The following is a 113,151-nucleotide window of genomic DNA, read 5'->3' on the forward strand; positions in this document are numbered from 1 at the left end:
CGCCAACAACAGTGTCATTATCTTTGCCAGCATAGATGGTATCGTTACCAGCGCCGCCTAGGATGAAATCGCTGCCTCCATTGCCGAAGATTGAGTCGTTATCTGCGCCACCGTCAATGTTGTCATTGCCGCCCATGCCGTAGAGAGTATCGCTGCCGGCTTGTCCGTTAATTGAGTCGTTGATGCCACCGCCCATGATGAAATCGGTAGTGTCGCCGCCGTTGATAGTTTGTTGGACGGGGTTGGGGGTGATGGTAGCAGGGTCAAGTTGCGGGGCGGTGAGGCTATCGAATAAGCAATCATCTACGGCCGGAGTTGGAGTCGGTGCGGGAGTTGGTGTCGGCGGCGGAGTCGGTGCGGGAGTTGGTGTCGGCGCCGGAGTCGGTGTGGGAGTTGGCGCCGGAGTTGGTGTCGGCGGCGGAGTTGGCGCAGGCGTAGGAGTTGGCGCCGGAGTCGGTGTGGGAGTTGGTGTCGGCGTCGGTGTCGGAGTTGGAGTGGGTTCCGGTGTGGGTGTCGGAGTCTGAGTAGGAGTCGGCGCCGGAGTAGGAGTCGGCGCCGGAGTCGGCGCGGGAGTGGGAGTTGGCGCGGGAGTAGGAGTCGGGGCCGGAGTCGGCGGAGTGGGAGTTGGCGCCGGAGTTGGTGTGGGAGTTGGAGTTGGCGCAGGCGTCGGAGTTGGCGCCGGAGTCGGTGTGGGAGTTGGAGTTGGCGCGGGAGTGGGAGTCGGCGCCGGAGTCGGTGTGGGAGTTGGAGTTGGCGCAGGCGTCGGAGTTGGCGCAGGCGTCGGAGTTGGCGCAGGCGTCGGCGCAGGCGTCGGAGTCGGCGCAGGCGTCGGAGTTGGCACTGGGACGACACTACCTCCCAATTCAAAAGAGCCGCTGTCCACGATCGCACCTGGAATGCTGTCGCCATCTTGAGGGCGAGTCACGCCGCGCTGATCCGTAGCGGGTGCGCCCGTGGCAATCCCTTTATCAATTGCCGGACTTCCTATCAGCAGTGGCCTGACTAAAGCGCCGTTGAGGTTTTGCAAAGGGCCAAGTAAGGGGTCTGCGATCGTCACACTTGCCGTCGCATTGTAATCGTTGAAGTTAGTGGTTTTTTTGACAGGCCACTGAAAATTGCCACCTTGGTCAGTTAGTTCGCTGCTGGTGTGCTGCTGAATGCCAAACTCATTCCCCGCCGTGTTGTTAGAAAAAATCGTGTTCTTGACGCTGACAGGCTTTCCTTCCGCAGCCGAGATGCCTCCGCCAACCCAACGGGCGGAATTATCGGCAATGGTGGTGTTGACGATGGTTGTGGGGGCATAAAGAGCCATTGCACCACCGACATTGCCGTAAAAGTCGGTAGTCCCAGTAACTTGGTTGCCAGAAAAGGTGCTGTTAGTAATCGTGGTAGTGGCATCCATGATCCACATTGCGCCACCTTGAGCGGGGGCTTTGTTACCAGCAAAGGTGGTGTTGGAGACGGTAAGTCCTTTGTTGAGGCCGTTGCTCAAGTTTACCAACCCCCCTCCAACTCCGTTGTTGCCACCCGGAAGCGACAGAATTTCGTTGTTTTGGAAGGTGCTGTCTGCAATACTTACGCTATCTTGGGTGCCGGTAAACAGATAAGCTGCTCCGCCTTCGCCTCGCCCTTTGTTATCTTGAAATACACTTTTGGTGATCTTAATTGTGCCGGAAGCTTCGCTGGGATTGCTGGCTCGATCGGTATAAACTGCGCCGCCGAAACCCCTTAAAAAATCATTGGGCTGACCTGTGGCGAAAGTGGCGGCAGTGGTATCGTTGCCGATGAATCGGGAGTTGTCAATGGTTAACTTGCCCTGAAGGCTGTTAATCGCCCCGCCGTTAATTCCTTTGTTGTTGGTGAAGTCACTGTTGGTGACTGTAAAAGCTTTGGAACTCAAAAAGCCGATCGCACCTGCACCTCGTTCATCATTAGCTGCGGTGGCCACGTTGCCATTGAATTTACTGTTGGTAACAGTCAGAGTATTGTTAAAATTGCCAAAAATTGCGCCACCGCCTTTATCGGCGACGTTGTTGTTGAACTGAACGTTTTCTACTGTGAGGTTTACTTCGTCGGTTGTGCCGATCGCGCCACCTCGATCGGTAGTTTTTCCGTTAGTAATAATGAGGTTTTTGACAACAAAACTCGTAGCAAAGTCAACATTTGCATTGACAAAAAAGGCGCGGGATGCGTTGTTGCCGCTGATCGTTAAACCCGCTGCTGCGGCGCCGTCAATCGTGATGTTTTTGCCAGCGGGAATATCGAGTTGACCGCTGGTGAGGGTAATAGTTTGGCTGGCTAAACCTGGAGCGAAGGTAATTATATCGCCGGCAACAGCGGTGGCGATCGCAGCCCTTAATGAACCGGGCCCGCTATCGCTATTGTTGGCTACTACGATCGTAGCTAAATCACCTTGGTAACTTGCCATAGCCTGTGGCTGCAAGGCTAAGGGAGATTCAATTTGGCCAGAGGCAAATTCTAAATTCCAGTCGCCGTCACGGCCGGTTGTGTTGGTGGATGCCGCAACGTCAGCCCCGGTTAATTGACTGAATCGATCGACGAAATTAGCACCTGTACCGCCTGCTACATCGCAGCCGTACAGCATGATGTCTGCTTGGGGGGCTAGTGAAGTTTGCCACTTTTCCAACTGGCTTTTGTATTGCTCTATATTATCTGAACCCAGAGCGGTATTGCCTAATTGTAGGCTGCCAGAACTGCCGTGAGAAATAATGTGAACCGAGTCTATCGCCCCCTTAGTAGAGGCGTATTTTTCCATCTCCGAGGTGATTTGTTCGATGCCGTTTTTGGCGCGATCGAGTATTACTACCTGCTGTCCCGGCAGCACTCCCGCTGTAAGTGACTCGTAATCTTCCACGCCGGAGTCAATGAAGACTAACGAGCGCAGTGGCTGTTTTTCAAAAGAAGATTGTGAGTTAACTTGAGCGAATGTAGAACTCATATTGGAGACTCCATTAAGGGCATTATTAGTAGATACACCCTGGAGCAATATGATCAGGCTTATTTCATTATATCTTAACACTAACTTGAGATATAGTGCAACTTTTTAAATGTTTTTATTAATTTATTCTGACCCATATTTATCGGTTCGACCCTAAATAAAAGGGAACTTTAGACCTCTACCTCTGGGAATATATTACAACACGTGAATATTCAAACAAATCAATCTAGGTTCTACCATCCAACTTTTTTCGACCTTATTTGACTAACACTAGCCGGAGTTCAGGTAATCGGAAATGGTGGAGGTAATTTCTCCGAGAATAACTCCTCTTAATTATATTTAGTAGTTTTTATTTGAGTGTTATATTTTACGTATAGGCACAACACAATAGAGTTTCCCTAGCTGTATTTCATCCAAGGGAAAACTGAATTATGTAGATTTTGAATGATTCTATATGCTTTGGACTTGCTAGGTTTGCGATACAGCCAAATACTGATTACCAGGAGGTTTGGTCGCATTTACTAAGAGTCAAAACTGTCTAACATTAAGTGGAACCCATCGCTAGAACTCAATTGGATTATGGCGTGCTACCGACCCTGTGAGGACTGCCCACCTCACTACAAAAATGATTCAAATTATTCAGCGGGAGTTGATATTATGGCATATTGAGTCAGATCTAATCGTTGATTGCGATCGCACCTGCGTCCCTAATTACAATTGCATTCGGCTCAGTCGCCCTCGGTACGTTCCACACCCTCCCTTAAATCACTCTCCTTAATTAGCAAACAGTCGATCGCGCCCACCGCCGTTGCTGAGTGTATCACTATGTCGATCGGCATAACACGAATCAAGCCGCCTGTTTTGAGTCAGAGAACTATGGGACTTTGACAATTGACTTTTGTATGGTTCCAGGTAATCTGAACTGAGGATAACAAAGCCTAATTGCAGTTGGTTCGAGCTGCTGCCAGAAGTTGTGCCAACTTTGTCAATCTCTCTAAGGATAGAGGCAGATTTTTGAAGTGCCGAGGTAATTTTCTCGATGCAGTCAGATTCGCCAGCCAAAATTCTGGAAACAAAATATCCACCTTCATTGATGCTGGAGTCCTTGAATACAAAGCTTTTGGATGGGGGATTTGCGTATTCCGAGGCGGGAGTCGTTTCCCTTAAAGAAGTCAACATATTCCGTCCTCCAAAAGTGAGTTGAGCGCTAGATAAACCCCTGGAGTCGGACCCCCAGAAGCTGCCAGCTACCTTGTTTATTTCGCTCATTCTTATTTAACCTATCTATCAGTTTCTCCTATTTCTGCTGAGCTGCCATCCGCGATCGCACGGAATTTATATTCTCCGTGTTTTCCCTTACTTCCGGCAAACGCGCAATTACCGATAAATCCGAGATCCTCTCCGTGATACCACTTTCAAAAAAGAATCCAACTGTCAGCCCATCCTTCCAACCTCGATAGTCTTCAGTCATTCCCTCATCCAAAATCTAAAATCTAAAAGGGTATGACAGTTAGTTAACTGGCCGCGCAACTGCACCCCTCAAGATTCTGTGGAAGATGGGGGTTTTTTCCCTGAATTGCGGATATTAATAATCTTGTTGAGCGCCTCGAACCAAAAAGCAGCCCCCATAGAAATAGCTACGCCGCTCAATATCCAACCAAACAATTTTGCTATCAAAGCCGGCCACAATAAATTCCCCTGCTTATCTCGTTCTAAGCTGTTCTGTTTGCTCCATCCAAAAGGCAGAGCTACCTGATCCAAAGCTTGATCGACATCCTTTTGAACTTTTGTCAGACTGCTTAAATTATTTGATTGAGTCTTAGCATTGTTTGCCACCAACTGCTGAGCATACAAGTTAACATTCGATCGCAGCATCGAATCCTTCGACAACCGATCAATAATATTAATGGTATCAGCATTAGCAGCGACAGCAATCGCAGTTCCGAGCAAAATCGCCACCCCTCTGGCATTCCGCTTGTAAACGCCAGAAGCACGCTGCATCGATTGGTCAAACCAAATTTCAATTTCTTGCTGAAACCGCTGCAACTGCTCTTGAGTATCTCCCCCGCCTTTTTCAGCGCGCTGCGCTAAAAGATAAAGGCTGCGTTTCAAAGAGTCTGGCATACTGTCCAAGGTTTCTTGAATTTGTTGGTAAATCGGACTGTCTTCTTTTAGCTCCATAATTTCGCCTACCGTATCTTGACTTTTTTTAACAGTATTTAACAGATTGCTCAAACTAGGTTGCAGTTGCCCTAGCAGCGCCGCCCGCTCAAATTGGCTGTCAAAACGAGCCTTAACAAATGCCATATGCCGCTGAAACTCTCTCCCTGCTAGCTCGGTTTCTGGCAGATAAACCTGAGAATCCTTAATATAAAATCCCAGCTTTTCAGACATCCTATCCAAGCTGTTGTTCAAACTTACTAAATCGTTTTTATAATCTTCAATAACTCGATCAAACTCCGCAGTCAGCCAGCCAAATTCTTGCTCGATAATCGGTTTAGTAGAGTGCGGCAGATTCAGACTCTCTCCTATCCTTTTAATTTGTGCCAACTGTAAAGTTTTAAATTTTTCTAATCTCGTTTTAGAGATAGAGCTGATCAAAGTAGAAATCTTTAAAGTATCCAAAAGGCTAGCAGAAAAACTCTCGGCTGGAATATAAGAAGGCCCAGTGGATTTATTGCCGAAAACATTTTTAGTACCCGTAACTCCGTGGTAAAAATCCCCCATGCGGTGCGTAACAGAACGGAATCCCTCTGATAAAAGCCCTTTCGCGCCCTGATTCAAATCTTTGATCATGGGATTGGTGTAAATCGAATTGGCTAACTGTCCGACTCGCTTAAATTGCATGGGATCTTTCGCGCCTTCGCTGCCGCCGGAAATCAGCACTTCGATCGACTTCTTTAAATGTTCCGCCCGCCACTGCAAAACAGTAGCAATCAGTTCCTGAATTTCCGAAGCTAGCAAGCTTAACGTCAGGTAGATAAAGACTAAGCCAATGATAATATCTATAATTACAGGCAAGTTCATGGTATTTTCCTAGTCGCAAATAACTGCTTTCTAAGTTTACCTTCAGTTTGGGACGCTCAAAACTCTCTTAAGTTATGTCAGAAATCTTTCCATTCCTACACCGCAAACCGAAAAATCGCTGGAATGACAGCTTTACAGACAAACTGTGGATGTTGGCTTTTCTGTTGGCTGCAGTGCTGATTTTCGGGCTGAATCTGGGCGGCGTGGCGTTGCGGGATTGGGATGAAGGCATTGCAGCGCAGGTAAGTCGCGAAATTTGGCGTGGCAACTTAAATTGGCTGTATCCGACGATCGACTCTATGCCTTATTTCAACAAACCGCCGCTGGTACACTGGCTAATCGGGCTGTGTTTTGCAGCAGGCGGTGTCAGCGAATTGACGGCGAGGTTGGTACCGGCGATGCTGACAGCCACTTCAGTGCCGTTGCTTTACGCTATTGGCAGGGAGTTGTTTCCTCCGCGTTTGATTGCCATTTTTTCTGCCCTCGTTTATCTGACGCTGTTACCGGTGGTGCGGCATGGACGTTTGGCGATGTTGGATGGGGCGGTTTTGTGTTTTTTGCTGGGGGCGATGTGGTGTTTGCTACGATCGCGCCGGGACTTGCGCTACGCTTTGGGGGCGGGGATTGGGTTCGGACTCATTTGCCTGACTAAGGGCGTGATGTTGGGGCTGCTGCTGGCTGCGATGGGCTGTATTTTTTTGGTTTGGGATACCCCGCGACTCCTCACTTGTGGGTATCTTTGGGGCGGATTCGCGATCGGAACATTGCCAGTAGCTGCTTGGTATTTTGCCCAATGGCTGCACTACGGCCAATATTTCATCCACGCTAATTTAGTTAACGAATCTTTCCGACGCATTTCGGAACCTGTGAGCAGTCACAAAGGCCCGCCCTGGTATTATATTTTAGAAATTTTAAAATTAGCTTGGCCGTGGCAGTTATTTTGGCTACAAGGGCTGCGTCTGAGTTGGGAAAATCGCAGTTTTCCCGGGCCAAAATTAGTATTGGTTTGGACTGGAGTATATCTGCTGGCTATTTCGGTGATGAATACTAAATTGCCTTGGTATGTTTTGCCAATTTATCCAGCTTTTGCTCTTGCCGTTGGCAGTTATCTCGCTGAAGTGTGGGAGCAACTGTGGCTGCCGCCAGAGCCGGTCAAAGAGGAAGCAGAAGAACATTTTGATGCTATTTCTTTGTTGCCTCACCCCGCGATTTTGGCAATACTGGCTGTAGTTGGTGTTGTCGGCTGCATTTACTTCAGTGGCTTAGTGCAAATTGGGAAATACATTGTGCCTCTCCAGCGAGATTTGCAGTTAATGCTGATGTTTGTAGGTTTGACAATGACAATGGGGGCAGTGTTGCTGCACCGCAAAGATCGGCAGTTTATATTAGTTTTAATTTGGGGAACTTACCTGACGCTGTTGGTATTGGTGGCTTCAGATCACTGGGTTTGGGAACTGGCGGAGGATTATCCGGTTAAGCCGATCGCCGAAATTGTCCGCACAGGAACTCCGGCCGGTCAACAAGTGTTTACTTCTCACCGCTTGGGCCGTCCATCGCTGAATTTTTATAGTCAACGCCAAGTTATTGTCGCCGACGCGCCGACGCTCAAACAGAAATGGCAAACTCTCCCGCAACCTTATTTTTTGTTGGAAAAACCAGTTTTAAAACATTTAGGTTTGCAGAATGCTGAGATTGTCAAAACAGCGGACGATTGGGTTTTGGTAACTAAAAAGTAAGTTAATAGTTAACAGTCCCCTTCTTGGGGTGGGTGAGATAACTTTCGATTGTCTACTGTTGGTTCAGATCACCTGCCTTACCCGGAGTGGGCTTGAATTAACGATATTAATTCCGGTTGCACTCCTTGATATAGCAATCCTTGCAGGAGTCGTAAACTTTTTACCCCACCCCAACCCTCCCCTTATCAAGGGAAGGGAGTAAGAAATTCACAAATGATGTGAGGATTGCTATATGATTGTTGACTTTTAACTGTTGACTAAAATTATGCGATCGGGCAAGCTGACTGTTTGGAGATTTGAACAATACCGATGCAACCAGAAACACTATCAGAAATCAATCGGACACGATATAACCGCTAACAATCAACAGACTGCATTTCTATTTTTAACGCCGTTTCGACTCTTTGATACTCGGCCTCAACCTGTTCTAAAAGCGCGCAGGCCGGATCAGGTAAAGGCTGGTTAGCATTTGTGCCGATGCGGCCCATGATTTCGAGTTCCTCGCACAGCTCAAACAAGCGAAAAGCACCGAGAGTACCGCTAATCGACTTTAAAGAGTGAGCCGATCGCCGCAAAGCCAGCGGATCGGCGTTGGACAGAGCCATAGAGATGCCTCGCAGCAGTTCGGGAGCTGTTTCGAGGTAAATCTCGATCGCCTCGTCCAAAGCTTCCACATCTCGCAGTCCCTCTATAATCTTGGCACTCAGGGAATCGTGGCTCTGTGACAAAGCCTGATCGAGATTTGATGAACCCCAATCGACGACTGCCGGCGAATTGGGAATTGTCAGTTGTGGATTTCCCGCAACAGCCACATTCGATCGCACTTGTAATTCACTCGTTCCTTCGATCTGTTCTGCCGGGGCATCCCAAGAAACGATCGGCTGCAGACGATCGAATGCGGAGTTCGATCGAGATTTACACGCGATCAAAGCTCGCACCAACTGCTCAATGGCGATCGGCTTACTCAAATAGTCGTCCATCCCCGCAGCCATACACTCTTCGCGATCGCCCTGCATCGCATTTGCCGTCATTGCCACAATCCAAGGTCTCGTCGATTTTCGATTTTCGATTTTCGATTTTCGATTGTTAGATTCCTCGTCAGTCAATTTTCGATTTTCGATTTTCGATTTTCGATTGTTAGATTCCTCGTCAGTTACGGAAACTTCTGATTCTCCCGTGTGATTTTCTAAAGTTAAATCTGCTGAAAATTGCTCGCGGATGCGGCGGGTAGTTTCCAGTCCGTCCATTTCCGGCATTTGCACATCCATCAGCACCACATCGTAAGGCTGGCGGCGCAAAGCTTCTAGCACTTCGATACCGTTTCCCGCCACATCCGCGCGATACCCCATCCGCTGTAAAATTTGCAAAGCCACCTTCTGATTCACCAAATGATCGTCAGCCAACAGAATCCGCAGGGGTAATTTCTCCGCCAGCACGGGTATGGTTTGCAAGAAAGACCCGGTAGTGCGCTGCCCTTTAAATTCAGTTGTCTGTTCTCCAAAAATATTGATTAAAACATTGTAAAGCTGAGACTGTTTGATGGGTTTATTCAAAAAAGCAGCAAAATCCATCTCCTGCATAGTAGGGGGGTTAATTTCTTGCCTGCCGATCGAAGTTAGCATCACTAAAGGCAACCTTTCGCAATCAGGATAGCGGCGAATTTGCGCCGCTAAAGTTAACCCGTCCATTTCCGGCATTTGCATATCCAAAACTGCCAAGTCAAACATCTCTTTAGCAGCCAGCCAATCTAAAGCCAAACGAGCCGAAGCTGAAGCCCTAGCCACCATTCCCCAAGACTGAGCTTGGAGAGTCAAAATTCTGCGGTTGGTAGCATTGTCATCGACAATTAAGACTCGCTTGCCAGCTAATTCAGGTTGAGAATTGCTCAAGTTAACTGGTAAGGAATTCTTGCAGCCCGAAACGATCGTACTAAAATAAAAAGTAGAGCCAACGGATTTCGTATTTTGGCTGAGCGGCTTGTTGCTGAGTACAGATTTGCCATAGCCATATTTTTCGGCAATTTCGCAAGATTCTGCCCATCCCAAATCAAAAACTGCCGATGATCTAAAATCGGCAGGAGGATTGCCCGCGACACTAGCCATACTTTCCACCCACATCCGGCCGCCCATCATTTCGGCCAAACGTTTGCTAATTGCCAAACCCAATCCGGTACCGCCGTACTGCCGACTCGTTGAAGAATCAACCTGGCTGAAAGATTTAAATAGCCGATCCATGCGATCGCTCGGAATGCCGATACCGGTATCTTTGACCGCAAAATGTATTTCGTATGCTGGGTTAGTTGCTACCGGTTCGCCAGCAATTAATGGCAGTTCTTTAGCGTTAGTCGCCGGCACTGAAATCTTTTTTGCAGTCACCGAAACCACCACTTCTCCAGCATCGGTAAATTTAACAGCATTACTGAGCAAGTTGATTAAAATTTGCCTCAAGCGGGTGCTATCGCCGATCGCCGTTGCCGGTACTGTACGATCGATCAAGTAACCCACTTCCAGTTTTTTTTCTGCCGCCTTAGCAGCTACCAAGTCTAGAGATTCCTCAATGCAAGTGCGGATGTCAAACGGATGTTCCTCCAAGTCCAATTTGCCCGACTCAATTTTCGAGAAATCTAGAATATCGTTGATCAGCGTCAGCAAAGCATCGCCGCTGCTGCGGATAGTTTCTACAAAATCGCGCTGTTCGCGAGTTAAGGGGGTATCCAGCAGCAAACCAGTCATGCCGATGACTCCATTCATCGGAGTGCGAATTTCGTGGCTCATGGTGGCTAAAAATTCGCTTTTGGCTCTAGTAGCCGCCAGTGCTTGATCGCGAGCTTTTGCTAAATCTACGTCGGTTTGCTGACGTTCGAGTTCGCTTCCCACCCACTGAGCCATCAGTTTCACCAACTCTCTGTCTACAACTCGGAACGGTTCTGTCACAGGAGTCGGAGAAAAGAAGCACAGAGTGCCGTAAACTTCACCTCCCACCGTGACGGGAATGCCCATGTAAGCTTCGATGGGGAAAGCTCGATCGTCAATGTTGAAGGAAAAACCCGAAAATCTCACCGACTCAAAGTAAATCGGTTCTTTTGCCATTGACGTAGCGACGCAGAAAGTTTTTTCCAGATCGTAGATTTGGTCTTTGACGATCGACCCGTCAGGACACTCAACAGCCATGATTTGATAGTTGTCGCCTTGAATGCAGGACAAAATTCCCACGGACAGGCCTAAATGCCGACATCCCATTGCCAGCAGTTCTTGGAGGCGCAAATCAAAGGTAGAGAGGTGGTTGAGCGGGTCTGTACGGGGAGCCGAAGTCACTTGGTACAAAGCTTTGATTGCAGCTTCGCTTTCTCGCAGTTCTTGTTCTGTTTGCTTCCGCACGCTGATGTCGCGGGAAATGCCGATAATTTCTTGGACTTCGCCGGTTTGAGGATCGCTGATCGTGCGGCCGGTGGTTTCAAACCAAATGTATTTGCCGTCTTTGCGGCGGATGCGGTAGCTGACGGTGTAAGTAACTGGGAGCGCCAGGACTTTCCAGTGAGCTTTGGCAATGGTTTCTAAATCGTCGGGGTGAAAATAATCGTTGGGGACGCGGCCGATGAGTTCCGAAGGTTCGTATCCCAGCAAAGCGCGGCTGGCGGGGGAGACGTAAACAAACACGCCTTTGGGGTCGTGTCTGGTGATCATGTCGGTTGAATTTTCGGCCATCAACCGATAGCGGTCTTCGCTTTCATTACGTTCGACTTGAGAAGTGCCCAATGCTTCTAGCATTCGGTTGATGCCGTCGGCCAAGCTTGCGAGTTCATCTGCTCCTGCCATATGAACGCGCAAGTCTGGGTCGCCGCTGGCTGCGATGTTGCTGACGCTGGTGCTCAAGGAAGCCAATCTCGCCAAGACTAATTTTTCTAGCAACAGCAGGGTGATGGCGCTAAATATTAAACCTACTCCCAGTATTGATAAGGTAAATAGCTCCAAGGTAGCCTGACCTTGGCCGTAGATGATGCGATCTGTCTCTACCCGCAGCAGCAACGCTAGGTTGCCGTGAATGTCGCGAATTAGGGCGTATCCTGCGACTAAGGTGCCGCTGAGTGGCTCGACTAAAATTTCTACTGATTTGAGGTTGGAAATTTTGAGTTTGATATTTTCCAACTCCTGCCTCGATCGAGCCAGCGCCTTGGCGGTGTGCCCGGAGTAGTTCGCGGCTCCAACTTTAAAATCTAAACTCGGCAATCTAAAATCCACTGACAGGTGAGTCAGTTCTGAAAGCAAACCGATTTCGCTGCTGTCGAGGTAGCGTCCCAAAATCAGCGTCCCCCGCGACGGGCCTTGGGCGTTGCTGTTGAAGATGGGCTTGGCGGCAATCAGCAGTCTGGCTTCTGGCAGGGTGAGGACGCCTGTTTTGTTGGGGCCGGGGCGATCGCCATCGACTGTAGATGAGTCTAGTAGCGCCTCGGTCAAGTGCTGTTTTAAGCTTTCGGGAATCGGGATTTCGGTTTGGGATTTAAGGTCGAAACCTTTGCTGAAGATCGTCTTACCATTGGAGTCAAGCAGCACCAATAAGTTTAGTCTCAAGTAAATAAATGTCGAATTGACGAAATTTGACTTGACAAAATTTTCGTTCCGTGTTTCCACGAAAGAGTAAGTATCGTCCCACTCGGCGTAATCTTGGGCGCTGGTGTCTAAATTCGACAAGTCATCATCTAATGCGTCCAAAGCCCGTGCGACATCCTGGCGCACGTACTGTGCCTCCAGGTTGTGAAAATCATGCAGCAAAATAGTTGATGCAGTGGCATAGAGAACCACAATCAGGCTGATCAGCGCTGCACCGATGATTAATAGTGTTTTTTTTCGGAGTTGCATGGCGTCGCCCTCCTCACGGTGCTACTCGGCAACTAGCCAGGAGAAGTTTGAGACATAGGTTGTTTAGCATGGGCGATCGCAGGGCCTGCGTATTTGGACTGTTCTGGGGTGACGAGAGCAAAGCCCCTGGTATTTCCAAGGTATCCGGTATGTTGCCCCCCACAGTCAGTGTAGTATTTTCGCAGCTTTAGTTCCCTATTATGCACAACCTATGACCTACAAGTTATGATCTGACGATCGGCATTTTCAAAAGGAACGGGCGATCGAACTCACAACTGTTTGCGTTTGATACTGATGCAGCCAGGGCGGCGGGCGGTTGGTATAACAGGCGTGCTGGGTTGAGAACTCTCACTATTATTGTACCTAAAAAATGTTGAGGAGAGAGCGGACTGGCGCACCGACTTGCGCCTGCCAAAAGGATCTCATTTCAATAGCTGTGTGGATTTTTGTCGTTGTCTAGCAATCCTTGCAAGAGTAGTGGAATAAGCTCAAAAGCATATCCAGCGTCGAAGCCTGAACCACGTTCCTAACTGACAAAAAAATAGCTCTCGCAGAAGTAATTAATATCCGCAGACTTTTCATTTACATCCGCCCCTCTAATAAAAAATTATAAAGTCCCAAAATTATAATTTTTATTTTTTAATTTTAAATTACTTAAAACAGTCAATTAAAATGTATGAATTCACAGTTTACACCATCCTCAAAAAACAGGTAGGAGCAGGTTTACTAATAAGCCTATACACTACCAACAACTTAAATAAACCCCTTCCTACTCGCAGATAAAATCCTTTACTAACATTAGTGCCTGATGTCAGTAGAAACTCACATCAGGCACTATATGCAATCCTTGCAGGAGTCGTAAATTTATTACCCCACCCCAACCCTCCCCGAACCCGATCGCTCGGGAGTAAGAAATTCACAAATGATTTAGTCTTGCTATATATGCAATCCGATCACAACTGAAGTCTTTTTTATCGGATGACGGCTAAAGCACCGGCGCCTGCTGCTGCTGCTGCCGAGGTTAGAGCTGTGAAAAACAGCCACCAAGAAGCAACTTCTGCTGCTTTCCGAGTTTCTTCGGCTTGTTTTTCAGCTTGCACTTTGATGCTTTCGAGGCGAAGCTGAGCCTCTTGCTGCAAGCGTTCTGCTCTTTGCAAGACGCTGTTGCGGCTTCTTTCAATTTGGTCGATCAAACGGTTGGCATCTGCTTCGGAAATGTCCTCGCGCGAACTCATTAGTGCTACTAAAGTATCGCGGTTGAAATGACCAAGCCGATCGCGCAAAGCGTCAAATCCGGCTTGCGGATCGTCGAATAACTTCCGCACGTCCCGCGTAATTCCTTCGTAATTCAGTTCTGGGCGATCGAGCGAATTGAGGTAATCCCGAACTTTTCCGAGGACCCCGTCAATTACCGACTGAATACCCTCCTGTATTTTCTGAATTTGCATGGCGAACTCGTCGCGTACCGACAAAATTCCATCGACAATGCGATTGGCTTCTGCTTCAGAAATATCCGGCCGCTGAGACAGCAGAGAAACAACTGTAGCTCGATCGAGGTGTGACAGGCGCTCGCCCAAACTGTAAGCGCCGACTTTCGGGTCGTGCAGCAGCAGTTGCAAGTCGCGCTTGATGGCTTCGGGATTTAATTCATCCTTGCCTGTATTACGCAAATAATCTTGTAAAACAGTCTGAAAATCCTGCACCTGGCTTTGCATCCGCTTTGCCAAACGGCGCGGCGCTTTCACAATCGATCCCAGGGTTTCCTGCACTTGGTTGATAATTTGATTGACTTGTTCCTCGCTCAAATCTTGTCTTTGAGAAAGCAGTTTTACCAAAGTATCGCGATCGACTTGAGACAGGCGGCCCCGCAGCGCTAAAGCTCCTTCTTTGGGATTTTGCAGCAGTTTTGTCAAATCCCGCTGAATCCCTTCAGGATTGAGTTCTGATTTGCCAGTATTACGCAGGTAATCTGCCAGGGCGGTGGTGGTATTGTCGTACTGATCCTTAGCTTTTTCGGCTAACTTTTGCGGCGCATGCACCACACTTTGCCAATTTTCTTCGGCGCTGTCAATAAGCTGATTTACTTGGTCTTCGCTGAGGTCTTTCCGCTGAGATAGCAATTTTACCAAAGTTTCCCGATCGAACTTAGAAGCTCTAGCTCTCAGCGCCCACATTCCCGCTTCTGGGTTATCCAGCAGCGTTTTCAAATCGCGCTTGATGCCTTCGGGATTAAGTTCTTCTTTGCCCGTAGACTTCAAGTATTCTTGCACTCTTTGCCACTGGTTGTCTAGTCGAACTTGCGCTGCTTCTTGCAGACCTTTAGAATCTGCTAAAACTACATCTCGCGTCCTTTCCAACTCTTGAACAATCTGTTCTACTTCCTGAAATCCGAAGTTTTCGCGACCTCTGAGAATTTGCACAAAACTGTCGCGGGTGTAAGGAGAAAGCCGATCGCGCAACTGTTCGTAACTAGCGTCGGAATCCTCTAAGATTTTTTTGAAATCGCTCCCGATACCTGCTGCTGTCAGTTCTTCTTTCGGCGTCAGTTTCAAATAAGTTTCCAACCGCCACTGCAAATCGCGAGATTTTTCTTGCTCCTCGGCAAAGATCACTGTTTGTAAAACGCGCTGTCTAATTGCTTCTAATTCCTGGGAAATTTGTTTAATTTTGTCTTGGGTAAAAACACCTCGACTGGCGAGAATTTCCGCAAAACTCGCCTGTTTGAGTTTTTCTAACTGGCGGCGCACAGTTCCGGGATCAGCCGTAGGATCGTAGAGCACGTCCCGAAATTCGCGCTCGATCGCTTGCGGGTTCATCTGCCACGAATAAGTGTTGAGTAGGTAGTTTTCTACGTCGGCACGAATTGGGCTGTAAGTTTCGGGTTCGCCTTTAACTTGAGCGGTAACTTTATCAGTTTGCTGGGTAACTTTGTCTTTAGCTGCTTTAAGCTGACCGACTACTTTTTCAACATCGAAGTCGGACATATCCGTGCGACCCAATACTATTCCCATTAAAGCATTGACTGCCATTGTCGTTGCTTGGGACATCATGGTCGGGCTTTCTCCAGAATTTTGACCGCCCAAATTGCCAAGGACTTTTTCTACCCTACTTGTCAGCGTATCTGAGAGCAAATCTCCCGATTTTGCAGATTTGAGATAGTCTACCAATTGGGCGATGCCGTCTGATTGCTGCCCTTGTTTTCCTACTTGTTTCCAAGCATCTTGAAGTTGGTCTACAATCCGGTTTACATCGCGTTTTGATAAGTCCGATCGCGAACTTACTAAATCTACGAGAGTTTGCCGATCAAGATTGGGCAAGTTTTCGGCTGCAATGGTTTTTAGTTGGGGATCGTTGAGCAATTTTTCAAACTCGCTACGCATCCCTTTGATGTCTAATTCGGGCGGTTTGAGGCTTTGGATGTAGTCTTCGACGTTTTCGCGCAAGCTTGTAGGGTCGATCGCGCTACCCAGTTCATGGCCCACTGCTGCTGCTGCTGCTTTAGCTGTGGCGACTACTTGGTTGCTGGCTGCTTTGGCGCCGATAGCCGAGGCTGCGGTGCCGACAATGGCTTGAAAGCCTGATGTCGCAGTGTTGACGACGGAACCGATCAAGGAACCGACGGTGGTGGAACTCACCCAGACAAGCATTGAGAAATAGGTTGCCCACACGACTAAACCGACGATCGCACCTAAACCGGGACTGCTAATCAAGCTAAGCTTCACTGCTAGCAAGCAAGCAAAGAATAGGGCAATGGTGACGGTGACTAGCGTCCAAGTACCTACCTTTCGGCCGATGTGGCGGACTGGGGGGCTGCTGCTATCCGAGTGGTGGCTGTTGTCGTCGTGGGATTGTCCCATGTACGAAAGGCCGGCTGCTACTGATAAATTTGTTAGCAAGAGTTGGAAAGCGCACGCGAGCACGACTCCAGCTATCAAGGCAATAAAAAATTGTGGCCCGGAATAAAGGAGTGCTGCGTCTTCTGCTGTGTTTGTAGTAGTCTGCTGTACTGGCACTTGGGCCAGCCAGAACCCGATGTTATACAGTTGTGGATTTATGGGCAAATTTTGATACATAGTATATTCCTCGTTAAGGAGTGGGTGCGCGCGCTCATTGGCGCAAGTTAACTAATGTATAGTTTTAGACTCATGCCCCCAATGGCAAGCATCGCCTTATTGACGAGCTAAAGCATCCCCCTACAGTTGGAAGTGTAGAAATATGTCTGCGGCCGGCTGTCTATTTAGGGCTATTTGTGGTATGTAAGTTGGCAGTTGTTAAATAGTTAGTTCTTAGTAATGAATAAGGTGCGCTGTGGCACACCCGAGATTGATAGTAGTAGTGGTAAGTCTGATTAAAATAATCGCAGAGGAGAATCTTTGGTCGATCGATATTAAGAGTGAACACAAAATCCTCGACAAATGGTTCACAAATCATCTACCAATGCCATAGCAAATTAGCTTTCAAGGAATTCGATCGTGCAGCGAGAAAGTCATGCAATTATTATTGGCAGCAGTTTATCAGGACTGTTGGCATCTAGAGTATTAGCAAAACACTTTGATCGAGTAAGTATTGTTGAACGGGATTTTTTACCCGAAAAACCCGCGCCCCGTCCCGGAATTCCTCAATCCCGTCACCTTCACATCCTTTTGAATCGGGGAAAAATCATCCTAGAAGAGTTTTTTCCCGGCTTGGAAAACGAACTGGTAGCTGCTGGTGCTCCTATGTTAGATCCGAGGTCAATCGGGTGGTTTAGTCCTGCAGGTTGGGCTCCGCAATTTAGCCCGGATCTAAATGATTTAATTATGTTCAGTCGGGATTTACTTGATTGGCAAATTCGGCGCCGCTTGGCTGAAAATACGAACGTGCATTTTCTCGAAGGAGGCAAAGTAACGGGACTCCTGGCGAATGCCTCGCGCGCGGATGTTACGGGCGTGTCGGTGCGTTTTCGCGATCGCCACAACCCAGGTAACATCAATGCAGAGAATTTGTATGCAGATTTAGTAGTCGATGCAGGTGGCAAAGTTTCCAAAACACCTCAATGGTTAAAAAGTTTGGGCTATGAACCTCCCCAAGAAACCGTTATCAATGCTTTTGTCGGCTATGCCAGCCGCATCTATAAATGCAGCGGTAAATTGTCAGACACAGCGCCAGTATTTGTGTCTACCGCACCGCCATTTCGCACTCGCGGCGGTGCAATTTTCCCGATCGAAGGTAATCGCTGGCTGGTGAGTGTCGCCGGGGGCGATCGCGATTATCCCCCCGCAGACGAAGCAGGTTTTCTAGAATTTGCCCGCACTTTGCCAACCCCAACAATTTATCATGCGATTAAAGACGCAGAAGCAATAACACCTGTTTATAGTTATCGAGGTACAGAAAACCGTTTACGCCACTACGAAAGCCTCCCCCGCTATCTTGAGAACTTAGCAGTTATCGGTCATGCAGTTTGCGCTTTCAACCCAGTTTATGGCCAGGGAATGACGGTTGCTGCACTGGATGCTCAGATGCTAGATGAATGTTTGCAAAAGCAAAGAGAGCGGTATCCAGAAGGCGATTTAACAGGCTTGGCGCGACAATTTCAACAAAAACTAGCAAAATTACATACTATCCCTTGGACGTTTGCTATCAGTCAGGATTCTCGCTATCGGGGAAGTACAGGTGCAAAACTAAACCTTGCTACGCGGCTGACAATTGATTACATGGATTTGGTGTTAAAAGTGCTGGTCGGAGATGCTAAAGTTTGTCAAGCATTTTTGGAAGTTCTACACATGATTGAGTCGCCGGCTGTACTTTTTTCTCCCAGTATTGTGCTTAAGGCGATCGGGCAATTAGTCACCGTTCGGCAGAAGGCAGAATTAATATAAAGAGTTTATACAGAATTAGGTTAGTTTTGCCAATTCTATTTTTCCCCGCCGAGGAGTGAAGATAAAAGCAGATAAATTCCTATTCATCTGCCTTTATTTAAGCTAATATTATGTTCCCTTGAACCTTGAGGATAAAAACCGTGATTTTGGCGACTGCGGTTTTCGGATACTTTATGTAATTAAGATGGGTAAAATCCGATTGCCTAGCGCAATTGTCGGTTTTTGAAATCAATTATTAGATTTATTGCCAAAAATGTTTTTATTCACGACTTACCCACAGGACTCAAGAAACCGGGGTTTTTCCCCATATCCCTCGCGCTTCACGCTATATATAGCCATCCTAAATCATTTGTGAATTTCTTACTCCCTCCCCTTGATAAGGGGAGGGCTGGGGTGGGGTCAAAAATTTACGACTCCTGCAAGGATTGCTGTAGTCGTAAAAAAAATCGGTTTCTGCATCCTATTCTAATATAGACTTGTGCTATTCTCAATTGCCAACCAAACCATCTAATTCCCCTTGCATTTGGGCGGTAACTCGATCGTAACAAGCATCAACATAATCGCGATCGCGCGCCGCCTCCGAACCGTACCTCTCAAATACAATCGGTTCGCACACGCGAGTCCGAATTTGAACGGGTAAAGGCAGGTTTGGCAAAGGCCCAATACTCAATCCCCAAGGCAATCCCAAATACACCGGCAATACCACTGGATCGATGCCAAATAGCCACGGCATCCCCAATTCATGCAATTGCTTTGCTTGTTCGTACAAATCTGCCAAAACTATCAAAGTATCGTGGGCGCCGTGCGAGATAATTGGTACAATTGGCACTTCTTCTCGCAATGCTAATTTAATAAATCCCTTGCGTCCCGCAAAGTAGATTCGATCGCGCAAGTGGTGGGGGCGAAAAACATCTTGGGCGCCGCCCGGATAGACTAGAACAGGAGCATTTTTTCGCAAAGCTGCGATCGCCATTTTCGGATGCGCCTTGAGAGCACCACACTGAACCGCCATGCTAGCAATATCAGGAGAAACTTGCCAAACCGTGGGGTGCATCAATCCGTAGGCCAAGCGATCGGTTCCGTACCTGCGGAACCATTCGTATAGGAACATAAACATATCAGGAGCGGCTATTCCCCCGTTGTGAGAACCAACCACGAGCATTTTTCCGCTCGCGGGGACGTGGTGCCAGCCGTCGCTTTGTACGCGAAAATAGTAGCGGTACAGCCATTCCCAGAGTGGCAACAGAAGCTGAATGAAGTCGGGATTGCGATCGTCTAAAGATAGACCGTCAAAGGGATATTTAGAGGATTTGCCGTCTTTTTTGTTAGTAGTTTTTGTCACTGCAAAAATATTTAACGCTTTAATCATTATATAGCAGAAGGAAAAAAGCTTTAACTCTCGAACAGAGAAGGCTTTAGTTATTTGGGAAAGAAGGAAGGAGATTAGTTGGGCTGTTCCTCTTATTGTGCGTGCGCTAATCGCCATCGCCCTGCGAAAAAAGATTTTTCCTATCATTAATATGCTCTTAGTCGCAAGGAATCTACCCCATTAGTTTCAGCAAGTGAAAACCTCATAAACATCGAGTGCGGTTGCTATATAGCAATCCTCAATCATTTGTGAATTTCTTACTCCCTCCCCTTGATAAGGGGAGGGTTTGGTTGGGGTAAAAAGTTTACGACTCCTGCAAGGATTGCTATAGCAATATAATTAAATCAGAATTGGCGCAAATATTTGGTTTCTGATTTGAGTCGGCTGCTTTTGTTCGGAGGTTTTGTGCTGGTTGTCTATGTTGTTGGCTAAACCCGCCCCTTGGATTTTTAAACTGAGATGTTGCACCCTTCTCAATAAGACTTTTATGGGCGGGATCTCCTGCCAATCCCCTAGTCCCCAGAAGAAATTTATTCTTTGTGGAACAGGCTGTCGGGGCTTTTAAGCGATAATGGTGCTCTGGGCGTGAGTTTCAAGAGACTGGCGCTCGAACCGTAGCAGGCAAAGTAAAGCGTCAGCGAGTAAATATCAAGCAACCATCCAAGTTTCTTACGTAAGAGTCAGCACCAAGGGCATCTGAAGTCCGGGAACTACAAATCGGCGTTGTGACGACTAGAATCCTGAATGGAAATGTCTCCACAAGAACAAAACCGTTTGGAAACAGCTACCGCAACTGTCGCTGATGGCGGGGTGGCTTTAGCCACAAAAACACAACTGTGTCTCAAGCCGATAAGTTTCCGTTTTGGAAGATTTTATCAAATTGACGCCAGCCCTCGGGTCAATGCTAGCGATTTGCGCTGTTTGCCACAATTTTAAGAGGACTTAGGCACATACTACGATTTTCTGTCCGAAGATAAAGTAGGGAAGCAATGTTTCGGCTACGCTCAACACAAGTCTCAAACCCTTGATTTAACGCCCTTGAGTGCGTAAGTTCTGTTTAAGTAAGGTACGATCGACAGTGGAGATCGAAGAACTGTATCCGGCTTCCGACACCCCAGTACGACGATGGAGTCGATCGCACCAATCGCCTGTCAATCTGAATCGTGCAGCATCTCCAGCACCATCTCGGTCTCGAAGCTGCCAAGAATTCACCTGAAATGTAGCCCCATATTACTCAACTGCAACAACTGACAGCTAAATGGTTTAACGAACACCTGACAAGATATTGACGGACAACACATAACTTGGATTCCTAGCAAACTGTCACGCATTTAAACTGTTAACTATTGACTGTTGACTTTCCCGCTCTCCCATTCCTCGACTCAAACACTCTCGCCTTCTCTCTCCCCCGCTCTGCCATAATGAGTCATTTATCGGCGTAGCAGCTTTATTTGTCTTCGCTCAACTCACCAAACATTAAATAATATAAATAGAACTTGACTTTTGGTCATAAAAAAGTTATATGAAGCTTTTTTGTGGAAGACAAATCGATTTTTTTGCTATATTGACCTGCAATTAAGATAATGATTGTGTTTAAGTGAGGAGTTGAACGGATGAAAAACTTGAATTGCTGGAATAAACCCGCTGCATTGCTGGGCGCGATCGCGATGGTAGCCGGAAGTGTGCAGGCGAATGCCATCGGTGTTGCCGCCCCATCAACATCCACTGTCAGTCAACATGGGGAAAATATTTCCTTTGAAGATAGCGCCACGTTTCAAATAGCCCAGGCTGGCAACCTTTGCCGCAAAGTCACTCCCAAAGAAGGTTTGACCGTTCGCCAGAACCCAGACCCCAAATCCCCTAGAGTTGGCAGTGTAGCAATTAACACTCAGGTAACGGTACCCCAAAGCGCTAGTTCTGTTAAAGCCTCAGATGGCCGCCTCTGGATTCAAATTACCGCTCCCGTAAAAGGGTATGTAGCTACCGGATACCCCAAAAACGAGGCTAATTTAGGTTCGTGCACGACCGCCAGCACCACAATTAGTCAAACTCCTTCCCCAAGGCCGGCAGCGACACCTGCACCTGCACCTGCACCGGCACCTTCCCCAAGGCCGGCAGCGACACCGGCACCTGCACCGGCACCGGCGCCAGCACCTGCGCCAGCACCAGCACCTGCGCCTGCGCCAGCACCTGCGCCTGCGCCAGCACCTGCGCCTGCGCCAGCACCTGCGCCTGCGCCAGCACCTGCGCCAGCACCTGCGCCAGCACCTGCGCCAGCACCTGCGCCTGCGCCAGCACCTGCGCCTGCGCCAGCACCTGCGCCTGCGCCAGCACCAGCACCAGCACCAGCAACGGGCCCGGTAAGTCTGTGCCGCCAAGTAGAACCTCGCGTAGCGCCGAGGGGTCTAGCTATCCGCACCGAGCCTTCAAAGACTTCTGCTGTTAAAGGCGGTGTACCGGCTAACGGTCAAGTAACGCTTGTACCGAATTTCCAGTTAGTCAAAGATAAGAATGGAGAAAATCGCAATTGGGTTGAGATTTCAGCCCCTGTGGCCGGATTCATCTCGGCGGGAAATTTAATCATGTGCAAGTAAACTTCTGAGTTCGATCGCTCTTTTAGCCAAAAAGAGCGAGCGACACCCAAAATAGTTGGTAAGTTATTGTCGCGCAGCCAGGGAACAACGCCGAGCCCAGATTCCTTCCCTGACTTACGCAGGAATAACTTATTGCTGTCGCGAGTCAGCGGTAGCGAATCTTTCTGTGCCTCTGTTTTTCGTCGGTGGCCTCAAGTCTTAGCTTCGTTCGTCCAACGCATCCGGGGTGAAAGAATTTAAGCAAAAAGCCGATCGACTTTTCTACTGACAGCGGTCGCTTGCCCAATCTTGGTGTCCGCGATTTGGTTGACACTTTGATTGTCGGCCAATCCAGACAATTTCCCACTTATTTTGCCTGAGTCTTAGTTCGATGCGGTGCCGCATTGCAGCAACAGAATCGTCAGCTAAACCGACGACGGTTTGGACAATTACGGCTGTTTCTCGCGTGGGATATTCAACCGAAATTTGGTCGCTTTTTCTGCCTTCAGATTCTTGGTCACTGCTAAAGAGTTTGGCTGCGATATCTTTGGGATTGGAGACGCTAATTTTGCGATCGGCAACGAACTGTTTAGCGTTAATTGATTCGTAGTTCGATCGGGCGGCGGGCTGCCCCATTGCTGCGATGGGAATTTGGATGCAGGCGAAAACAGCTAGGAAAAAGAGCGATCGAGAGTTGATTGGTTCATGAGGCTTCAGATTGTGCGAGAAACTTTTGTCTTCGAGATACGAAAGCCGCCAAGTCTGCCTCGGTGAATTGAGTTTGCTGCCATGAGGGACGCGACATTAGTCGATCGCACCAAGCTTGAATTTTTGGATAACCGTCTATGGATACACCAACCTGCGACGACAGCAAAGGCACGACGGTACCGGCAGTGCACTCGGCAAACGTCACATTGTTGCTACCGAAAAAAGGGCGATCGTCCAACCAACCTTCAAAAAATGCCAGCACAGTATTGACTTTTTCCTTCGCCTTTTTTATTGCTTGAGGTTCAGGATTTCCCCAGCCCATTTTTTCGCTGATGAGGGGGGAAAGGGCCGGCCCAAGTTCGTTAATCGTGACCAATTCTACCATTTTCACAACTGCCAAATCTTGCGGTTCTTTCGGGAGCATTGCCGGTTCGGGATACTTCGTTTCTAGATAGTCAAGAATTGCCAGAGACTCGAAGACGGTGAAGCCATCATCGACCAAAACAGGGATGCGGTGAAAAGGATTCATTGCCACAAATTCAGGCTGCAAGTGATCGCCGTCCAAGTAGATTTCTATTAATTCAAAATCGAGGTTTTTTTCTAAAAGGGCGACCCACACGCGGCGGGAGTTGGTGGAAATGGGAGTGTGATAAAGTTTCATGATGATTGTGATGGTTGTTGAGAGAATCAGGTTTTAAGGATTGAGTTGTTTCGCGCTGCTGAAAATATTTAGACTGTAGTCAATTTTACCCTATCCGGAATTGTCAGGGCAAATACTGGTTAAACATAACAAAAATATGTGCGATCGCATTTAGCTACTTTAGCTACATCATATTGAGTTAATTTCCACCTGTTGCTCTAATTCTATTTCGACTTGAGCCTCAACAAATGGAGCATAAATGGGAATATCCGATGCTATTGCTTCAAAGCTAATAACGAGAGAATATGGTGCTTCAGCATCTGGATCGTTATTCCAACCTTCATGTCCAACTACTGCAATGCAGAATGCTTCTCTGAGTTGAAATGATTTGACAACCGTCCAATCCTTTTGAACAGTTCCCGCGCTTCTAGAAACACCCTCAATTTTTCCATAGTTTTTGGCTCTGTTGCCAATAGTCCATTTAAAACCTTCCTCTCCCTTTTCAACATCCTCTGAAGCATCATACTCTTTCAAAATCCTAGCCAGAAATTTTTCTGGATTTTCTCGCTTTTTGCTACAATCCCAATCCAGCCAAGTTGAAAGATATTTTCTGCGATTTCTACGAGTTCGACGTGGTTGTGCTTTGTAAGATAGAGTAACTTCTACCAGAATCTCATGTTCTTCTCCCTGACTACGCAATTTGTCTGGCAATTTAACTTGGTAAACATGAGCCTGTCTGGCTTTGATACGATTATTTCCTCTGGTAATCAAAGTGATGCGATTGGGAGAATTACCTAAAGCGCGATCGAGATTTGGAATGCCATAACCAATTTGACGAATGACGTGCAGTTTATTCACATTATCTGCCATTGTCCACTCTGGCCATCTGGCTGATTGCACAATCAGCGCACGATGTAAAAGGCAACTTTCATCCGGCAACTCAGCAGCAAGACACGCTGCTATATGGCTGACTTTTGGCGTAGCAAATGACGTGCCCACCGTGTCCGCAGCAACTGCTGGCCCACCATTCAAAGTCGATCGTACTAATTCAGGGCAAACTTCTTTAGGTGAAGTAATGTTAGGTGGTATAGATTCATCTTTTACTAAGTCCCCACCATATTCAACTACTTCCGGTTTAATTGTATCCCAAATTCCTAACCCCGAGCATGAAAAAGCTGACGGTTTATCCTTCTGTGATATTGAAGAAGAAGATAGTTCACGATAAGAAGCTAGAGAAATTGAGCCGACGGTTAAAGCTTGAAAACTTTGTGCAGGGTCAGCAATTCTACAAGAATTCTCTAAAAGATAATCTGGACATAGGCGATTTGCTGCAAGATGCTCTTGCACAGATAATCTTGTATCTTCTCTTTCACCACTTATTTCACCACTTAAGGGTAAATTCCCTGCTGCTACAATAAACAGGATATCCTTTTCCCATGTCAAATTATCCATTCCTGCCGCCCAAGCACTCATATATTGGGTACCACATGGGACACTTCTAGTAATAGAATGATTGAAAATCCTTGTTTTTGTTTTACTGTGATAAAATTCCACAATATCACCTAGTAAGTTGGGTTCAAATAGCTGTGTAGGTATTTGACATTTAGCATCAAGAACTCTGGCATTTTGAATCCAGCAAACAGCTTTTTCGTTTCCAATACGAGGTATCGTTATTGGATAAAGGACTGCACCAGCTACTCTTGTCCCGTGTCCACCGTTGCTAACATAGTCAGCAGTTTTATCGGTTTCTCCGGGAACCCAAGACTTTGAATTCCCTGAATCAATAGCTGCTTTCAAAAGAGAATGATTCTCTTGAATCCCACTATCTATAACACATACGTTAGGGGCATTTGATTCGGGTTGTTCTAGTTGAAAAACAGGAGCGTCAACATCAGATAAATTTTCCTGAGGAACGAACTTAGTAAATTCATCAGGCAAATTCACATCAAAAATATAGGGGAAATTGAAAACTAAGTCTTTTAGTCCCTTGCCCGAAATTTGAATACGGCAGGAAAAACTGTCTGGCAGTTGAGAAGATTGAGGAATAGCTCCATCCACAGTATTTAAAATCTCTCCCCGATAAGCTTGGACAAATTTCGTAAACTCATTTTCTCTTTGCCACTTAATATCATCCCATTGCTCGTAATTTAAATCACGTTTTTTACCCCACTTTCTGAATCGTTTAGTAAATTTCTCCTCACTTTCATCAGGCTTTATTTCTGGGCAATTAGGCAATTGTGACTTCATTCCTAGACAAGCAATACCTATATCCACAGTATATATTTTTTCGTCTGTAATTTGCTGCCATTGATTAAGCAGTTCTGGTGAGAGGACGTACTCAGGTCGCTTGCTTCCCTCAATAAAGTCCCAGATTGCTGCAACTTTACTCGCTCCTCGCTCTGCCTTAATAAATTTTTGTAGCTTTTTTTCTAGTTCACTAAATTCACTATCGTCTGCTGAAGCACCAATAATATACCCATTTTCTAATTCAGCAATTACTTCGATTCCATATTTTCTGAGATCCTCTGCATCAAATGCAGTAGGATCAATCTGTAAAATGATAGGTATAGCTTTTTCTGGAAGTGGTGGCTTTTCCTCTTCCTCTCTTGTTTTTTGAGTATCTTGCCACTGAAAAATTAAGGAGTCTAAAGAACTCTTTAATTTACTTCCATGTCCTTGTCGATTGCTTGCATTGGCAGATGTTATTGCATTTGGTTTGCCTCCTTTTGGTAAACTTGCAGCAATTCCTTCTTTTGCAAGGCTGAGCTGAATATGCGGAAATCTATCAGAACGTTCAACCATTTAGTTCTCCTGATACAAAAAAATAAATTTATCCAACCTTGATTTCTTTAACCGCTTCTTCCAAGTGTTCGTGAATCACCAGCTCCTCTCGCTCAAGAATTGCCCGTTTAGCAGCATCTTGTGCAACCCGCACGGCTTGAGCAGCAGAAAAATCTCTCATCTGAGCTATGAGCACAGGCCAGTTAATAGAGCCTACTTCCATAGCAGATAGTGTTTCTTTTAGGATAAATTCTAACTCTTTTTCTCCGGGCTTTGGTACTTCTATCAAATCATCAAATCGTCTCCACAGTGCAGTATCAAGAGATTTAGTCAGGTTTGTAGCTGCTACAATCAGACCAGAGGTGGGTTCATATTCATCCAAAATTTGAAGAAATGTATTTACCACTCGCTTAATTTCTCCTACTTCCTGATGGTCTTCTCTTGATTTAGCAATTGAATCGCATTCATCAAGAAACAACAAACAGGGATTTTTTGAGGCTTCTTCAAAAACGAGCCTCAAATTACTCGCCGTTTCGCCTAAAAAAGAAGATACCATTGCATCAAATCGAACTTTGAGAAGTGGTAAACCTGTATTCCAAGCTAAACGCTCTGCTCCGAGTGTCTTACCACAGCCCGGGAAACCGTACAAAAGAATTTTTTGTCTGTAGCGGAGTCCGTGATGAGCAAGCCTATCTCTTGCTGCATACTCGCGCTCAATTCGCTGGAAACGTTTTTCAATAACTTCAGGAAGCACCATGTGATGCCGCAGTTTTTCCCTTCCGATGACAGTCACTAAAGGAAGGTTTAATCGCTTACTTGTCGGCAGTTCGCTTAAAGCTTGTAGGCTATTTGGTACTGGCGAAGCTGCTTTGCTGTTAGAGATCGATTTCTCTTTCTGGCTCTTTTTGGTAATATTCTCTAATTGGTCGGCTAGTAGCGTGTGTCCCTTCTGGCGTTCTTCCTCAATGACTAGGTGTGTGAGTTTGTCGATCGCCTCTGTGTCGGCACTGGCGATCGCCCTAAATAATCTTTTAAGAACTTCTGCTTTCATAGCGCCTCTCACTATACTAGAGAGTACACCACTATGATACTTGATTTATTAATCAACTATTCAATTAAAATAAAGTAGGTGAGGGCCCTTGCGCCCCCACCTACTTTAAAGACGACGATTAATTAGTAATCGAAGTCGCCGCCGCCCATGCCGCCGCCAGCGCCAGCAGCAGCGCCATCCTTCGGTTCAGGCTTGTCAACGACGATGCACTCGGTTGTCAGCACCATACCAGCAATAGATGCGGCATTTTGCAGAGCAGAACGAGTCACCTTCGCAGGGTCAACGATACCAGCTTCAAACATATCGACAAACTCATTTGTCGCTGCGTTGAAACCGACGTTGAACGGCTTTTCTTTGACGCGCTCAGCAATCACAGCGCCATTCAAACCAGCATTTTCAGCAATCCGCTTCAGAGGAGCAGCCAGAGCCCGTGCCACAATCAATGCACCGGTCAATTCTTCGCCCTTCAGGCTGCTGTTAGCCCACTCTTCCAATTGAGGAGTCAGGTGAGCCAAAGTTGTACCGCCACCAGGAACAATTCCTTCTTCTACAGCAGCTTTGGTAGCGTTGATCGCATCTTCAAGACGCAGTTTGCGATCCTTCATTTCTGTTTCGGTAGCCGCGCCAACTTTGATGACTGCGACGCCGCCAGCCAATTTGGCCAAACGTTCTTGCAGCTTTTCTTTGTCGTAGGAAGACTCGGTTTCGTCCATTTGACGGCGAATTTGTTCGCAGCGGGACTTGACGGCGGCTTCGTTACCTTCGGCAACAATTGTGGTGCTGTCTTTGGTGATGGTGATCCGGCGAGCTTTGCCGATCATGTCGAGCTTGGTGTTTTCCAGTTTCAAACCGGCATCTTCGGTGATTAGTTGACCGCCGGTCAATACGGCGATATCTTCTAACATGGCTTTGCGTCGATCGCCAAAACCGGGTGCTTTAACAGCAGTCACGTTCAACACACCGCGCAGTTTGTTGACAACGAGGGTAGCTAAAGCTTCTTTCTCAATGTCTTCTGCAATGATCAACAGCGGGCGGCCGGAACGAGCTACTTGTTCGAGCACAGGTACTAAATCTTGTACCAAAGCGATTTTCTTGTCTGTCAGCAAGATGAAGGGTTCTTCTAGAATCGCTTCCATCCGCTCAGTGTCGGTGACGAAGTAGGGAGAAATGTAGCCTTTGTCGAAGCGCATCCCTTCGGTGATTTCCAATTCGGTGGTCATAGACTTCCCTTCTTCTAGGGAAATCACGCCTTCTTTGCCCACCTTGTCCATTGCGTTAGCAATCATTTGACCGACTTCATCGTCGTTACCAGCAGAGATGGAGCCGACTTGAGCGATGGCTTTGGAATCTTCTACTTGTTTGGCGTGTTCGGCAATTTTTTCTACCAAAAACGTGGTTGCTTTGTCAACACCGCGTTTGAGGGCGATCGCATTTGCGCCGGCTGCTACGTTACGCAGACCTTCTTTGACCATTGCGTGAGCCAAAACGGTAGCTGTTGTGGTACCGTCGCCTGCTGCGTCGTTGGTTTTGGAAGCTGCTTGACGGATCAGGGCAACGCCTGTATTTTCTACATGGTCTTCTAGTTCGATTTCTTTGGCGATGGTAACACCGTCATTGACGATTTGAGGAGCTCCGAATTTCTTTTCGAGAACCACGTTGCGGCCCTTGGGGCCCAGGGTTACTGCCACTGCTTCGGCCAAAATGTCCATACCGCGTTCGAGGGCGCGACGTGCATTTTCGTTGTAGATGATACGCTTAGCCATAGTTTTTGGGGATTTGAGGGTTTGAGATTGTGGATTGGGGATGATGAATTTTAGTCATTTGCCCCGTGTCATTAGTTGTTTGGCGGCGTTCGCTTTAAACTAATGACTGATGACTAAGGACTGATGACTAATGATTAATTAGTTAACGATCGCCAGAATGTCTTTTTCGGCTAGCAAGACGTATTCGTCAGTGCCGAGTTTGATGTCGGTGCCGGCGTATTTCGAGTAGAGAACTTTGTCGCCGACTTTGACTTCCATTTCAGTGCGGCTGCCGTCGTCGTTGCGCTTGCCGGGGCCTACGGCCGCGACTTCGCCTACTTGGGGCTTTTCCTTAGCTGTGTCGGGCAGAAGGATGCCACCGGCGGTTTTTTCTTCGCTAGCGCTTACTTTCACGAACACGCGCTCGCCTAATGGTTTAACGGTAGAAACACTCAGTGATACTGCTGCCATAAATAAATCTCCAGATTACAGATCCTAGTCAGTCAGCCGTCAGAGGTCGCTCTAAAAGCAACAGCCGACTGCTTGCTACTGACATATTAGCACTCTCGACTCCTGAGTGCTAATTTAGCTTTAGTCACGGTCGATCGCAACTTAGTTGTCAGTACGGGTTCCCGAACAGAAAATGAGTTGGAGGGAAGGAGAGGGGGGAGTGGGGGCTGTGGTGATGACTTTAGACCGCTAACCAATTACTTTTGATTGATGAAGACAATGACAGAAAATAACGAGGAATCTTGCAGCCAAGGCTTGAGTGCTTGCGTCCAAAGCCTGGGAATCGCTCAAATCGAGCGGCATATTTTTATCTGTGCCGACCAAACCGTGCCCAAGTGCTGCGATCGCCAAACGAGTCTAGAGGCGTGGAATTACTTAAAAAAACGCTTGCAAGAATTGGGGTTGGACAAGCCAAGTGCCGATCGACCAGCCTGCGTTTTTCGCACCAAAGCCAATTGCCTGCGAGTGTGCGCGTCTGGCCCGATTATGGTAGTCTATCCAGACGGAGTGTGGTATCGCGACGTTACTCCCCCCGTCATTGAGAGAATTATTCAGGAACATCTCCTCAACTCAAAGGTCGTTCAAGAATACGCTTTCTTGACTCATCCTTTGCCTGTGCCTGCTGAGGCGGAGCAAAACGTCTAATTATAGCGCTGTTAAAGTACATGGGTATAATTAAAGGTTAAATTTAAGGTTAAGGGTGAGAATTTGAGACAGTTTGGCGTCGGGGCGATCGCACCTGCTACAGCTCAAAAAAACTGTAGTTAGGTGATTGTCTTCGTGCAGCTTCCCGTGTTCCTTGTGTTTCTCAAAAGGTACAGCCAAAAAAATCGATCGGAGGGACTGTGAAATTTTGTGCAAAAATTTCTCAGTGGCAGACACTAAGCAGGTTGCCAAACTACACTAGAAACAGTTAAATACGTAAGTAGGGAGTCTGCTTAAATTTCTCTATATCAGAAGTATCATTTAAAACCGGGGCATTAACCTGAAATTGAACCGATCGAGATTAAAGATATTTAACTTGGGATCTGTTAGGGAGTCTCCAATCAATCAAGGCTGATCTTGACAGGGCGAGCGTCCATTACTGGTTTTGGCTGCGTTCCAGGTCGTAAGACACTCACAAACAGCCGTCGATTACAGGTTGGGAAGCGGTAATACCCGCCCCGCTTTCCCTCACCGCCATCCCTTCACCCGATCGTCGTCCTCTACTCCCACCCGGGTGGCGGGGGACTGAGCGAAAAAACAGAAGTGAAAACAAGCAAGTGTGCGGGATACTTTAGCGGGAATAAACATGACAAAGGACAATAATTCAGGAGAGCAAAAACGGCTGATGCTGGTTGACGACGACCCCAATTTGATCTTGCTGGTCAAGGACTACTTGGAGTTTCGGGGTTACAACGTCATTACAGCAGAAAACGGCAGAGACGCTCTGGAAAAACTAGAACAAGAAGTTCCAGACTTGATTATCTGCGACGTGATGATGCCGGAAATGGACGGCTACACTTTAGTCAAACACATCAGAGAAGACCCTCGCACGAGCTGGATTCCGGTTCTTTTCTTGTCCGCCAAAGGTCAAAGTTCAGACCGAGTAAAAGGCTTGAGCACTGGGGCTGACGTTTATATAGTCAAGCCTTTTGAACCAGAAGAACTGGTAGCCCAAGTGGAATCTTCTCTGAAAGCAGCATCCCGCTTGATTCGCCACTCAAATCCAGGTATGGAGAGTGGCCCAAAAATTAAGGCGCGTCGCAATGTCGAATTGACTCCCACTGAGTTAAAGGTGGTACAGTTGCTAGCGCAGGGTATGGCAAACCGCCAGATCGCAGACGTGATGAATGTCAGCCAGCGGACTATCGAAAGCCACGTCAGCAATATGCTGGGCAAAACAGGTCTGCACAACCGGACAGAGTTAGCTCGCTGGGCCCTTGAAAGCAAAAAGGCTTGAGCGGAGGTAATCTGCGCTATGAAATCAGGGGAGCAACATCTACTGCTATGCGCTTGGGTATGCCGGCTTGGCGGTAGGGCGGTACTGGCAGTGGTTTGAAGGTGCCATTAACCTTGACACGGCAACCGGTATTGAGTTACTAGGCGTATAGTTTGTGAGGGCCCCTCGCTCAAATGCAAGCAGGGTTAAAAGAACCCTCTGGCGGTAGAGCCAAAAATATGAAATACTGGGGAGATGGAGTTTTCTGAAGTCTAATCTATTGCCTCAGTTAGCTCCATGTTGCTAAAATGTGATATTTAGATTAACTTCTTTCTACAATTATTAGGTCTAAGTTTCTATGACAAACTTAATGAACCGCCTTTCTATTTTTGTGGACGGGAACAATATGTTCTACGCTCAACAAAAGAACGGCTGGTTTTTTGATCCTCGCAGGGTGCTCGAATATTTCAAAACTTCGCAGCCGAATGTCATCTTGATCAATGCTTTCTGGTATACGGGTTTGAAAGACCCCCAAGATCAAAGAGGATTTCGAGATGCTTTGATCAGTCTAGGTTACACGGTTCGCACTAAAATTCTTAAGGAATATTACGACGATGCTTCGGGCAGATATTCCCAAAAGGCTAATTTAGACATAGAAATTGTGGTTGATATGTTTAATACCGTGGATCAATACGACCAAGTTGTGCTGTTTAGCGGGGATGGGGATTTTGAGCGGGCGATCGAGCTGCTGCGCTCGAAAAATACTCATATTACTGTGGTATCAACCGAAGGAATGATTGCTAGAGAGTTACGAAATGCTACAGATAGGTATATAGACCTAAATGAAATTAGGGAACATATCGAGAAGATGGATTATTAGTCAGTAGTTATTAGTCATTAGTCATTAGCCAGTAGTTATTAGTCATTAGTCATTAGTCATTAGTCAGCAGTCATTAGTCAGTAGTTATGGGTTAGCGGTTATTAATTATTCGTTATTGGCGCGAAACAGGGGACTGGTGACTGGAGGCTAAAAATCCAGAAAAACGGACAAGTAAAAATCAGGAAAACACTTTTTTAGAGCTATGAAAACTCAACCAAGTCAAGACCGGATTATTATTTTCGATACGACTTTGCGGGACGGAGAACAATCTCCGGGTGCATCTCTGAATGTGGATGAAAAGCTGACGATCGCTCGGCAGTTAGCGAGATTGGGCGTGGATGTGATTGAAGCGGGTTTCCCTTTCACCAGCACGGGAGATTTCGAGGCAGTCCAAAAAATAGCCCGCTCGGTGGGTACGGAAGATGGGCCCACAATTTGCGGTTTAGCAAGGGCGAGAAAGCCGGATATTAAAACAGCAGCAGAGGCTCTGAAACCAGCAGCAAATGCGCGAATTCATACGTTTCTGGCTACGTCTGATATTCACTTGGAGTATAAGCTGAAAAAGACGCGGGCTGAGGTTCTGGAAATTGTGCCGGAAATGGTGGCTTACGCTAAGTCTTTTGTGGATGATGTGGAGTTTTCGCCGGAAGATGCTTGTCGATCGGAACCGGAGTTTTTGTATCAGGTTCTAGAACGGGCGATCGCAGCGGGTGCGACTACTGTTAATATTCCCGATACTGTAGGGTACACGACTCCGAGCGAATTTGGGGCTTTGATTCGCGGAATTAAGGAAAATGTGCCGAATATCGATCGCGCAATTATTTCGGTTCACGGTCACAATGACTTAGGATTGGCAGTTGCTAACTTTTTGGAAGCCGTGAAAAATGGCGCCAGACAGTTAGAATGCACGATTAACGGGATTGGCGAACGGGCGGGAAATGCGGCTCTGGAAGAGTTGGTAATGGCGCTTTACGTGCGGCGCCAATATTATAATCCGTTCTTGGGCCGGCCTGCGGATTCTGAGGAACCGCTGACAAATATTGACTCGCGCCAAATTTACAAAACTTCCCGCTTGGTTTCCAATTTGACGGGGATGTTGGTGCAGCCAAATAAGGCGATTGTGGGGGCAAATGCTTTCGCTCACGAGTCTGGAATTCACCAAGACGGGGTGCTGAAAAATAAGCGGACATACGAGATTATGGACGCTGAGTCGATCGGCTTAACTGAAAATCAAATCGTGCTGGGTAAATTGTCGGGGCGCCACGCTTTCCACACTCGCTTGAAAGAGTTGGGTTTTGAAATGGCAGACGATGAGCTAAATAAGGCTTTTGTCAAGTTCAAAGATTTAGCGGACAAGAAAAAAGAGATTACTGATTGGGATTTAGAGGCGATCGCCAATAACGAAGCGCACCAAGCACCGGAACTTTTCCGGTTAGAATTGGTGCAGGTTTCCTGTGGCGACAAATCGCGGCCGACAGCAACCGTAACGGTGCGGACTCCTGCGGGGGAAGAATTGACCGATGCTGCGATCGGCACTGGGCCTGTGGATGCGATTTACAGGGCAATTAACCGCGTGGTAAACGTACCCAACGAGTTAATCGAGTTTTCTGTACAATCGGTGACAGCGGGCATAGATGCGATCGGCGAAGTAACAATTCGCTTGCGCCACGAAGGCAAAGTATTTTCCGGTCACTCGGCAAATACCGACATTATCGTAGCCTCCGCAGAAGCATACATCAGCGCTTTAAATCGGCTGTATCAGGCATTGCAGCATAGTGCTGAAAAATCCTCGGGACAGCCAACTGCGATCGGAAATCAAGTTGTTGCAGAAGCACAGCGCTGATAAATTTATTGTCAGCCATCTTTCTTAAAAAAAACCGCAGACGAACCCAGATCGAAGCAGATAAATCTCAATTAATCTGCGTTAATCCGCGTTCATCTGCGGTTTAAAATTATGTTTTTTACCAACAACAAACCATTAAAAAATGCAAGACGAAACTTTAAAAAAAGAGCGACAATTCCACGATGCTTGGGCATCCACAATCGATATTGACGGCATTCGAGTCAATGATTACTTTGAAGCTTGTACCGCCCCAGAAAATAGATTTATCGTCCAGCAAATGGGCGATATTAGAGGCAAACGCCTGTTAGATTTAGGCTGCGGTGCGGGAGAAAATAGCGTTTATTTTGCTAAAAAAGGTGCGAATTGTGTGGCGGCGGACTATTCTCAGGGCATGGTAGAAGTTGCTCTGAAATTGGCTGAGAAAAACGGCGTCAAAATAGACGGCTGCACGGTGAATGCAATGGCGCTGGATTTCCCGGACAATAGTTTTGATATTGTTTATGCTTCTAATTTATTGCACCATTTACCGGAACCAGAAAAGGCAATTCGCGAAATGCACCGCGTGCTGAAGCCGGGTGGCAAAGCTTGCTTTTGGGACCCTATGAAGCACAATCCGGTGATTAATGTTTACCGCAGAATGGCGACTGAGGTGCGGACGGAGGATGAAAGTCCTTTGGATATTAATATTGTGAAACTTGTTCAATCTTTGTTTTCCGAGACGGCTTACGATACGTTTTGGCTGACATCGCTGTGGATTTTTTTACGCTTTTATTTGATCGAAAAAGTGCATCCAAATGAGGAGCGTTATTGGAAAAAGATTATCATTGAACAAGAGAGATTGAAACCGGAATACTCTCGCTTGGAAGGGTTTGATGGGTTTTTGAAGAAGTTGCCTTTGATGAAGCGCTTGGCTTGGAATTTGGCTGTGGTGGCAACGAAGTAATTAAAAGAAGTACAATAAGTCAAAGCATTTAATTAAGAGGGTAATTATGCCAGAAACTATTACTGCTATCTACGAAAACGGGGTTTTTCGTCCCTTGAGTTCTGTGTCTTTCCAGGATGGGGAAACTGTGCAGATTCAACTCTGGCCAGATGATCCAAAAAAGCAGGCAGAATTGGCAATCCAGTTTTTAGTTGACCGAGGATTGGTGACTCCACTACCTAACGCTGCCCATAACGTCGAGGCTGTCACTGATGAAGATGTGTATGAATTGGCTAAAAGGTTAGGGGCAAAACCGGGCAAGCCTCTATCAGAAATGATTATCGAGGATCGCGGCCCGTGGTAAACATTTATTTTTTGGATAGCAGCGCCCTCATCAAAAGATATGTGGTTGAAATTGGCAGCCCTTGGATAAAAACGCTCACGGATTCCCAGACTGGTAACTCGCTGCTTCTAGTCCGCATCACCTGGGTGGAAGTTCTTAGTGCTTTTGCACGCAGACAACGTGAAGGCGGTATAACTGCTGCGGAAGTTGCTGCACTTATTGCAAAGTTTCGCTCTGAATTCAATAGTCGGTATAGAGTTATCGAAGTTGATGTGGCACTGGTTGAAAGGGCGGGTGAATTGATTGTTCAATATCCACTGCGGGCTTATGATGCTGTGCAATTGGCGTCTGCTTTGCGCGTTCAATCTGTTTTAACATCCATGCCAGAAACTCAACTAATTTTTGTTTCTGCAGATAACAGATTGCTGGATATTGCTCAGTCGGCAGGGTTGGCTATTGATAATCCTAATTATTATCCGTAATCAAGCTGTTGGTAGTGAGGAATGCAAGTCTTGATACAAATCAGAGGACTAAAGCCATTACTAGAAACTAATTTTAGTGCGATCGTTATTTAGAGAATTTCTTTCAAAGTTTTAACTAAGATTTGATTCTGTTCCTCCGTACCTACACTAATCCGCAATTTGTCTTCTAATCGAGGCTGATTGAAGTATCGAATCAATATTCCCCGTACTTTGAGTGTTTGATAAATTCTTTCTGCATCGCCGTTTGGTGGCCTAACTAACAAAAAGTTGGTTTGCGAGGGCCAAATGTCAAAGCCTAATTCCTTGAAGCTAACGGCTAGTTTTGCTCGCGAGGCCTTAATCTTTTCGGCGTTGGCTATTTTGTGGTCTTGATCTGCGATCGCAGCCGCCCCCACTGCATAGGCTAAAGCATCCACATTATAGCTGTCTTTGATTTTATTTAATTCTGCCAGCAGCGCCGGATTTGCTATGCCAAAACCCAGCCTCAATCCTGCTAGGGAATAACCTTTAGAAAGCGTCCTCAAAACTATAACATTACTGTACTTTTTGGTCAAATTCAAAGCATTTTCTTCGGCGAAATCTACATAAGCTTCGTCGATGACAAGAATGCCCGATAACTCTTTAGCCAGTTTCTCCAAATCTGCAACAGATATGGGTGTTCCCGAGGGACTGTTTGGCGAAGCTACAAATGTCACTGCACCCTGGGCTGCTATTAGCAAATCGACTGGTAACTTGTAGTCGTTGGGATAAGGAACTTCAACAAATTCTGCATCTTGAATGTCGGCCAAAGTGCGGTACAATACATAGGTTGGCGCGGGACAAACAATCTGTTTCCCAGATTCGCCCACAGCGCGAACTATCAAGTTTAATAAATCGTCACTGCCGTTACCTACAATAATCCAATCGTCAGCAACTCCAAAAACTTTACTAGCAGCAATGCGGAAAACTTTGCCAGTTGGATCTGGATAGCGCCGCAGCATTTCTCCGTCTATTTCCTGAAGCACTTTTAAGGCTTTGGGAGAAGGCGGATAGGGATTTTCATTAGAATTTAGTTTAATAATTTTTGTGCCAAGCGGTGGCTGTTCCCCCGGCACATAGCCAGACATTTCCTGGATACTTTTGCGAAAGTAATTCATCTATTATCTGCGTTTATCTGCGTTCATCTGCGGTTGAAAAATTATATCAAACAATTAGTGACTATCCGCGTTATACCCAAATCAATTAACTTTTGCATATCCGCTCGATCGTCCACCGTCCACGCCACAATGTCAACTCCCTCACTCCGGCTTTCTTGAATTAGTGCGGGGTGTTCCAGCAACACGCGATACAGACTGCTAATCAAATTATCCCGATGCGCCACAGCGTGAGCAAATTGAGTTTTGTACGCTTCTAGATTAGCAACAATATGTCCGATCGCCAAATCGCCAGATAGCCGCCGCACTTGTTCCAGAAATCCATCGTTAAAGGAAGTAATAACGCATTTGTGTTGGATTTCTTCGCCCTTCAAAGTATTGACAAAATCCCCGACATCTGCATCAGACCACTCGCAGTGAGGTTTGACATCAAAGTAAAGAAATTTGTCCACATTTTTGAGGATAGCTAATGATGCTTTTAAGGTAGGAATTTTTTCTTGTGAAAATTCATCGCTAAACCATTTTCCCGCATTAAGTGTCTGCAATTGGGATAGAGTTTTTTCCCTAACTTTGCCAGAAACTCCAGTTATTCTATCTAATGTGGCGTCGTGAAAAATCACTGGTACGTTGTCGGCGGATAGCTGGATGTCAAATTCGATCGAATGAGCTCCACGGGCGATCGCCAGTTCAAAAGCTGCTAAAGTATTCTCCGGGGCGATCGCCGAAAATCCCCGATGTGCGATAATTTCTAAATTCACTGTCTTGTGCCCTCTAAAAAATCTGCCACAGTTTGATTAAAAGTTTCGGGTTTAGTCAAAAAAGACCAGTGATTCCCCGGTACTTTTGCAACGGTAAGATTTTTCAAGTATCTCTTGTATGGCTGCATTTGCCAATCCATGCGATTTACGCCTTTTTCCGGCTGTACAAACAAAGTCTCGATATCAATATTTTCCGTTAAACCCGCAACTTTCATCACTTCTGCAAATATCTGATTTCTGGCTGCAATCGCAAATTTACTGCCCCAAGTTCCGTCGGATTTTTGTTCGATTTGGTGTTGGAATACCTTTTGCTGCACGTCACTCCAATCTGCGTATTCTCCCGATTGTTTTGCTGCTGCTTCTGCTTGGGCTAAAGTCGCAAACGGGCCCACACATTTGAGACAGTCTAATTTTCGGTAAACAATTGGCAGGGTGAGTTTCATCGCGGCGGGCATTTTGGTGATGAAGATGGGGTCTACTAAAATCATACTGCAAAAGCGATCGGGATTTTGCCTCGCCCAAATCGGTGCTAGTTTTCCCGTCCAAGAATGTCCTAAAATGTGTGCGTCAGGCCAGTTGAGATGTACCATCAAAGCTTCTAAATCTGCGATCGCACTTTCAAAAGTATAGCCTGTTTTCGGTTTGCTACTCTCTCCGTGACCGCGCATATCTGGCGCTACAATATGATAGCGGTTAGACAAGTAATTGCCCAAGCTAGTCCAGACACACGCACTATCTGCTAAACCGTGCATCAGTAGCAAACGGGGAGATTTTTCTAACCCACTTTCTGGCTGCCATTCTAGGTAGGAAAGTTCTATTTCTGGTAATTGCAAATTCTTACGAGTTGGCATGATGAGGGTGTTTTATAGTGGAATAAATTTTATTTCACCTCATTTATACTATTTTTGTTAACAGGCAAGATGCCTGTTCCACAAAGAGTGAATTTTCTTCTAGTGTTTTCATCAACAGGCAAGATCCCTGTTTCACAAAGAATAAATCTTCTTGTGGGGTGGGCTTCTAGCCCGCCCTTCTGACTTAACCTTTGCCTTTCAAACTCAACAAGATAAACTGAGTTTTTTGCGCTTCATCAAAATTGTCATCGCTGACCAAAACTAGACTCTGGCTGCCATCTGGCAAGCGCGGACCGAGGGTCATCCCTTCTAAATTGTACAGCGGAATTCCGAGTTGGCTTAAGTCTAGCAGCAACTTTTTCTTAACTGGTTCGACCGCCACTCGCCCTTTGAAACTCTGGATTCTCGAAGTATCTGTAGCCGCCCCAACCGCTAATTGATAAATCCTAGCGCTATATCCCGACAGCCCAAAAGAACGTTCTAAACTCAGAATCTGACCGCCACCGACAGTTACTAATTCTGTTAAACCGTTCAAAATAGTCATGGGAACTTGGTCGAGATTGTAAAGATTTTCTGAGACTAATTGCGGTGTTTTATCGACGATAATATAATGTAAAAGACGGAGTTTGCTTGCCTGTTCCGGGTCTAAATCTTGCATTAACGGCGCTTCCGTAGCTGCGAACAAACGAAACGGATCTAGACCGTCCGGACTAAAGGTTTCTGGGTCGATGGTTAAAGATTCAAAACCTAAATTGTCCACCACTCCTTGCTGCTGTTTTTCATCGCTGGCATCGGGAATATAGCGCTTTGGTATCGGCAATTTTCCCCGCATTTGCCCTGTTTTGAGGTCAAATTCTCCGAGAAAAGGAGGGATGCCAACATGAGTAACGCCTTCGCTGGCGACAAATACTGAGTTGCGGGGAGAAAGGGCGATGCCTTCGGGATTGATGGAACCCCAAGAGAAGGTTTCACCGTCTGCTTTTTTGAGGGAGGTAACGCCTTCAACGGTAACTTTTTTCAGGCGAATATTTGCCGGATCGCTCGATGTGAGGTCGAGTCGGAGATTGTAAAATCTCGCTTCTCCATTTTCGCTGGGGTCGTCGGAAAGAGCGTAAAAGCGATAAGCTTTGGAAGTGACTGCGCTAATACCTTTGGGGTCGTAGGTAATTCCTGACAAACCGCCGACTGGTACTCCTTCAAAATTGATTTTTGGCAATTGGTACTCGCCCAAAAATTCTAGGGACATTTCTGGAAAAGAGCGGTCTTTTGCAACTGCGGGAGGGGGGGCGCAAGCTGTGCAAACAGTTAAGAGAATGAGGGCTAGACTAAATAAGCGTAAAATGCGATCGCCCAGCGTCTTTAAATGCCCATAATTGCTCAGCACGGTAATTTTTATTTTGTTGCTCTTGTTGAACAGTTTGCTTTTGTGCCATCTTTGTGACATAATTTATACCGTTTTGTAGATATGCAAAACTTGATGTTTCGAGAAGGAATGCCGAATCGCGGCAACCAAATTTTGAGAATGAGAAGTTCTGTACCAATTGGGTGCTTGCTTTTCCTGTGGCTGTGTGCTGGTTCTATTGCTAGCGCCCAAACTAATCCACCAGCCCTCGATCAATTTTCTCCTAATCCTCTAGAAATTACCACACCCGATCCCCTAGCTCCCGCTAACGAATCTTTGAGCAGCACTCAGCGGGACCAACTGACAGCGGCTTTGGAAGAGTTAAACTTAGAAGCAGCGACTAAACTGCAAGCTGGAGACGGCGCCGGTGCTTTTGAAATTTGGTTCCGAGAATTGCGGCTGCGGAGGTATCTGGGCCCGGCGGCGGAAATTGCTGCTTTGAGTCGGGTAGGAAGTGTTGCTTGGAGTAACGGTAAAAACCTCGAACTACAGCTTATTACCAAACGGTTGCAAGCAATTCAAAAACAAGTCAAATCCCAAGTACCACTTAATACTGAGTTGCTCCCCGCCTTCGCTGCGGCTTTTCAGCAGGTGCGCGCTAAAGGCCCGACTGTAGAAGTTTACCAAGAAATTCTCGAAAATGCGCGCCAAAACCAAGATATATTGGCTCAAGGTCAGATTTTGAAGGCGATCGGGCTAATTCACATCAATTGGTTGAGTTACGATAAAGCGGCTCCCGTGTATGAGGAATTGGCAACTTTAATTCAGGAAAACCGCGCTTTATTTGCTGCGAATTCTGCTGTGCCAACTTCTGCTGTAGTTGCGGGAAACGGCGCGCCGCCGCAGCCTGTAACTCCTCCAACTGAGGTAGATACTCTGAGACAATTAGCCTACGTTTACCAGCAGTCGAAACAACCGCTAAAGGCGATCGCAGCCAGGGAAAAACTAGCATCAGTGTATGTCAACCTGCAAAACCCGAGCGCCATACCACCGCTCAAAATTGCGATCGCCAGTGATTACCAAACCATAGGTCAAATCAATTTAGCCGCTCAATACTATCAGGAAGCCTACAATTTAGCCGTCCCCATTCAACAGTATGCCCAAGCTAGCGAAGCTTTGGATAAATTAGCTTTACTTTATCGATCGCAAAAGCAATGGGAGCAGACTTTGCGGATTTATCAAATGCAGTTGTTGTTAGAAGAGCGGGCTTACAATTTCTACGGATTGATGAACGCTTATGACAAGATCGGTCAAGTTTATCAGGAGATGAAGGCTTACGATAAAGCTTTGGAATCCTATCAAAAAGGGTTGGACGTGGCTAAAAAGTTGGGACACAGACAAGAGTATTTTGCTAAGAAAATTCAAAAAGTTAACAAGCAATTGCAAAGGACTTCGTAGTTGTCAGCAGGCAATAATGCAAATTTGCTATGCGAGTAATTTAAATCCAGTAAGGTGCGCTTAGCGCACCCTACAAAGCTACTTTTGACTGGTAATTTTCTCGCGATATAGAATAATATACTACATCTGTTTCGTAGTAATGAGCATTTTTTTCATATTTCATGCCAACTTTCTGTATCACCCGCTGGGAGGCGATATTTTCTGGGCGGGCAATCGCAACTATTCTCTCCAAGTTTAATATTTGAAATCCATAGTTTAGACTAGCAATAGATGCTTTAGTCGCCAATCCTTGATTCCAATAAACTTTGTCGAGGGTATAGCCTAGCTCAACTTCCGGTGTCTGATCCAGAAAACCCAGTCCGCAGCGACCAATCATTTTACGGTCTATTTTATGTACTACAGCCCACATTCCGAAGTTGTTTTCTTCCCAACGTTCGAGCATGGTATGAATGGCGATTTCTGTTGCTTCTCTAGTTCTAACTCCTGCGAGGTATTTCATTATTTCCGGATCGCTGTAGATGCGATACAGATCGTCTAAGTCGTCTGGCGTAAATTGTCTCAGATACAATCGGGCTGTCTCTATTTCTTGCATGATTAATATAATTTCTACTACTAGATTATGAGACCAGTTTTGATAAGTCTTGCTACAAACATTTTGGTTGGATTTCCTTCCTCAACTCAACTCAACTACTTTTGACTGGTAGATTTTTCGCGAGATTGAATAATATACTCGATCGGAATAGTCGAGGTTATGCTGGTATCTCCTCCCCACTTTTTCCATTACCCGCCGCGAGGATCTGTTTTCGGTATGTGCAACAGATCCAATTTTTTCTAGTTTCAATACTTCAAATCCATACTTGAGGCTAGCCACTGCAACTTCCGATGCTAAACCTTTCCCCCAATACGCTTTTGCTAACACGTAACCGACTTCTAATTCAGGTGTTTTGCCTAAAAAGCGAAGCCCCCCATCGCCGATCAAGTGGTTATTTTCTTTATAGACAACAGCCAACAAACCGAAAGCGTTTTTTTCCCAATCTGCGATTATTTGAAATAAATCTGCTGCTGTTTCTTCTCTATTTCTGACGCCTTCGTTCAGATACTTCATCACTTCTGAATCGCTGTAGATGCGGTACAGCTCATCTAAGTCGTCTGGTGTAAATTGTCTCAGATACAATCGGGCTGTCTCTATCTCTTGCATGATAAATATAACTTCTACCAGTACATTATAATACCAGTTTTGTCGGTCTACAAACATTTTGGTTGGGTTTCGTTCCTCAACCCAACCTGCTGTTACAAGGAAACACTCTTTGTGAAACAGGCATCTTGCCTGTTACTGATAGTAGTGCCAAATATTCATTTTATTTGTTACAATTATTAACTAGATATATTGTACAGTTTTTGCCATCAATGACCATTTCCTCACCAGTAGCAGACACCAAAAACAAATCCGGCCAGGAAACAGACTGGCGGTTATTCATGAGGTTGGCATCTTACGCAACCCGCAGCAAACGCTTGCTGATTATTTCGATCGCACTATTAGTCCCACTAGCAGTCTCAGGAGCAATTCAACCCATTCTCATCGGACAGGCAATTTCGGTAATTCGCTCGGAACCTACCTACGAATTCTTGCGGGGAGTGCCTCTATCTGCTGCATTGAATATTTTGGCTATTTTGCTCATGCTAACTATAACACTTAGATTAGCACTGCAATCAGTTCAAGGCTATTTAGTCACAAAAGTAGGGCAAATAATTACTACAGATATTAGGAATGATTTGTTCGCCCACGTCACATCGCTAGCAGTGAGATTTTTCGATCGCACTCCTGTCGGTAAATTGATGACTCGCCTCACCAGCGATGTAGAAGCTTTGGGAGAGGTTTTTTCTTCAGGGGCGATCGGAATTGTCAGCGATTTATTTTCAATTTTAGTAATTGCCATTTTCATGTTTACCATGCAGTGGCAACTAGCTTTAATGTTGGTGCTGATGATGATACCAATTACCGCAGTCATAATTTATTTCCAGTACCAATATCGCATCGCAAATTACACTACAAGAGAAGAACTTTCCGATCTCAACGCACAACTGCAAGAAAACCTGACGGGTATTGGTGTAGTGCAGCTATTCCGCCGCGAAAGATTCAACTCTGAATTGTTTCGTGTCACCAATAAACGCTACATTAAAGCAGTTGACAAAACTATATTTTACGACTCAGCCGTATCTGCGACATTAGAATGGATTGCTTTAGTAGCGATAGGAGCAGTTTTGTGGATGGGTGGTCAAAGGGTTTTAGCCGGTAATCTTAACTTCGGTACTCTGTCTGCATTCATTTTATTTGCTCAGCGTCTCTTCGATCCGCTGCGGCAATTTGCAGAGAAATTTACCGCCATTCAAGCAGGATTTACCGCCGTCGAACGGATTAGCGATATCCTCAACGAACCGATCGAAATTAAAGATCCAACTAGCGGGAAGAAGGAAGAGGGAAGAGAAAAGAAGGAAGAAGGAAAAGGCAAGAGGCAAGAAGGAAGAAGGGCAGGTTATTCACCGTTGTTGATAACTGGACATCCAGAGGCAACGGCTTACAACTTGTCTCCGTTCGATGGAGGATTAGCAGATAATCATCAAAATCCAGCAAGTTCAGAATATCGTTTATTGCCTAACAATTCCCAATCACCCCCCGCCATCCCCCCCAAGCTTCGGGGGGGAGAAAATGCCAAATCGCAGAATTCTGAATCGGGAGAAATCCAATTTGACAACGTGTGGTTTGCTTACAAAGAAGACGAATATGTGCTGCAAAACCTCAATTTCACCATCAAATCCGGCGAAAAAGTAGCATTAGTCGGCCCCACCGGTGCGGGCAAAAGTTCGATTATCCGTCTTCTCTGCCGCCTTTACGAGCCGACGCGAGGACGAATTCTGGTTAATCATGTCGATATTCGGGATTTGCCTCAAGCAGAGTTGCGGAGGCACATAGGCGTAATTATCCAAGATGGCTTTCTATTTGCTGGTGACGTGAAGAGCAATATCAGCCTGGGAGAAAGTTACTCGATTGAGGAAATTCAAGCAGCAGCAGAAAAGACAAATGTTGCCCGTTTAATCGAACAGTTACCTCAAGGTTACGACACGCAATTGCGGGAACGGGGAACGAATCTTTCCGGGGGACAAAAGCAATTATTAGCCTTTGCTCGCGCCGCTATTCGCAATCCCAGTATTTTAGTGCTCGACGAGGCCACTGCTAGTTTGGATGTGGGGACGGAAGCTTTAATTCAAGAAGCTCTAGAGCGTTTGATGGCGGATAGAACGGCGATAATTATTGCCCACAGGCTCTCGACTATCCGAAATGTCGATCGTATTTTAGTGCTCAAACGCGGGCAGTTAGTAGAATCTGGCAGCCACGAAGAATTGTTGCAGCAAGAAGGGTTGTATGCCAGTTTGTACAAGCTCCAAATGCTGGGAAGCTAATATCTGAAGGAAGAAGGAAGAGGCAAGAAGGAAGAAGGAAAATTCTCGGAATCCCCAGATACCCGGCTTCTAAAAGAAGTCGGGTATTTAAAAGAATCAAAAATCAAAAATCGGATCACTTGCCCGAAATCATTTTCCCCAGGGTTTCCGGCAAGTGAATTATATGTTGGAAAAGCTGGTTGGGCCCGATGCCAAACAATAATTGCATCGCCAGCACAATTGCTGCTAAAGCAATCGCTGTCCCGATGCTGGCTTTCAACACTTTAAACGCCCAATTAAAGACTAGCCACGATACAAGTAAAGAAGCAATTAAGATAATTAGTTCTATTGGCATATAACATTTTTAACTCTATTTAAACTCTACATAAATTACGTCTCAATACCAAATAAACCTGGTTTTTTATCGGTTTTAAAGTCAATTTCAGTATTTCCGTAAAAAACCAGGTTTATGCGTCCAGGACTCTACTTATTACTTTAAGCAATACTGCCGCGCTTCCGTGTTTCCTTATAAGAAATTCCCACATTTTTCAAACCAGCTTTAATCATTTGCTGCTCTAACAAAGCGAAAAAGCGACTTCGATCGCCCCCCGTGACTACCGCTTGATTGTGAGCTTCTGCTAGTGTCACCGGATAGCCGCCGCCTTTGTGTACTTGAGCCAGCATCATTCCTAATGCTAAATCTAGCTGTGCTGTATCTTGTGCTACCCATTCCGGCACTTCTATTCTAGCAATTTCTGTGCCAACGTGAACGTAACAGAAATAGACGGAATTAAGACCGTACAAATCTAAAATTCGAGCTTGGGATTTCCACAAAGGGCTTCTTTGTCCCGGTGACAGAATTGTTGCCCACAAGATGGCATCCCGCAGAGGTTCAAATTCTTGACAAGGTGCTTTATCGGCGAAAGAAATTGTGGCGGCAAATCCGACGTTCGGGCAATTTGTCATGCAGTCTGGTACTTCGTGGGTGCAAGCTTCAAACCGTAAAAAAGATAAACTTTCGCTGCTGCGAGAAGCGCTTAAGTATCCTAACAGCGGAATTCCTGCTAAACGCAACTTGTCCCAAGCTTCTAAAATTGGCAGCAAAATTTGATCGCGAGCTTCGCTGGGTAACTGTTCCAAAAACCAATAAATCAGGGAACCATCTACCATTGCTAAAGCTGGCGCGGGCAATTTATTGTCGTTAACTTTTGCCCAATTGCAGCCCATTTCTGCTAAGGCAATTGCTTCGGAAACTGCCCGCCGGTATCCCATCCATTCTTCGGTTCTAATTCCCCACTGCCGCGAACCGTACAAGTCTTCGGGTTTGTAGAAAACTTCGGGCACGCTGTCTAAAACTGGGTGGCGGCTTTGTCCGTAGTGCAGCATGACTGTGCCGACATTTAGCAGGTAGCAGTAGGCTATTTCGTGATGGTTGGGGGAAATTTGCGAGCCGTCTGTGGCGAAGACTGTGTGAGCTGCGGGGGGTGCGGTGATGTAGGTGCGATCGTCCAAGGGCTCGATCGGCGTGGCAGCATTGAATAAAGTGCGATCGCGCCAATTCTCTTGCAATTCCACCAATTTTTCCTGTTCGCCTGCCGCCTTGACCAGCAAATTCTGAGCCACTTCCAAACGTTGGCGAGCCGCGTGAGCTTCCACATTCAAATGTTGGCTCATTCCCTGCATTGCCTTGGCTGCTTTAGTTAAATCGAGCATTGGTTTTAAGTCTCAATATTAGAAAGCTTTCAAGCTGAGAAATTATCAAAATACTTTTCAATTTTTTGGTGCCGAAGCTTGGTTTTTTGTCATACAGGCGGTTTGATCGACTAAAACACTTCGTGCGCGCCCCCATAAATAGTAAAATAACTTGGTTTTTGAGGTCAAGATTACCTGCAATAGTCTATGAAAAAAAACATTTTTTTTGTCGATAGGCTTGCTTTTTTGAGGAGTCTCTGTTATATTTAACTTATAATGGGATGGTGATCAAAATAATATTTTTACCAGAATCCCATTATATTAAAATACCATGTCTGCGCCGCAAAAGTCAACAAAAAAGATGTAAAATTTTGTGATTTTTTTTGACTTTAAAAAGCGAAAAAAATCACAAGTGTAAACAAATCTAACATCAACATTCGAGCGGCAGCCAGTCGGCAAAATCTCCGGCAAACTGCGACAGAGAAAGCAATTGAACTGGTGGATTTTGAGCCACAGATTCCCGTTCTGGCAAAGTATTGTAACCCCAATCAGCCAAAAATAACCTCACCTGAGATAAATCCGGCTGCTGCTTCACCGACAGCAAAGTTTTTAACCGATCTTCGACAAACCAAATAGTCGAATCTTTGCCAGACGCTGCCAAAAATTCCCGCAAAATTTGGTGTTTCGGCTTGTTGTATTCCTTGCCAAAAATAAACTCCGAGGGCATTTGTACGCCTGCTATATGCAAAAGTTCTCGCACAAAACGGCCTTCCTTTGTAGTGACGATCGCCACTTTCACCGAACTCTTCTGCAAAGAGTGCAGGCGATCGGCTACCCCTGGATAAAATCGGTGCAAAGACAGCCACCCAGATAAATCATCAGCAATCCAATTATCGCGCAATCCGTCTAACATAGCACCGACAGACTGCGCTTTCAAATTATTTTCAGTCAATAAATGCGGTACAATATTGGGCCATTCTAGCAAAATTTGCTCTGGGGAAATTCCTGTCAGTAGTGCGCGGATCAGCAGCGGCATTTCCCAACCGGTTTCGATGGCGGGGCGCACTCGGTAAAAACTCAAAGCTAAATCTGGATCTGGCACTGTTTCGACTGGTTTCCAGATTTGACAGTAGGTACGCCAAGCGGTTTGGAAATATTCGATTAGTCCGTCACAAATCACACCGTCAAAATCAAGAGCCAGAATTGTCGGAAAGTTATTAGCCATCAATCGATTTTAGATTTTAGATTTTGGATTGAAGAATTGCAGAATTTGAGAATTGAACAAAGCGATATCACTGATGAATCCGGGGACTTGTTATCGGATACTATTTTTTGGTGGTGCCAGGATAAAGACGGGGACTTGTACCCTGGCTGCTTTCGGTCACTGGATTGAAGAATTGAAGAATTGACTATACAAACACTCAGGAATGATTGGTCAAGAATGGTTATTAAAAAGACTGAACTAGCGGTTGATCGGCGATCGATTCTAGTCCTTGGGACTGCAACAAGTGTGTCCACTCGGTCGTCAGCCGCGAATCATCGGGTGCGACGCGCCGCATTTCGGCGAGAGTAGCAAGAGTCTCGTACCAAATTCCATTTTTAGCATAAGCAATCACCTTAGCCATAGGGTCGGGATTTGCCAAATCCTTCTTGAGATTTGCCTGGGGTTCAATTCGCTGCATCCATCCTTTAACAATATAATCTCCAGAACGCTCCAGAGGATCGCAGGCTAGTGCAAACGACCACACATATCGCTTACCAACCTCAATATTTTTGGTCTGGTCTTTCTCAGAAAGGCTAACTCCAACAATTCCGGCTTTGTCATTTTTTAAAGTAGTTTCGTAAACTACTTCGGATTCATCTGCGTTTAGCAAAATAAACTCTACTTGAGCCGCCGGTTGAGAAACATATACAAAAAATGTTGGCGACTCTGTTACCGTTAAGCCAATATTGCTTTCCGGTATTAAGGGAGTAATGAATAAACCATCCCGTAACTTACAGCCTCGATGCGTCCCCCCTTGCCTGTTGTCGGGGGCTGTTACATCGGGAGGTTTGAAATTAACATTCTGACTCAGCAGAATGGGTGCAGGCACGGCCTGCATCGGTGTAAACAAACTGGGGAGAGTAAGGGCGATCGCCAATACAGTCATCGCCAGTGCAGTAAAATGTATAAAACGTTTCATTTTTCCACCAACTTGTAGAAATATTTATAGAGCGCATCTCTAAATGTTAACCTGGAGTTTTAACCCCAGGCGCGATCGGGTAAATTTGTCAATTTTTACATCGCCATCGGAACACCGACAAAACTTCAAGAAATACCGAGATTTAAAGAGGCCCAACCAGCGGTTGAGCTGCAACTGATTCCAGTCCTTGGGACTGCAATAATTGCGTCCACTTGGCTGTCAGCCTCGCATCCCCCGGTGTCTGACGCCGCATTTGGGCTAAAGTAGCGAGAGTTTCGTACCAAATCCCATTTTGAGCATAAACGTTGAGCCTAGTCATGGGGTCGGGATTTGCCAAATCCCTCTTGAGAGTTGCCTGCGGTTCAATTCGCTGCAGGAACCCTTTAACAACTAAATCAGCCGATCGGTCTTGTGGGTCGCAAACCATCGAAAACGACCATACGTATCGCTTGCCAACTTCAAGGGATTTGTTGTTGTCCACGGTAGCAGGAATACTAACTCCAACAATCCCGGATTTGTCAAGTTTAAAGGTTTTTTCGTAGACCACTTTGTCCTCCTTTTCGTTGAGCAAAGTAAACTCAATTTCCGGCGAGGTCTTAGGAATATAGACAAAAATTGTGGGAGAATCTGTTAGGGTTAAACCGATATTACTTGGAGGCACTAAAGGAGTAATAGATAAACCCGCTGGACAAAGCTTGTTGCCGCGATGTGTCCCTCCTTGTCGGTTGCCGGGGGCTGTTACGTCGGGAGGCTTGAAATTAACATTTTGACTCAGCAGAAGCTGCTGGGATTGTGCGCGCATCGGTGCAAGTGAACTGGGTACAGTAGCTGCGATCGCAGCTACGGCGACCGCAAGTGTAGCCCGATGTAGAAAACGTTTCATTTTGTTGTACCTTTCACTATAATTCCAAACACAGGTATTCGCTAATGGCGACAAATATTTTTGAGCTGCTAGTCGAGGGCGCAGATACACAATTTAAACCTTGACATATCATCAATAACATTAATTAATTCGAGCGGCAAGTGGATTCTCTGTTGGAAAAATCAGGTTGCCTAGGCCGCAAGTATCATTGGATACAGTTGCTCACCACGTAGTGTAAATTTTTGTAACAAAGTGGTCGGAGTTTCCGAGTGTTCTAAGATGGAGGAAGTCTCCAGCAGGCGGGAAATGTGAAACAACTGCTGTTCCAGAAACAAGTCAAACTTATATGCTGGGATAATGAGTAAAATATCTAAAAAAATTCGATCGGCAGCGACTCAATTGAGTCAAATGTATAAACCATCACTAGCATTTGCTAGGTCTGTATTAATTGCCAGCGCGGCAGTAACATTATCCTTGATGGGAACTCGACAGCTAGGAATACTCGAACCAATAGAATTAAGCGCTTACGATCAAATGCTGAGGTGGCGTGCTGACGAAAAGCCAGACTCGCGCTTGCTAGTTGTAGGGATTACCGAAGCAGACATTCAGAAACTCAAACAGTGGCCGATATCCGATCGCAAAATAGCTGAAATCTTACAAAAACTAGAAAAAATGCAGCCAGCAGTAATCGGTTTAGATGTACTGCGAGACGTACCTTTAGGAGACGGGCGCGAGGAATTAACCAAAATTTTACAAAAAAACGATCGCATTATCGGGGTATGTTTAGTCACCGACGGCAGCCCGGACAATCCCGGTTCTCCGCCTGCGCCGGGGCTGCCCGAAAAGCGGGTGGGATTTGCAGATTTCGGAGTCGATGCGGGTGGCATACTCCGCAGGGCTTTATTATTTATGAAACCGCCGACAATTGAGGGCAACTCCTCGGTAGACAAACATCTTTGCAATGACAACTCTCAAGTTTTATATTCCTTCAACCTGCAGCTAGCACTCCGCTACCTGCAAAGGCAAAAAATCTCTCCTCAACTGGCACCCGATCAATCTTTATGGCTGGGGAAAACCCCATTAAAACAACTAGAAAGTAATGACGGAGGATACAACAATGCTGATGCCAGGGGATATCAAATATTAATTAACTATCGTTCCCGGCTGCAAGTCGCAAACCAAGTCAGAATTACGGATGTTTTAGAAGGGAAAGTTGACCCCAATTTAGTTAAAGATAAAATAGTTCTCATCGGTTATACCACAGAAACCGTTAAAGATTTTTTTTATACTCCTTACAGTGGGCGACAACAAAAAAATCAATTCATGCCGGGGATCGTGGCACACGCACAAGTAGTCAGCCAAATTTTGAGTACAGTTTTAGACAACAGACCGATGTTTTGGTTTTGGCCGGAATGGGCAGAAATCTTGTGGATTTCGGCATGGTCAATTGTGGGAGGAACCGTGGCATCGCGGATGGCTCACCCAGCGCAGTTGGCGCTGACATTCGCAGCCATGCTTTGCGGGTGCTGCGCGATCGGGTTTGGCATTTTTCTGTTAGGAGGGTGGGTGCCTGTGGCCGCGCCAGCCTTAGCATTAATCCTAACGGGCGGCAGCATTGTATCAGCAGAGAGATTTAATAAAGCCGGATACGCCAAAGCAATTAGCGATCGAGTAAAACAAGTCTTCAAAATCGAAATAGACCAAGCCAAAAAAGAACAGCAAGTCGCAGAAATTACAGAATCTGATTTCTTTAAAGAATTGCAGCAAAAGAAAGATAAACTGAGGATTAGCAAAAAAGAAACCTCTGAAAAAGCACCTTCCGATCCCCAAGAAATAACTGCTGATGCCGCAGAGCTTCCCCAGGCAGAAAGTCAGACACACGACTACTTAACTCAGTTGCAGGAAAAAGCCAAGCAGATGCAGCAGCGCGCCTCCGTGACTGAATCCGAAAGCAGCTCACAAACGGGTGCGATCGATGCCCGCGGCGGTGCTAGTTCAGCCGAAACCAAACCGGATGACGAGTTCAGCGATTTGCAAGCCAAAGCCAAACAGATGCGGCAGCGCAGGGGCGCACAAAAGAGCATAAAAGATGAAAAAATTGATAGTTTAACTGACAAGGAGGATTTGGGGGGAAAGGAAGAATGACAGACTACTCGACTGCATCGAGAATTGCATCATAATTATTGATTCTCGCCGTTTCTTACCCTCATACGCAGATCATGTCCAAAATCATCTCTGTCCACTCTTACCGGGGCGGAACTGGCAAATCGAACACGACAGCAAACCTCGCAGCTATTATCGCTCGTGGCGGAAATCGAGTCGCCATTGTGGACACCGACATTCAATCACCGGGGATTCACGTGCTGTTCGGTTTCAGCGAGAGCAACATGGATCACTGCCTGAACGATTACCTGTGGGGGCGATGTCCGATCGCGGATACGGCCTACAATGTGAGTTCGCTGCTGCCAAAATTAGCCAGTAACGGCAACCTCTACCTGATTCCTTCGAGCATTAAAGCAGGGGAGATAGCGCGAGTTTTGCGGGAAGGCTACGATGTGGGACTGCTTACCGACGGCTTTCAAGAACTGATCGAGGTTTTGAACTTAGACTACCTATTTATAGACACGCACCCGGGGCTCAACGAAGAAACCCTCCTCAGCATCACCATTTCCGACATCCTGCTGCTGATTCTACGTCCGGATCAGCAAGATTTTCAGGGAACGGCTGTCACGGTAGATGTGGCCCGCAAACTAGAAGTTCCCAAGATTTTGATGACGATCAATAAAGCCCCAGAATCCCTGGATTTCGAGGATTTGAAGCAGCAAGTAGAGAGTATTTACAACATCCCAGTGGCTGGGGTGCTGCCCCACAGCGACAAGATGATGCTGCTCGGCAGCAAGGGGGTGTTTGCGCTGCACTTCCCTAATGACCCTCTAACTAAGGTCGTGGAAGGGATTGCGAAACAGATTGTGGGATAATTGGTGCAGCGAATGCCGATCGCCCGCCCAGGAGTTTCGCTTTCGATCTCAATTCCTGCGGAGCCATGTCCTCCTGCGTATCCGGAATATTTGGTTAAAGAGTCAGGAGAACAGCGACAAAATGAGATACAAATAGATTATGAGAATTTGTTAAAAAACTTTAGGAGGAGAACCCATGGATATTGACTTCCGCATACTAATAGTATTGATGCCCGTATTGTTGGCGGGCGGCTGGGCTGCGTACAACGTCGGCGCTATAGCTCTCAAACAAGTGCAGAAATTGTTGAACAAGCAAGCTTAAACTCAGCCTCTTTTCAGGTACTTCCGCAGCCGACTGTTTTTTGAGATACAAAACAGTCGGCTGATTTGTGCATTGGCTCTGCTTAAGTGATGGCTGATTGTGGGCGGGCCATTTACGACCGCAGAGAGATGGAGCGAAAGCAAAAAAAAAGTTACATTTAAAAATTAAGCAGAAACTGGGTACGCTCAAGCAAAATACTTTGTTGCAGCAAACGAGCCTGGGTAAAAAAACTTAGTTGCGAAAGCGAGGCGATCACATAACTTCGGATTTAAATGTTTTCCTCTCTACTCAGGAGTTGTGAGTAGAGTCCTCTAAAAATATTTGGCAAGCACGTTTTCGCAGAAAATATGAGACAATCACAAAAGTATTTGCCCTGACAATCGCCCTAAAAACTGCGAAGTTTAAGTTGTAGGGAATATCGGTCAAATTGTCAATGTTTAATTCCTATATCTTTAGATAGATTATGCTTTTTCCCCGATCGAGCGGCATTTTACTCCACCCCACCTCCTTTCCCAGTCGATTTGGCATGGGAGACATGGGAATAGAAGCATATCGCTTTATTGACTTTTTAGTAGAGAGCGACCAACAATACTGGCAGGTATTGCCGCTGGGGCCGACAGGATACGGCAATTCTCCTTATTCGTGCTATTCAGCAATGGCGGGAAATCCGCTGCTGATCAACCCAGAACTGCTGCGGGACGACCAATTGCTCGCCGATGAAGACTTCGCTAATTTACCAGAATTTCCGCTCGATTATGTAGACTTCGAGCGGGCAATCGCCCTGAAAGTGCCTTTGCTCAAAAAAGCTTGCGAAAACTTCAAAGCCAAAGCATCCCCGATCCAGCAAAAAGAATTCTCAGGTTTTTGCGAAAGCAAAAAGAATTGGCTGGAAGATTACGCCTTATTTATGGCACTCAAAGATCACTTTGGCGGTGTTAGCTGGAACAATTGGGAACCCGAAATTGCCCGTCGAGAACCAGAGTCCCTAGAGAAGTGGCGCCAGCAGCTAAATGCTGAGATTTATTACTACAAATACGTCCAGTTTGAGTTTTTTCAGCAGTGGACGGAGTTGAAAAGCTATGCTAATATGCGGGACATTAAAATTATTGGCGATATTCCGATTTATGTAGCTCACGACAGCGCGGATGTATGGTCTCATCCAGAAATATTTTGCTTGGATGAAGCTACCGGAGAAGCAGCTTTAATGGCCGGAGTTCCCCCAGATTACTTTAGCAATACAGGCCAATTGTGGGGCAACCCAGTCTACAATTGGGAGAAGTTGCAAGCCAATAATTTTGAGTGGTGGGTGCAGCGTTTTGAAGCGATTTTCTCTTATGTAGACGTGACTCGGATCGACCACTTTCGAGGATTTGAGGCTTACTGGGCGGTGAAGCGCGGGCAAGAAACTGCTATGTACGGGGAGTGGATTAAAGCGCCGGGAACAGCTTTGTTGGATGTAATTAATGAGAAGTTTGGCAACTTGCCGATTATCGCTGAGGATTTAGGGGTAATTACTCCAGAAGTGGAAGCTTTGCGCGATCGGTTCGAGTTTCCGGGAATGAAGATTTTGCAGTTTGCTTTCGGCGCTGGACCCGACGATCCTTTTTGGCCTTTCAATTACGCTCCCAACTGCGTAGTCTACACCGGCACTCACGACAACGACACGACTGTCGGATGGTTCAATCAACTGCAAGACTACCAAAGAGATGAAGTTTATCGTTATTTGGGCTGCATCGATCCCCAAGGAATTCACTGGTCTTTAATCCGCATGGGTTGGATGTCGGTAGCTAATTTGGCAATTGTGCCGTATCAAGACTTGTTGGGTTTGGATACAGACGCGCGGATGAATTTTCCTGGGAAAGCAGAGGGAAATTGGGGGTGGCGGTATCGGCCTGAAGCTTTGAATTGGGAAGTGCGCGATCGCCTCAAAACTATGACTTACATCTCCAGGCGCGCTCCCAATAAAAATTGATCGTCGCCAAGGGGTAATGGGTAATGGGTAAGGAGTTTATAAAGACGGACATTCTAATTAAAAGCTGTGGACTGCCAGCCCTTACCTCTTCCCTATTACCCATTAACAATTAACAATTACCAATTAACACTTACCCTTGATTCTTAGGCGGTGCTGAAGGCTGGAGTTCGTTTGCTTTAAAAACAACTTCTTTGGCGACTCCAGGATCTCCGAGTGGTTCGGCTTGTCCGTTATTAACAGCAACCATTACTCCACCGGCGTTACCTGCTACCACTACCAATTGCTTTTGAGCCCCCCAGGTGCGAACAGTCCCGGTCGGCAAAGTTCCCTCAAACTCTGTTTTACCATCGACTTCAACCTGCATCCACGATTCTGCTTTAAAAGTGACGCTAACCATCACTGGTTTATTGCCAGATTTATTTAAATTTTGACCGGTTCTTACTGCTTCGACAGCTTCGTAACTATCCGGTTTCTGATTTTGTGAGGCTCTCGATGCGTCAGCAGCTAAACGAGCTTGTTCTTGCTGCCCAAGCGCTAGTTCTTCGGCTCCCGCACCGTTTTTTGCGGTAACAGAACCGCTCATCAACTGAGATAAGACATTGACTGAACAGATAATTAGAAATGTGTAAAAGAGGTAGAGGTGCATCGGCCGCAACTGAGGCCCATCTTGCCAGGATAGCTTGGTTCTCGATCGGGGCGGCGGTTCGATCGGGAAAAATTCGGCAAACTGAGTTCCGTCCAAACCCATTGCTTCAGCGTAGCGCTTGATCAAACCCTGAGTGTAGACGGGTTCGGGAAGTTGGTCTAGTTCACCGTCCTCGATGGCTTGCAGCAGATTCCGCCGAATCATTGTTACCACGGCTACTTTGTCCAAACAAATAGACTGCTGTTCGCGGTACTGACGGAGTTGATTTCCAATTTCCGCTAGCTTCTGCTGAGCTGTTTCTGGCTCTTGAGAGTGCCGTTTCTGCTTAGTGGTTTTGAAGAATAAAAACAATAAATTCTTTGTCATATGCTGTGCTCCTGGGAATTTACTGGCACGCTTATTGATGTTAGGTTGACTAGATTCCATAAATAAATAATTTCCGCATCTTCTAGGGGTCGGCAGCCGCCTGGTGGCAATATTGGGGCACCGGGGCGCTGCAATTGAATCGGGCCAATGGCTGTGCGGTGCAGGCGCACCACGGGATATCCCAACAGCTCGGCTGTTCGCCGAATCTGTCGGTTTCTGCCTTCTGATAGAATGACTTCTAACAGAGTTTCGTCTCGCGCGCGATCGAGAACTCTAACTTTCGCGGGCAAGGTCTTTCTGCCTGACAAGACAATGCCGTGACGCCACGCTTGTAGTATGGGTTCCGGGGGATCGCCGAGCACCCAAACCTGATAAGTTTTGGCGATCGAGTGACGCGGATGGGTCAAACAAAATGTCAGCTTACCATCATTGGTGAGCAAGAGGGCGCCGGTGGAATCTGCATCTAAGCGTCCTACGGGGTGGATGCCTTGACCCGATCGCAATTTGGGCGGCAGCAGGTCGAGAACTGTCGATCGGGCTCTGGGATCGCTGCAAGTAGAAACTACGCCTGCCGGTTTGTTGAGCAACATATAGATCTCTGCCGGTCGATCCGTTGGTTTCACCGGGACTCCATCGACTTGGATGAGATCGCGCTCCGGATTCGCTTTTTGTCCTAAACGAACAATATTGCCATTAACTCGGACTCGTCCAGCTACAATCATCTGTTCTGCAAGACGGCGAGAGGCAATGCCCCACTGGGCGAGGATTTTTTGCAGCCTTTCATCAGACATGACGGGAGTGTGGAAACCCCCTACTCGCGAGCGGTGGGGGAGGAAACACGACATGGTTAATTGCTTAACCTTACTACTAAGGCTCAATTCCTGGTTGGGAATAAATTATAATGCTGACCAATCATTACAGCACGCCCGACCTGATGCAGATTGTCCTGATGGCATGACCCTGAATGTTGTGCAAAAACTACGAGGAAAAGACTCGCGGTAGGCACAGGCTTGCACCGTTGCTGTGCGGCTGTTTTGAGAGGTGTGGGTTTGACCTGACCCTAAACCAACACTACCATAAATCCCGTACTGCTGGTTAAATTTATACGCTCGAACGCGAATTTTTCCTCGGGATGGCACAAGTCGCGAACTAAGGAGAGATCCCGAGGGGAAAAGGATGAGAATTTTTCTGCTTCTGGCATTGCTGATTCGAGATGTCTGCTTGCTTCTTTCATTAATCGGACTTGAGTTCATCAACCCGGTTTATACGGAAAATCACAGGTTGACGGCGGTATATCTGGGCAGAAACCGGGTTTTTGAGGCCGAATGTGCAAGTTCTAGTTAAATTTCTGTGCTTGAATATTAAGGTTTATATTCTGAAATTGTTTATGACTGTCGATCAAAACTCTCTTCAATTTGACAATAGAGATGCCGCTGCTGGCTCTGGTGGGACTGTTAATCTCGGCGAGGAGCCGGGGAGACCTTCGCCGAGTCAAGGCAGCCGGATCGCGAGCGCAGTGCTGTCGCCGGCGGTGCAGTTGTGGCTGCGATCGCAAGTTCAGCAAGTGGACGAGTTGAAGGTAAAAATTGAGGGGAGCGATCGACAAATCTTCAGCGGTGCGATCCCCAAAGTCACGGCCGCCGCTCGCGGTGCTGTGTATAAAGGACTACACCTAACTCAAGTTGCCATAGAGGGCTGTGGCATTCGCATCAACCTCGGTCAAGCTCTCAAAGGCAAACCCCTGCGCCTCCTGGAATCGGTTCCCGTGACAGGCGTTTTGAGGCTTAGCCAAGCGGATTTGAATGCGTCGCTGAAAGCGCCTTTGCTTGGCTTAGCTTTGAGCGAATTTTTGCTGCCTATGCTGCCACTAACAGATAGGGAACAGTCGCTGAAGTTGCAAAATTCGCAGATTGCTATTGAGGCGGGTTTGTTGACGCTTTCGGCGACAATTTTGCGCGCTGGCGGCAGGCAAATTCCTTTGGTATTGCGGACTGGTTTGCGGATAGCCAGCGGTCGCGAATTGATGTTTGAATCACCAGAAATCGAAATGGATGGAGAATTAAAGAGCAGTGATTTCAATGGTTTTAAAATTGATTTTGGGCCGGAAGTTGAGATTGAGGAGTTAATTTTGAGTCCGGGGGAGATTGTTTGTCGGGGCGGAATTAGAGTTTTGCCTTAGTTCGTTAACAGTTGACTTTAATCTGGTTCCTCGGTAGATCCTGGGAATACATACCCAATGCCCAATTCCCCATGCCCAATTCCCAATTCCCCATGCCCAATTCCCAATTACCGATTAATTAAAAAAGAGTCGATCGCAGGCAAAAATAAAGTCACAAAATAGTAGACTAAGGGCGCGGTAAAAACATAACTGTCGGTGCGATCGAGAATGCCGCCGTGACCGGGGATCAACTGTCCGGAATCCTTAACCCCGGCGTCTCGTTTCATCATCGACTCAGTTAAATCTCCCAACAAGCTAGCAACGCCAATCAACAGACCAAAAGCAGCCCCAGTATAGGGCCACCCCGGCCAGTGTAAATACCAAGACCCAGCGACTGCCACGGCGATGCTGCCACAAACTCCAAATACGGCACCTTCAACGGTTTTTTTGGGGCTGATGTGGGACAGGCTAGTGCGGCCGAAGAATTTGCCGACAAAATAAGCCCCAATGTCCGCGGCCCAGATGCAGAGGAAAGCCAGCAGTAGCGAAGTCAATCCTAAAGATATGCTGCTGGAATTTGTCCAAGACGGGGACGGGTAAATGTTAACCGGCAAATTGCTTGCTACTGCTTGCGAAAGGTGGGTTGTAGCAAGATTGGCTGGGTCGAGGCCGACTCGCAGCCGTATCCAATAGCTGGGCAAATAACCGCCGTAGAACAATCCTAAAACTGAAGCGGCAATATCGGCGATCGTCGATAACTTCGGTTGGAACAGCAAGTAGAAACAGATGAAGGTTCCAGCTAGTGGAAACATCGCATCTACGAGTTGCGGTGCAAGGGCCGCGGTAATTAGCAGAACTTGACTGACAACTAAGGTAGTTTTGGCAGCGGGTGCAATGCCTTTAGCCCTGGCTAATTGAAAATATTCCAATTGACCTAGGTAGACGATGATCCCGAAGCCGACGGTGAAGTACCATCCGCCCATAATAATCATTCCCAAAGCAAGGGCGATCGCAACTATTCCACTGAGGATACGAGACCAAGGCATAAAATGAATTTCTCTTGCAGACGGCGGCGGATCATTCGATTTTAGATTTTAGATTTTAGATTTTGGATTTTTATAGAGCACGAGTCGATCTCTTGCACTGTTAACCCCCATCCCCCATCGGTCATCCAAAATCTCAAGTCAGGCGGTCAATCCAGCGATGGTCGCCCTTATTCTAAGTATGAAGGTTAAGTGAACTTAAAAAAGATTAAGAATTACAGAATTAATCGGTGTATCCATGTCAAACTTCGTGTCGTGCCTTCTTCTTCCTTCTAATCCAGCTTTTCGCCGCTGAGAATAAATATGGGATTGACGGCGGCAAAGGTTTGACTGAGGCCGCGAGTCTCCAAGCGGTTGACGGCGGACTGGACTACTTCGATGTTGCGGACTTGCAACTCGGCGAACCCTTCGGAAAGGGCGTAAAGATTCTCTAAATTCGAGGCTGTGGCCACAACTCTACCGTGGGGTGGCAAGTACCGCCAGACTTCTTGGAGAATCGCTTTAATGGGGCGACCTCCTTCGATGCAGACTCGGTGGGGGGGTTGGGGCAGGTTTTCCAGGCATTCCGGGGCACTGCCTTCTATGACTTCTACGTTGTTGAGCTCGAATCGATCGCAATTTCTGCGAATCAAGCTTGCTACTTCTTCGTCCCTTTCGACGGCGATAATCCGACCTTTGGGACACAGCAAACCTGTTTCTACGGCGATCGTACCAGTACCTGCACCGATGTCCCACACGACTGAATCTGCTTGCAGCCGCAGGTGGGAGATTAACAGCAGTCGGACTTCTCGCTTACTCATGGGAATTCCCGGTAAACGTTCAAATAAGTCATCCGGGATGCCTGGAGTGACGTAGGGCCAAAGCATAGTTATATTTTTGATTTTTGATTTTTGATTGAAGCAAGACGGCAGTTGGAACTCGTGGAAGAAGTAGAAATTCTTCCAATTTCCCCCAAGCCTTAATATTTACTGTCGCACAACCTTGAGAGTTTGGAGGTTTCTATCGCTACAACCTGTGATTTTGCCGCCGGCGGCAAGGATTTGTTGCAGGTAGTCAACGGCTGCTGGGGTAATGATTTCACCGGGCATCAAGACTGGTATTCCTGGGGGATAGGGACAGATGAGCTCGGCGCTGAGTCGATCGACTGCTTTGTCTGCGGGTACTGTTTCCGCTGGGAAAAAGAATGCCTCGCGGGGGGAAAGGAGAGGGGGAGAGGGGGAGAGTGGGAGAGTGGGAGATTGGGCAAATCTTCCATCGGACATCGGACTTCTTCTCTCGGACTTCTTCTTTCTTCCTTCTTCCTTCTTGCTGACATCCGTTACATCCGTTACAGAATCCGTTGCCGAACTTTCTTCTTCCTTCTTCCTTCTTCCTTCTAAAAAAGTACAAGCTTTAACTAAATTGTCAATATCTAATTCTGTATTTCCCAAGCTGATAATAAATGTTAAATGTCGGGGCATGGGAAGCTCTGCGGTAACGCCGAGTTGAGAGTGCAGAACTTCATCGGCGGCAAATCCTGTAATTCCTAAATCGGATACTTTTACTGTTAGCCGGGTGCGGTCTAATGCTGCAAAACCCGGAGTATTTAACGGTTCTAAAACTGATAAGCCGGGAATTAGACTGATGCGCGATCGCGCTTTTTCTGCTAGCAGTAAAGTTTTGGTCATTAACTGTTCGCCGTGGAGTGCGATTTGTTGGCGGGCTGCGTCTAGAGATGCTAATAGTATGTAACTCGGACTGGTAGATTGTACTAACTGTAATGCTCTATTTAATTTTTGGATATCTATGCGATCGCCCTTGACGTGCAGCATCGATGCTTGTGTCATTGCACCGAGGGTTTTGTGGATTGATTGTACTGTTAAATCGGCGCCGGCTGATAGTGCCGGTTCTGGCAAGTTTGGATGAAAGTTAAAGTGCGCGCCGTGAGCTTCGTCTACTAATAACGGTATGTTGTATTGATGGGTAATTTGGGCGATCGCCCGCAAATCCCCGCAGACGCCGTGATAGGTTGGGTAAACTATCATTACTGCTTTAGCGTCGGGATTTTGTTCTAATGCTGCGGCTGTAGATTCTGGGGTGATGCTGTTGGCAATATCCCAATCCGAGTTGTACTCTGGATTGACAAAAATTGGAATTGCACCGGATAAAATTAAACCAGAAATTGCCGAGGAGTGGATATTTCGAGGTAGGATAATTTTATCTCCTGGGCCGCAAGTTGCTAAGATGGCGGCGATAATTCCGCAAGTCGAACCGTTTGCCAAAAACCGAGTTGATTTTGCTCCAAATGCTTCGGCGGCTAAGTCTTGAGCTTCGGCAATGGCACCTTCTGGGTTAAAGAGATTGTCTAACTCCGGCAATTCGGGCAAATCCGATCTAAATACTGTTGCACCGAATAAGTCAATTAGCGGTTGAGAGATTCCTTGTCCGCCTTTGTGTCCGGGGGCGTAGAATGGGGCGTGCGGATGATTTGTGCGATCGCGCAAGGCATCTAATAGAGGCGTTTGTTGTTGAGAGTTTGCTGGTGACATGATTAATCTTGATTGCTGTATTTGATATCTAAGTAGAGCGCTATGAAAAAACCCTAATGTCTTGTAGGGGCGAGTTGAGCCAGTATCTTTACTCTCAGACAGTTTATTGCTTTATTCACGCGCCCTCCCCATGTAATGTTTATTTGTAACCACCTACTTAGCTTAACGCCAAAGGCATAATTTTAGGCAGACGTAATAGTTAATTATAGCTATTTAGATAGATGTGTTTGCAGCTATCTTGAGTTTAAAATTATGAGATAAAACAATACCACAACTCAGTTATTTTTGTTTTAAAATATAGTGAGAAGTGGCGACAAAATGTTTTTGGAACATCTCTCTTAGCGAGCAAAAAACTAACATGATTTTTCCCAACCCTAGTCCGTTTCCAGGCCCGCAGATTCCCAGTACCGAACCGGGACTGCCGACTATACCCGCATCGCCACCAGTGCCTGGTCCCGTACCCGAACCAATTCCCGGCCTTGTACCGGAACCGGTACCTGCGCCAATTCCGCAGCCAATGCCCGAACCGGTGCCGGAAACTGTACCCTCTCCGATTCCTCAGACAGTGCCCGAACCTATTCCTCAGACAATCCCTGAACCTGTGTAAATTATGTAGGACTTACGCACATCTTCCCGGTTGTGGCGAAAAATCTGGGGTTTGGCTAGGAGATATTCGCACAGAAACTGGGTTTCTCACGCCGCGTCCGTAAGTCCTCTCCGATATATTGGTGATACTTATGATATTTTGAAACAGTGATATGTTTCTAAATAGCTATGCTTACTGCCGGAATTGTCGGACTGCCTAATGTTGGCAAATCTACTTTGTTTAATGCTCTGGTTGCTAATGCCAAGGCGACTGCTGCTAATTTTCCTTTCTGTACGATCGAGCCAAATACGGGTATCGTGGCAGTGCCAGACGAACGGTTGAAGGTGCTGAGCAATATTTCCAATTCCGTGCAAACTGTGCCGACGCGGATGGAATTTGTGGATATTGCGGGTTTGGTGAAGGGGGCGAGTCAGGGGGAAGGACTGGGAAATCAGTTTTTGTCTCACATCCGGGCCGTAGATGCGATCGTCCACGTTGTCCGCTGTTTTGAAAATGACGATATCATTCACGTTGCGGGTTCTGTCGATCCGATCCGAGATATTGACATTATCAATCTCGAATTAATTCTAGCAGATTTAGCTCAAATTGAACGCCGGCTCGATCGTACTCGCAAACAAGCCCGCAACAACAAGGAAGCTCAGGCAGAAGTGGACGTTCTCGAAAAATTAGTCGCTGTTTTGAATGCGGGGAAACCGGCGCGGCAGTACAATTTCACTGATGAGGAAGCTGAATTAGTTAAAGGTTTAGAATTACTCACCAACAAGCCAATTATCTATGCTGCTAACGTGTCTGATGACGATTTAGCAACGGGAAATAGCTATGTCGAACAAGTGCGGGAAGTAGCAGAAGCAGAAAATGCTAAAGTTGTCATAGTTTCGGCGCAAGTAGAGTCAGAATTGGTGGAGTTATCCGAGGAAGAACGAACGGATTTCCTAGAATCTCTGGGGGTAAAAGAAGGGGGATTGAAATCTCTGATTCGAGCTACTTACGAATTATTGGGTTTGCGGACTTATTTTACTAGCGGGCCGAAAGAAACTCGCGCTTGGACAATTATCGCCGGAATGTTAGCACCACAAGCTGCGGGGGTGATTCACTCTGATTTTGAACGGGGTTTCATCCGGGCCGAAACTGTAGCTTATGAAGATTTGGTGGCTACAGGCGCGATGAATGCGGCTAAGGAAAAAGGTTTAGTTCGCAGTGAAGGAAAAGAGTATGTTGTACAAGAGGGGGATGTGCTGTTGTTCCGATTTAATGTTTAGCTTTTTTAAGGAGATAAACACATGGATATCGTTTCGCTGGCAATTGCTTGGCTGGTAACTTCGGTGAGCTTTTTCATTATTTCCAAGTTACCCATCGGGGTGGACATTGACACTTTTGGAAAAGCGATGATTTCGGCTGCGGTTTTTGGATTGCTGAATGCTTTGGTGCGACCGCTTTTTGTGGTTTTGGGTTTTCCATTGATGTTGGTAACTTTTGGTTTGTGGATAATTGTTATCAACGCTGTTATCTTTGGATTGGCGGCTTGGCTAGTGGATGGATTTCGCTTGCGGTGGGGAATTTGGAGTGCTTTGCTGGGGGCTATCGCCCTCGGTTTTATTAACTCTCTTCTTTATCAGGTGTTGAGTACGCTGCCTCGTGTAAGGTAGATCCGGGTAATGCGAGGGGCGGAAGGAAGGGGCGGGTTTATTCATCCTGTTAGTTATCGCAAATATTTCAGGTGAAACCAGCCCCGACGGCAAATATTTTAGGTGTAATTCTCCCCTATCAGGTATTTGTTTTTTGGTATTGGTTGAGTTATTAGCCTTCGCAGTAGTCGATAAATTTGTCTGGAACTAGGCGCAATTTGCCCGAACGAAAGCGCTCGATCGGCATCCAAAGTGCGGTAAATACCCACTCTCCGTCTGCCAAGGCTAGACTCTCCAATTGATAAAATTTGGGATCAACAAATTGGCATTGATAGAGTTGTATTAGTTCGTGTCCGGCTTGGCCATTAAAAATAAAAAAATTTTCCAAACAAGCCAAATATTTGATATTTGTTAACTCGGCTTGAATTTCTTCTTGAAACTCTCTTTGCAAAGCGTCGATGCTGTGTTGTCCGAATTCTATGCCACCGCCCAGAACTCGGTAAAATGTGTCTTGTTTGACCGGATCTTCGCATTCGGAGACGAAAATGCGATCGCCCGATCCGAACTAATCCTAAAACAATTACGCGAATTGTACCTTTTTGCATAATTATTCATCAGCCATCAGTCAGTCGATTTTAGATTTTAGATTTTGGATTGAGGATTGAGGATTGAGGATTGAGGAGCGTGAATTAAATCATTTAAATAAGCTGGTGGGATGGGCGTCTCGCCCATCCCACAAGAACAATCACGCATTGCAGTTTATTTAATTCTCATTCCTTACTTGCAGCATTGAATCTGGGAGGATGAACCTTAGTCTAGGGCTTATGGGAATTTAATTATTTAGGGTGCGGGTTCCGTACCTTACTATTGCAAGTCGCGAGGGCGGACACGGGGACACCGCCCCTATGGTTAATTATCAGCAGCAAAAGACTCTCGACGGCGACTGTTGTCAACGGGCCAGTTTCTATTTTCCCCGCCAATAATGAGTTTTTCAATCGTTACGAATTCTTTGCTGAGTTGCTGGAAAACATTAATCAAAACATCGAGGCCTATCGCATCGCTAGTGCCCAAATCAAACCAGCAGCGAGCCCAAGAACCTTGATACTCCATTTCTCCCATATTGTGCATCAACGCCATCATGCTTTGGTCGGCTAGATTAACATCGTAATTCATCTGACTGATATCTAAGCCTTCATCTTGAACTTGCAAATTTTCTGCATTAAATCCTCCCAGTTTTCCCAAGAAAAACCAAGAGTCAAACACTTCTTCAACATACTGTTTTTCACCGTTTGAAGGCACGTTGCTGAACTTCAGCCAAATCCAGAGGTCAAAGGGGTTAAACTCGCGAAACTCTACTTGCATCAATTTTATCAAAGAAAGGGAATGGAATTGCAGGAATTAAATTGTAGGAGAGAGGAAAATGGGGAGAGAGGGAAACAGGGAAAATTTTCCTCCTGACTCCTGACTCCGGACTTCCCTCTGACTCTTGTTAAAGTGGTGGTAAGGCCGTCGGCCCCCAGACTCCATCTGCATCTCTAATTTTATCGCGCATCGGGTCACAGTCGCGAGATTTGCTGTCGAGACGGTTACGGGTTCTGCACTGCTGAAAGAAGATTTCGGCTACTAAACTGCGCGGCAGTTGGTCGGGTTTTGCTAAGGCTGCGTCCAAGTTTTTTCGAGCTTCCTCAAGTAAGGTTTTGTTGCTCTCTTTCCCCTGGGATTGGGAAAACAAGATTTGTGCTTTGAGATAGAAAATTTCGGGATTATTGGGCGTTTCTGCTAGGGATTTGTTGGCAAACTCTAAAGCGCGATCGTACTTTTTCAAGTCTCGATAACCTAGTGCCATGCCGCGATAAGCTAAGTAGCGGGGAAAGGCTTTTTGCTCTAGTCTTTGAATTGCTTCGTTGGGATTGGAAAAGGGCAGGTTTGTGGCTAGCATTAAGTCCATGTAGCCTTTGATTAGGTTGAGTTCTGGGTCGTTCGGCGCTATTTTATCGGCGGCATCTAGGTATTGAAATACTACTCGCAGTTTGTTGAGTGCTTGGGGCGCGCCTTTGGCTGTTCCTTCTTTGGCTATAATGTTCGCCCCTTCTAGAAAGTGACCTGCTGCTGTGTAAATGTTGCCGCGCAAGGGATTGGTTTTCGTCAATTTTTCGCCGACTTCGCGGGTTTTTTGTGCGTAGGAATTCATCGAGTTTAAGTCCTGCTCGATGTATGATATGGAGGCTGCCATCGCATAGGCGAGCGGCTCGTTTGGTTCGGCTGATAGTGCTTGTTGAACTTGTGCTTTTGCTTGTTTGTAGTTTCCTTGCTGAAACATTGTTTTGAAAGCGGTTTCGGTGTTGGGTCCGATCGCCTGCGGGTTGCTGCTGCGAAAGGGATCGCCCGCTACTGCTGAGTTAATGCAGATGCTGAGGGCGATCGCTCCTGCACAGGCGATCGCCCGCACTGTCTGTTTAGAACTTAACATTTGCTTGCCAAGCGATGCTAAAGGGGTTTTCGTCATCGTCATTTCTCTCAATGTAATATACTGTAAACTAGAAACAAGAGAGTTAAATTTTTAGACTTTCGGGCCGCGAAAAAAAAAAGAGTGAAATTTGCTTGATTTTTTGTGGTTATTGAGGTATATTTTAATAATGGAAGTGTGACTTGTAATATATTAAACGACAGATTTCCATTATTAAAATATACCATGAAATAACACAAAAATCAAACGCCAATCCTGAAAAGAAATGAAACTCTTGTAAAGATTTATGTAAAATAATTGTGTTCGAGCGGCCCAAGCTAGAAACAAATCGCTGAGGCTGGGTAATTAATCCGTGTATCCTTGTCAAAATTCGTGTAGTGCCTTCCTTCTCCCCAATTACCAATTGCGTTAATGCTTTATCTAAAAAACTTAGTATATCATCCTACCGCCTGTCCGAATGCTATTCTGAAAAATATTAACTTAGAACTTCCATCGCAGCAAATGGGGCTGATTGTGGGTCGCAGCGGTTCCGGCAAAAGTACGCTATTAGAAATATTAGCAGGTTTAGCGGAAAAAACTAGCGGCGACATCCGCTGGCGGGAACAGGAATTAACACCGGAACACTTGCAACAGTTAGGAGGTTTAGTGTTCCAGTTTCCAGAAAGGCATTTTTGCGGCGGCACAATTTTAGAAGAATTACGGTTGGGTCATCCTGAATTGGGACAAGAACAAATTAACTCAGCAATGGCAGAAGTGGGACTAGGACATTTGCCACTGCGCGCTTCCCCCCACGCTTTGAGCGGCGGGCAACAGCGCAGGGTAGCCTTGGCAGTGCAGTTAATTCGGCAGCCCCATTTGCTACTTTTGGACGAACCGACGGCGGGTTTGGATTGGTCGATGCGCCGACAGTTGGTAAGCTTGTTGAGTAAGTTGAAAAGTCACTGGACTTTGTTGATTGTTACTCACGATGCTAGCGATTTGTTGAGCGTGGCCGATCGCTTTTGGACTTTAGATCACGGCGATTTGCAAGAGGTCGATCGGGCTAAATTAGAAGCTAAGGAAACGAGTTGCGTTTAAGTTTTTGGCGTTTCCAATGGTTTCCTGGCGAATAGAATTCGCGTCTATACAAACGAAGTCCGCCTACACAGAAAGAAAAAAGTGAGAATAGAACTAGATGATAAATGAGATTAAAATGCCTGTATTGCCCCAGATGAACGAGTTGTGGAAAAAAACGTTGAATTGGCAGCCGGATGAGTCGCAGCAACAACAATTTCAGCGACTTTATGAGTTAATTGTCGAGGGAAATCGCTCCTTGAATTTAACTCGAATTACTGAGCCGATGGAGTTTTGGGAAAAACATTTGTGGGATTCTTTGCGGGGAATTGCGAGACTGCTGCCCGCTAATCACAATTCGGCGGAAAATCCCGAATTGTCCGCCGGTTCGGTGCAGAAAGCGATCGACATTGGGACGGGTGGGGGTTTTCCGGGGTTGCCGATCGCGATCGCCCTGCCGCATTTATCAGTTACTTTGCTCGATTCTACGCGCAAAAAAATTACTTTTTTGGAAACAGTTGTGCCGTCTTTAGGGATAGAAAATGCTGTGACTTTGTTGGGCAGAGCCGATGAAATTGCCCGAGTGCCAGAGCACAAACAAGCTTATGATTTAGCAGTTCTCAGAGCAGTGGGAGCCGCTCCTCTCTGCGCTAAATGCGCGCTGCCTCTGCTGAAAAATGGCGGTTTGGCGGTACTTTACCGTGGGAATTGGACGGTGGAGGAAGAAACGGAGTTGCAAAGGGCGATCGAGCATTTGGGCGGTAAAATTGAGTCAGTCGAAGCATTCACAACGCCGACGAGTCAGGGGGCGCGGCACTGCGTTTACTTGCGGAAAGTTGTACAGCAGTTCGAGCGTCCCGTGCGCTAGCTATAGCCGTTTTTCAATACTAACTATGCTTGCCAATAAGATTGCACTTGTCACAGGTAGCTCGAAAGGAATTGGTGCTGGCATCGCCCTTGAATTAGCCAAATCGGGTGCAGATATTTGTGTGAACTATTGCGATTCTCCAACATCTGCACGAGAAATAGTCAACCAGATTCACTCAGTCGGGCGTCGCGCTATCGCGATTCAAGCAGATGTCTCACAGCGCGACCAAGTGGAAAGGATGGTCGATACGTGCGAGCAAGAACTGGGTCACATAGATATTCTAGTGACAAATGCGATCGCTAGCGTCCGAAATACCCTGCTGGAAACTAAATTTGAGGATTTACAGCGGACACTAGAAATAGGGGTGTACGGTGTGTTTCACATCTGTCAAATAGTTGCCCGCCGTATGGTGGAAAGGAAGGCCCAAGGCTCGATTATCCATATCTCATCCCCGCACGCTCATTTTCCGTATAAGGGTGCTATTGACTACAACACCACCAAAGCAGCCTGTCATCACCTCGTTCTTTCTATGGCCAATGAACTGATGTGGCACAAAATTCGGGTCAACATCCTAGAGCCTGGGTGGACTGATACTCCGGGGGAGCGACGCTGGTACAGCGACGAATTGCTGGAGTCGTTCAGCCACCGAATGCCTCTTGGCCGGATGGGATTCCCGGAAGACTTAGGGAAAGCAGCAGTTTTCCTGGCATCTGATGCGGCTGGCTACATCGCGGGTAGCGTGTTAAAGGTAGATGGTGGACTGTACATTGAGGGCAGCCCGAGTTTAACAGCAGAATCAGAAAATAAGTAGGTAGGCGGCATTAAACGAACCATCTAACAGTATGGAAACAGGGTTAAATCAGCCACGCTTAAGGCTCAGGATATTTTACAATCGTTTACTTAATTGCGTTTTAAAGCACCTACCTACTTAAAACAAAGTTTGTTGTTGGGCTGTCTGCGATCGATCGCAACAACAAACTTTGTGGAACTAGGCGCTAGCCTTGTCGTAGCGCTTGTTAATTTCCGCCCAATTAACAACATTCCACCAAGCTTTTAAGTAGTCGGCGCGCAAATTTTGGTATTTGAGATAATAAGCGTGTTCCCAAACATCGTTACCCATAATTGGATAGTTGCCCTCGATGAAAGGAGTGTCTTGATTTGCAGTAGTTGTAATCTCCAGTTTGCCAGCTTTATTGCGGACTAGCCACACCCAACCGCTGCCAAAACGCTTAGTGCCGGCATCGTTAAATTTTGCTTTAAAATCGTCAACACTGCCGAAAGTTTGCTTAATTGCTGTTGCAATTGCCCCTGTGGGTTCGCCGCCGCCGTTGGGACCCATGATTTCCCAAAACATACTGTGATTTAGGTGTCCGCCGCCATTGTTACGCACGGTTGTGCGAATATCTTCCGGCACTTTGCTCAAATCTCGCAGCATATTTTCAGCACTCATATTTTTGAGCTGCGGGTATTTGCTGACAGCATCGTTGAGGTTTTTAACGTAGGCGGCGTGGTGTTTGTCGTGGTGAAATTGCATGGTTCGCGCATCAATGTGCGGTTCTAAAGCATTGTATTCGTAAGGCAAAGGCGGCAGTGTAAAAGGCCCGGGGGTTTGGGCTATTTTTGGACTTTCTGCAACTGGGCTTGCTTGTGATACATTATTTCCTGACGCTTGGCAAGCACCTGCGGTAATAGCTCCGACGGTAGCAGTCACTAAATACAAGAAATCTCGGCGTTTAAGAGTCATAAAAAGTACCTAAGTGAATTATTAACTGTTTTATCTCAGATTAAAGCAAAATGCGAGTGAGTTGAGATAAAAAGTGCTATCGCCCGAATGGATGAGACGGATGGGCGATGGTTGTGAGAGTTTCTCAAGTATAGGCTAATTGTGTGCGCGTAACTAACTCACGTGCTCCGGTTCACTAATCCGGTTTCTGTCTCGAAACCGGGTTTTTTTTTGATTATTCTTGGGACAAGCGCTGGATGGCTTCGCCTCCAAAAAGCCGATCGGCTGCTTGAAGAATACCGGGAATTTTAGCCGCGTGGGGACTGTGGGCTAGACAGCGGCGCAAGTCTAATTCATCGAGGCGATCGGCTTTTTGGCCGGGGAACCAGTGACTGGCATTACCTAAGAGGTTGTAGCGCATCTTGCAATAGTCGATCGTATCGTAAGCCTGCGCTAAATTCCACAGCCACAGAATCACATAAATATTAATACCTCCAGGAGTATTTTCTATAGTTGGTAAACCGACGTGCCAAGTCTTAAACCAATCTTCTCCTAATTTATTAATTGCTGCATCTTCCAACCTGGCTAATATCGGTGGCAAAATTTCATCGACTTTATCTAACAATTCTACAGCTTTCAGATGTTCGTTAAAATCTTCAGGTTTGGCTGCGCCCAAACTCAAAGTGTGTACTTGCGGATGCGACAAGCAAAACAAATCGTTAAACACCATCGGACTCAGCGGATAGCACAAGTCGATTAATTTTTGTGGCGGGTTGTAAAGTTGACCGCCTTTGTCGGAAGGACTGATAATAAAAACGCCCATATCGTGACGTTTAGCAGCTTCAATAGCAGGCCAATTACTTTGATTGATGTAGTACCAGTGCAAGTTAAGATAATCAAATTGATTAGTTTCAATTGTTTTGACAATCACATCCGTCGGGCCGTGGGTTGAAAAACCAATAAACCGAACTTGGCCTTCTGCTTGCAATTTTTTCGCCACATCCATGCAGCCGCCTGGACGCATAGACTCCTCTAGCAATTCCCACGTATTAATGCCGTGCAGCGACAGTAAATCGACGTATTCCAGTTGCAAATAAGCTAAGGATTTCTCAAATTCTTCGCGAAACTCTTGGGAGTTCGGTTTGGGGCTAACTTTCGTTTGCACGATCAACTTTTCGCGGGGAAAGTTCGGCAAAAATCGCCCCAGTTGCATCTCGGAAGTGCCGTAACCGCGAGCAGTTTCTATGTGATTGATGCCGCATTCAACGGAGTAGCGAATCGTTGCTTCTAGATTTTGTTGATTGGCTGGTGGAATTTCATTGGCTGGTACGTCTTGCCATTTGTACTGATATCTCATGCCACCGCAGGAGAAGACGGGCATGGATAATTCTGTGCGACCGAATCTGCGATATTGCATCATAATCAAAGTCAAAGCTATAGCAGAAGGAAGTTCGGCAACGGATTATGTAACGGATGTAACGGATGTCAGGAATAAGGGAGAAGGAAGATGTAACAATCGCAAGGGTTTCACTGATTAATAACTTCTTAATAGTCTTGGCAGTTGCTATAGGGTAAGAAACCTTGTTTTTGGTATTTTTGCGAGTTGTAACTCGCATATTACCGCATTCTCCTGAACAGGCAAGATGCCTGTTCTACAAAGAGTTTTGGATCGCCCGTGGGCAGTCTTGACTATTTAGAAATCTCGCGTACTACTGGTTTTCCGTCTTGGATTTCGCCGACTAAAACCAAATCTGTACAGTTTACAAACAAACCATTTTCTAACACACCGGGAATGTTATTCAAGCTTTTTTCCATTTCTCCGGGGTTGGCAATGTCATCAAATTTGACATCAATTACCATATTACCTTGATCGGTAATTACGGGGCCTGCTTTTTTCACGCCCATGCGGAGTTCGGGTTTGCCACCCAATTTTTCAATGGCGCGCATCACTGGTGTTAATGCCATCGGTATAACTTCGATGGGTACGCGAAAAGTCGAACCCAATTTATCTACGATTTTGGAACTGTCAACTACTACAATAAACTGAGTGGCGAGGTAATCGACTACTTTTTCGCGGGTGTGGGCTGCGCCGCCACCTTTAATTAAGTTGAGGTGGGGATCTACTTCATCAGCGCCGTCAATAGCAACATCAATTCTGTCGATTTCATCTAGTGTTGTCAGCGGTACTCCGTATTGTTTGGCTAACACTTCTGATTGAAAAGATGTCGGTACTCCCTTGATATCTTTGAGTTGACCGGATTTTATGCGATCGCCCAACGCTTGAATAGTATAAGCTGTAGTTGACCCCGTGCCGAGTCCGACAATCATACCAGATTGTACGCGATCGGCAGCAGCAAAGCCGACTTGCTGTTTCATCAATTTTACGGGATCTTGTTCTGTGGTCATGTTCGGTACTCCTCAATAGTTTTAAGATTATACCATTTAATGAAAATCGGATTTCTCGATACTTATACTTGGGATTACAACATTGAAACTCCTTACCGCGAACCTTTGGGTGGCACTCAGTCGGCTATTTGTTACTTAGCTGAGGCGTTGGCTGCACAGGGAAACGAGGTATTTTTGCTCAACAATACTTCCGAGTCGGGGATATGGCGTGGCGTTGATTGCAGGCGCAGGGTGGGGGACAAATCTAATTTAGAATTGCTGCGATCGCTCGATTTTTTAGTTATAGTCAATATAGTCGGCAAAGCGCTGGAAGTTAAGCCACTTTTGGGGCATCAAACTAAGTTGATTTTGTGGATTCATAACGAACCGGGCTTTGTATTCCTCCAAGATTTCAATAATCACCGAGAAATCAATGCTTGCGATGCTTTTGTCTTTGTCAGCGAGTGGCAACGGGAGCAATTTCGCCAGCGCTTTGGCATTGAATTCCATCGCAGTTGTGTTTTAAGAAATGCGATCGCCCCTTGTTTTGCTAATATTTTCCCCGATAATATTCCTATCCTCTCTCATAAATCTCGACCGCCTGTTCTAGCTTACACTAGCACTCCATTTCGCGGACTCGATATTTTGTTAAAAGTCTTTCCCGAAATTCGTCAAGCTGTCCCCGGAACCAGATTAAAAGTATTTTCAAGCATGAAAGTACACCAAATAGACGACAATGATAACAAGCTTTTTTTTGGTCAACTTTACCGCCAGTGTCAGGAAACAGAAGGCGTCGAGTACGTCGGTTCCGTACCGCAACCCGAACTCGTCCGGCAACTGCGTTCAGTCGCGGTTTTAGCTTACCCGAATACCTATTTAGAAACCTCATCTATTGCCGTGATGGAGGCGATGGCCATCGGTTGCCGGATTGTGACGAGTGAATTGGCAGCTTTGCCGGAAACAACTGCTGGATTTGCCCGTCTAGTTTCAATGTCAGGGGTGGAAAATTTTGCATCGATAACTAATTGGAAGCGTGCCGGTAAACCAGATTGGGAGGGATATACAAGGCGGTTTTTAGAGGCGACAGTCGGAGTTTTAAAAGAGGGTGCGGGTGGGAGTGACGCAACTGCTGAAAATCATCTGAGACAGCAGGTAGAATATATAAATCGAGGGTGTATTTGGTCTGTGCGATCCCGAGAGTGGGTAGAATGGCTGAATAGTATTAGTGTAAAACCTGTAAGAGTGGCAGAGAAAATGATCGGGAATTCTTTAGTAGGTTTAGAGGCAGTGAGAGATTATTTTCAAAAGGGAAATTGGCTGAAAGATCGAGGTGATCTCGGTGGCGCAATCGAGAACTATCAGAAAGCTTTAGAGTTGAATCCAGGAGATGCAGAAGTTCATAAAAAGTTGGCGGAAGTTTATGTTTTGCAAGGAGGATTTGAAAAGGCGATCGCCTCTTGTAATGTCGCTCTTAAATTTCAACCCAATTTTGCTCCTGCTTACTTGACAATAGGCAATGCCCTGCACAGTCAAGACAAACTGGAAATGGCAATTCAAGCTTACTTGCAAGCTTTAGAAATTCAGCCAGAATTTGCTGAAGCCAGCGCGAATCTCGGCAGTATGTATTATAAGTTAGGGCAATTGGAACAGGCGGCCAATTATTACCAAAAAGCTCTTGCGATTAATCCTCAATTGTCTTCGGTTAATATGATGCTGGGCAGCGTTTTGCAGCAGCAAGGAAAGTTAGATGCAGCAATGGCTTGCTATCAAAAAGTGGTGCAACTGCAACCTGGAGATGCCAGCGCTGCTGAGAAACTATCGAGTTTGCTCGCACAAAAAGAGCGGGAAACTACTGACAGCAACTTTATCGAATTAGAAACAGAATCAGGCGAACAGCAACCAGTATCTGTCAACAAAGATGAAGGCTATGGCTTGCAGCCTTCGAGCATCAATTTGCCGCCAGCGCCCACCACTGAGACTTTAAATACTCCCTTTACAAACCCCGCCGAACTTTCCGAACAAGTTACCTCGCTCAATGTTCCAGATAGCGGACAAGTTGCTAATTTTCAAGAAGTAGAACCGTACAAAAAACTCGCCGAAAACTTTTTAGTTCAAGGTAAAATTAAAGAGGCGATCGCAGCTTGTCAGCAAGCGATAAAAATCCGACCAGATTTCATTCACGCTTATGTCACTTTAGGCAATGCCCTGCAAGCAGTAGGCAAAACTGAAGCTGCGATTCGATCGTATTCTCAAGCCCTAGAATTGCGGCCAAATTTTGCGGAAGTGCGCGCCAATATCGGCAGTATGTATTTCAAAATGGGGCGTTTGGAAGAAGCGATCGCCCATTACCAGCAAGCCATTGCCCTCAGTCCAGATTTAGCGGGCGCTCACTGGAACTTAGGGAAAGTATATCAGAAACACGGCAACATCGAAGCAGCGATCGCCTGTTTTAAAAGAACATCCGAACTCAACCCGCAGCTAGTCGGTGCAGACTTCCACTTTAACTTAGGTAATCGACTTTTCAGCCAAGGAAAGCGCGACGAAGCCATCGAATGCTACGAAAAAGCGATCGCCATTAAACCAGATTGGGCCGAAGCTTACGGTAACATCGGCAGCGCGCGATCGCAACAAGGCAATCTCGACGCCGCCATCGCTTACTATCAGAAAGCTGTAGCTTTAAAGCCGCAATTAGAAGTTTTGCACTTCAATATAGCCAATTCTTTTTTACAGCAAAACAAGTACGACGAAGCAATTACTAATTACCAAAATACTCTGAAAATCAAGCCCGACTGGCCGGAAGTTCACGCTAACCTGGGCAGTTGTTTTTCCATGCAGGGGCGGCTGGAAGAAGCTTTAGCCAGCTATCAGCAAGCCCTGGCATTAAAACCGGATTGGGCAGAGGTTTACTGCCGCATGGGACACATTCAGAAACAAGATAAGCCGTTGGAGGCGATCGCCAATTTTGAAAAGGCGCTCCAATGCAACCCCAAATTTAGCGAAGCCTACCAACAATTGTGCGACTTGCTAAGCCATTCCACCAACCTCGCCGGAGCCCGTAGCGTAGCCGACAAATACTGCGAAAACTGCGGCGAAAATGCCCCAATCATGTCAGCTACAGCCTACGTCTTTTCCTACCTGCAATCAGGTGTCAGCAAACAGGCCATTCAGAAACTCGAAGAAATCGAAAAACTCTGCTACGAAAAGGTCGAAACTTTTAGCGTAATCGAACTAAAACTGCTCTACGAAATCTTCCTGTTTGCAGTTTCTCACCTGCGAGACAACCGCGAAAAAAATGCCAGCTTCTACAGACTCATTGCCAAAGAATACTACCAAAAAGCCGTTCCGCAGCGCCAGCAAGTTAACAGAAGCAACCTAGCCAGTTACAAAACACAAGAACAGCGTCATTTAAAAATCGGCTTCCTTTCCAAACACTTCCGCCGCCACTCAGTAGGCTGGTGCAGCGAAGCTTTAATTCGCGAATTAAGCCACATCACCCCCCACGTTCACCTTTACGTCACCGGCAAACTCCACCGAGATGAAGTTACGCAGCGGTTTGAAGACATGGCGGGCAAGTTTTACTGGCCTAAAAAATATCCAAACGGCTTCGCTGATGGCGGCGAAATCCTCGCCGAAGTAGCGCAAGACGATTTAGATGTTTTAATAGACTTAGACTCGATGACAGTACCGACAAATGTCGAAGTGCTGTATCAATATCCTGCGGGAATTTGCGTTTCTTGGCTAGGATTTGACGCGCCTTACATTTCTGATAATCACTACTTTCTTTGTGACGAACACACTCACCCCCCTGGTGTAGAAAAAAATTATTTAGAACAGGTAGTAAGATTGCCTGTTTGTTCGGTAGCAATTGGCGCACTGCAAAGCATTCCGGTAAATCGAGAGGCGATTAGAAATGCTCTCGGAATTGGCTTGGATCAAATGACTTATCTGTGCGTCGCGCCAGGGAGAAAAACCAATCCCGAAATGGTACGAGCTCAAGTTAAAATCCTTAAGGAAGTACCAGATAGTTTGTTAATCCGCAAAGGTCAAGGCGACCCCGATATTATTCACAGCACTTACCGCGAAGAATGCGAAATTCAGGGAGTAGATTTTGGTCGGATTAAGTTTATAGGGCAAACCAGAAGTGAAGAAGAACACCGCGCTATTTATTATGTAGCTGACGTGCTTTTAGATTCCTATCCTTACAACGGCGGGACTCACAATTTAGAGGCTTTGTGGGCGAATTTGCCAGTGGTAACTCGATCCGGCGACCAATATCTTTCGCGCATGGGTTATGCTTTTCTGAAAAGTGCAAATCTTGATGTTGGTGCGGCGTGGACTTGGGAGGAATACACGCAGTGGGGAGTTAAGTTTGGCCGCGATGCTGGCTTCAGAAATGCGGTGAAAGAGCATTTAATAAAATCTAAGCAGCCAGAACATCTCGCACCTTTGTGGAATCCTAAAAAGTTGGCTGAGGATATGTATGAGGTGTTTCAAAAACTTTTGTCAGTTGACGGTTGACTGTTGACGGTTGACTGTTGACTGTTATTGGTTATTAGAAGGAAAAATTTCCGAATCTCTCACTCTGCCCCTCTTTCTGTGAAGTCTTGTAACAATCTTGGTGGAAATGCGTAAAAATTCCGCGCCGCATCTGATAGATAAATAGCTGATTCATAGTACCGCGATCGCACTAACTTTATGCCAGTTAGGGCGATCGCTTTTTTTGTGGTGCCAGTTTGAAAAAAGAATGCAACTGTAGACAAGCTCCAAACGACCAGCTTCATCAGTTATTCCCAATTCTAAAATCTAAAATCTAAAATAACCTGACTACTGACTAATCACTAATAGCCACTCGATCGCGCCCGCCAGACTTAGCTCGATACAGTGCCTTATCCGCAGCTTCAATCAACATTTTCGGGGAATTTTGACTTTGCGAAACGGCCGCAACTCCCATGCTCAGAGTCACGCAATCGCTGACAACAGACTTAATGTGGGGAATTGCTAAGGCTTTGACGCGGCTGCGGATTCCCTCAGCAACAGCCTGTGCAGCCACGATATCCGTATTGGGCAAAATTACCCCAAATTCCTCGCCACCGTACCTAGCAGCCAAATAGAGGCGTTCTGCAGGTGCGTTCGTGCAAGCATCTCCGATCGCCCGCGCCACTTGCTGCAAACAAGCATCCCCGGCTTGATGGCCGTAATTGTCGTTGTAAAGTTTAAAACAGTCAATGTCGCACATAATCAAAGATAGCGGTTCCGAAGAGCTCGACTGCTCCCATTCTCGGTTGATCACCTCGTCAAAACGGCGGCGGTTAGCTAGTTGAGTCAGACTGTCCAAATTCGCCAACCCGTCCAACCGCTGGTTGGCCGCCGCTAGCTGCTGGTAAAGTAAAGATTGTTCGATCGCGATCGCAACTTGAGTACCCAACTGACTCAGCAAATCCACATCAAACTGCTGCCACTGGCGGGGTGCCGAACAGTGGTGGGCAATCAGCAAACCCCACAACTTCGGCACTTGACAAGAACCGTTACCTTCCCTAGGTTCTATCCCCTGCTGGACAATCGGCACTACCAAATTTGCCTTCACCTGACACGCCTCCAAAAATTTAAGGTGACACTCGCTCAAATTAGAAGTGTGAATATCCTCTATGGCGCGAATGCGGCCCTTTAAATACTGTCCGATGTAAGTAGTGGCAAAACAGCAATCATCAATTCCCATCCCCTTGAGTGGAATCCATCCTTCTCCAACCGACTCCACCACCACATCTCCGTTCCAGTCGGGTCGGAAGCGGAAAACCAGCACGCGATCGGTTGCCAAAAACTCCCGCACTTCCGCTACTGTAGTGTTGAGAATATCTTGGATATCGAGAGAAGAACGGATGCGCGATTGAATCTGCCCGATCAGGCGTTCCCTTTCTATTTGTTGCCGCAGTGCAACTTGGGCTTGCTTACTTTGAGTAATGTCCCGGCCTTCGGGCAACAACAATACTATTTTGCCTGTTTCATCCGCGACAGGTTTGAGAGAAAGATCAACAATTGCCGTCCGATTTACACCTTGAACTTCCACTTCGTAGCGGACAAATTCGCCTTTTGCCGAGCGAGAAATCGCCTCTTGCAACTGTTCCTGAACTTCCTCAGAATCTCCCCACCAAGGCAATAGCCAAAACGGTTTATTTGCCACATCCCGTAGCTTAATTCCCGCGAAATCCAGAGAAGTTTGGTTAGCTTCCAGCAGAGTGCCGTCCGGTTTCAACAAGCTCACAAATTGGAAAGAAGAATCAAAAATTGCCCGAAAGCGCCTTTGAGAATCTCCCAACATTGCCGTTACCTTTTCGCGAGAGGTAATATCGCGGAAGCGCCACACCCTGCCAATAATATTTGGCCCGACTCGGATTGGCTGGGTGTAGCGCTCAAAAGTGCGGCCGTCTTTAAATTCGAGAATATCGCAACCTTCCGACTCTGCATCGCTATAAAATTCTTTAACTCTCTGCAAAAAAGCCCTCGGATCTTTAACTTGCTTAGTCAGAAATGCCAGCCGCACCGTTCTATCCATTGAGTTTCTAACTTCTTCATAAATTCCCCACATTTGGACTAACTTTTCGTTAAAACTAATCAGTTCTCCGGCGGTAGTAACGGCGAGAATGCCGTCGGCAGTTGCTTCCAAGGTAGCGTGCAGCAGAGACCGCGATCGCTCTAATTCTGCTACCGTCAATTTGCGTTCCGTGAGGTCTCGGACTGCTTTCACCTGTACTAAACGACCTTCCCACAATACGAATTTGCTGCGAACGTCAGCGGGGAAAGCAGTTCCATCTCGCTTGAGAAAAATAGTTTCACAGACTGTATTACTGGCCGCCGAAATCATTTGCGGCGCCTGTTTGTATGATTTCGGCGACAGTAGTTCCAGCAAGCTCATTCCCACCATTTCCGCAGGTTCGTAACCGAAAAGTTGGGCAAAATTACTGCTGACGCTCAAAATTGTGTCCCTGTCAGCCACGGCAACTGCTTCAAAATAAGCTTCGCATTCGAGCAAGCGCGCTGCTGAGTGGCTGCTGCCATTTTCGCCAGAGGAGTAGCTGTTGTTAATTAGCTGTTGCAGTTGCGTATTTGCCGAGTACAAAGCGGTCATGGCTTGCCTGTACATAGCAGTACGTTTGTCAACTTTTTCTGCGAGGCGATCGCGATATTCTCGCAGTTCTTTTTCGACTCTAATTAAATCAGTAATATCTACTGCAAACACGATTACACCAGCGACTTTACCTGTTTCATCGCGGTAAGGTATTTTATCTGTCCGCACCCAGCATTTTTGACCCGAGACAGTTGGTAGCAGTTCGACTTTGCCCTGTTTGGGAAGGCCAGAATGGATTACTTCCAAATCTTCTAAATAATATTGCTCTGCTTCGTCTGGATAGATTTCATAAAAAGATTTACCTTCTAATTGAGCTGCCGGTAGACCTCTTGAGGCTGCGGCCGCTTGATTAATTCGCAGCAGGCGGCTTTCGGTATCTTTGTACCAAATCATCGCCGGCACGGAATCAAAAATAATTTGCTGTTCTTGTTGCTGCCGACGTATTTCTGCTTCTGCTTGTTTTCTTTTAATTATTTCTTTTTGCAGTTTTTGGTTGGCTTTTTTGAGTTCAGCAGTGCGTCTTTCTACTCTCTCTTCTAGTTGATCGTAGTATTGGGTGAGCAAGTTTTGCTGCTGTTCGTGCCTTATTGTTTCTAATTTTAACTTTTCGCTAGCTGACAAACTTGAGGATACAAAGTCTGCTAATATTTGGATAAATTCGTGTTCTTCTTCCGTCCAATCACCGTCGGAACCGTGGCGTTCGGCGCTGACTATTCCCAACCTTTGACCTGCCAGCACAATCGGTACGTTTAACAGGGAAGTCGTGTCCCGATCTGCAAAATAAAGACCTACAAGTTCTTGTGTTCTCGGGTCATTTTCGGCGGACACCGTTGCGATCGCACTTGCGGATTTTAAAGCTTGAAAATATGCCGGACAGTCGGCGGCTGTGATGATTATTTGTACGGAATGGAGTTTAGTATTTTGTTCGTAAAGGTCGATGCAGTGAAGCTGCGTTTGGTCTTCGCCGTACAGCCAAATACTGGCTCGATCGCAGTTGACAATATTGACAGCGGTTTCAGTTACTTCGCGGATGAATTCTTCTAGATTGTTGCGTTCTTTAAGTTGACTTTTGGCTAATTTTGCGATCGCCCAAGTTGGACTACGCCAATTTTCTTCTCTGTGCTTGGGCTGCGCCGATAGCGTGGATGACTGCGAAGCAGCATTAATTTCTTCGCAAACTAACAGTACCGCCGGCCGTTGGAAATTGGCAAGTGTACGACCATTAGTGTTTTCCTCTATTTTCCAATCTACCGCAGGCATTGCGCGCGCGGTTGCTTTTACCCAGATAATCCTGCCGTCTTTGCAAGTCAAGCAGCCTTCCCAACAGGCAACTGTTGGAGTTTGCTTACCGTTTTCCTGCTGTGCCAATCCGGCAAATTCACTTTGCATTTTTCCTTGATATTGGCAGGAAAATATGTTAAAAATTGAATGACAAATTAATTCCTGCGATTTGTAGGCTAGTCTCGCCTCGCCGAATTGATTGAGGGAAAAAACTCTTCCCAAAGCGTCTAGAACAAAGTAAATGCCCGGAAAATTGTCGTAGAGAGTTCTATACCAATCCAGTTCGACTTGTTGGCTGCACGACTGTTTGGCTGCTGCGAACTCGCCGTCAGTGCGGGTCAAGTGAGAGTTGGTGGTTTCTGGGTTGCTTGAATTAATTTTTTTAGCAAACACTTTTGGCTTAACTCGACTGTAATTAATTTTACTTTCTGGAATTTAACTTTCTTGTGAAACTAAATTAAACCTGTTGTTTAAAAAAAGTTACAAGTTGTAACAAAATTACAGCTTGTCCAGCGTGCTGGTTTTCGCTTCCCCATGCAACCACTTTGTTTGTTTGTAGTTGGTAGACCGTCTCTCGGCAATATTTCCCGCTAGTTGCAATGCCAGCAGGTTTAGCTACAATTACTCGGTCTGTACTTTTAGCATCCTAGACAATGGAAAAAAGCGGCAATCAATAGTTTTAAGTATATATGATAACACTCAAATATCTAGTATTGGGACTGACCTACTTGGGATTCGGTTTGGGATATTTGCCGGGGTTGCGAATGAACCGGGCGGCGGTGGCAATTGTCGGGTCAGGTTTTGCGGTGGCTTTGGGGATACTCGACCTGAAAACTGCTTGGGAGGCGATCGACCCCAATACGATCGTTTTTTTGCTGGGAATGATGATCGTTAATTCGGCTTTGGGAGCATCGGGTTTTTTTCAACTTGCTTTGGAGTTTTTAACTAGCTTTACTCGTTCTCCTTTCGGCATTATGGTGGCCGTTACTTTTGGCAGTGGCATTCTATCGGCATTTTTTCTTAACGACACTACTGCTATTTTGCTGGCCCCTTTAACACTCAGTCTGACTCGCTCTCTGTCTCTCAACCCTATCCCTTATCTTTTAGCTTTAGCCGGAGGAACTAACTTAGGTTCGGTGGCGACTGTGAGTGGGAATCCGCAAAATATTCTCGTCGGTTCTTTTTCGGGAATTAGTTATTTGGAATTTGCCCAGTCTCTCGCACCAGTAGCTTTAATTTGTTTGCTGGTTCAAGTAGCTTGGCTATACTTGCTTTATCCCGAAGTGCGTTCTTGCAAATCTTTGCCGGAGATTACTCAAGTCCGGTATCGTTTGTTCAAGCCTTTACTGGCAAAAAGTTTATGGGTGACAGCAGGACTTTTAGTAGCTTTTTTGGGGGGAGCACCTTTAGCAGAATCGGCCTGGATAGCTGCCAGTATATTGTTAATTACTAGGCGTGTCAAGTCCGATCGCATTTTGCAAGGCGTTGACTGGAATTTGCTAGTAATGTTTGCGGGATTGTTTGTGGTGACTAAAGCAACTCAACAACTGGGTTTGTTGGACAATTTAACTAATTTGACTAATACGCCGCTGAATTTGTTGGGAGTAACAGTAATTCTTTCTAACTTAATTTCTAACGTACCGACGGTGTTAGTTCTGCAATCCGTGATTGTCAAAACAGATACACAAGCTTGGCTGTTGTTGGCGGCGGGTTCTACTCTGGCGGGGAATTTAACTTTGTTGGGTTCTGTGGCTAATTTAATTGTAGCTGAAGTTGCAGGGAAATCAGGTGAGCGTTTGACTTTTAAGGAACATTTACGGTTCGGGCTGCCCCTGACTTTCGTTACTTTGGGAATAGCTTATTTTTGGCTTGAATTCGTAGAGCGATCGACAGTACCCTAAATTTACCATTTAACCAGCCAATAATCCCCTCATCTCTTCCCTTCCCCTTCTTCCTTCGCGTCCTAGCGCTTACGCGCGGCTTCGCCTAACGCGCCTTCGCGGTTCGTTACAACTCCAAAACTCGCGATTTTCCAAGGCTCTATCTTAAATCCTCGCCCTTCCGGCAGCTTTTCAGACCAATTGGCCGGTCGTTCTAACAAATCTACTGGCTCTACAATTTCTAATCCCAAATCACTATTCAATTCTAGCAGAGCCTCTTTCCCCTCGAATTCACAACACCGCAAAATCCACACATTAGAATTTTCTTCCGACTGTTTAAACGCCATCAACACTAAATTGTCTGCCGACAAATCCAAGAACTTACCCACTGCGGGTAAACTCTTGTTCCGATTTTCTCCTAACTGCGGCAACACCTGTACTAGCAGCGGCGAATTCAACTCATAACCGCGCCGAACTGTGCCGGCGTCGTGCCAATTTCCAGCATGGGGATAGACTGCACAAGTAAATTCCGAAACTCCTACATCTGCTTGTTCATCCGGCCAAGTCGAACCCCGAAGCAAAGTCAAGCGAATTTGATTCGGTTGAAGGTCGCAACCGTATTTGCAATCATTTAGCAAACTCACTCCAAAACCGTCATTGCTGATATCAGTCCAGCGCAAAATCGGCACTTCCCATTTGGCTTTTTCGGCGGGTGTTTGTGGTTTGGTGGTGCGGGCGATCGCACCGCCGGGAATTTCGCAAGTTGCAAAATCTGCTTCTACATTTAACCCAAAGGCTGCTTTTACTAAAACGTGAGTTTCTTGCCAATCTGCAACTGTCTTGATTTTCAGCAGTGGCGAACCTATTTCTACTATATAATCTTGGCAAAACTCCGATTTGCCAATTTGTCGGATTACGCGCAAACTCTGCCGTATTTCTCCCTCCTCTACCCAAGCAATCTCTTTGAGTGTGACCGCAGGTAACTGATGTTTTTCATAATTTGGATCGATGTTCCAAGCATCCCAATATTGACCACTGTCTTGAAATGCTTGCAGTTGATTGCCGCCTGCTGCATTCAGGACTTCTCGGTTATTTACTTTATCCCAAATGCTGGATAAATCCCCGGTTTTTCCGTCTACGGTTGCCAGAATAAATTCATTTTCTAAAACCATTTCTGCGGCTGCAAAATGCGTTTCTTGACTAACTGTGTTTTTTTCTGCTATACCGTATGTAAGTTTTGATAACCCTGTCTTTTTTTCGGTTTCTGGACTCGCGGACACATTATCCACAGTTTGATCGTCTTCGCGACACAGCCAAAACACCTGGTAGCCAACGGCGGGGATATTATTTGCCGAAAATAACAGTGTAGAGTGCGATTGCGGTCGATCGCCCTTTTCCATCTGCGACCCCAATCGCTGTCCTGAAAAATCGTAAATTTGCCAAGCTGAATCAGCAGCATCGGGAAGCGGTACGGCGACAACCTCAGAGCGCGACCAATTGAGAGTATTGAAAATAAAAATCGGTTGAGCGTCGGGCTGCGGGGGATTCGGGAGAGAAATTTGAGCCGAGATTGCATCCAAAGATTTTAGCAGGATTTCGCGACAAGTGCGATCGACCTCAGCAAAAGCTAGATTAGCATCCGCGTAGACTTGGGCGATCGCAGAACCGGGCAAAATATCGTGAAACTGGTTAAACAAAATTTGTTTCCAAGCTGATTCTAATTCTGATTTCGGATAAACTGCACCAGTACAAATCGCGGCCAGCGAAGACAGCAACTCCGCCTGGTAGAGCAATTCTTCGCAGCGACGGTTTTGCCGTTTTTGGTCGCCGTGAGTCGTGTAGCAACCCCGGTGGAATTCTAAATAAAGTTCGTCTTTCCAAACCGGAAGAGTTTTGAGTTGTGAGAGCGGAGGATTTGCATCCTTCATTGCCGACAAGTTTAACAATTCTCGCGCCCGCAAATTCTCCTGATTGTCCGATTCTGGAACATCCATTTCCTGCGAAGTTTCCGCAACTTCAGGCAAAAACTGACTCTCAATCAAAGACAAATAATCAACTGCTTTCGCAAACTCCAACTTCGGGAAAAAAGGCGACATTTTCCAGCGTTTCGCCACCTCCAACATATCACGAGTCGGGCCACCGCCGTGGTCGCCAACCCCAGGCAACCAAAGAGTATCTTGCAAATTAGTTTTAGCTTGCCAGTCAAAAGCATGACTTGCCATTTTAACAGAGTCTATACTTTCGCCAATTGGAGCAGACATCATGCTAAATATTTTAGTACCGTCCAACCCTTCCCACCAAAACGCACCGTGGGGAAATTCCGTTGTATCATTCCAACGCAACTTTTGCGTCACAAAATAATCAACTCCACCTTGCCGCAAAATCTGAGGTAATTGCCACCCAAAACCGAAAGTATCCGGTAGCCAAGCTACCCGCATCAATTCGCCAAATTTTTCTTTTGCGTAACGCTGTCCGTAAAAAACTTGCCGCACCATTGATTCAGCGGAAATCAAGTTTAAATCCGGTTCTACCCACATCCCGCCGACAACTTCCCAGCAACCCGCCGCCACCTGTTTTTTAATCGCTGCAAATAAGTCGGGCCGATGTTCTTCCATCCAAGCATAAAGCGCCGGAGTTGAATGACAGAAAATCAAATCGGGAAACTCCGATTGCAATTTTAATACCGACTCAAAAGTTCGCTCTGCCGCTTCCCAAGTTTCCGGGACAGGCCACAGCCAAGCTAAGTCTAAATGAGCGTGACCCACCAAATAGATTTTACTTGTATATATAGATGTTCGATCGCCACTTTCTCCTATATATATATATGTAGCGTTGCTATTTTCTCCAACCTCAAAAACCCCCTCCCTTATTCCTCCCTCTGCGGCCTCTGCGGCCTCTGCGCTTCCCTCATCTAAACCCCCAGAAAAAGCCCGCAGATATCCCAGTAAATGGTGCCGCAAAACAGACAGCGAGCGATCGAACTTTTCGCGATCGCCCACCGCCGACCAATCAATCAAATCCATCGCCAAATCAATCTCCGATTTCAGCGTTTCCCCCTTGACAAACATGGGATTCTTTGCTAGTGTTTCGGTGGACAGGTGTTGGGAATTTACATTTTCTAAATTTCGAGTTAGCGAATTTTGCAAAATCTCTAATTCGGCAGCCACAAAACCCGGATCGAAACAAGAAGAGTCAGCAGCTTCGTACAAACAAATCGATCGCACTAAAGCACCGCTATCGTGACCCGGACTTACCAACCGCAAAATTACTAAAAATTCATCTCCGGGATTGGCCGACGAACTCAACAAAACTCGATCGGCAAAATCAAATAAATCTCCCTGTCCGACTAACTCGCCGTTCACAAAAATTTGAGCATCTTCTGCCCACCAAGTCAAACCCAGCAGCAACCGCAAACCACGCACAGGATAGCCGTGCAAATTGTCAGGAATTACAAATTGCTGGCCCAAATACAAAACTTGCTTCCCAGACGGCCAAGCAATATGTCCTTTGCTGTTAAGTTCAGCAACAGGGCTGTTACAAATATTTACCGAAGATAAAGCCGAGTCAGAATCGCAGTACCTCCAACCAGACTGAACCTCCACTTGGCTGAGGTGGCGCAACTTCTCGACAGTGGCAGAAATATTGTTGCTAGCAGGTGACACAGAAGCGCTCATATTTCGCTAAAATAGGAATTGTGTATTAATCAAAAATCGGATTGAACCGCCCCGACGCAAAGGACGCGAAGAAATAAAGGTTTCAGAGGGTTTGAAGCTGCGATTAAGATCTCGCTTTGATTTTACAGCACTATTCAGCAATTCCGGCGCGAAGCAAAAATCTGAATTCAATAATAAAACTTATGTCTAACGGTTACTACGGCCCCTACCAAAGCCGACTATTAAATTTTATATCGAAACAGTCCCGCCAAGTCGCTGACAATTGCGATCGAACTTGGCGTCAAATTAAAGGAGCAACTCTCACCGCCACCCAAATTCTGCTTTATCCAGCTTATTTGCTGGTGCAAAGTTCCAGAATGCTGGGCCGACAGTTGCGGGAATCAAGTCAAAAAGTAGATTTACCTGAACTGCAAGAATTTGTGGGGGACGAAAATCCCGATGGGCCACAAAATTGGTATCAGGGGGAAATTTCCGAGGAAAGTTCGATCGCCGAAATTTTGCACCTTGCCGAAAATTTGCTAAACTCGTCGCAAACTGCCAAAACTTTAGCCAGCTTCCCGCTGTTAATTAATCAGGGAACTGCTGCTAACAATTTACATCCGACAATCAATTTTAGCGGACAAACCGCAAAGCATCAAACAATTTCCGTCTTAGAAAACCCGCTTGCTAAAACTCAATTAACACCGAAACCGAAAGTTGAGGGAATTGCCAGTTTTATACCAGCCCGCACTTTAGTATTGGTCGGAAGAGAAAATCACATATTAGATATTTTGACACCCGAACAGCAGGAACTGCTCGAAGGTCGCATAACTTGGGAAGTAGCAAACTGTGAGCCAGGGCGGCGGGAAATTACCCAAAAAGAATTAAAATTTAATCTCGGTTTGGAGTCGGCAGCAAAAAAAGCGCATTTGCCACCGGTGCGTCGTTTTTGGGAATTGATGGCATGGCTTCAGACGAGCCCGGTTGCTCTCAAAAGAAATCAGTTTGGAGAATCAATCCTCGCAGTTAAAAAATCGATCGACCGCAATGCCATCCTAGTCCAAAAAGCCCGCGCCCAGATTGAATCAAAAACCGCACAGCAGTCAATTGCAGCATCCACTTCAATCGACCACAATACCCCAAAACTAGAAACTAATTTTAACAGCAAGTTCGCTCAACCCCCTACTCCTCTCTCCTTTGTTACATTACTCGATCGCGCCGCCGTCAACCTCGAAGAATTTACCCTGCCACCATCGGCAAAAACAATCGCCGCACCCATAGAAAACTCTGGAGTAAAAATCGACACATCCGGCACGGAAACCAATTTAGATTTTTCAGCCCGCGACATCCTCGAAAAATACGCTCGAAACATCGAACAAGTGATTTGGTCGTCAGTAGACCACCTTCTGGGCAAAGAAACGGCAGCGAGTGATAATACGGAGAAATCAGTTGCAATTCAGTATTATTTGAAACAGCGACAAGAACAAGAAAACACACAAAAAAGCCCAGAGGTCGATCGACCGTGGCTGAACTGGCAAGACTTATTCGGGGAATCAGAACCGCAGCATTTAATCGAGGGAAGTTCCGAACCCCAGGCAGCACAAGCCCGTCCAAAAGTCAAGCAAGAAATGGCCGAATTAGGAGAATTGGCAGAAGGTCGATCGACCGCAGTCTCAATATCCCCGTACCCAGAAGCACTTCACAGCCTGCTGGGGCAGCTAAAACAGAGCTTGCTGACAAAAAGCTCAAAAAGTCAACCCCAAACAGCATCTGATTTATCTGATTTAGCAGTTACTCAAAAAAATAGTTCTGCACTCGCAGCAGAATCAACCCCAGGGCGCGCACCGGAAACCCAAGTGCCAAAAAACACAAACCCGAACACCGCACAAAACAACCAACCCCCAGCAGCAATCACCGCGCAAACTAGCAGATACACCGCCGCAACCCCCGCCCCAGCCGAACCAAAAAATCCCAGCGCAGGCGTCCCATCCGATGGAGACTACTTAGAAACAAAAGCAGAATCGATGGGATACATTAAGCACCCGTTAGAACAAGTGCTCGAATGGCTCGATCGAGTTATGCTGCGGCTAGAAAACATCGCCGAGCAACTATGGAATTGGACCAAAATCAACTTGCCAAAAATCCTCAAAAGCAAAGAGAAAATTGACTAATCTTTAGCTTATGATAAAAAAGTTGCTGCAACAGCAGCAAATCAGCTCAGTATTAGGCCATCTTTGGAGACTCCCACAGTGTTAACCCTCAAAATCGTAGTTAATGTAGTTGTTTTATTTTTTGTTTCCCTGTTCATATTTGGATTTTTGTCCAATGACCCAGCCCGGAACCCCAACCGCAGAGACATGGAATAAACAAGTTATCCCGCCCGGTGGCTGGGGGCACGCCACCGCAGCCCCCCAGCCAGTCCGCAAACCCGCAAAAATTAGTTGAACAAAACTTGACCTCGCACCATCCGCGAGGTTATCTTGTGGCGGAAGCAAGTTTTGAAAGCAGCCCGATTCCGGCGCGCCAAAGCCACTGCAAATTTTAGATGTCAGATTAATTTCTAAACAATTGCCTTTGAGATGCAAAAATTGTCAATAATTTGCACCCTATAAAATCTAAAATCTAAAATCTAAAATCGGACGACTTACCTGTTGTAACTATGCCCTATCCGGTACCGCCGTCAGAACCCCCTGGCATCATCTACATCGCAAAGCCAAAAAAAGTCGCCCTCACTGTCGCGGCCGGCGATGGAGACACCCGCAGCAACCCCGCAGAAATACCGGAACCAAGCCCAGATATCGTTCAGCCAGAACCCACACCAGCCCCAGCAGAACCGGCAGCCACACTCCTGGGCACTACCCCGGCCACCGACCAGCCTCCAGAAATCGCCGACCCCCTAGCAGCAGTGGAAAGCGGCGACGCAGTGGTGGGATTTCAGCGTCGGCCTCCTGTGGGAGAACCAGAAACTGCGGAAACTCCGAAAGATTCCTCGTTTACTGCTTACCAATTGGGTTCGGTAGAAAATGCCCTTGCCATTCGCAATCGAAAACGAACCGCAGAGGCGCAGAAACAACAGGAGAGGAATGTTGTCCGAAAGCAGGAAAGTTGGTATCAGGCCCAAGGCCGGCAGTTAGAAGATAACTCTCCCCAACCTGCTGAAATTCCCGTTCCCGAACCGCCGGAATCAGCACCTAGCGGGCAACAGCAGTTCGAGATTCCAACTCCGGGAACTGCCCCCGCACCCAGAACGCCCCCTGCGCCGAAACCGAAGCCTAAACCAGCCGCGCCGGGAGTCCGCACCGCACCTTCTCAGCGGACGGTGCCGTTTCCGGTGACTCCGGCCGATACTATTGAAGTTAAGGCTGACAGCCAAGAATTCGACGACAAGCAGCAAATTGTGACGGCGGTGGGTAATGTCGTTGTGCGGTTCCGGCAAACCGTGATTGATGCCGATCGAGCGATCGTCAACTTAGTCACCCGCCAAGTGGTAGCATCCGGCAATGTCGCCTATACCCGCGGCCAACAAGTAGTGCGCGGCCAGCAGATGGAGTTCAATCTCGGCCTCAACGCCGGCGCAGTCGAACAAGCCAGCGGCGAAATATTCCTGCCTGCAGCAGGTAGCGAATTGACCCCCACACTGCCTACAGATATCAGTGCCGGGACGATTCTCGAACAGCCGCTGAGCGATCGAATTACCAGCCAGCAGCCCCTGCGCGGAGTCAAATCCCCCGGCGCTGCTACAGTGACTATCGGTGGCGGCGGACAGCTAGCAGCCCCCCAAGTGGTCGGCGCGGTCAACCGCGTCCGCTTTGAAGCAGAACGCATCGAACTCCTGCCAGACGGCGCGAGGGTAGCAACCAACATTCGGATTACTAACGACCCGTTTTCCCCGCCGGAATTTGAATACAGGGCCCGCAGGGCGACGATTAGAAGGATTTCGCCCACGGCAGAGGAATTGGTCACAACTAAACCCCGCTTGGTGTTCGACAACCGGGTCAAAATACCCGTGTATCCCCGCAGGCAAGTGTTTGACAGCAGGCAGCAGAACGGCCCGTGTTTGACCTTTGGCTACGACGGAGGCGACCGCGGCGGTTTGTATGCCGAGTGCGGTTTTGAGGTGTTGCAAAACGGGCCGGTGCGGCTGACCCTGACACCCCAAATTTACCTGCAGCGGGTCGTGGCAGAGCACGGCGGTAATCCGTTTTCTCCCGATAGCTACGGGCTGAAAGCGAGGTTGGGTGCTAGTCTGGGCCCACGCACCAGGCTGGACGGATCGGCAATATTTCTGAGTTTTGAAAATTTCCCGAATTTGCCGGAAAACAGCTTTCGGGGCAATTTGCGCCTCCGACAGTTGATCGGCACTCACTCTCTGGCAGCAGAATACAGTTATCGCGATCGACTGTTTAACGGTTCTCTGGGCTATCAAACCGTGCAGAGCAGTCTCGGGGCAGTCCTCACTTCCCCAGTCATCCAACTCGGAGGCACTGGCATCAATCTCAGCTACCAAGCTGGGTATCAATTTATCAATGCTGACACTGATCGAGCAGACTTGCTCGAACCAGTGCGGGAAAACAACCGCATCGATCTGGGCCGTTCCCAACTCAGCTTTGCCTTGAGTCGCGGCTTCAACCTGTGGCAGGGCGAACCGCTGCCCCGCACTCCCACCCAGGGTTTGAGGTATACGCGGACGCCGGTGGTTCCTTTCTTGCAACTGGCCTTGGGAGTCCGGGGAGTTGGTACTTATTACAGCAGTGGCGACAGACAAAATTCCCTCGCCGGCAGCGTCGGCATTCAAGGGCAGTTCGGTCATTTCTCCCGCCCTTTCCTCGATTACACTGGGTTTAACGTGACTTATACCCAGGTGGGACGGGACGGTATCTCGCCGTTTTTATTCGATCGCTTAGTAGATTTGAGAGTCCTGTCTTTTGGGCTTGTCCAGCAAGTTTACGGAGGCTTTCGAGTTGGATTTCAAAGTGCTATTAATTTAGAAAGCGGGGACACAATCAGTACGAATTACACTTTAGAATACAGTCGCCGCAGCTACGCAATCATTTTGCGTTTTAATCCTGAGCGTCAAGTCGGCAGCCTGACTTTTAGAGTTAGCGACTTCAATTGGAATGGGACTCCCCAACCTTTTTCCGGGGACGCGCGAACTGTAGAAGGAGGCGTGCGTTTATCCGATTAATTCAATTGGTAATGGGTAATCGGTAATTGGTAATTGGTAATTGGGAATTGTTAATTGGGAATTTGGAACCCAAAGAAAACAGTCAACCGCCAACAGAAAACAGTCAACAGTCAACAGTCAACAGTCAACAGACAACAAATGACAGAAGTGACGGCAATATCTGCACAAGCAGCGGCTCTGCTGGTTCACTACGGTTTTGACCTAGGTGGCAAAAAAGCCGAGAAATTGGCGGGTGAATGGCTGACCAAGTATCCCGGCTATTGGCTGCGTTTAGCAGTGGTTGAAGCGCTTTACCAAGGCCGCTACAAGGCTGTTTCTGTGGGACAGCTATTGAGTATGTGGCATCGGATAGGTCAACCTCTCTATCATTTCAATCGCGAGTTTGAACGCTTGGTATGCAATAATTTTCCTCAAAATTTAACCGGGGAAGGTGCTGCTCAACTACCACAGGAAGATATACTTTTATCGAACCCGGAATCGGAAGTAACTGCCGCAGAGTTAGATTTGCTTGGGAGCTCAGAGGCGCAACTTGATGTGGCGCTTCATGCAGAAGTCCCAAACACAGAGGCAGAGGAAACAGGAAATTTACCTGCCGCCGACGATCGCACAAAAGAAAATACAGAATTTGTAGTATATGAAGATGTGGCTGTTACCGCCCTAGCCGATCGAGCCGAAGCGGAGCACAAATTAGCGGACAAACCTGTGGCCAAATCATTCCCAGTTGTCAAACACACTGATTTTCATACCAAGTTAAAAGCGATTGCCAGAGAAGGCCGAAGAAAGAAGGGAGAAAGCAGAAATAGGGTGTAATTTTTTGGAACTAGATAGTTATTTGTCACTCTTCACTTTGGGGACTGCCTCCCATCCGAATTTCCGAACAAAAAGATGCTTGTTCTGTACCGTTAGCTTGCTTAACAACGCTAGTCCGCAGTCGCAAGTTAGGCATGAGATACCACAGCCTTTCTTCTGCATGGATGGTGTCTGATTCTGTAATCAATGTCAGTACGTCGTCGCCCATCACGTAGCGACTGTTACCCTTGTCTTGCAACACTTTGCCTTCGCTGGGATTGTCGGGATTTGGTACGATCGCTAATATTGTAGAACCGATTTGTTTAGCTTTGTCGCGATCGGGAATACCGTCCCAACTAATCCGAACGCCCTTTAGCCCAGTTGAAGCCGGGTTAATCGAGTGTTGTTGGCAAAGTTTGACGACTGCTGGATCGCTAGCTGTCAGTATTTCTATTTTGAGGTCAGATTTACCCGCCTGCAATTCCCCAGAATTGAGATTGTGTACGGTACGCTGGGAAAACCATTTGCCTGCACTTAACTCGAAAAACTCGATAACATCCATGAAATTTGTCTCTAAACTCAATACTGCTTTATTTGCGATCGCGACTTGCGGGCTATGGAGTCAGAAACCCGGTTTCTTCCTGCGTACCTAGCGGTCAAACCAATGATTTTGTCTAGAAACCCGGTTTAAGAGTGCAAGTCCTTTTCTATATTTTAGAGGAAGGGGGCGCACCTGCAAAGCTTTCTGAGAGCTTTGGGTGAAGCAGAGTGCAGATGCCGTTGAGGTAGGAAACCCAACCAGGGGGACATAGGCCTCGGTGATGCGGTCAAATTGACAGAAAATGAGAGCATCCAAAATCGTGTTTCGTTATAAAAACTATTTTTCGCACATTAAATAGGATTACGATACCGGAAATTTTTTAGCTTTGACAGTGCTGATCGATCGACAATCATCGCCCAAAGACCAGCTATGTTAAGAAAAACAACGATATATGTGAGCTTTTGTCGATCGATAGGCAAATTGGGCGTTGCTGAGTTGAATTATAGTGGCGGCGATTTATTGTCATCGCACTGCTTGAAAATTCTCAAAGCAGACTGCGACTAAAAAACAAGCAATTCATCGAACCCTCACCAAACCGAGGACAGCAAGCTCATAGCACATAGCATTCAAATATGTCATGCTAAGTCTAAGAGAAAAGATTCTCGATCTGCTTTTCGGTAGGGTGCAGCTAGCGATCGCATACATTTAAAAAACACATCCGTAAATTTATGACCGAGTTTACACAAGGGCTGGATAAAATGCAGCCCGCAGAACAGACGCACTACCTGGAAACCCTGCCAAGTCAGCTAGCAGCGACTTCAGAATCCGAAAAATTATACAGCTTACTAACAGATTACAATTTTATTAAAGCCAAGCTGTCAGCATCGGGAGTACAGGCGCTAATAGAAGATTACGATTTAGCAACAAGTCTCCATATTATTACCTCAGATCAAAAAGCCGACCAACTCAAATTAATCCAAGAAGCAATTCGGCTGTCTGCCCACATTCTAGCCACAGATAAAAGCCAACTAGCCACCCAACTAATAGCCCGCTTGATGTGCTTTGAAAGTCCAGAAATTCAAGCACTGCTAGTACAGGCACAACACCAAACAACCCCCTGGCTGCGACCGCTAACGCCCAGCTTTACTCCTCCCGGCGGGAGATTATTGCGTACCCTCACCGGACATACAGACTGGGTACAAGGTGTAGCAATCACCCCCGACGGCAAGCGGGCAATTTCTGCGTCCTCCGATCACAATCTCAAAATTTGGCACTTAGAAACAGGAGAAGAACTTTCCACCCTCAAAGGTCATCTTACCTACGTCAATGCTGTAGCTGTCACGCCCGATGGCACTAAAGTAATTTCCGGTTCTTGGGACAATACTATTAAAATTTGGGATTTAGAAACGGGGACAGAAATATTAACTTTTGCCGGCGATACTTTTGCCGTAGAAGCAGTAGCAGTAACTCCTGACGGCAAGCGAGTAATTTCTGGTTCTTGGGATGGCAGTATTAAAGTTTGGGATTTGATAACCAGGGAAATAATTTTTAACTTCAAAGGTCACAGCAGTTTTGTCCAGTCCGTAGCAGTAACTCCTGATAGCAAACGGTTGATTTCCGGGTCGGGAGACAACAGCATTAAAGTCTGGAACCTAGAAACTGGAAAAGAACTTTTTACTCTCACGGGTCATGCAGACTGGGTAAAAAGTGTAGCAGTTACTCCCGACGGCGAACAAATAATTTCCGGCAGTTACGACGGAACTGTTCAAGTCTGGAGTTTGTCAGAAAGAAAGCAACTTTTCACTTTAGGAAAACACAGCAGTTTCGTTCAAGCTGTCACAGTCAGTCCCGACGGCAAACGGGTAATTTCGGCTTCCGGCGACAAAACGCTGAAAGTTTGGAATCTGGAAACAAAAGAAGAACTTTTCACTTTTACCAATCACATCGCCCCCGTTAATGCTGTGGCTGTTACCCCCGACGGCCAGCGGATAGTTTCTGGTTCATCTGACAAAACTCTCAAAGTTTGGCACTTAGAAGTAGGCAAAGAAAATTTATCATTTGCAGGTCACGATGACTGGGTAAATGCTGTAGCAGTGACGGCGGACGGTACGAAAGCAATTTCCGGTTCAGGAGACAACAGCATTAAAGTCTGGGATCTCAAAAACGGACAGGAAATTTTTACTATTTCGGGACATCAAGATTGGGTAAAAGCGATCGCAATAACACCGGATAGCAAGCGAGTAGTTTCGGGTTCCGGCGACAAAACTGTGAAAGTTTGGAATCTAGAAACCGGAAAGGAAATCTTTACTTTCACTGGTCATACAGACTGGGTAAATTCTGTGGCAGTGACGGCAGACGGAACGATGGCGATTTCCGGTTCGGGAGACAAAACTATTAAAGTTTGGAATCTAGGAACAGGAGAGGAAGTTTTTACTTTTTCAGGTCATGAGGACGGGATAAAAGCTGTGGCAGTTACTCCCGACAGCAAGCGGGTTATTTCTGCTTCCGGCGACAAAACTCTGAAAGTTTGGAGTTTGGGGAAAGAAAAGAATCTTGTGGCAATTTTATGGAATTTAGTTGTCAAAAATCTACTTTTCACTTTCAAAGGTCATGAGAGTTTTGTGAATGCTGTGGCAGTTACGACGGATGGCAAATTGGCGATTTCAGGCGGGCGGGAACACAATTTGAAAGTTTGGGATTTGTCAAGTAGAAAAGAAGTTTTTACTTTGGCAGGTCATGCTGATGCGGTAACATCTGTGGCGACTATGGGAACAAAGGCAATTTCTGTTTCGGACGATAATACTCTAAAAGTTTGGGATTTGTTAAGTCGAGAAGTAATTGCTAGTTTCAGGGGAGATAGTGGTTTGAAAGCTTGTGCTATTGCACCTGATGGGGTGACAATCGTAGTGGCGGAAGCTTCGGGACAGGTGCATTTCTTGAGGTTAGAAGATGGGAAATAGTCATTAGTCATTAGTCATTAGTTATTAGTTATTATGCCGATCGCACTTTTGCTAAAATTTAAAAGTGCGATCGCCCTTTTCCCAATCTAGTTTACAATTGTTCCGGGTCAATCCCCATCGATCGCAGTCTTTCTGCCAGTACAGCAGCCCGCTGTTCGGCTTGTTCTGCCCGCAGCCGTTCTTGTTCTGCCCGCTGTTCGGCTTGTTCCAACCTGCCAGAAACATCCTCATAACTTGCAAACGGTTAGCCGTCAGGGCGATAAATTTGCAACTCTTCACCCGACGCTCCTCTGTGGAACAGGCGCCCCGCCTGTGAATTCCTGCCATTCATTAAAAAAAAATCTCATTCACAAAAAAGCACATCGAAAATAGGGCAGACACCGCCCGCCCTACCAAACTACTTCCTCAGCAACTTCACCCCGCGAATCGAATAATCCAAAAGCTCGATCGGGTGCATTAAAGTAACTTCCTTGCCCTGCAACTCCAAATGCTTCTTAATTTGCAAAGAACAACCCGGATTAGAAGAAGCAATCAACTCCGCGCCAGTATTCAGCAAATTCTCAACCTTTTGCACTCCCAATTCATCAGCAACCTCCGGCTGAAGCATATTGTAAACCCCCGCACTCCCGCAGCACAAAGCCGCATCAATCGGTTCTTTTAACTTCACCCCAGGAATTTGTTGCAGCAACTGACGCGGCTGCAAACTAATCTTTTGCCCGTGCAACAAATGACAAGCATCCTGATAAACAATTGTCAAATCTCCGTCAATCAAAGGATTGAGTTTTGCCGTAATTCCCGCACTTGCCAAAAACTCTTGCACGTCCTTAACATTAGCAGCAAATTTCTCAGCTTTCTCCCGATATTGCGGGTCATCTGCTAAAATATGACCGTATTCTTTCAAAGTGTGACCGCACCCAGCAGCGTTGATAATCACAAAATCAACACCAGTATTTTCAAAGCTATCAATCATTTGCCTCGCCAAAGCTTTCGCCTGTTCGGCTTGGCCTTGGTGTTCCGGCAAAGCAGCACAGCATCCCTGACTTTTAGGAACCACAACCTCGCAACCGTTTGCCGTCAAAACACGCACAGTAGCCTCATTAACTGGCGAAAATAACAGTCGCTGCACGCAGCCTAAAATCACGCCCACTCGATAGCGTTTCTCCCCTTGTGCCGGAATTACCTCTGGTAAATTATCCCGGAAAGAATCAACAGTAACTTTCGGCAAAATTGATTCCATCGCCGCCAAGCGGGGAAATACTTTTTTCAGCAAACCTGTTTTGCGGACAAGTTTTGGCAGTCCTAATTTTTGATAAATAAACAGCGGTACAAGCAAAGGCCGCAATCTGTGAGGATAAGGGAAGAGATTAAAAATCAAAGTGCGAATTACATTGTCGGAAAAAGTGCGTTCCTGATTTCTAGTAACTTGGTGGCGAGTTGCGGAAATTAACTTGTCGTATTGAACTCCAGAAGGGCAAGCTGTAACGCAGGCCAAACAGCCCAAGCAAGTATCGAAATGCTGTGAGGTGGCTTCGTTTAAAGGTGCGTCGCCTTCGTTAATTGCATCCATTAAATAAATGCGGCCTCTAGGCGAATCCATTTCTTTGCCAAGTACGCGATAACTCGGACAAGTTGACAAACAAAAGCCGCAATGTACGCAAGTATCGATTAATAGGGGATTCGGCGGATTATTAGCATCAAAACCCTGTAGTTCGGGTGTTTGTAAATGGGGATTTTGTGCTAAAAAATTGCTTTCTTTAGCAGGTTTTAACTCGTCACTGGGAACTTGAGATTTGTCTGAAGTTTGCATATATGGCAGAAAGAAGGAACAAGGAAAAAGGAATAAAACCTGAGTTATTCAGGAGAGAAGTTAGAAGCAATAGACTGCTTATGTTTCAGCAATTAAGCACATCCTAACCGTCAGGCGCGGTTGCTATTCATAGCAAGCCTAGATCCGTCAAACAAACAAAGACTTCTCTTCATTTCTCTTCCTTCGCCGTCTTCGCCTTCGCGGTGCGTTAAAAAACAAATGTGGTTCACAAATGCAATAGACCGGGATTAAAGAAAAACCCAACTCCTGACAAGAAACTTTAAACTAAATACCGCTTATAAAACGATGGGGACTCAAAAGATTTTCCGGGTCAAACTGCTGTTTAATCCGGCGCATTAAATCGATCGCACTTCCAGTATAGCCCCAAACATCTAACTGTTGCTTGATGTCGGTCGGGGCTGCTAAAACAGTCAGAAAACCGCCTTTCGCTTCGCACCCTCTGCGTACCTGCAACAGCGTTTGGGCCGTCGCATTCTCAAACCGCAAAACCCCCAAACCGCTGCCTGCATGAATCCAAGCGTCCTGTACCGGCAATTCGTTAATTGCCGTTACAGCTTCCGACGGTCTGATTCCTATTTTGCAAATAATTGCCGACTTTGTGCCAGAATTCCACATTGTTTCTGGCAATCTTTGCCATAACTGATGCTCATCATTTTCGCCGCAGCTAGTGCCTTGCAAACCCAACTTTTCGCCAACTTCCAGTAAGCGGGCTGATTGTTGTTTAACACTTTCTGCGATACTTTGAAATCTGACGATTAATCCCGTGCCCTTTCCTAAGCCTAATTTTGCGACTAATTCAGGTGAGAGCAAATCGATCGCACTTGGTGTCAAAGCAGAGGATAATAAGATTTGAGCCGTTTGGGACAAAGCATTAACTTCCCCTGTCAGCACTACGGTTCCCGATGATTCAGGCAGCGGATAAACTCGGAAAGTTACTTGACTTATGACGCCCAATGTGCCGTAAGCACCAGTAAACAGTTTCATCAAGTCGTAACCGGCGACATTTTTAACAACTCGACCTCCGGCTACCGCAATTTTACCGTCCGATCGCACAAAGGTAATTCCCAACAGCAAATCTCTCACCCCGCGATAGCGATGCCGCAAGGAACCCGCATCAGCAGTAGCGACAATGCCGCCCAAAGTTGCCTGTTGCGGATATGCTGGATCGATCGGCAAAAATTGACCTGCTGCTGCTAAAATTTGCTGCAAATCCGCAAACTTCATTCCCGCTTCCGCAGTCACGGTTAAATCGCCCACAGCGTGTTCTACAAGTCGATTGAGGCGCGAAGTGCTGACAGCCACAAGCCCCGCTGCATCAGGAGATACCCTTAAATCCCCCTTCAAAAGACCCACTTTGACAACATTTTGCTCCCCCCTTGTTAAGGGGGGCTGGGGGGGATCGGAGTCTAATTTAACTAAACCGCCCCAATCAAGTTTGCTGCCGCTGCCACAAGGCAAGACTGCACAGCGATGTTGCTGTGCCCAAGCAATGACAGCCGCCAGTTCTTCCTGAGTATTCGGGTAAACGGTACAATCTATTTTCGTGTCGGGGGCAACTGCTTTTCCTACCCGTTCTTGCCAAAATGGCTCTGTATCTTGCCAGCCACAGATGCCAGCAGTCCCGACAATACTTTCTAATTCTTGTATGCTAACGTAATTTTCGGTAGAAAAAGATTTCATGAAGGTTATCAGACGCCCGGTAAAAAAAATTATCAAAACAGTGCCTAAAACCATTAAATATTAATACGGGCCCGATATTCAAAACATGAAAAAACAAATGTCTCAAAACCGAATTTCTATGGGAATTACCGGTCTCAACGAAGTGATTGGCGGTGGCCTAATTCCTCAACGCTCTTATCTGGTGCGCGGCGGCCCGGGTACTGGCAAGACTACACTGGGCTTTCACTTTTTGGCAGCAGGTGTCGCTCTGGGAGAAACGCCCCTGTTTATTACTTTAGGAGAACCGGAAGCGCAATTGCGGGCCAATGCCGCAAGTCTCGGTTTTGATATGGAACCGATGGCGTTCCTCGATTTGAGCCCATCGTCAGAATTCTTTACAGAAGTTCAGACTTATGACATTTTCTCTCCCTCCGAGGTTGAGCGAGAACCGACTACACAAAAGATTATCGAGCGAGTCCAAGCTGTCAAGCCACAGCGGGTGTTTTTGGACGCCATCACTCAATTTCGCTACTTAGCTGCGGATGAGTTTCAGTTTCGCAAGCAAGTTTTGTCTTTTCTGCGGTTTTTGGTGGAAGGGGGGGCGACGGTAGTTTTTACCTCCGAAGGCACATCAAGTGCTCCCGACGACGATTTGCAATTCATCAGCGACGGAGTAATTTATTTAGAACTATTGAAAGAAGGACGCGCCCTGACTGTCACCAAGCTGCGAGGCTCCAACTTCCGCAGCGGCCGCCATTCGCTGCGCCTGACTCAGGCTGGTATGGAGGTATATCCGCGACTGCTGCCGGACAACTATCAACAGGATTTTGTTGCTGAAGCAATTTCTTCTGGGGTTCCAGAAATCGACGAACTACTGCACGGGGGACTGGAACGGGGGACTGTGACGGTGATTAGCGGGCCTAGCGGCGTGGGTAAAACGACGGTGGGCATTCAGTTTATGAAGGAAGCTGCAGGAAGGGGGGAGCGATCGGTAGTTTACATTTTTGAGGAGTCAACTTCTACTCTGCTGCAGCGCTGCGAATCAGTTAACATCCCGGTTGGGGCGATGATGGGGCAAGGAAGTCTTTCGGTGATACCCGTGGAACCTTTGCTGTACTCGCCGGATCAGTTTGCCTGTATGGTTCGCCAGGAGGTGGAGCAGGAAAAGACGCGGATTGTGATGCTTGACAGTATTTCTGGCTATCAGCTTTCGATGCAGGGGCAAGATTTGGTGAACAATTTGCACGCTTTGTGCAAGTATCTGAAGAATATGGGAGTCACCGTTATCTTGATTAATGAGGTAGAAGCCATTAGCGGAGATTTTCGGCTGACCGAGATCGGGATTAGCTATTTGGCGGATAATCTTCTGTTTATACGCTATATGGAGCGCCAACTGCATAATAGGACTGAAATCCGCAAGGCGATCGGAGTAATTAAAAAACGAGTCAGCAATTTCGAGAGAACTCTGCGAGAACTTGAGATTACTCGCTACGGCATCAAAGTCAGCAAACCGATAGGGGGGCTGCGTGGCATCTTGAGTTCGGCGCCGGTGTGGATTGAGGGGGGAGCGGATGAAGATTGAATCGGGATTGATCCTGCTGTTTCTGGGGAAGTGCAGCTAATTTTGCAGTCGTGAATCTACTAATGAGTAGGGGCGCACCGCGCACCTCACCACTAGCTGTAGGGAGCGCACCGCGCACCTTACCACTAGCCTAAGTCCTGGAAAACTTAAATATATTGGTAAATTTGTGTATTTTTCGACTTTTATCGTAGTGTAGTTTTCAATTCTATGAAATACAGTAAGGGCACAGGGCACGCGGTCATTTCCTGTACCCCAGCATCTGTACTTCACTCAACTGAAAACCTATGTAATAGCTCGCCGACAAGTAAGCTAATACCAGATAAAAAAAGAATCCAACTTCCGGCAACCTCCCAACCCATATATAATCAATCACTCCCCATTGTAAAATCTAAAATCTAAAATCTAAAATGGTATAACCCGTATTCACAGGAAGCTGATAAATGACTGGCAACTCAATAATTTTAGCCGTAGACCGCAATCAGCGAAACTTGGAACTATTAGCACAATTTCTAAATAAAGAAGGATACCAGATGATGGCGGCTTATAACTTTGAAGATGTTGCACAAGCTATCAGTCAGCCTACTAGGATCGCGATGGCTTTAGTAGATATTTCTGGTTTCGACCGCCGGATTTGGGACTGCTGCGAAAAATTGCGAAATCACCAAATCCCTTTTCTGATCCTCTCGCCCAAACAAAGCGCTGCCATTCAGCACGAAAGCCTCTGCCACGGTGCTCGGAATATGTTGGTAAAACCTTTGATCGTTAGAGATTTGCTGGGAATTGTTCACAGCTTGCTAGGAGAAGTTGCGTGAGTCAAATTTTATTGCTTGTCGAACAGAAAGAAAATCGCCGCCTGTTATTAGAATGGCTAGCAGTTTACTATGAGGTATTGCTGCCACACTCAACAGAAAATAGTCAGGATTTTTTACCATTTAATCAATCTTTTGACCTGGCGATAATTGACGGTCTTGCCCTGAAACGCCACTGGCAATGGGTGGCCGCCCAAAAACAGGCAGAGCACCCGGTATGCTTGCCTTTTCTTTTGATTACAACCCGCTCGGATGTAGGGATGGCAACGCAATTTATTTGGCAAAGTATTGACGATTTGATTATCGCTCCGATCGAGAAGATTGAATTGCAAGCGCGGGTGGAGATTTTGCTGCGATCGCGCCAGTTGTCTTTAACTCTAAAATTGTCTCACGACCAACTCGATCGCACTTTGCAAACAGCCCAAGAGCTCAATGAGATGAAAACATCTTTGCTGTACATGATTGCTCACGATGTCCGTAATCCTTTGAATTTCATCATCGGCACTACGCAACTTCTTAGCAAGTACAAGTTGACATTAACAGATGAGAAAAAACAAGAACTTCTAGACAAAACTCAAGCAGCGGCAAAAGGCATAGATTTGTTATTAGATGATGTTTTGCTGCTGGGGCGTGTTGAGTCAGGACAAGCCGGGTTTTGCTTGCTACCGCTAGACTTAGCAACGTTTTGTAATGAGTTGGTAGGGGAATTTCAGAGCAGCCTGAAGTTGAAACCTGAAAATGATCGGGTGACGCTGATTTTTGTGAATCACAGTCAATCGGCGATGGCGTCTTTGGAGGTAAGCTTGCTCCGGCGAATTCTGGGCAATTTACTGTCCAATGCTATTAAGTATTCTCCCCCAAATACCGAAGTAATTTTTGAATTAAAACTTACTGAAACCGACGCTATTTTTTCGGTACAGGATGCAGGAATTGGTATACCTGTCGCCGACCAAGGACGGTTGTTTGATTCATTTTACCGGGCAAAAAATGTCGGTCGAATTCCCGGTACTGGACTGGGGCTGAGCATTGTTAAAAAATGCGTGGACTTGCACGGTGGCGAAATTACTTTGATCAGTGAAGAAGGCGTCGGCAGTACCTTTACCGTAACGCTGCCGATCGCACAACCAGGAAAAAAGAAAATCTCGCCTGCAACGCCTTAAACCAGATGCAGGCATTATCTTGGGATAGTACATCGATAAATTTGACGCCCGGGTGAGGCTATAGGTGGTATAGCCTTTCTCAGTAACATGAGGTGTTCTTGGGCATTGGGCATTGGGCATTGGGCATTGGGCATTGGAAGAGTATTTTACTTTCCTGAGAACCGCATCGGCCTCGTAAAAAATGTTGAACGCCCCCTGAAATAATTAGATACCATACAAAACTTATCCCGACTTTAGATTTCTAAAAAAAAGCGACCCAACAACCGTCACATCTTAGATTATTTGATGAGTATTTTAACACTTTAAAAATGGTTAATCAACTCTTTTATGAATTATTGTCGGACTCTTTTTAATGAGCGAGTAGTTACAGAGTTAGTTGCTGCAGGCGTCTTATACTCTTGTGCCGTACAATCAATCAAGAGTTGAAGACCGATCGCATGAGCTTTCAGGCGCAGAGTCCAACTGTTCAACTATTAATGGTTGAAACCTGATGTCTCCAGGTTCAATTGCCACTCTTCTCCACCAAGCTGGCAACAATAGCAGCCAAAACTTACCCAAAGACACAGAACGCTGCTCGCCAACAAAAACCAAGGGCACGAGAGCAGCCAGTCGTAAGACGGCTGAGAGGGCAAACACCCCTGGCAAGCCACCGAGATTGGTCAAAGTGGCGATAAAGCCACCAAGGGTGATTCCCATTGCCCCAGTGACACCAGGAACCGCGGCTGCGATCGCAAAGTATATCGACTGATTCAACAGTGGTGCCACCGACATCATCAGATTACCACTGCACAGGTCGATCGCCGCCCACGTTGCACCGCCGATGATGTGCAACAGCGGGAACCAGACCCATAGGAAAATTGGAGCCGTTCCACCTTCTAGCCAGAGTAGAGGGGTCAGAGCCACCAAGATTCCCACTACTATCATGATCGGGCGATTCCCAACCCGGTCAGCCAGCTTCCCCCAAAAAACCAGCATCAGCAAGTTAGCACCAGCACCTAAGCTGCCATAGAGCGTTACCACGCTGACATCTATCTTTAGGTCATCCAGCAAGTAAAGGTTAAAGAAGGGCGCGCTGACGTTAACGGCAAAGCTCCATAGACCAGAGTAAAGCAAAAACTTTAAAAAATTGGCTTCTTTGAGAAAGCTAAAAATTATCCCTGTGGATGATTTTTCGCCTGTATCTAAATGCGTGACGTGTACAAGCTTTGGGTTCACATCGGTCATAAAGAACTGACAACCTATACTGATGAGGCCAAGCACAATTCCTAAAACCAAGAGGGCGCTGTAACCTTGGAGCTTTCCACCGGGCCAGTTCGATACCGCTAGAGCCATCAACGGTACACCAATGAGATTTGTCAAGCTGACAGCACTATTGCGAAAGCCAAAATACCGCCCGCGCAACCGCTGAGGTACTAACGCCGCCAACCAGCTCAAGAAGGAAGCACGACCTAAAGATTCTAAGACTTGACTTACCCAGATGATTGCCAATGTCAACTGCACTAGCTGATGTTGGGCCAAATGAAATGAGCCTCCCCACCAAAGGGCTGGCACGAGAATCAGCCACAGCAGCCGCGATATTCCGAAAATCCAGAAGGAATACCAGTGGCGGCTCTGCGTTCGGTCTCCTATATAAGCTCCGAACGGTTGGAGCAAATTTACCAGTTGAGGAATGGAGGCGAGCATACCAATTTCCACTGGACCCGCCCCCAAATCGAGCAAGAAATTACTGAGCAACGCGCCACCGATGATGCTGTAAAAAAGCGTAGCGAAAACACCGTCCAAAGTTAGTGCTCTGAGGCTTGACCGAGTTTCCGGTTTGGAAAGTTTTAGAGGCTGATTAGTCAGAAGTACCGTCTCTGGTAATCCTATATCCTCTTGGATTTCCTCAAGAGGGAGAGGATTCGTTTTTACTAAGCTGTAATATTCTTCTTGTTTTTCGAGCATACTGGATAGCTAATAGATAAGCTGCGTAGCAGCTTAATTGTATAGTATAAGATTAAGTATTTTAAGGAGCACAGCCATAGATGCCAGCTAAAAATTATCGCTCTAAAAAGCAAAAAGAAAGATTACTTAAATAAATTAGAGAAAATAAGAATGCCTAACTTATAATTTTTTTTTATTAATGAAGTATCATTCATGGTGTTCTCGATAAAATAGAGCTATTTTTCGAGGGAAGAAGTCAAGTAAAATTTCGGAAAGCCCCTTCTGAGTATTAATAAATTTTGCTAAATATGAGAACCAAATCAAAGTTCTAAAGGAGCAATAGTGTTCAATAACTCTTCTAGGATAAATCGCAGCAAAGATTGAGTTGCTAATATTAAACCCAATCGGGCTTGGGCGAGTTTGGGGTGGTCTATTTTAACTTCTCCCCAAATTCGGCACTGGCTGTAAAAAATCTGAAATGCTTCGCTCAAACTATTGGCTAATTTGAAATAATTGACAGGTTGTTCGCGGTTTTTTAGGTCAAAAGTAGGATATAAATTGTCTAGCACTGTTAACAGTTGGGATATTAAACGGCGTTCTGCTGGATGCACTAACCGCAGTCGATCGCCCTCGTCGATCCAAGGGATAGGATTTGGACTCGCCAGCGACCAAATTTGCGGCGCTGTAGCCACATCGGGCTGGGCGATCGCAATTATCCGATCGCGGTGGGCCATTCGCAGCAGGGAACAGCAGCGCGCGTGGCTGTACTGAATGGGAAACAGTCGATCGGCAGACACAACAGGAGATAATATTCTAGATTCTGAAACTGGGAGGTTCGTTTGAGCTAAACGCTGCAACCAGAATGCTAAACCTGCATCAGTCAACTCCAACTCAATAATTCCCGCCCCTGCGACTTTAACGGCGAAATCTGGGCAGCACAGCGGTTCGAGAGTTTCGGCCAACTTTGCCGCAATTGTCTGCGGTGTCTGCTGCCAAGTTTTAGCCAATTTCAGGGCGATCGCAGACACGTACACCACCCGCGCGCTATCTTTACTTCGATTTAACGGAATTTCCTTTAGTTTCCCCTGCTGGGCGATCGCGCTTTGGAACTTGGAAAGCAAGAAACACTTCACTGTAACTTCCGGGCACTGCGAGATATTTGCTGTATCCATATCGGCTGATCCTACGGTAACAGGGACGGTAGACTGTTACCGCTTGCATTGTTGTTCTACGTTAAACCGCTGATGTCAGAGATGCTCGATCGGCTCCTCCGGGCGGGGCTACATCGAATTAATCTGCTTTCTAGCGATTTTTTGCCTAAATAACAATAATTTACGACAAATTTTTTGCTGAATTCTACCATTTTGATGTATTTTTTGCTACATTAAATCTTTCGGTAAAACTAAGAAAAGTCAGCACACTTAAGAAGCGTGCAAGCTCGATCGGGGGTTGGCTGTCTCACTTTGTATCGCGCTGCTACCAAAAGCCGTTTTTCTCACTGATTAAATATATCCCAGAGCCTTACCTATGCAATCAACTTCCACCCCTATAGATACTATCGATCGACCGTTTATCACTTGGCAGCGAATTATCGACTGGGCCCAGGAACACTACCGCTGCCGGACTTTTAGCAAAGATGAGCGGATTCCCGCAAGACCCGGACTGCTGTATTTAGTCCAGAAAGGTTCTGTGCGACTCGTAGGTAGCGCTCAAGTTAGCGCTGCGGCGGCGAAGTCAAAATCCGCTGATAAAACTACAGAAGAAGCTTTTTTGGGCTTCGTCGGCGCCGGTCAGCCCTTTGAACTGGTTGCTCAGTCTCCGTTTACTCTCCAAGCTTACGCCCACGCCGATCAAACTCACGTAGTGTGGATGTACTGGCACGACTTGGATAATTGGCCTCACTTTCGTAGGGAAATTTTGGATGCGTTTCGCTACCAGCACCAGCGTAAACTTCTCTGGCTGAGCACTTTGGGACAGCGCCGGACGATCGACCGACTGCTGGGATTTCTCACTTTGTTGATCGAAGAGTTCGGCGAACCTTACGTAAGTGATGGCGAACCGGATGTGGTTCGGGGCTACCGACTGCCTTGGGCATTGACTCACGCTCAAATTGGTAGCGCGATAGGGTCAACGCGGGTGACGGTGACGCGGCTGATGGGTAAGTTGCGATCGAAGGGTTTGATTAATACTGAGGATGACAATTTAATCTGTTTGCCGGCTAAGTCTACCCCCCAAAAGACCAAAAATAAAAAGCAGGAAGAAGAAGCATTCATTGAAGATGAACTCGAAGATGAACTCGAAGATGAACTCGAAGATGAGCTCGAAGATGAGCTCGAAGATGAACTCGAAGACGAGCTCGAAGATAATCTCGAAGAATCTGCATAAAATCCTGCGGGCGATTGCCAAAACACAGCGCGTAGCTATTAGTTTTTGGTTGCCGGGGTGTTTGTTGCTCGATAGTGTACGAGGAATAGTGTAAACTTTTTACGTTCTCTCTCTTGTGCGACTGACAATGACCGATGACAAGCAAAAATCTCCAATCCCGAACAATCAGAAACGGGTGGTATTCTGCGACTTTGACGGCACAATAACCGTTGAAGAAACTTTTGTGGCAATGCTCAAGCATTTCGCACCGGAACTGTCGTCTCAACTGATGCCTGAAATATACGCTAGAAGGCTGAGTTTGCGATCGGGAGTGCGGCAGTTACTAGAGTCTATTCCGTCGGAATGTTACGGGGAAATTGTGGAATTTTCTAGGGGAAAGCTGATGCGGCCGGGTTTGGTAGAATTGCTGGATTTTTTGGACGAGCGAAAAGTGGATTTTGCGATCGTGTCCGGCGGTCTTCGGGTCATGGTAGAGACGGTAATGGGCGATTTGGTACACCGGGCGAGCGTTATTTACGCTGTGGATGTGAACCCTACGGGTCCTCGCTTGCAAGTCAATTCGGAGTTGGAGGGAGATGAGGAATTAGTGTCTAAGGTGCGGGTGATGGCCCAGCACCCGGCCCAGGAACAGGTGGCGATCGGAGATTCGCTGACGGATTTTAACATGGCTTTGCAGGCTTCGTCGGTGTTTGCGCGCGATCGGCTGGCCGAGTATCTAGACGAACAGCAAAAGCCTTATACTAAATGGGATAATTTTTTTGACGTGTTGGAAAGTTTGTCCCAGAAATGGAATTGAAACTAAACTAGGAATTGCGCCCAAAAAATCGCACTATGCGGTATGTGTATTTAGTAAAGTGCTTATGGCGCACCCTACGTTTAGAGCTATATGTATTAGTAAGGTGTGCACTCCTCACCCTACGTTTAGATACTCCAGCACAATTCCTATTTACGTAAAAAGTAGATTAAAAACTGAGGATCTGTAAAGAATGAGTGGCGATTTGAGATCGGATTTAATTGCAGCAGCCAAACATTTTTACGATCGCGGTTGGATGGTTGGGACTGCTGGCAATCTTTCAGCCCGCTTACCAGATGGTAGTTTTTGGATTACTGCTAGCGGCCGCGCCAAAGGGCAGTTAACTGAAGAAGATTTTATCAGAATGAACTCAGACGGCGCAATTGTCGAGCAACCTGTTGCCGACAGCCGCCCTTCGGCCGAAACCAGCATTCATTTAGCCGTTTACAATTGTTTTCCAGACGCTAAAGCTTGCTATCACGTCCACTCGATCGAGGCAAATTTAGTTTCTCGGCTAACCGCAGGAGATGCAGTGCCTTTACCGGCGATCGAAATGCTGAAAGGTTTGGGGGTGTGGGAGGAAAACCCGCAGGTGGCGATACCCCTATTTGCAAATTATTTGGAAGTGCCTAAAATAGCCAAGGAAATTTGCGAATTTTTTGCCGTTTGTGCGCCCTCTGTACCTGCTTTGTTAATTCGCGATCACGGTATCACAGTATGGGCAGACTCGCCAGCCACCGCCTACAATTACGTCGAAATTGTAGAATACATTTTTCGCTATACGATCGCAGCCCGCCAATTAAATTTAGATGTGAGATTTTAGAGTAGGGATTGAGCGGTGCATGAATTCCGAGGCTTGGGAATTTGAGATTAGGAAACGAGCAAACATCGAGAAGAGGCAACAATTATGGCTAAATATACGAGAATTTTATCCCTAGATGGAGGCGGAATTAGAGGAATAATCCCCGCGCAAGTTGTAGTTAGCATTGAGTCAAAGCTGCAACAAAAAAGCGGCAACCCAGAGGCGAGAATAGCTGACTATTTTGATTTAATCGCGGGAACAAGTGCGGGAGGCATTTTAACTTGCATCTATTTGTGTCCCGATGCCGAAAATCCCCCCAGACCTCGCTGGACAGCCCAAGACGCTCTTAATTTTTCGATTATGAGCGGGCGCGACGTTTTTAAGAGTTCATTTTGGCAAAAACTCAGATCTATAGACGGTTTGATAGATGAGAAATATCCGAGCGATCGCTTAGATAAATTCTTTTTGGAAAACTTTAAAGATTGCCAACTCAGCCAACTGCTGAAACCTTGTTTAATTTCCAGCTACGATGTCGAAAGGAGAAAGGCTCACTTTTTCGATAAAATAGATGCTCAACAATCTCCAGCAGAAGACTATTTTATTAGAGATATCGCCAGAGCCACATCTGCCGCTCCCTCTTATTTTGAAGTTCCCAAAATCTACTCTTTGACAAAGGAACCCTACGCTTTAATTGACGGGGGAGTATTCGCAAACAATCCCGCACTTTGTGCCTATGCAGAAGTTAGAAATAAATTCCGAATTCCCGACGATCGCCCCGATAGAGGCCCGACAGCACAAGATATGGTAATTTTATCACTCGGGACGGGACAAGCTCAGAAAAATTTTCCCTACGAAGAAGTAAAAAATTGGGGTCAAGTTGAGTGGGTTCAGCCTTTGATTAATATCATGATGACGGGAGTTGCTGAAACTGTAAATTATCAAATGGTTCAAATTTTTGATGCAATTGAAAGACCAAATCAATATTTGAGAATTAATCCAGATTTGAGCCACGAACAACCGCTGCCGATTGATGATGCCTCGGAAGAGAAGATATCGGCACTGTTGAGGATTGGCAAGGATCAAGCCGAAAAGAATAATGAACAGTTGGATAAGTTTATCGATTTATTACTTGCGGAGTAGTCCCATGGTTTTAGATTTTAGATTTTAGATTGGGAAATGAGTGATGATTACCACAGAATCAATCAGAGCCAATCTAAAATCTAAAAAGGTAGATCGCACGCACCGCAGGGCTGGCAGAGTGAAAATATATGTTGACAAATCGTGCAATAATTGCTGTAGGATTGCCGAAAATCTCTATGTGGCAATGCTTCGCTCTGTTTGCAATTAATCGCGAGCCCGCAGTCATTGGTTAAAAAATACCAAGAAAAGTACGATGGACATTTAGATGAAACCTTCAAAAACAGGTGGTTTCAGCGGTTTTTAGTGACGCTGTTCCTGGGAGGCCAAGTGCTGCTACGCATACTCCAAGGCAAAATTGACCGCCGCAAAATCATGGAACATTTAGTAACAGTAGGCCTGGATTCTTTGCGATCGGTGCTGCTAATAGCCTTGTTTGGTGGCATGATTTTTACCTTTCAATCCGCCAGAGAATTGGTTCACTTTGGGGCGGTTGGTGCGGTGGGAGGTCCTTTTGCTGTGGCATTTTGTGGCGAATTAGCACCACTTTTAACGGCGGGCGTGGTGGCGGGACAAGTAGGTTCGGCTTTTGCGGCGGAGATAGGAGAAATGCAGGTGACGGAACAAATAGACGCCCTGTATATGTTGAGAACAAATCCGGTTGATTATTTAGTGGTGCCGAGGGTGATAGCTTGTTGCATCATGCTGCCGATTTTAACAATTTTTGCAGTAGCAGTGGGCATTTTGGGCGGGCTGTTTGTGGCGGTTAATTTTTACGAGTTGGAACCGTCGGTATTTTTGGAATCTGTGCGGACTTCTTTGGGGCCTTGGGATTTAGTAACTGTGGCGATTAAGAGTTTTCTTTTTGGGTTGATAATTGCCCTTGTCGGTTGCGGTTGGGGGTTGACGACTGCGGGCGGAGGTAAAGGAGTAGGTCAAGCTGCAACGGCGGCGGTTGTGACTTCGTGGGTATTTATTTTTGTGGCAGATTTGTTTTTATCGCTGTTGATGTTTCACGAGTAGGGGATGATGAGAAGTTGATAATCTTGGCGATTCTAGCAAGAGTCAGGATTAGGATGCTTAAATATTAAGCCTTTGAACAATCATCAACCTGACCGAAAGCATCCAGGATACAAGCCCCCGGATTCATCCGTCCAGAAATAAAAAACCTGTATCCGATGAAACTTGCCCCCCGAATTTATCCGTGGGGTCAATGCTTCAATTCTAAAATCTAAAATCTAAAATCTAAAATCTAAAATCTAAAATCAATTGAGCCCACCAAGGCGATTGCTATAAAATCAACAGGAAGATTTTTTGAACCGCTGATGAACGCAAATAAACCCTGATACAATTGCATCAGCGTTCATCCCTGTTCATCCCGTGATATCTGCGGCTTAAAACTCTCAACTTTAGATTTTAGATTGGTGAAAGGAGGGCGATACACTCGAATTGCTTTAATTGGCACTTTGCCGCCTGTTTCAGGAAGGATTTCGAGGAGGTGTTTGGAGTTGCTCAAATTCTGAGCCAATGTTGTAGAATACTCGCGGCTTGAATCTGCAATCTTTGGGGGAACGTATGAATCAACAAACATCGGTCGCACCTGCCAGGAAATCTCAAAGCCTTTAGGCGTCGGTTTTTTAGAGTATTCATAGGCATTTTTCAGCCACCAGTTTCTCGGTTCAATCACGACCCGGCCCGAGTTTGAGACAAACAATTTGTCGTTGGTACCGCTGCCGTCGTAACCTGTTTTAGAACCTACAACGTCAAATTTAAACTTGCTGGCGTCGCTGTTAATCTCAGTAATGACGGCTTTCCAATCTTCGACGATTAGCGGTTTTTGGCTGGATACTTGGATGATTGCCGGCCAACCGACGCCAAGAGTAACGCTAGGTCTGGTGATGCTGTAAAGTTCAGGAAATTCTGAGGGTTTTTTGCCGTCGATCGCAATTTTAGCAGAAATTGCGTTGCCGTTGAAGGTTTTATCAGCGATCGCATCTATTCTATTTCCTTCAAATGCTAAAACCAACTTGCCATCTTTCCACTTAACATCGCTGCCAAGTGTATAGGTTTTAACTAAATCTTGCTGCGTCGGTTGAGGAGAATTTGGCTTGTATCGCAGGTGCTGTTTTATGAGATCAGCGAGGAGAAAATTTCCCCAATCGTTGAGGTGAATGCCATCGATCAATAGCTGTTTTGGCTGCAAGCGATTGTCTTTTAAATACCGCATCCAAGGTTCACGAATTTCGGCTATTTCGCAGCCGTATTTATCGGCCAACTCAGGCAGCCATTTAGTAGAATGAGTGTTGTGCCATTCGTATCTGCTGACTGAATTTGGATCGTCGCTGTTGCCTGTCGGCATCCAGTCGATGTGGTCTGAATGCAAGAGTATTTCGCTAGCAGTGCGGCTGCGGACATTGGCAATTATGGCTTCGTAATCTTCATCGCCTCCGTAGACGTGAAAAATTAGCAAGTCGGGATAAAAAGGATACAAATCGTGTTCGCTGGGACGGATTAAAATCGGGGCAGCAAATCCTCCGATTGCCCGATTTTCCACAATCAAATCTGCATAGGGAAATCGCTGTTTCAAATCCTTAACTACATCTTTCCACCAATCTTGTTCTGTGATGGATTGACCGTAGAATAGGATACGCACTTGGCGGCGGTCTGTTGGAGTGCTAGCTGCAAGTAGCCCCATCGTCCTTTGAATCCTCGCTCCAAAAGTAGCATTATTTGCAATAGGAGCGGGTGGGGGGAATGGCGTATCGGCCGCTATTTTTTTGATGAGGGGAACTAACAGAAAGCTCAGACACAAAAAAAGCAGCCACAAGTAGCGATAAATCTTGGATTTTCTGCTATTTCCTTGGTGTTTTGCCATTGTTTTATTTTTCCCTGTCCGTTTCACTTCGCTCAAGGCGACTGTGGGATGAATGCTACGCCTCTAATCAGTAGACCTCTTGCGAAAGTCTCAGGCGATCTCTAATTTAGTCTTTAAAGAAAGTTCATAATTATAAATGCCAGCGATC

At 46.4% G+C, this 113,151-nt stretch carries 86 protein-coding genes; 39 read left to right on the plus strand and 47 right to left on the minus strand.

All coding sequences use genetic code 11. The features are described 5' to 3' along the window. The 4 genes from QT994_RS11285 to QT994_RS11300 all read right to left on the minus strand — a co-directional run. Positions 1–2,959, minus strand: a 2,959-nt coding sequence (locus tag QT994_RS11285) for a DUF4347 domain-containing protein (protein ID WP_333174483.1), incomplete at its 3' end; no start/stop codon positions are given. A gap of 774 nt (positions 2,960–3,733) precedes the next feature. Then, the gene (locus tag QT994_RS11290; protein ID WP_333174486.1) at positions 3,734–4,138 is read right to left on the minus strand and encodes a hypothetical protein; all 405 of its coding nucleotides are present in this window, start codon (positions 4,136–4,138) and stop codon (positions 3,734–3,736) included. Between the two features lie 118 nt (positions 4,139–4,256). Continuing rightward, entirely contained in the window at positions 4,257–4,430 is a 174-nt protein-coding gene (locus QT994_RS11295) for a hypothetical protein (RefSeq protein WP_333050094.1), read from the minus strand. Positions 4,431–4,498: 68 nt separating this feature from the next. Further along, entirely contained in the window at positions 4,499–5,986 is a 1,488-nt protein-coding gene (locus QT994_RS11300) for a hypothetical protein (protein WP_333050095.1), read from the minus strand. 74 nt (positions 5,987–6,060) lie between these two features. Between QT994_RS11300 and QT994_RS11305 the strand changes: the two genes are divergently transcribed. After that, on the plus strand, positions 6,061–7,722 hold the full coding sequence (locus QT994_RS11305) for a glycosyltransferase family 39 protein (protein ID WP_333174489.1): 1,662 nt from the start codon (positions 6,061–6,063) through the stop codon (positions 7,720–7,722). A 356-nt stretch (positions 7,723–8,078) separates the two neighbouring features. Here QT994_RS11305 and QT994_RS11310 read toward each other — a convergent pair whose 3' ends face one another. Together QT994_RS11310 and QT994_RS11315 are read right to left on the minus strand one after the other, a co-directional pair. Further along, the gene (locus QT994_RS11310) at positions 8,079–12,578 is read right to left on the minus strand and encodes a response regulator (protein WP_333174491.1); all 4,500 of its coding nucleotides are present in this window, start codon (positions 12,576–12,578) and stop codon (positions 8,079–8,081) included. A 971-nt stretch (positions 12,579–13,549) separates the two neighbouring features. Continuing rightward, positions 13,550–16,651 carry an MFS transporter gene (locus QT994_RS11315; RefSeq protein WP_333174494.1) on the minus strand — a complete coding sequence of 1,034 codons (3,102 nt, stop codon included), beginning with the start codon at positions 16,649–16,651 and terminating at the stop codon, positions 13,550–13,552. 399 nt (positions 16,652–17,050) lie between these two features. Here QT994_RS11315 and QT994_RS11320 point away from each other — a divergent pair, with 399 nt between their 5' ends. Next, entirely contained in the window at positions 17,051–18,436 is a 1,386-nt protein-coding gene (locus QT994_RS11320; protein WP_333174497.1) for a 2-polyprenyl-6-methoxyphenol hydroxylase-like oxidoreductase, read from the plus strand. A 487-nt stretch (positions 18,437–18,923) separates the two neighbouring features. On the opposite strand, the gene QT994_RS11325 is transcribed toward QT994_RS11320, so the two are convergent. Beyond that, on the minus strand, positions 18,924–19,805 hold the full coding sequence (locus tag QT994_RS11325; protein WP_333050103.1) for a lysophospholipid acyltransferase family protein: 882 nt from the start codon (positions 19,803–19,805) through the stop codon (positions 18,924–18,926). A gap of 750 nt (positions 19,806–20,555) precedes the next feature. On the opposite strand from QT994_RS11325, the gene QT994_RS11330 reads away from it, so the two are divergent. Further along, entirely contained in the window at positions 20,556–20,741 is a 186-nt protein-coding gene (locus QT994_RS11330) for a hypothetical protein (protein WP_333174499.1), read from the plus strand. Between the two features lie 93 nt (positions 20,742–20,834). Here the strand turns inward: QT994_RS11330 and QT994_RS11335 are convergent, their stop codons facing one another. The 8 genes from QT994_RS11335 to groES all read right to left on the minus strand — a co-directional run bounded on the left by QT994_RS11335 (position 20,835) and on the right by groES (position 29,771). Continuing rightward, complete coding sequence (locus QT994_RS11335) at positions 20,835–21,017, minus strand: hypothetical protein (protein WP_333174501.1); 183 nt, start codon at positions 21,015–21,017, stop codon at positions 20,835–20,837. Positions 21,018–21,845: 828 nt separating this feature from the next. Continuing rightward, positions 21,846–22,157, minus strand: a complete 312-nt coding sequence (locus QT994_RS11340; protein WP_333174502.1) for a hypothetical protein — start codon at positions 22,155–22,157, stop codon at positions 21,846–21,848. A 503-nt stretch (positions 22,158–22,660) separates the two neighbouring features. Next, positions 22,661–23,014, minus strand: a complete 354-nt coding sequence (locus QT994_RS11345) for a hypothetical protein (RefSeq protein WP_333174504.1) — start codon at positions 23,012–23,014, stop codon at positions 22,661–22,663. Between the two features lie 67 nt (positions 23,015–23,081). Continuing rightward, on the minus strand, positions 23,082–23,747 hold the full coding sequence (locus QT994_RS11350) for a glutathione S-transferase family protein (protein ID WP_333174507.1): 666 nt from the start codon (positions 23,745–23,747) through the stop codon (positions 23,082–23,084). A gap of 168 nt (positions 23,748–23,915) precedes the next feature. Then, positions 23,916–26,528 carry a S8 family peptidase gene (locus QT994_RS11355; RefSeq protein ID WP_333174510.1) on the minus strand — a complete coding sequence of 871 codons (2,613 nt, stop codon included), beginning with the start codon at positions 26,526–26,528 and terminating at the stop codon, positions 23,916–23,918. Positions 26,529–26,556: 28 nt separating this feature from the next. Further along, complete coding sequence (locus tag QT994_RS11360; RefSeq protein ID WP_333174512.1) at positions 26,557–27,558, minus strand: ATP-binding protein; 1,002 nt, start codon at positions 27,556–27,558, stop codon at positions 26,557–26,559. 122 nt (positions 27,559–27,680) lie between these two features. After that, complete coding sequence (groL, locus tag QT994_RS11365; protein WP_333046934.1) at positions 27,681–29,321, minus strand: chaperonin GroEL; 1,641 nt, start codon at positions 29,319–29,321, stop codon at positions 27,681–27,683. A 138-nt stretch (positions 29,322–29,459) separates the two neighbouring features. Continuing rightward, the gene (gene groES / locus QT994_RS11370; protein WP_006633072.1) at positions 29,460–29,771 is read right to left on the minus strand and encodes a co-chaperone GroES; all 312 of its coding nucleotides are present in this window, start codon (positions 29,769–29,771) and stop codon (positions 29,460–29,462) included. A 258-nt stretch (positions 29,772–30,029) separates the two neighbouring features. Here groES and QT994_RS11375 point away from each other — a divergent pair, with 258 nt between their 5' ends. Then, on the plus strand, positions 30,030–30,455 hold the full coding sequence (locus tag QT994_RS11375) for a ferredoxin (RefSeq protein WP_333046935.1): 426 nt from the start codon (positions 30,030–30,032) through the stop codon (positions 30,453–30,455). A gap of 30 nt (positions 30,456–30,485) precedes the next feature. Here the strand turns inward: QT994_RS11375 and QT994_RS11380 are convergent, their stop codons facing one another. After that, positions 30,486–30,671, minus strand: a complete 186-nt coding sequence (locus QT994_RS11380) for a hypothetical protein (RefSeq protein ID WP_333046936.1) — start codon at positions 30,669–30,671, stop codon at positions 30,486–30,488. Between the two features lie 430 nt (positions 30,672–31,101). Here QT994_RS11380 and QT994_RS11385 point away from each other — a divergent pair, with 430 nt between their 5' ends. The 6 genes from QT994_RS11385 to QT994_RS11410 all read left to right on the plus strand — a co-directional run bounded on the left by QT994_RS11385 (position 31,102) and on the right by QT994_RS11410 (position 36,201). Next, on the plus strand, positions 31,102–31,752 hold the full coding sequence (locus QT994_RS11385) for a response regulator transcription factor (protein WP_333038438.1): 651 nt from the start codon (positions 31,102–31,104) through the stop codon (positions 31,750–31,752). Positions 31,753–32,089: 337 nt separating this feature from the next. Next, complete coding sequence (locus tag QT994_RS11390) at positions 32,090–32,611, plus strand: LabA-like NYN domain-containing protein (RefSeq protein ID WP_006633075.1); 522 nt, start codon at positions 32,090–32,092, stop codon at positions 32,609–32,611. 202 nt (positions 32,612–32,813) lie between these two features. Continuing rightward, positions 32,814–34,454, plus strand: a complete 1,641-nt coding sequence (locus QT994_RS11395) for a 2-isopropylmalate synthase (protein WP_333174514.1) — start codon at positions 32,814–32,816, stop codon at positions 34,452–34,454. Between the two features lie 142 nt (positions 34,455–34,596). Beyond that, on the plus strand, positions 34,597–35,397 hold the full coding sequence (locus tag QT994_RS11400; protein WP_333174516.1) for a class I SAM-dependent methyltransferase: 801 nt from the start codon (positions 34,597–34,599) through the stop codon (positions 35,395–35,397). A 46-nt stretch (positions 35,398–35,443) separates the two neighbouring features. Next, positions 35,444–35,740, plus strand: a complete 297-nt coding sequence (locus QT994_RS11405) for an antitoxin family protein (protein ID WP_333046939.1) — start codon at positions 35,444–35,446, stop codon at positions 35,738–35,740. Then, entirely contained in the window at positions 35,734–36,201 is a 468-nt protein-coding gene (locus QT994_RS11410; protein WP_333046940.1) for a type II toxin-antitoxin system VapC family toxin, read from the plus strand. The genes QT994_RS11405 and QT994_RS11410 overlap by 7 nt, the downstream gene beginning before the upstream one ends. 89 nt (positions 36,202–36,290) lie before the next feature. Here the strand turns inward: QT994_RS11410 and hisC are convergent, their stop codons facing one another. From hisC to QT994_RS11430, 4 genes are all read right to left on the minus strand, one after another. Beyond that, positions 36,291–37,337, minus strand: a complete 1,047-nt coding sequence (gene hisC, locus QT994_RS11415) for a histidinol-phosphate transaminase (RefSeq protein ID WP_333174519.1) — start codon at positions 37,335–37,337, stop codon at positions 36,291–36,293. 41 nt (positions 37,338–37,378) lie between these two features. Further along, on the minus strand, positions 37,379–38,092 hold the full coding sequence (locus tag QT994_RS11420) for a glycerophosphodiester phosphodiesterase family protein (protein WP_333174521.1): 714 nt from the start codon (positions 38,090–38,092) through the stop codon (positions 37,379–37,381). Further along, the gene (locus tag QT994_RS11425) at positions 38,089–38,943 is read right to left on the minus strand and encodes an alpha/beta hydrolase (RefSeq protein WP_333174523.1); all 855 of its coding nucleotides are present in this window, start codon (positions 38,941–38,943) and stop codon (positions 38,089–38,091) included. The genes QT994_RS11420 and QT994_RS11425 overlap by 4 nt, the downstream gene beginning before the upstream one ends. A 184-nt stretch (positions 38,944–39,127) precedes the next feature. Beyond that, positions 39,128–40,387: an esterase-like activity of phytase family protein gene (locus tag QT994_RS11430; protein WP_333174525.1), complete on the minus strand. Its 1,260-nt coding sequence runs from the start codon at positions 40,385–40,387 to the stop codon at positions 39,128–39,130. Between the two features lie 33 nt (positions 40,388–40,420). Between QT994_RS11430 and QT994_RS11435 the strand changes: the two genes are divergently transcribed. Further along, a complete protein-coding gene (locus tag QT994_RS11435) occupies positions 40,421–41,743 on the plus strand; it encodes a tetratricopeptide repeat protein (RefSeq protein WP_333174527.1) in 1,323 nt (440 codons plus the stop codon). Between the two features lie 70 nt (positions 41,744–41,813). On the opposite strand, the gene QT994_RS11440 is transcribed toward QT994_RS11435, so the two are convergent. Both QT994_RS11440 and QT994_RS11445 read right to left on the minus strand, forming a co-directional pair. Further along, complete coding sequence (locus tag QT994_RS11440; RefSeq protein WP_333174529.1) at positions 41,814–42,335, minus strand: GNAT family N-acetyltransferase; 522 nt, start codon at positions 42,333–42,335, stop codon at positions 41,814–41,816. Between the two features lie 81 nt (positions 42,336–42,416). Next, positions 42,417–42,998 carry a GNAT family N-acetyltransferase gene (locus tag QT994_RS11445; protein WP_333174532.1) on the minus strand — a complete coding sequence of 194 codons (582 nt, stop codon included), beginning with the start codon at positions 42,996–42,998 and terminating at the stop codon, positions 42,417–42,419. Positions 42,999–43,150: 152 nt separating this feature from the next. Between QT994_RS11445 and QT994_RS11450 the strand changes: the two genes are divergently transcribed. Further along, on the plus strand, positions 43,151–45,202 hold the full coding sequence (locus QT994_RS11450; RefSeq protein ID WP_333174534.1) for an ABC transporter ATP-binding protein: 2,052 nt from the start codon (positions 43,151–43,153) through the stop codon (positions 45,200–45,202). Between the two features lie 115 nt (positions 45,203–45,317). On the opposite strand, the gene QT994_RS11455 is transcribed toward QT994_RS11450, so the two are convergent. The 5 genes from QT994_RS11455 to QT994_RS11475 form a co-directional block, all read right to left on the minus strand. Then, positions 45,318–45,536: a hypothetical protein gene (locus tag QT994_RS11455; protein ID WP_172184703.1), complete on the minus strand. Its 219-nt coding sequence runs from the start codon at positions 45,534–45,536 to the stop codon at positions 45,318–45,320. Positions 45,537–45,676: 140 nt separating this feature from the next. After that, complete coding sequence (locus tag QT994_RS11460; RefSeq protein WP_333046950.1) at positions 45,677–46,894, minus strand: DNA double-strand break repair nuclease NurA; 1,218 nt, start codon at positions 46,892–46,894, stop codon at positions 45,677–45,679. Between the two features lie 409 nt (positions 46,895–47,303). Beyond that, a complete protein-coding gene (locus tag QT994_RS11465) occupies positions 47,304–48,098 on the minus strand; it encodes an HAD family hydrolase (protein ID WP_333174536.1) in 795 nt (264 codons plus the stop codon). A 223-nt stretch (positions 48,099–48,321) separates the two neighbouring features. Further along, positions 48,322–49,056 carry a DUF928 domain-containing protein gene (locus tag QT994_RS11470; protein ID WP_333174538.1) on the minus strand — a complete coding sequence of 245 codons (735 nt, stop codon included), beginning with the start codon at positions 49,054–49,056 and terminating at the stop codon, positions 48,322–48,324. 142 nt (positions 49,057–49,198) lie between these two features. Continuing rightward, a complete protein-coding gene (locus QT994_RS11475) occupies positions 49,199–49,939 on the minus strand; it encodes a DUF928 domain-containing protein (protein WP_333174540.1) in 741 nt (246 codons plus the stop codon). Positions 49,940–50,275: 336 nt separating this feature from the next. Here QT994_RS11475 and QT994_RS11480 point away from each other — a divergent pair, with 336 nt between their 5' ends. The 4 genes from QT994_RS11480 (at position 50,276) to malQ (ending at position 55,169) form a co-directional block, all read left to right on the plus strand. Then, positions 50,276–52,063, plus strand: a complete 1,788-nt coding sequence (locus QT994_RS11480) for a CHASE2 domain-containing protein (protein ID WP_333174543.1) — start codon at positions 50,276–50,278, stop codon at positions 52,061–52,063. 74 nt (positions 52,064–52,137) lie between these two features. Beyond that, complete coding sequence (locus QT994_RS11485; protein ID WP_333046958.1) at positions 52,138–52,896, plus strand: MinD/ParA family protein; 759 nt, start codon at positions 52,138–52,140, stop codon at positions 52,894–52,896. 175 nt (positions 52,897–53,071) lie between these two features. Continuing rightward, positions 53,072–53,197, plus strand: a complete 126-nt coding sequence (locus QT994_RS11490) for a photosystem II protein Y (protein WP_445243896.1) — start codon at positions 53,072–53,074, stop codon at positions 53,195–53,197. Positions 53,198–53,660: 463 nt separating this feature from the next. Next, positions 53,661–55,169, plus strand: coding sequence for a 4-alpha-glucanotransferase (malQ, locus tag QT994_RS11495; RefSeq protein ID WP_333174545.1), 1,509 nt, complete (start codon positions 53,661–53,663; stop codon positions 55,167–55,169). 130 nt (positions 55,170–55,299) lie between these two features. Here malQ and QT994_RS11500 read toward each other — a convergent pair whose 3' ends face one another. After that, the gene (locus QT994_RS11500) at positions 55,300–56,181 is read right to left on the minus strand and encodes a RodZ domain-containing protein (protein WP_333174548.1); all 882 of its coding nucleotides are present in this window, start codon (positions 56,179–56,181) and stop codon (positions 55,300–55,302) included. Further along, positions 56,178–56,972: a pseudouridine synthase gene (locus QT994_RS11505; RefSeq protein WP_333174627.1), complete on the minus strand. Its 795-nt coding sequence runs from the start codon at positions 56,970–56,972 to the stop codon at positions 56,178–56,180. Before QT994_RS11505 ends, QT994_RS11500 begins: the two co-directional genes overlap by 4 nt. A 596-nt stretch (positions 56,973–57,568) precedes the next feature. On the opposite strand from QT994_RS11505, the gene QT994_RS11510 reads away from it, so the two are divergent. Next, positions 57,569–58,360 (plus strand): DUF2993 domain-containing protein, encoded by a 792-nt coding sequence (locus QT994_RS11510; RefSeq protein WP_333174551.1) that lies wholly within the window; start codon positions 57,569–57,571, stop codon positions 58,358–58,360. Positions 58,361–58,467: 107 nt separating this feature from the next. On the opposite strand, the gene QT994_RS11515 is transcribed toward QT994_RS11510, so the two are convergent. The 3 genes from QT994_RS11515 to QT994_RS11525 all read right to left on the minus strand — a co-directional run bounded on the left by QT994_RS11515 (position 58,468) and on the right by QT994_RS11525 (position 61,910). Then, positions 58,468–59,385 (minus strand): phosphatidate cytidylyltransferase, encoded by a 918-nt coding sequence (locus tag QT994_RS11515; protein WP_333046963.1) that lies wholly within the window; start codon positions 59,383–59,385, stop codon positions 58,468–58,470. Positions 59,386–59,654: 269 nt separating this feature from the next. Further along, positions 59,655–60,248, minus strand: a complete 594-nt coding sequence (gene cbiT / locus QT994_RS11520; protein ID WP_333046964.1) for a precorrin-6Y C5,15-methyltransferase subunit CbiT — start codon at positions 60,246–60,248, stop codon at positions 59,655–59,657. Positions 60,249–60,347: 99 nt separating this feature from the next. Beyond that, on the minus strand, positions 60,348–61,910 hold the full coding sequence (locus QT994_RS11525; protein WP_333174553.1) for an aminotransferase class I/II-fold pyridoxal phosphate-dependent enzyme: 1,563 nt from the start codon (positions 61,908–61,910) through the stop codon (positions 60,348–60,350). A 358-nt stretch (positions 61,911–62,268) separates the two neighbouring features. Here QT994_RS11525 and QT994_RS11530 point away from each other — a divergent pair, with 358 nt between their 5' ends. The 3 genes from QT994_RS11530 to QT994_RS11540 all read left to right on the plus strand — a co-directional run bounded on the left by QT994_RS11530 (position 62,269) and on the right by QT994_RS11540 (position 64,163). Further along, positions 62,269–62,517 (plus strand): gamma-aminobutyric acid A receptor, epsilon-like protein, encoded by a 249-nt coding sequence (locus QT994_RS11530; RefSeq protein WP_333046966.1) that lies wholly within the window; start codon positions 62,269–62,271, stop codon positions 62,515–62,517. 167 nt (positions 62,518–62,684) lie between these two features. Then, the gene (gene ychF / locus QT994_RS11535; RefSeq protein ID WP_333174556.1) at positions 62,685–63,776 is read left to right on the plus strand and encodes a redox-regulated ATPase YchF; all 1,092 of its coding nucleotides are present in this window, start codon (positions 62,685–62,687) and stop codon (positions 63,774–63,776) included. Positions 63,777–63,797: 21 nt separating this feature from the next. Then, positions 63,798–64,163, plus strand: coding sequence for a phage holin family protein (locus QT994_RS11540; RefSeq protein WP_333174558.1), 366 nt, complete (start codon positions 63,798–63,800; stop codon positions 64,161–64,163). A gap of 151 nt (positions 64,164–64,314) precedes the next feature. Here QT994_RS11540 and QT994_RS11545 read toward each other — a convergent pair whose 3' ends face one another. The 3 genes from QT994_RS11545 to QT994_RS11555 all read right to left on the minus strand — a co-directional run bounded on the left by QT994_RS11545 (position 64,315) and on the right by QT994_RS11555 (position 66,648). Continuing rightward, positions 64,315–64,593, minus strand: a complete 279-nt coding sequence (locus QT994_RS11545; RefSeq protein WP_333174561.1) for a hypothetical protein — start codon at positions 64,591–64,593, stop codon at positions 64,315–64,317. 458 nt (positions 64,594–65,051) lie between these two features. After that, the gene (locus tag QT994_RS11550; protein ID WP_333046970.1) at positions 65,052–65,504 is read right to left on the minus strand and encodes a DUF3531 family protein; all 453 of its coding nucleotides are present in this window, start codon (positions 65,502–65,504) and stop codon (positions 65,052–65,054) included. Between the two features lie 127 nt (positions 65,505–65,631). Beyond that, the gene (locus tag QT994_RS11555) at positions 65,632–66,648 is read right to left on the minus strand and encodes a Sll0314/Alr1548 family TPR repeat-containing protein (RefSeq protein ID WP_333174563.1); all 1,017 of its coding nucleotides are present in this window, start codon (positions 66,646–66,648) and stop codon (positions 65,632–65,634) included. 372 nt (positions 66,649–67,020) lie between these two features. Between QT994_RS11555 and QT994_RS11560 the strand changes: the two genes are divergently transcribed. The 3 genes from QT994_RS11560 (at position 67,021) to QT994_RS11570 (ending at position 69,341) form a co-directional block, all read left to right on the plus strand. Next, positions 67,021–67,686 carry an energy-coupling factor ABC transporter ATP-binding protein gene (locus QT994_RS11560; protein ID WP_333046972.1) on the plus strand — a complete coding sequence of 222 codons (666 nt, stop codon included), beginning with the start codon at positions 67,021–67,023 and terminating at the stop codon, positions 67,684–67,686. 115 nt (positions 67,687–67,801) lie between these two features. Beyond that, the gene (rsmG, locus tag QT994_RS11565) at positions 67,802–68,530 is read left to right on the plus strand and encodes a 16S rRNA (guanine(527)-N(7))-methyltransferase RsmG (protein WP_333174565.1); all 729 of its coding nucleotides are present in this window, start codon (positions 67,802–67,804) and stop codon (positions 68,528–68,530) included. 25 nt (positions 68,531–68,555) lie between these two features. Then, positions 68,556–69,341: an SDR family oxidoreductase gene (locus QT994_RS11570; RefSeq protein WP_333174568.1), complete on the plus strand. Its 786-nt coding sequence runs from the start codon at positions 68,556–68,558 to the stop codon at positions 69,339–69,341. A gap of 177 nt (positions 69,342–69,518) precedes the next feature. On the opposite strand, the gene QT994_RS11575 is transcribed toward QT994_RS11570, so the two are convergent. Together QT994_RS11575 and QT994_RS11580 are read right to left on the minus strand one after the other, a co-directional pair. Beyond that, positions 69,519–70,274: a Fe-Mn family superoxide dismutase gene (locus QT994_RS11575; RefSeq protein ID WP_333174571.1), complete on the minus strand. Its 756-nt coding sequence runs from the start codon at positions 70,272–70,274 to the stop codon at positions 69,519–69,521. A 214-nt stretch (positions 70,275–70,488) separates the two neighbouring features. Further along, positions 70,489–71,673 carry an aldo/keto reductase gene (locus tag QT994_RS11580; RefSeq protein ID WP_445243897.1) on the minus strand — a complete coding sequence of 395 codons (1,185 nt, stop codon included), beginning with the start codon at positions 71,671–71,673 and terminating at the stop codon, positions 70,489–70,491. Here QT994_RS11580 and QT994_RS11585 point away from each other — a divergent pair. Beyond that, positions 71,633–71,791 (plus strand): hypothetical protein, encoded by a 159-nt coding sequence (locus QT994_RS11585; RefSeq protein ID WP_333174635.1) that lies wholly within the window; start codon positions 71,633–71,635, stop codon positions 71,789–71,791. The genes QT994_RS11580 and QT994_RS11585 overlap by 41 nt on opposite strands. 151 nt (positions 71,792–71,942) lie before the next feature. On the opposite strand, the gene rpiA is transcribed toward QT994_RS11585, so the two are convergent. Beyond that, on the minus strand, positions 71,943–72,659 hold the full coding sequence (gene rpiA / locus QT994_RS11590) for a ribose-5-phosphate isomerase RpiA (RefSeq protein ID WP_333174574.1): 717 nt from the start codon (positions 72,657–72,659) through the stop codon (positions 71,943–71,945). Between the two features lie 39 nt (positions 72,660–72,698). On the opposite strand from rpiA, the gene QT994_RS11595 reads away from it, so the two are divergent. Next, a complete protein-coding gene (locus QT994_RS11595) occupies positions 72,699–77,156 on the plus strand; it encodes a tetratricopeptide repeat protein (protein WP_333174577.1) in 4,458 nt (1,485 codons plus the stop codon). 59 nt (positions 77,157–77,215) lie between these two features. Here the strand turns inward: QT994_RS11595 and QT994_RS11600 are convergent, their stop codons facing one another. Continuing rightward, positions 77,216–77,419: a hypothetical protein gene (locus tag QT994_RS11600; protein ID WP_333174579.1), complete on the minus strand. Its 204-nt coding sequence runs from the start codon at positions 77,417–77,419 to the stop codon at positions 77,216–77,218. A gap of 50 nt (positions 77,420–77,469) precedes the next feature. Further along, entirely contained in the window at positions 77,470–81,435 is a 3,966-nt protein-coding gene (locus QT994_RS11605) for a PAS domain S-box protein (protein WP_333174581.1), read from the minus strand. A gap of 296 nt (positions 81,436–81,731) precedes the next feature. Between QT994_RS11605 and QT994_RS11610 the strand changes: the two genes are divergently transcribed. Then, entirely contained in the window at positions 81,732–82,943 is a 1,212-nt protein-coding gene (locus QT994_RS11610) for an anion transporter (RefSeq protein WP_333174583.1), read from the plus strand. A 62-nt stretch (positions 82,944–83,005) separates the two neighbouring features. Here QT994_RS11610 and QT994_RS11615 read toward each other — a convergent pair whose 3' ends face one another. After that, the gene (locus QT994_RS11615; RefSeq protein ID WP_333174586.1) at positions 83,006–86,596 is read right to left on the minus strand and encodes an alpha-mannosidase; all 3,591 of its coding nucleotides are present in this window, start codon (positions 86,594–86,596) and stop codon (positions 83,006–83,008) included. A 182-nt stretch (positions 86,597–86,778) separates the two neighbouring features. Between QT994_RS11615 and QT994_RS11620 the strand changes: the two genes are divergently transcribed. From QT994_RS11620 to QT994_RS11635, 4 genes are all read left to right on the plus strand, one after another. Then, positions 86,779–88,746 carry a hypothetical protein gene (locus QT994_RS11620; protein ID WP_333174588.1) on the plus strand — a complete coding sequence of 656 codons (1,968 nt, stop codon included), beginning with the start codon at positions 86,779–86,781 and terminating at the stop codon, positions 88,744–88,746. A 78-nt stretch (positions 88,747–88,824) separates the two neighbouring features. Next, complete coding sequence (locus tag QT994_RS11625; protein ID WP_039887172.1) at positions 88,825–88,941, plus strand: photosystem II reaction center protein I; 117 nt, start codon at positions 88,825–88,827, stop codon at positions 88,939–88,941. 293 nt (positions 88,942–89,234) lie between these two features. Next, the gene (locus tag QT994_RS11630; RefSeq protein WP_333174589.1) at positions 89,235–91,760 is read left to right on the plus strand and encodes a DUF3769 domain-containing protein; all 2,526 of its coding nucleotides are present in this window, start codon (positions 89,235–89,237) and stop codon (positions 91,758–91,760) included. A 54-nt stretch (positions 91,761–91,814) separates the two neighbouring features. After that, the gene (locus tag QT994_RS11635; protein ID WP_333174591.1) at positions 91,815–92,570 is read left to right on the plus strand and encodes a hypothetical protein; all 756 of its coding nucleotides are present in this window, start codon (positions 91,815–91,817) and stop codon (positions 92,568–92,570) included. Between the two features lie 25 nt (positions 92,571–92,595). Here the strand turns inward: QT994_RS11635 and QT994_RS11640 are convergent, their stop codons facing one another. Further along, complete coding sequence (locus QT994_RS11640) at positions 92,596–93,111, minus strand: phycobiliprotein lyase (RefSeq protein ID WP_333174594.1); 516 nt, start codon at positions 93,109–93,111, stop codon at positions 92,596–92,598. 695 nt (positions 93,112–93,806) lie between these two features. Here QT994_RS11640 and QT994_RS11645 point away from each other — a divergent pair. Beyond that, positions 93,807–96,050 (plus strand): beta-propeller domain-containing protein, encoded by a 2,244-nt coding sequence (locus tag QT994_RS11645; protein WP_333174633.1) that lies wholly within the window; start codon positions 93,807–93,809, stop codon positions 96,048–96,050. 397 nt (positions 96,051–96,447) lie between these two features. On the opposite strand, the gene QT994_RS11650 is transcribed toward QT994_RS11645, so the two are convergent. Then, entirely contained in the window at positions 96,448–97,857 is a 1,410-nt protein-coding gene (locus QT994_RS11650; protein ID WP_333174596.1) for a heterodisulfide reductase-related iron-sulfur binding cluster, read from the minus strand. 285 nt (positions 97,858–98,142) lie between these two features. Further along, positions 98,143–99,558 carry an FAD-binding oxidoreductase gene (locus tag QT994_RS11655; protein WP_333174599.1) on the minus strand — a complete coding sequence of 472 codons (1,416 nt, stop codon included), beginning with the start codon at positions 99,556–99,558 and terminating at the stop codon, positions 98,143–98,145. Between the two features lie 97 nt (positions 99,559–99,655). Between QT994_RS11655 and QT994_RS11660 the strand changes: the two genes are divergently transcribed. The 3 genes from QT994_RS11660 (at position 99,656) to QT994_RS11670 (ending at position 103,088) form a co-directional block, all read left to right on the plus strand. Beyond that, positions 99,656–101,119, plus strand: coding sequence for an ATPase domain-containing protein (locus QT994_RS11660; protein ID WP_333174602.1), 1,464 nt, complete (start codon positions 99,656–99,658; stop codon positions 101,117–101,119). A 440-nt stretch (positions 101,120–101,559) separates the two neighbouring features. Then, positions 101,560–101,931: a response regulator gene (locus tag QT994_RS11665; protein WP_333174605.1), complete on the plus strand. Its 372-nt coding sequence runs from the start codon at positions 101,560–101,562 to the stop codon at positions 101,929–101,931. Then, positions 101,928–103,088 (plus strand): ATP-binding protein, encoded by a 1,161-nt coding sequence (locus QT994_RS11670; protein ID WP_333174608.1) that lies wholly within the window; start codon positions 101,928–101,930, stop codon positions 103,086–103,088. Before QT994_RS11665 ends, QT994_RS11670 begins: the two co-directional genes overlap by 4 nt. A gap of 411 nt (positions 103,089–103,499) precedes the next feature. Here QT994_RS11670 and QT994_RS11675 read toward each other — a convergent pair whose 3' ends face one another. After that, positions 103,500–105,032 (minus strand): MFS transporter, encoded by a 1,533-nt coding sequence (locus tag QT994_RS11675; RefSeq protein ID WP_333174610.1) that lies wholly within the window; start codon positions 105,030–105,032, stop codon positions 103,500–103,502. Between the two features lie 299 nt (positions 105,033–105,331). Then, complete coding sequence (locus tag QT994_RS11680; protein ID WP_333174612.1) at positions 105,332–106,183, minus strand: DALR anticodon-binding domain-containing protein; 852 nt, start codon at positions 106,181–106,183, stop codon at positions 105,332–105,334. Positions 106,184–106,538: 355 nt separating this feature from the next. Here QT994_RS11680 and QT994_RS11685 point away from each other — a divergent pair, with 355 nt between their 5' ends. The 5 genes from QT994_RS11685 to QT994_RS11705 all read left to right on the plus strand — a co-directional run bounded on the left by QT994_RS11685 (position 106,539) and on the right by QT994_RS11705 (position 111,151). Further along, positions 106,539–107,396, plus strand: a complete 858-nt coding sequence (locus QT994_RS11685; protein ID WP_445243898.1) for a Crp/Fnr family transcriptional regulator — start codon at positions 106,539–106,541, stop codon at positions 107,394–107,396. A 127-nt stretch (positions 107,397–107,523) separates the two neighbouring features. Then, complete coding sequence (locus tag QT994_RS11690; RefSeq protein WP_333174615.1) at positions 107,524–108,192, plus strand: HAD-IB family phosphatase; 669 nt, start codon at positions 107,524–107,526, stop codon at positions 108,190–108,192. Positions 108,193–108,382: 190 nt separating this feature from the next. Further along, positions 108,383–109,012 (plus strand): methylthioribulose 1-phosphate dehydratase, encoded by a 630-nt coding sequence (gene mtnB, locus QT994_RS11695; protein WP_333174617.1) that lies wholly within the window; start codon positions 108,383–108,385, stop codon positions 109,010–109,012. A gap of 84 nt (positions 109,013–109,096) precedes the next feature. After that, positions 109,097–110,131 carry a patatin-like phospholipase family protein gene (locus QT994_RS11700; RefSeq protein WP_333174620.1) on the plus strand — a complete coding sequence of 345 codons (1,035 nt, stop codon included), beginning with the start codon at positions 109,097–109,099 and terminating at the stop codon, positions 110,129–110,131. Between the two features lie 225 nt (positions 110,132–110,356). Then, complete coding sequence (locus tag QT994_RS11705; RefSeq protein ID WP_333174623.1) at positions 110,357–111,151, plus strand: MlaE family lipid ABC transporter permease subunit; 795 nt, start codon at positions 110,357–110,359, stop codon at positions 111,149–111,151. A 340-nt stretch (positions 111,152–111,491) separates the two neighbouring features. On the opposite strand, the gene QT994_RS11710 is transcribed toward QT994_RS11705, so the two are convergent. Further along, positions 111,492–113,003 (minus strand): SGNH/GDSL hydrolase family protein, encoded by a 1,512-nt coding sequence (locus tag QT994_RS11710; RefSeq protein ID WP_333174625.1) that lies wholly within the window; start codon positions 113,001–113,003, stop codon positions 111,492–111,494. Positions 113,004–113,151 lie beyond the last annotated feature (148 nt).

Source organism: Microcoleus sp. S13_B4 (assembly GCF_036700885.1).
In the GTDB taxonomy this organism is placed as follows: Bacteria; Cyanobacteriota; Cyanobacteriia; order Cyanobacteriales; family Microcoleaceae; genus Microcoleus.

Excerpts from the sequence above, each read along its gene's own strand:
- QT994_RS11290 (WP_333174486.1), bottom strand. The coding sequence starts at position 4,138 with ATGTTGACTTCTTTAAGGGAAACGACTCCCGCCTCGGAATACGCAAAT.
- QT994_RS11295 (WP_333050094.1), bottom strand. The coding sequence starts at position 4,430 with ATGACTGAAGACTATCGAGGTTGGAAGGATGGGCTGACAGTTGGATTC.
- QT994_RS11300 (WP_333050095.1), bottom strand. The coding sequence starts at position 5,986 with ATGAACTTGCCTGTAATTATAGATATTATCATTGGCTTAGTCTTTATC.
- QT994_RS11305 (WP_333174489.1), top strand. The coding sequence starts at position 6,061 with ATGTCAGAAATCTTTCCATTCCTACACCGCAAACCGAAAAATCGCTGG.
- QT994_RS11310 (WP_333174491.1), bottom strand. The coding sequence starts at position 12,578 with ATGCAACTCCGAAAAAAAACACTATTAATCATCGGTGCAGCGCTGATC.
- QT994_RS11315 (WP_333174494.1), bottom strand. The coding sequence starts at position 16,651 with ATGTATCAAAATTTGCCCATAAATCCACAACTGTATAACATCGGGTTC.
- QT994_RS11325 (WP_333050103.1), bottom strand. The coding sequence starts at position 19,805 with ATGATTAAAGCGTTAAATATTTTTGCAGTGACAAAAACTACTAACAAA.
- QT994_RS11330 (WP_333174499.1), top strand. The coding sequence starts at position 20,556 with ATGTCTCCACAAGAACAAAACCGTTTGGAAACAGCTACCGCAACTGTC.
- QT994_RS11345 (WP_333174504.1), bottom strand. The coding sequence starts at position 23,014 with ATGGGGCAGCCCGCCGCCCGATCGAACTACGAATCAATTAACGCTAAA.
- QT994_RS11350 (WP_333174507.1), bottom strand. The coding sequence starts at position 23,747 with ATGAAACTTTATCACACTCCCATTTCCACCAACTCCCGCCGCGTGTGG.
- QT994_RS11355 (WP_333174510.1), bottom strand. The coding sequence starts at position 26,528 with ATGGTTGAACGTTCTGATAGATTTCCGCATATTCAGCTCAGCCTTGCA.
- QT994_RS11360 (WP_333174512.1), bottom strand. The coding sequence starts at position 27,558 with ATGAAAGCAGAAGTTCTTAAAAGATTATTTAGGGCGATCGCCAGTGCC.
- groL (WP_333046934.1), bottom strand. The coding sequence starts at position 29,321 with ATGGCTAAGCGTATCATCTACAACGAAAATGCACGTCGCGCCCTCGAA.
- groES (WP_006633072.1), bottom strand. The coding sequence starts at position 29,771 with ATGGCAGCAGTATCACTGAGTGTTTCTACCGTTAAACCATTAGGCGAG.
- QT994_RS11375 (WP_333046935.1), top strand. The coding sequence starts at position 30,030 with ATGACAGAAAATAACGAGGAATCTTGCAGCCAAGGCTTGAGTGCTTGC.
- QT994_RS11385 (WP_333038438.1), top strand. The coding sequence starts at position 31,102 with ATGACAAAGGACAATAATTCAGGAGAGCAAAAACGGCTGATGCTGGTT.
- QT994_RS11390 (WP_006633075.1), top strand. The coding sequence starts at position 32,090 with ATGACAAACTTAATGAACCGCCTTTCTATTTTTGTGGACGGGAACAAT.
- QT994_RS11395 (WP_333174514.1), top strand. The coding sequence starts at position 32,814 with ATGAAAACTCAACCAAGTCAAGACCGGATTATTATTTTCGATACGACT.
- QT994_RS11400 (WP_333174516.1), top strand. The coding sequence starts at position 34,597 with ATGCAAGACGAAACTTTAAAAAAAGAGCGACAATTCCACGATGCTTGG.
- QT994_RS11405 (WP_333046939.1), top strand. The coding sequence starts at position 35,444 with ATGCCAGAAACTATTACTGCTATCTACGAAAACGGGGTTTTTCGTCCC.
- hisC (WP_333174519.1), bottom strand. The coding sequence starts at position 37,337 with ATGAATTACTTTCGCAAAAGTATCCAGGAAATGTCTGGCTATGTGCCG.
- QT994_RS11425 (WP_333174523.1), bottom strand. The coding sequence starts at position 38,943 with ATGCCAACTCGTAAGAATTTGCAATTACCAGAAATAGAACTTTCCTAC.
- QT994_RS11430 (WP_333174525.1), bottom strand. The coding sequence starts at position 40,387 with ATGTCACAAAGATGGCACAAAAGCAAACTGTTCAACAAGAGCAACAAA.
- QT994_RS11435 (WP_333174527.1), top strand. The coding sequence starts at position 40,421 with ATGTTTCGAGAAGGAATGCCGAATCGCGGCAACCAAATTTTGAGAATG.
- QT994_RS11440 (WP_333174529.1), bottom strand. The coding sequence starts at position 42,335 with ATGCAAGAAATAGAGACAGCCCGATTGTATCTGAGACAATTTACGCCA.
- QT994_RS11445 (WP_333174532.1), bottom strand. The coding sequence starts at position 42,998 with ATGTTTGTAGACCGACAAAACTGGTATTATAATGTACTGGTAGAAGTT.
- QT994_RS11450 (WP_333174534.1), top strand. The coding sequence starts at position 43,151 with ATGACCATTTCCTCACCAGTAGCAGACACCAAAAACAAATCCGGCCAG.
- QT994_RS11455 (WP_172184703.1), bottom strand. The coding sequence starts at position 45,536 with ATGCCAATAGAACTAATTATCTTAATTGCTTCTTTACTTGTATCGTGG.
- QT994_RS11460 (WP_333046950.1), bottom strand. The coding sequence starts at position 46,894 with ATGCTCGATTTAACTAAAGCAGCCAAGGCAATGCAGGGAATGAGCCAA.
- QT994_RS11465 (WP_333174536.1), bottom strand. The coding sequence starts at position 48,098 with ATGGCTAATAACTTTCCGACAATTCTGGCTCTTGATTTTGACGGTGTG.
- QT994_RS11470 (WP_333174538.1), bottom strand. The coding sequence starts at position 49,056 with ATGAAACGTTTTATACATTTTACTGCACTGGCGATGACTGTATTGGCG.
- QT994_RS11475 (WP_333174540.1), bottom strand. The coding sequence starts at position 49,939 with ATGAAACGTTTTCTACATCGGGCTACACTTGCGGTCGCCGTAGCTGCG.
- QT994_RS11480 (WP_333174543.1), top strand. The coding sequence starts at position 50,276 with ATGAGTAAAATATCTAAAAAAATTCGATCGGCAGCGACTCAATTGAGT.
- QT994_RS11485 (WP_333046958.1), top strand. The coding sequence starts at position 52,138 with ATGTCCAAAATCATCTCTGTCCACTCTTACCGGGGCGGAACTGGCAAA.
- QT994_RS11490 (WP_445243896.1), top strand. The coding sequence starts at position 53,072 with ATGGATATTGACTTCCGCATACTAATAGTATTGATGCCCGTATTGTTG.
- malQ (WP_333174545.1), top strand. The coding sequence starts at position 53,661 with ATGCTTTTTCCCCGATCGAGCGGCATTTTACTCCACCCCACCTCCTTT.
- QT994_RS11500 (WP_333174548.1), bottom strand. The coding sequence starts at position 56,181 with ATGACAAAGAATTTATTGTTTTTATTCTTCAAAACCACTAAGCAGAAA.
- QT994_RS11505 (WP_333174627.1), bottom strand. The coding sequence starts at position 56,972 with ATGTCTGATGAAAGGCTGCAAAAAATCCTCGCCCAGTGGGGCATTGCC.
- QT994_RS11510 (WP_333174551.1), top strand. The coding sequence starts at position 57,569 with ATGACTGTCGATCAAAACTCTCTTCAATTTGACAATAGAGATGCCGCT.
- QT994_RS11515 (WP_333046963.1), bottom strand. The coding sequence starts at position 59,385 with ATGCCTTGGTCTCGTATCCTCAGTGGAATAGTTGCGATCGCCCTTGCT.
- cbiT (WP_333046964.1), bottom strand. The coding sequence starts at position 60,248 with ATGCTTTGGCCCTACGTCACTCCAGGCATCCCGGATGACTTATTTGAA.
- QT994_RS11525 (WP_333174553.1), bottom strand. The coding sequence starts at position 61,910 with ATGTCACCAGCAAACTCTCAACAACAAACGCCTCTATTAGATGCCTTG.
- QT994_RS11530 (WP_333046966.1), top strand. The coding sequence starts at position 62,269 with ATGATTTTTCCCAACCCTAGTCCGTTTCCAGGCCCGCAGATTCCCAGT.
- ychF (WP_333174556.1), top strand. The coding sequence starts at position 62,685 with ATGCTTACTGCCGGAATTGTCGGACTGCCTAATGTTGGCAAATCTACT.
- QT994_RS11540 (WP_333174558.1), top strand. The coding sequence starts at position 63,798 with ATGGATATCGTTTCGCTGGCAATTGCTTGGCTGGTAACTTCGGTGAGC.
- QT994_RS11550 (WP_333046970.1), bottom strand. The coding sequence starts at position 65,504 with ATGCAAGTAGAGTTTCGCGAGTTTAACCCCTTTGACCTCTGGATTTGG.
- QT994_RS11555 (WP_333174563.1), bottom strand. The coding sequence starts at position 66,648 with ATGACGAAAACCCCTTTAGCATCGCTTGGCAAGCAAATGTTAAGTTCT.
- QT994_RS11560 (WP_333046972.1), top strand. The coding sequence starts at position 67,021 with ATGCTTTATCTAAAAAACTTAGTATATCATCCTACCGCCTGTCCGAAT.
- rsmG (WP_333174565.1), top strand. The coding sequence starts at position 67,802 with ATGCCTGTATTGCCCCAGATGAACGAGTTGTGGAAAAAAACGTTGAAT.
- QT994_RS11570 (WP_333174568.1), top strand. The coding sequence starts at position 68,556 with ATGCTTGCCAATAAGATTGCACTTGTCACAGGTAGCTCGAAAGGAATT.
- QT994_RS11575 (WP_333174571.1), bottom strand. The coding sequence starts at position 70,274 with ATGACTCTTAAACGCCGAGATTTCTTGTATTTAGTGACTGCTACCGTC.
- QT994_RS11585 (WP_333174635.1), top strand. The coding sequence starts at position 71,633 with ATGGATAATTCTGTGCGACCGAATCTGCGATATTGCATCATAATCAAA.
- QT994_RS11580 (WP_445243897.1), bottom strand. The coding sequence starts at position 71,673 with ATGATGCAATATCGCAGATTCGGTCGCACAGAATTATCCATGCCCGTC.
- rpiA (WP_333174574.1), bottom strand. The coding sequence starts at position 72,659 with ATGACCACAGAACAAGATCCCGTAAAATTGATGAAACAGCAAGTCGGC.
- QT994_RS11595 (WP_333174577.1), top strand. The coding sequence starts at position 72,699 with ATGAAAATCGGATTTCTCGATACTTATACTTGGGATTACAACATTGAA.
- QT994_RS11600 (WP_333174579.1), bottom strand. The coding sequence starts at position 77,419 with ATGAAGCTGGTCGTTTGGAGCTTGTCTACAGTTGCATTCTTTTTTCAA.
- QT994_RS11610 (WP_333174583.1), top strand. The coding sequence starts at position 81,732 with ATGATAACACTCAAATATCTAGTATTGGGACTGACCTACTTGGGATTC.
- QT994_RS11615 (WP_333174586.1), bottom strand. The coding sequence starts at position 86,596 with ATGAGCGCTTCTGTGTCACCTGCTAGCAACAATATTTCTGCCACTGTC.
- QT994_RS11620 (WP_333174588.1), top strand. The coding sequence starts at position 86,779 with ATGTCTAACGGTTACTACGGCCCCTACCAAAGCCGACTATTAAATTTT.
- QT994_RS11630 (WP_333174589.1), top strand. The coding sequence starts at position 89,235 with ATGCCCTATCCGGTACCGCCGTCAGAACCCCCTGGCATCATCTACATC.
- QT994_RS11640 (WP_333174594.1), bottom strand. The coding sequence starts at position 93,111 with ATGGATGTTATCGAGTTTTTCGAGTTAAGTGCAGGCAAATGGTTTTCC.
- QT994_RS11650 (WP_333174596.1), bottom strand. The coding sequence starts at position 97,857 with ATGCAAACTTCAGACAAATCTCAAGTTCCCAGTGACGAGTTAAAACCT.
- QT994_RS11655 (WP_333174599.1), bottom strand. The coding sequence starts at position 99,558 with ATGAAATCTTTTTCTACCGAAAATTACGTTAGCATACAAGAATTAGAA.
- QT994_RS11660 (WP_333174602.1), top strand. The coding sequence starts at position 99,656 with ATGTCTCAAAACCGAATTTCTATGGGAATTACCGGTCTCAACGAAGTG.
- QT994_RS11665 (WP_333174605.1), top strand. The coding sequence starts at position 101,560 with ATGACTGGCAACTCAATAATTTTAGCCGTAGACCGCAATCAGCGAAAC.
- QT994_RS11675 (WP_333174610.1), bottom strand. The coding sequence starts at position 105,032 with ATGCTCGAAAAACAAGAAGAATATTACAGCTTAGTAAAAACGAATCCT.
- QT994_RS11680 (WP_333174612.1), bottom strand. The coding sequence starts at position 106,183 with ATGGATACAGCAAATATCTCGCAGTGCCCGGAAGTTACAGTGAAGTGT.
- QT994_RS11685 (WP_445243898.1), top strand. The coding sequence starts at position 106,539 with ATGCAATCAACTTCCACCCCTATAGATACTATCGATCGACCGTTTATC.
- QT994_RS11690 (WP_333174615.1), top strand. The coding sequence starts at position 107,524 with ATGACCGATGACAAGCAAAAATCTCCAATCCCGAACAATCAGAAACGG.
- mtnB (WP_333174617.1), top strand. The coding sequence starts at position 108,383 with ATGAGTGGCGATTTGAGATCGGATTTAATTGCAGCAGCCAAACATTTT.
- QT994_RS11700 (WP_333174620.1), top strand. The coding sequence starts at position 109,097 with ATGGCTAAATATACGAGAATTTTATCCCTAGATGGAGGCGGAATTAGA.
- QT994_RS11710 (WP_333174625.1), bottom strand. The coding sequence starts at position 113,003 with ATGGCAAAACACCAAGGAAATAGCAGAAAATCCAAGATTTATCGCTAC.